Origin of the sequence: Neoroseomonas terrae, assembly GCF_018129025.1 — a bacterium.
GTDB classification, from domain to species: domain Bacteria; phylum Pseudomonadota; class Alphaproteobacteria; order Acetobacterales; family Acetobacteraceae; genus Neoroseomonas; species Neoroseomonas terrae.
In genome coordinates this window covers 165,607-248,015 of the sequence record NZ_JAAEDI010000005.1, presented here as the reverse complement: position 1 = coordinate 248,015, position 82,409 = coordinate 165,607, and the positions used below count along the sequence as shown (strand labels likewise).

Sequence of the window (82,409 nt, the reverse complement as noted above, 5' to 3'; positions counted from 1 at the left end):
CATGGCCGGCGCGGCTGCCAACAGCAGCGCCAGCACCGCGAGGCCAGCGCGCGTCGGCGCGGCACTGCGCGGCGCCAGCACCTCCGTCCGCCGCTCCGGCGCGGCGACTGGCGCGACGGGGCGCCGCAGCTCGTCCCGCCGCTGCCGCCGGGCGCGCCACCATGCAAAGGAAAGCTGCGAGCGCCCGGTGAACACGGAACCCATCGTGGCGACGACCTCGACCAACGAACGCAGCGGCCGGTCCGGCCGGTGCTGGTCCCAGCTCAGCCAGGCATCGGCGCGGCCGAACACGGCGCGGACGATCGTCGCCTCCTCCTCCACCGTCGCGGGGCGGAACAGCAATTGCGCCTCGCCACCCTCCAGCCGGCGGACGGTGGCAGGGATCGCCAGCGTCTCCTGCCCCAGCGGCAGTTCGAGCGTCACTGCCGTGTCGGCGGCGACGGAGCGCTTCTCCGCCAGCACCAGCCCGGCACCGCCCAGGGAAAGGTCCTGCGTGCGCGCGTCGATCTTGTGTCCGTCCGGCAGGGTGAGCACCGCGGGCAGCTCGACATCGACCCGGGCGCGGGCGCGAAGCTGCCGGCGTTCCCGGCCGGCCGCGACGGAGGCGAGTGTCGGGACCAGGCACAGCGTCGCCCAGATGCCATTCAGCAGGAACGCCTGGCTTTCGAGGCTGCCCCAGGGATTGGCGATGACGCCATAGATGCCCGAGCCGACGCCGGCCATCAGCAGCCCCGCCAGTACTGCGCTCGGCCACACCGCGCGCCAGTCGAAATATCCCTCCGGCAGCAGGCCGCCCTTCTCCGTCACGTTGAACTTTCCCTTCTTCGGATCGAGCAGCGTCGCGAGCGTTACCGGCAGCAGCCAAAGGGCAAGCACGGTCTCGTAGATTTCGGACCAGAACGAATGCCGCACGCCGCCCGCAACCCGGCTGCCGGTCGCGACCGCGTGGAAGATGTGCGGCCCGGCATAGGCGACGATCGCGAGCGGCGAGGCGGCGATGACGCTGTGCCCCAGCAACAGGAAGGCGAGCGGTGCCGAGAGGAACACCACGCGCGGCATCGCGAACAGGAAGTGGAACATCGCGCTGAAGTAGCAAAGCCGCTGCGGCAGGCTGAGGCCCGGACCGAACAGCGGGTTGTCCACGCGCATGATCTGCAGCATCCCGCGCGCCCAGCGCATGCGCTGGCCGATGTGGATGATCAGGCGCTCCGTCGCCAGCCCCGCCGCGAGCGGCACCCGCAGATAGGCGGTGTTCCAGCCCATCCGCTGCATGCGCAGGGAGGCGTGGCAATCCTCCGTCACCGTTTCGGTCGGCACGCCGCCGATCTGCTCCAGCGCCTCCCGCCGCAGCACCGCGCAGGATCCGCAGAAGAAGGTCGCGTTCCATAGATCGTTGCCCGGCTGCACCAGGCCGTAGAACATCAGCCCTTCATTGGGCACGTCGCGGCCGTTCGACAGATTCCGCTCGAACGGATCGAGCGAGTAGAAATGGTGCGGCGTCTGCAGCATGCCGAGCTGCGGGTCGCGCAGCATCCAGCCGAGCGTCATCTGCAGGAAGGCGCGGGTCGGGACGTGGTCGCAGTCGAAGATCGCGATGTAGTCGCCATCCGTATGCGCCATGGCGTGGTTCAGGTTGCCGGCCTTCGCCCCCTTGTTGTCGGGGCGGACCATGTAGCCGCAGCCGCATTCCTCGGCGAAGTCGCGGAAGGCCGGGCGCCGCCCGTCATCCAGGATCCAGATCTTGAGCTTGTCCCGCGGCCAGTCCATCGCCAGCGCGGCGAGCACGGTCGGCCGGACGATCTCCAGATCCTCGTTGTAGGTCGGGATGAAGACGTCGACGGTCGGCCATTCGGCGGTGTCGTCCGGCATCGACGCCGGCCGACGTTCGAGCGGCCACAGCGTCTGGAAGTAGCCGAGCAGCAGCGCCAGCACGGCGTAGGCCTCGGCCAGCACCAGGCCGATCATGAAGAAGCCCTGCCAGAAGCTTTCCGGGTCCAGCGTGTCGGCGACGCGCCAATGCAGGTAGCGCAGGGAGACGACGCAGGACAGCATCGCCAGCACGACCGTGAAGCGCTTCCCGGGGAAGCGGTTCAGCACGATGAAGACGACGATGCCGCCCACCGCGAGCATCGCCTGGTCGTTCGCGTCCAGCGGCGTGACGATGACGACGAGGGCGAGCAGCAGCCCGATCGCGGCGACCCCGCCGCGCAGCAGCCCGGAAACGAAGCTCATTGGCGTACCCAGGGAAACAGCGGGGAGGAGACGGGCTGCGGCGCCGGGGCCGGAGGGGGCGCGGGCGGCGGCAATTCCCGCAGCACGGCGGCGGCGAGGTCCGAGATGTCGCCGGCCGCGCGGCTGCCCGGCGCGTGCAGGCCGACCGGGCGCTGGCAGGCGAGGGCCTCCGCCACTGCCTCATCGCGTGCAACCGCGCCGGCCAGCCGCGGCCCGAGATGCGCCGCCACGCCTTCCGCCGCCGCGACGGACAGCCGCGAGGCGCGATCCACCTGGTTCAGCGCGATCAGCAGCTTGGGTCCAAGCAGCGATCCCATCGTCCCGCGGCCGAGGAAGCGGCCGCTCTCGATGTCCGGGATCAGCGCCGTGCTCGCCGCGTCGGCGAGCAGCACCGCGAGCACCAGCGACGCCTGCGGCGCCAGTACGGACAGCACGGCGGACGCCCCCGGCGGCGTATCGGCAAGAACGATCAGCGACGGGTCGGCGAGCATGTCCCGCATGGGCGCGGCGAGCAGTTCCGGCTCGCGTTCGATCGCGGAGGCCGTTGCCAGGGCGCCGCGCATGTCCGTCTCGCCATAGGGCAGCAGCGCGATGCCGGCCGGCGTGGTCCGCAGGCAGGCGCGCCAGTCCGGCCGGTTCTGCAGCTGCGCGATATAGCCGGCGCCATCGAAGATCGGCATGCCGAGATGGAGGCGCAACGCGTTCTGCGGATCGCAATCCAGGGCGACCACCTGTCGGCCCGCGCGTTGCAGGGCAAAGGCCAGGCCTGCCGCAAGCGAGGTCTTGCCGACACCGCCCTTGGGTGAACTGAGGCACAGCAAAGGCATGTCGGGTCAGTACTCCGCCTGGCGCGCGGCGCCGGGCACGGCGTGTCGCAAGTTCAGGAACGGTTGCGCACCGGAGGGCGCCGCGGCTTCGGGCTGCTGCGCCGCCGGGCGCGACAGCGCCTGCACGAGCAACGGAAAGGCCGGGGCGGGCTGGGCTGCAACGAGCGGTGGTGGCGCATAGGCCACCTGGGCCGCGGCCAGCGGCGGCATCGCTACCGATGGTCGGGTTGGCGGCACATATGACTGAGCGAAAGCGGGCTGCGGCACGGCGGCCGGCACATATGGCTGAGCGAAAGCCGGCTGCGGCACGGCGGCCGGCAGCGGGAGTTCCATTGGCGGGGTGGGCTCCACGACCTCGGCTGGCGAGGGTGTGGCATCCTGCGGAGCCGGTCGGCCCGGCATCGCCGGACGGTCGAAGGACCGGTAGGTCAACTGGGTCAGGCCAAGGCGCGTCGCGAGCGCGACGATGTCCGGGTCAGGTCCCATACCGGCATCTTCTCCCAATGAGGGTTCCGGCCGCGGCGGCCATCGGGGCGGTGCGGCGCCCAGGTCGCAAGCTCTGATCAGGCAAGGGGGGTACCCGTCGACACGCAGGCGATGCGCACCAGCAGGGTGAGCGACGCCGAATAATAGTCGCGGGATGCATTGATGGAGGGTAACGCCACCGTCGTTCCGCCACCGGCAATCCGCGCGGCGGTGAAGGCGGCGATCGCGAGCATGCCGGGGGACGCCTGAAACTCCGCCGTGTTGCCGGTGACGAGATCGACCCAGGCCGGCGGCGTCGTCCACCGCGGATCGGACCAGAAGGCGTGCGCGCCCAGCAGCGCGGGATGCGTCACCTCCCCCGCCCAGGCCAGCGCGAGCGGTGCCCGCACGGCGTCGAAGGAGAAGCGCGGCGGCCACCCCGGCGGCATCCGCAACGGCGCCTCGGCCGCGGGCGGCAGCAGAACCCAGTCGGGATTGAGCCCCCAGGCGCCGAAGCGCGCCCGGCGCAATATCTCCCCGGCTTCCTGAGCGATCGCCGCCCAGCCCGCCCCCGGCATCGTCTGCTCGAGCGTCGCGTAGATCGGCAGCATCATATAGGAGGGGTTCAGCACCGTGCCTGCCGGCGATTCGAAGCCCGACGCGCCGGGCAGCAGGACCGGCCTGCCATGCGGACGTCGCAGCGTGACCCGCAGCACGTCGCGGCCGATGGCGACGGCCAGTTCATGGTATGGCGCGTGCCGCCAGCGGGCATTGGCCATCAGCAGGCCGTAGGCGATGTAGAGGTCGCCATCGGTCGCGTTGTTCTGGTCCTCCACGGGCCGCGCCGCGCCGGGACGGAAGCGCCAGGCATGCAGGTTGTCGTTCCGGCGCTTCAGGACACGCCGCGTCCAGCCGAGGATCTGATCGAAGGCCTGCCGGTCGTCGAAGGCGGCCGCGAACATCAGGCCCCACCCCTGGCCTTCGCTGTGGGAGACCCCTTCGTTGCCGCTGTCGATCAGCCGCCCCTCGGGCGCGAGGAAGCGGCGCTTGAACGCCTGCCATTCCTCGGCCGGTGCAGCGGCCGCCGCGGGCGCGGCCATGAGGAGCGCCGGCATGCCTGCCAGCAGCCCACGGCGCGCCACGGCCGACAAACCGCTTGTCGTCGGCCGCCGTCTCATTCGCATGTCAACCCAGTGCCCCCCGAACGGCGCCGCCCCATGCCTACGACAATATTTACACTCCACTGGCTATGGTCATCCGGCAATGTCACCTGAACGTGAATAAACTCGGTGTAACTCGTGCCTCCCGGGGTTGGGCACGTCGAAAGTTTCGCATTCTTGCGAACGACTCGCATTGGCGGTATCAGGCGGGCCCCGATCGCCGCCATCCAGGAGCATCCGCCTTGACCCCTCGTCGTGCCCTGCTGGCTGCTGCGCTGACTGTCACCGCGGCGCCGGTCGCCCTCGCCCAGGCAGCCCCCGCGAAGCGCGCCGTGCTCAATACCTATGGCGACATCGCCGCGGCGATGTACGCCGATGCGCTCGCCGGCGCCCGTGCCCTGCAGCAGGCCGTCGCCCGCCTGGTCGAGGCACCGTCCGAGGAGACGCTGGCCGCCGCCCGGCGCGCGTGGATCGCCGCCCGCGTGCCGTACCAGCAGACCGAGGTCTTCCGCTTCGGCAACCCGATCGTCGATGAATGGGAAGCCCGCGTGAACGCCTGGCCGCTCGATGAGGGTCTGATCGACTACGTCGACACCGAGCGCTACGGCGACACGAACGACGAGAACCCCCTGTTCACCGCCAACATCATCGCGTCCCGCGAGATCACGCATGCCGGCGAGACGATCGACGTCACGACCATCACGCCGGAGGTGCTCGGCCGCCTGCATGAGGTCGGCGGCGTCGAGGCCAACGTCACCATCGGCTGGCACGCCATCGAATTCCTGCTCTGGGGCCAGGACCTGAACGGCACCGGCCCGGGCGCCGGCAACCGCCCCTACACCGACTATGTCCGCGGGGAGGGCGGCACGGGCGGCAACCAGGACCGGCGCGCCGCCTACCTCACCGTCGTCACGGGCATGCTCATCGCCGAGCTCGAGACCATGGTCGCGAACTGGGCGCCGAACGGCGCGGCGCGGCGCGCGCTGACCGCGCGCGGCAACGACGCCGGCCTGACCGCGATCTTCACCGGCATGGGCAGCCTCTCCTACGGCGAACTGGCCGGCGAGCGCATGAAGCTCGGCCTGATGCTGCACGACCCGGAGGAGGAGCATGACTGCTTCTCCGACAACACGCACAACAGCCATTTCTACAACGTGGTCGGCATCCGCGCCGTCTACATCGGCGAATACCGCCGCACCGACGGCAGCGTGGTGCGCGGTCCGTCCCTGTCCGACTTCGTGCGCCACGCCAACCCGGCGCTGGACCGCGAGATGCGCCAGCGCCTGGATGCGACCGTCGCCGCCTTCCAGGCCATGAAGACGCGCGCGGAAGGCGGCGAGGCCTACGACCAGATGCTCGCCGAGGGGAACACCGAGGGCAACGCCGTCGTCCAGGCGGCCATCGACAAGCTGCTGGAACAGACCCGCACCATCGAGCGCATCATGGCGGCGCTACGTCTGAGCAGCAATTTCGAGGGCTCCGACAGCCTCGACAACCCGTCGGCGGTGCCGCGGCGCTGATGCCATGCGGCGGCTGATGCTGCTGGCCTGCGCCGCGCTCTGCGCCGGCGCGCTGGCGGCGCAGGACGGGCCGGACCCGTCGGAGCTGATGCCGGGCGGCGCTGCCACCGTTCGGGTGGCGCGCGACCCGCGCGCCTTCTCGCTGCCCTCGGGGAACCTGCCCTTCGATCGTCAGCTCGACTTCCGCGTCGGCGACGGCGTGTTCCGCAAGCTGTGGGTGTCCTCGCCTTCCTCCACCACGAGTTCCGACGGGCTGGGGCCGCTCTACAACGCCCGCGCCTGCCAGTCCTGCCATCTGCGCGACGGGCGCGGCCGCCCGCCCGAACCGGGGGAGGCGGCGTCCTCCCTCCTCCTGCGCATCGGCGGTGCCGATGGGGCGCTCGACCCTGTCTATGGCCACCAGCTCCAGACCTTCGGCATCCAGGGCCACCCGGCGGAAGGCCGCGTGCACCCCGACTGGACCGAGGAGGACGTGCCGCTCGCGGGCGGGGAGGTCGCGCAGCTGCGCCGCCCGCACTGGCGCATCGACAATTGGGGCTATGGCGACCCCATGCCGGGGCTGCGGCTGTCGCCGCGCATCGCGCCGCCGATGATCGGGCTCGGCCTGCTGGAAGCGATCCCCGAGGCGGACATCGTCGCCGGCGCCGATCCCGATGATCGCAACGGGGATGGCATCAGCGGCCGCCCGGCCTTCGTCCGCAGCGGCTTCCACGGCGACCGGATGATGCTCGGCCGCTTCGGCTGGAAGGCGCAGGCGCCGACCATGGAAGACCAGATCGCCGACGCCTTCCGCTCCGACATGGGCCTGTCGACCACCCTGCATCCGGGCGGCCATGGCGAATGCACGACCGCGCAGACCGAATGCCGGGAGGCGCCGGATGGCGGCGAGCCGGAGGTCGATCCGCGCCTGTTCGACCTGACCGCCTTCTATGCCCGCAACCTCGGCGTGCCCGCGCGTCCGGCGCCGACGCCCGAGGTGCTGCGCGGCCGCGCCATCTTCCGCGACATCGGCTGTTCCGCCTGCCACCGCCCCTCCTTCACCACGGGGCAGGTGGAAGGGCGGCCGGAGCATTCCGGGCAGCGCATCTGGCCGTATACCGACATGCTGCTGCACGACATGGGCGATGGCCTCGCGGATGACCGTGTCGAGGGCGCCGCGACCGGCCGCGAGTGGCGCACGCCGCCGCTCTGGGGCCTCGGCCTGACGCATGTGGTCAGCGGTCACACGCAATTGCTCCACGATGGCCGCGCCCGCAACGCGCTCGAAGCCATCCTCTGGCATGGTGGGGAGGCACAGGCGGCCCGCGACCGCGTCGTCGCCCTCCCGCCCGCCGATCGCGCCGCTCTCCTCGCCTTTCTGGACAGCCTGTGATGCCGACACGCCGCCTGGTCCTCGCCGCCCTCATCCTCACGCCGGTTGCCGCGGCGCGCGGGCAGGAGGTGGAGGCGGTGCAGCGCGCCGCCATCCGCCGCGCCGTCGCGCAGCACATCATCCCCGGCTACACGGCCTTCGCCGAGGCCGCGCGCGCCTTCGCGACAGCAAGCGAGGCCGCGCGCGCCGATCCCGCGCAGGCCGAAGCTGCGCGCCGCGCCTGGGTCGCGACGGATCTCGCCTTCCAGCGCATCCGGCATCTGCGTTTCGGCCCGCTCGACGATTTCGACCGCGGCTTCCGCATTTCCTTCTTCCCCGACACCCGCAACAGCATCGGCCGCGAGATGGGCGAGCTGCTGCGCGCCGCCGATCCCGCGCAGGTAACGCCCGACGCCTTCCGCCGCGGCCGCGTCGCCGCGCAGGGCCTGCCGGCGTCCGAGCGTCTGTTGTTCGGGGATGAGGCGCCGCGCCTCGCCGCCGCCGACCAGCCCTTCCGCCGGGTGCTGCTCGCGGCCATCGGCACGAACCTCGCCACCATGGGCGACGACATGCTGCAGGCCTGGACGCGCAGTGAGCGGCCCTACGGCACGTTGCTCGAAGGCACGCCGGATGGCGGCTATGCCTCGACGCTCGATGGCGTGGTGACGCTGTTCAAGAACGTCGTCGGCGGGCTGGAATTCCTCGCCGAGCGGGAGGTCGCGCGCGTGCTCGGCCCCTCGCTGCGCGAAGCATTCCCCCGCCGTGCGGAGGCGTGGCGCAGCGGCGAATCCCTCGCCCTGGTGCGCGCCTCCCTGGCAGCGCAGCAGCAATTCTGGACCGTGACCTTCGCGCCGATGACCGAGGCCGCGGACCCTGCGCTGGCCCGCGAGGTCGCCGATCTCTACGCGGAAGCAGTCGCCGCAGCGGGCCGCATCGCCCCGTCGCTGGAAGTCGCGGTCACGACGCCCGACGGTCGCGCAGCCGTTGAAGACCTGCTGCGCCCCCTGGGCACGCTGCGCCGCCTGCTGGCCGAACGCGTCGCGCCGGCGATCGGCCTGCCCCTCGGCTTCAACTCGATGGATGGCGATTGATGACCCGCATCGGACGACGCGCCGTCTTCGGCCTGATCGGCTTCGCCGCCGCCCCGCCCGCCTTCCTGGCTGCACCCGCCGCGGCCGACACCGCCACCCTGCCGTCCGGCCCCACCCCGGGCAGCACGCCTGCCTTCCTTTCCGCCGCGGCGGATGAGGAAGGGCGCTGGCGCGCCGTGGCCTTTGGGCTGGACGGTTCGCCGCGCTTCGACATTCCGCTGCCGGCCCGCGGCCACGGCGCCGCCGTCTCGCCCGATGGCGGCATCGCCGTGCTGTTCGCCCGCCGCCCCGGCAGCTACGCGCAGCTTCTGCACCCGACGCAGGGCCGCGTCGGCCAGATGCTGCAGCGCGCGACCGGCCGCTGGTTCTGCGGCCATGGCTGCTTCTCCGCCGATGGCGGCCTGCTCTACGCCACCGAGCTCGATGACGACGGCGAAGGCGTCGTCGGCGTCTATTCGGTGCCGCGCGGCTTTGCCCGCATCGGCGAATTCCCCACCGGCGGCGCCGATCCGCACGACATCCGCCTGACGCCCGACGGCCGTGCGCTCTGGGTCGCGAATGGCGGCATCCGCACCGATCCGAGCGTGCCGCGCACGCGCCTCGACCTCGAGACCTTCGAAAGCGGCATCGCCCTGATCGACGCAGCGAGTGGCCGCGCGCTGTCGAAGCGCGCGCTGGACGGCGAAGAAGGCACCCTCTCCCTGCGCCACCTCGCGCTGGATGCGGATGGCGCGCTCTACGTCGCCATGCAGCACGAAGGCCCGCGCTTCGAACGCCCGCCCCTAGTCGCGGCGACGACGGCCGACGGTCTCGCGCAGCTCGAGGCGGCCGACGACGTCTGGCGCGGCCTCGACCACTACACCGGCAGCGCCGCCGCCGGGCAGGGCGGCGAGGTGATCGCCGTGACCAGCCCCCGCGGCGGGCGCGGCCTGCTGATCGAGGCACGGTCACGGCGCGTCGTCTCCTCCTTCGCCATGCCGGATGGCTGCGGCGTCGCAGCGGCGCCGGGCGGCTTCGTGGTGACGTCGGGGCTCGGGCGCGTCGCGCTCGTGGACGCAGGGGCGACACCGCGGGACTTGGCCGCGGCATGGCTGGGGCGGTTGCGGTGGGATAATCACCTGGTCGGGCTGTAAAAGGTTGGAGGGGCTTTGCCCCTCCAAACCACCCCACCAAAGGCCGAAAGGCCTTTGGAAACCTCGACCTGGCGCCTTGCGCGGCGGATGGGGCCGGTCAGGACGGCGGTGCTTCGCATCGAAGATGGGCTGCTGGAATCTCGGGAATGTTCGTGTTATGTTCCGTTCATCCGGGGCGCAGTCGCGTCCGCGCCGCCGATAAAGCGATAAAGGCTTAAAGGGCTAAAGTACTTTAAGTCAGGGATGTCAGAGGCTTGCGACTCATTTGGCCCTGCGCGGCGTCGCCGGCCTCCTTCCGCCCCAACCGTACCGGTGCGACGCTGCCTCAAGGCATGACGGAGCATCCAGATGGGCGGAACACGAGAAGGGGCGATCGCTGCGGCGCAAGCGCTCTACGACGACGGCACCTACCTCGACCACCTGCGCCGGCTGGTCGCGGTGCCGACCGAAAGCCAGATGCCGGATCGCCTGCCTGACCTCCGTCGCTACTGCGCCGACGTGCTCCCCGGCGTGATGGCAGGCATGGGCTTCACCATGCACCTGCTGGAGAACCCCAACCCCGGCCGCGGCCCGGTGATGCTGGCCTCCCGCGTCGAGGATCCGGCACTGCCGACCGTCCTGATCTATGGCCATGGCGACGTGGTGCGCGGGCTGGCGGGCAAATGGTCGGATGGCCGCGATCCCTGGGCCGTCACTGAGGCCGGCGAGCTCTGGTACGGCCGCGGCACGGTGGACAACAAGGGCCAGCACCTCATCGCCATCGAGGCCCTGCGTGCCGTCATCGCCGAGCGCGGCAGCCTCGGCTTCAACGCGAAGGTGTTCGTCGAGACTGGCGAGGAGGTCGGCTCGCCTGGCCTGCGCGGCCTGATGCAACGCGACAAGGAACTGCTGAAAGCCGACGTCTTCATCGGGCTCGACGGTCCCCGCCAGACGACCTTCATGCCGGAGCTGAAGCTCGGCGCCCGCGGCGGCGTCGCCTTCGACCTGGCGGTGCGCCTGCGCGACCACGCCCATCATTCCGGGCACTGGGGCGGCGTCCTGCCCGATCCGGGCTTCATCCTGGCCCATGCGATGGCGACCATCGTGACCCCGCAGGGCCGCATCCGCGTAAAGGGCTGGGTGCCGGAGAACGTGCCCGAGAGCGTGCTGAAAGCGACCCGCGAGATCGTCTTCGAGGACATCGCCGGCCTGCCGGGGGCCGACCCGAACTGGGGCGAGCCCGGGCTGTCGAAGTCGGAGAAGATCTTCGCCTGGACCAGCGTGATCGTCCTCGCCCAGATCACCGGGCACCCCGACGCGCCCACCAACGCCGTGCAGGGCGAGGCCCGCGCGCGCCTGCAGGTGCGCCACACCGTCGACGTGCCGGGCGAGGCCGTCATCCCCGCGCTCCGCGCCCATCTGGATGCCGAGGGCTTCCCGATGGTCGAGGTGATCCCGGTGATGGAGCGCGACATGTTCGGCGCATCCCGCACCGATCCCGCCGATCCGTGGGTGGGGATGGTCGCGGGATCGATGGCGCGCACGGCGAACCGGGCGCCCAACGTGATCCCGAACTCGTCCGGCTCGAATCCGTCGAACATCTTCATGGAGGAACTCGGCGTGCCGGTGCTCTGGATCCCGAACTCCTATGCCGGCTGCAACCAGCATGGGCCGGACGAGCACGCGCTGGCGCCGCTGCTGCGGGAAGGGCTGGGGCTGATGGCCGGCATCTGGTGGGACATCGGGGCGGGGTCGGCACCCCGGCGGTGATCACCCGCCCGTCGCGCCAGGCGTGGCTGATCGTCGCGGCGGGGTTCCTGGCCTTCACGGTCAGCGCGAGCCTGATGCACGCCTACACGGTGTTCATCCTGGCCTTCATCGCCGACTTCGCCTGGACGCGCGCCGAGGCGAGCCTGGCCTACTCGGTGGGCCAGGTGGTGGGCGGCATCACGTCGCCGCTGGTCGGTGGGCTGGTCGACCGGCTCGGCGCGATGCGCATGGTGCTGCTGGGTGGGTTGCTGCTGACCATCGGGCTGGTCGGCAGCGCCATGGCGACGGCGCTGTGGCAGATGGTGTTCCTCTACGGCGTGGTGATGACCTTCGGCGCCGGCTGCATCGGCATGGTCGTCTTCGTGCCGCTGATCTCGCGGCTGTTCGTCGCCCAGCGCGGGCTGGCGATCTCGGTGCTGCAATCCGCCAACGGCTTCGGACGCGCGGTATCGGCGCCGCTGGCGCAGATCCTGGTCGATGCGCATGGCTGGCGCGGTGCCTACTGGATCCAGGCCGGCGTGATGGGCGTGCTGGTCCTGCCGCTCGCGCTGATGTTCCGGCGCGCCGGCGCGGTGGCGCCGGTGTCGCCACCCGCGGGCACCGCCACGCCGGCGGGCCCGTCGCGCGAATGGACGCTGCGCGCGGCGATGAGCACGCCGCATTTTTGGCTGCTGTTCCTGGTCTACATGCTGACGAGCATCGGGTCCTTCCTGGTGTCGCTGCACCAGATCGCCTTCGCGGTGGGCGTCGGCTTCGATCCACTCTACGCCGCCTTCGTGCTCGGCACCGGCGCGCTGCTGGCGCTGCCCGGCGTGATCATCACCGGCAGCATGTCCGACGTGATCGGGCGCGAGAAGGCCGCGATCGTCACCTATCTCATCTCGATGATCGGGTCGGCGGCGGCGCTGCTGATCCATGCGCCCGACCAGCACATCATGCTGTGGATCCACGCCTGCTTCTTCGGCATCACCTGGGGCGCGCGCGGCCCGGCGATAACGGCGAAGACGGCGGATCTGTTCGGCGGGAGGCGCCTGGGCACGATCCTCGGCGTGATCACCGTGGGGTCCGGGCTCGGCGCCGGCATCGGCGCGTGGGGCGCGGGGTTGCTGTTCGACCTGACCGGAAGCTACCGGCTGGCCTTCTGGCTGTCGGTCGCGTCCTACGGGTTGGGCGCGGTGGCGTTCTGGGCGTTGCGCAAGCCGGTGCGGTGAAGGCGCCCTACGTCCCGAAGGCGCGCGGATAGCGCACGACCCCGGACGGCACGGACCACCCAGCCCGCAATGACAGCGCCTGGAAGGCGGGATGGCCGCACCAGGGGGCACCGGTCACCGCCTCCGCCCGCCGGAAGCCGAAGCGGGCGTAGTAGGCCGGGTCGCCCAACACCAGCACGGCAGCGGCGCCGGCATCCGCACAGCTCGCCAGGCCGGCGCGCACCAGCGCCGCGCCCAGGCCCTGACGCCGTGCCGGCGCCGCGACGGCCAGCGGCGCCAGCGCGGCCACCGGCACGTCGCCGATCGGCGCCCAGGTGAACAGCACGTGGCCCGCGACGTCCTCCTCGACCAGCTCCGCCACGACGGCGCCCGTCTCGCGACGCAGCGCGGCGACGAGTGCGGCCTCGGCCGCGCCGCCGAAGGCATCGTGCAGCAGGGCGCCGATCGCCCCGGCATCCGCCGCCCGCGCCTCGCGCAGGCGGTGTGTCACGGCAGCTTCGTTGTGCCCGCCGCGCGCAGGATGCCACGCGGGCGGGCCGCCTTCTCGGCGATGCCCGAAATGCCCTGCCGCCGGGCAAGTTCGGCCCAGACTTCCTGCGGGCAGATGCCAGCATCCACCCAGACGACCATCAGGTGGTACAGCAGGTCCGCGCTCTCGAGCACCGTCGCCTCGCGATTGCCGGTGGCGGCCTCGATGACGCACTCCACCGCTTCCTCGCCGAGCTTCTGGGCGACCTTGGCGGTGCCGCGGGCCAGCAGCCGCGCGGAGTGGGACGTCATGGTGTCGCGGGACAGCCGGCGATCCTCGACCACCTGCCAGAGCCGGTCGAGGATCGCGGCTTCCGCCCCTTCGATGGCGGGCGACAGCGGGGCGAGCAACCGCTTGTCGGCCTTGCGCAGCACCTTTGGCAGCTTCGTCTTCGCGGCGCGGGCGGGAGCCGGCACCGAGGCCGGCAACGGCGCCTTCGTCTTCTTCGCCGGCGTTTTCGCGGCGACCTTCTTCGCGACGGGCTTCTTCTTGGGGGCGTCCTTCCGCCTGACTGCCTTCGCCATCACGCAACTCTCCTAGTAGGCGGGGCGTGGCGTACCGGCAGTCCGGCCGCGGCGAGCGCAGCCTTGGCATCGGCGATGCTGAATTCCCCGTAGTGAAAGACCGACGCGGCGAGCAGGCCGGTCGCACCGGCTGCCGCGCCATCAATGAAATGCTCCGGCGCGCCGACGCCGCCCGAGGCGACGATGGGCAGGCGGATCGCTGCGCGCACGGCGCGCGTCAGCGGCAGGTCGAAACCCTGCTTCGTGCCGTCGCGATCCATCGACGTCAGCAGGATCTCCCCGGCGCCGAGGGATTCGACGCGCTTCGCCCATTCCACCGCGTCGATGCCGGTGCCACGGCGGCCGCCATGGGTGAAGACCTCCCAGCCCTCGCCACCGTCCTTCTTCCGCGCATCGATGGCGACGACGATGGCCTGGCTGCCGAAGGCTTCGGCGCAACGGCGCACGACGTCTGGGTCCGCGATCGCCGCCGAATTGATCGAGACCTTGTCGGCACCGGCCAGCAGCAGGCGGCGGGCGTCTTCCACGCTGCGAACGCCACCGCCGACGGTCAGCGGGATAAAAACCTCGGCCGCGGTACGCGAGACGACGTCGAGGATGGTGTCACGGTTCTCGTGACTGGCGGTGATATCGAGGAAGGTGACCTCGTCCGCGCCCTCGGCGTCATAGGCGCGCGCCTGTTCCAGAGGGTCGCCGGCGTCACGCAGCTCCATAAAGTTCACGCCCTTCACGACGCGACCGTCCTTCACATCGAGACAGGGAATGACGCGCAGCGAAAGCACCAGGAGGATAACCTTTCATCTTGTCGAGGAAACGGCGCGCCTTGACGGGCCAGAATTCCGCGCCATGGCAGTGCGGCGGAATGATGCCTCGGGTCAAGTAAAGCGTGGGGTTAGAGAGAGCGCATCTGATGCGCGGAATCGGCGTGCCGAAGGTGGCGTCACCGAACGGGCGCGCCGAAGGCCAAGGCTCCTGTCGGGGACAGCGGAACCGCGCTGCCAATGAAAGGCGCGGACGGCGCGCGGACTGCGGGTGGCGCTGCCCGGGATCGGGCCGATCGAGATGCGGGGCGCGCGCGCTTTGCCGAGGCGTGGACCGCGCTGGATGGCCGCGCCTCAGGCCGCCGCCAGCGCAGCCTTCGGCTCGATCCGCCCGTCATACAGCGCGCGGCCGATGATCACGCCTTCGATGCCGGCTTTGGCATCTCGGAGAGCGGTCAGGTCTTCGACGCCGGCAACACCGCCAGACGCGATCACCGGCAGCGACACCGCTCGCGCCAGCGCCGCCGTGGACGCCACATTCACCCCGCCCAGCATCCCGTCCCGCGCAATGTCGGTGTAGATCACCGCAGCCGCCCCGGCATCCTCGAAGCGCTGCGCGAGGTCGGTCGCGGTGACGTCGCTCGTCTCCGCCCAGCCTTCCGTCGCAACCATGCCGTCCCGCGCATCGATGCCGAGCGCGACGCGGCCGGGGAAGGCGCGGCAGGCCGCGCGCGCGAAGTCCGGGTCCTTCAACGCGGCGCTGCCCAGGATGATGCGGGTCACGCCCGCCCACAGCCATGCCTCGGCGGTGGCCATGCTGCGGATGCCGCCGCCGAGCTGCACCTTCGCGCCGGGCACGGCGGCGAGGATGCCGCGCACGGCCGCCTCATTCGCCGGCTTCCCCGCGAAGGCGCCGTCGAGGTCGACCACATGCACCCAGGCGAACCCGGCCTGCACGAAGGCCCGCGCCTGCGCGGCAGGGTCCTCTGCATAGACCGTCGCCTGGTCCATTTCCCCGCGCTTCAGGCGCACCACCTGCCCGCCCTTGAGGTCGATGGCGGGATAGAGCGTGAGGGTCATCAGCGGCCGGTCATGATCCGTTCGACGAGCTGCTTCACGCTCGGCACAAAGCCATTCGAGTAGAACGGGTCGGAGCCGAAGCGATAGGCGTTGTGCCCGGCGAACATCAGGTTGCGCTCGGTCGAGCCGTCATGCGCGACCTCCTGCAGCGTCTTCTGGATGCAGAAGCTGCGCGGATCGGCCTTCTTGCCGTTCGAGTATTCGGGTTCGTGCTGCGACCAGTTGCTGAACCGGCACTGGGAAAGGCAGCCCATGCAGTCCACCTGGTCCTTCACGATCTCCCGCGACTTGTCCGGGGTCACGAAGATCAGCGTGTTGTCGGGGGTGCGCATCGCCTCGATGAAGCCCTCGGCTTCCCAGTGGTTGATGCGCGCCAGGTCGTGTGGCGTGACATACACGATGCGCTTGCGCGGCCCGACGCCGTACTCGGCGAGGTGCTCGCCGATCGGCTCCGAGGTGAAGGCTACCTGCCGCTCGTTGCGGTCTTCCAGTTCCTGCAGGAATTCGTTGCGGACGGCGGAGGAATAGAAGCCGGTCGGCGAGAAGGGCTGCAGCAGCACGTCGCCCTTCTTCAGGGTCAGCAGCCGCTGCTTCCAGCTATCCGGGATCGGGCTTTCCTTCGTCAGCAGCGGGCGGGTGCCGAACTGGAAGGCGACGGGCCCGAGCTCGGGATTGTCGATCCAGTCCTCCCACTCCTCCAGCCACCAGACGCCGCCGGCCATGATGATGGGCGTGTCGTCGAGGCCGAATTCGCGCATCTGCTGCCGCAGTTTCAGCACGCGGGCATAGGGCGCTTCGGGAACCTTCGGATTCTCGGAATTCGACAGGCCGTTATGGCCGCCGGCGAGCCAGGGGTCCTCATAGACCACGCCGCCCAGCCATTCCCGGGTCTTGTGGTAGGCGCGCTTCCACAACGCGCTGAAGGCGCGGCCGGAGGAAACGATGGGGTAGTAGTGCACGCCGTAGTCGCGCGCGATGTCGGCGAGGCGATAGGGCATGCCGGCGCCGCAGGTGATGCCGTGGATCAGGCCCTTGGCCCCTTCGAGCATGCCTCGCGCGACGCGCTCCGCCCCGCCCATCTCCCACAGAATGTTTGCGTGGATGCGGCCCTTGCCGCCTGCCATCTCCCAGGCCTTCTTCGCCTGGGTGATCGCGCCGTCGATGGCATAGCGGACCAGTTCCTCATGCCGGTCGCGGCGCGTCTTGCCGTGATAGACCTGCGGAACCGGATTGCCGGCGGAATCATAGCTGTCTGCGTTCACCGCCGAGAACGTGCCGACGCCGCCCGAGGCCGCCCAGGCGCCGCAGGAAGCCCCGTTGGACACGGAGACCCCCTTTCCGCCTTCGACCAGAGGCAGGACCTCGACGCCGCCCATGCGGATCGCGTTGATGGCCTTCAAGAGACGGGCGCTCCCGGAAACGACATGACCGAAATATGGCATCGGCCGGGCCTGCTGTGCAGGGTCCCGGCCGCGCCGTTACGCTGTGTCAGTCGGCGGCTTCGCCGCCACGGTCGCGGCGCGGGCCGCGGTCGCTGCGCTCGCGACGCTCGCCGCGCTCGGGGCGGTCGCCGTCCTCGCGCGGGCGCTTCGCGCCGACCTGCTCGGTGATGTCCGCGCCCGTCGCCTGGTCGACCACGCGCATGGACAGCTTCACCTTGCCGCGGTCATCGAAGCCGATGACCTTGACCTTCACCTGGTCGCCATCCTTCACGACATCGGTGGTCTTGTTCACGCGATCCTGCGCGAGCTCGGAAATGTGGACGAGACCGTCCTTCGCGCCGAGGAAGTTCACGAAGGCGCCGAAATCGGCGGTCTTCACGACCTTGCCATTGTAGATGACGCCGACTTCCGGCTCCGCCACGATGCCGCGGATCCAGTCGATCGCCTTCTGCGCCGCCTCGGTCGAGGTCGCGGCCACCTTGATGGTGCCGTCATCCTCGATGTCGATCTTGGTGCCGGTCTGCTCCGTGATCTCGCGGATCACCTTGCCGCCCGACCCGATCACGTCGCGGATCTTGTCCTTCGGAACGTTGATCACGGTGATGCGCGGCGCGGTCGCGGCCACGTCCGAACGATTGCCCGACAGGCCCTTCGCCATCTCGCCCAGGATGTGCAGGCGGCCATCCTTCGCCTGCTCCAGCGCGATCTTCATGATCTCGAAGGTGATGGACGTGATCTTGATGTCCATCTGGAGCGAGGTGATGCCCTGCTCCGTGCCGGCCACCTTGAAGTCCATGTCGCCGAGGTGGTCCTCGTCGCCCAGAATGTCGGACAACACGACGAAGCCGCGGTCTTCCTTGATCAGGCCCATGGCGATACCGGCGCAGGGGCGCTTCAGCGGCACACCCGCATCCATCATCGACAGCGAGGTGCCGCAGACAGTGGCCATCGAGGAGGAGCCGTTGGATTCCGTGATCTCCGACACCACGCGGATGGTGTACGGGAACTTCTCCTTCTCCGGCAGCAGCGGGTGGATCGCGCGCCAGGCGAGCTTGCCATGGCCCACTTCACGCCGGCCCGGGGAGCCCATGCGGCCCGTCTCGTTCACGGAGTACGGAGGGAAGTTGTAGTGCAGCATGAAGTCCTCGCGGTATTCGCCCGCGAGGGCGTCGATGATCTGCTCGTCCTGGCCGGTGCCCAGCGTCGCGACGCAGAGCGACTGCGTCTCGCCACGGGTGAACAGCGCCGAACCATGCGCGCGCGGCAGCACGCCCACTTCCGCCATGATCGGGCGGACCGTGCGGGTGTCGCGACCGTCGATGCGCTTGCCGGTGTCGAGGATGTTGTTGCGGACGACGTCCGCCTCCAGCTCCTTCAGCAGGCCCTTGGCCGCGGCGACGTCGGCGCCCTCGGCTTCCAGGGCCGCGGCCACGGCCTTCTTCACCGCGCCGACCTTCTCCTGGCGGAGCAGCTTCTGCGTCTCGGTGTAGGCGACCGCCATGTCCGCGCGGCCGAGTTCCGCGATGCGCGCCTTCAGCGCCTTAGTCGCGTCGGATTCCTCGGGGACGGCCCAGGGTTCCTTCGCGGCGACCTCGGCCAGCTCGATGATCGCCTGGAGCACGGGCGCGAACGACTTGTGGCCGAACTCGACGGCGCCGAGCATCACCTCCTCGGTCAGTTCGCTCGCCTCGGATTCCACCATCAGCACGCCTTCGGCGGTGCCGGCGAGGACGAGATCCAGCGCGCTTTCCTTCCGCTGATCGGCGGTCGGGTTCAGCACGTACTGACCGCCGATGTAGCCGACGCGCGCGCCGGCGATCGGGCCGAAGAACGGAATGCCCGACAGCGTCAGCGCGGCCGAGCAGCCGACCATCGCGACGATGTCCGCCTCGTTCTCGAGGTCATGCGACAGCACCGTCGCGACGACCTGGACCTCGTTGCGGAATCCATCCGGGAACAGCGGGCGGATCGGCCGGTCGATCAGGCGTGAGGTCAGCGTCTCGAACTCGGACGGACGGCCTTCGCGCTTGAAGAAGCCGCCCGGGATCTTGCCGGCGGCATATGTCTTTTCCTGGTAGTTCACCGTCAGCGGGAAGAAGTCCTGGCCGGGCTTCACCGAGCGCGCGCCGACCGCGGTGCACAGCACGATGGTGTCGCCCAGGCGGGCCACCACGGCGCCATCGGCCTGACGTGCCATCTTGCCGGTCTCGAGCACCAGGGTCTTGCCGCCCCAGGCGATTTCCTTGCGGAAGTAGTTTTCGAACATCTGTCGTCCTCTCGGATGCGGCGCCGACCGGCACCGCAGGTCCATGCCCGCCCGACCTTCGCGGGCGGCGGCATGGGCTGATGGGCCCCATCGGACCCCGGAATGCGATGCGGAGGGCTTAGCAGAAGCGGTCCGAAGGGTCTGGACGTCCGGATTGCTCGGCGTCTCGGGCGGCATGGGGTGGGCCCATCGCGGGTCGCGCGACGGGAAGGCCGCCCATGTGGCCGGAAACGCCGCGCCGGTCCGATCGAGGGGTCCTGCGGCTCTCTGATAGGCCCGCCGCGGTCGCGGCGATTGGCGCGCCGGCATCCGGCCGGTCATCGCCGGGCGCCCATATGGCGCGGATCAGGGTAAAACGCCACCGCTATCTAACGGCCGCCTCCGACGACCGTTGGATAGCGACGTTGTTTGACCCTCAGACGGCGGGCGGCCGGCATCCGCCGGCCTTGCCTTCGCGCCTTCCGCTGCCGGGCGCGATCGCGCTTTGCGCTCACGGATCGTGATCCGGGCGGGGTGTCGCTGCCATGTTTGGCGCCCTCGCCGGATCCCGGATGCCGCTTCTGCTTGACTCTTTTTCTGTCGAAGCCTATGCGCGCCCTGCCTTCCTGGGTTTCCGGGATGGCAACGCCCCGTCCGCGGGGCCGGAACCTGGGCGAACCGTTACGCGCTCATCCATCGGACCTGTGTTCGCAGCCGTGTATGGCGCGCCGGGTCAAGTCGTTCCCGCCACTGGCGGGCGCGCAGGCCGCATCCCCGCCGCTGCGCGGCGGGTCGATCTCCGGAAAGCAAAGAACTGCATGGCAACCATTACCGCCGACCGCGTGGGTAGCGAGGATTTCGCCGCCCTTCTCGATGAAACGCTGGGCGCGGACACCGGCTTTGCCGGCTCGGTCGTCACGGGCAAGGTCATCCGGGTGGATGACGATGTCGCGGTCGTCGATGTCGGTCTCAAGAGCGAAGGCCGCGTGCCGCTCAAGGAGTTCGCCGCCCCCGGCCAGAAGGCCGAGGTGAAGCCGGGCGACCTGATCGAGCTGTTCGTCGAGCGCTACGAGGACCGGGACGGCTCGATCGTCCTGTCCCGCGAGAAGGCCCGCCGCGAGGAGGCCTGGACCAACCTCGAGAAGTCGTTCCAGGCGAACCAGCGCGTGAACGGCGTGATCTTCGGCCGCGTGAAGGGCGGCTTCACCGTCGACCTCGGCGGTGCGGTGGCCTTCCTTCCCGGCTCCCAGGTCGATATCCGTCCGGTCCGCGATGTCGGCCCGCTGATGGGCTCGCCCCAGCCCTTCCAGATCCTCAAGATGGATCGCGCCCGTGGCAACATCGTCGTTTCGCGCCGTGCGGTGCTTGAGGAGACCCGTGCGGAGCAGCGCAGCGAGCTGATCCAGGGCCTCAAGGAAGGCATGATCCTCGACGGCGTGGTGAAGAACATCACCGACTACGGCGCCTTCGTGGACCTGGGCGGCGTCGACGGCCTGCTGCACGTCACCGACATCGCGTGGCGCCGCATCAACCACCCGTCCGAGGCCCTGACCATCGGCCAGCCGGTGAAGGTGCAGGTCATCCGCTTCAACAGCGAGACCCAGCGCATCTCCCTCGGCATGAAGCAGCTGATGTCCGACCCGTGGGACGGCGTAGCGCTGAAGTACCCGGTGAACGCGAAGTTCTCGGGCCGCGTCACCAACATCACCGACTACGGCGCCTTCGTGGAGCTGGAGCCGGGCGTCGAGGGCCTCGTGCACGTGTCCGAGATGTCCTGGACGAAGAAGAACGTCCATCCGGGCAAGATCGTCTCGACCTCCGAGCAGGTGGACGTGATGATCCTCGACGTGGACGAGCCGAAGCGCCGCATCTCGCTCGGCCTGAAGCAGGCCCAGGGCAATCCTTGGGAGCTGTTCCTCGAAGCCCATCCGCCGGGCAACGTGATCGAGGGCGAGATCCGCAACATCACCGAGTTCGGCCTGTTCATCGGCGTCGGCCCGGACATCGACGGCATGGTCCACATGTCCGACCTGTCCTGGGACGAGGCCGGCGAGACCGCGATGAACGCCTACAACAAGGGCCAGGTCATCAAGGCGAAGGTGCTCGACGTCGATGTGGAGAAGGAGCGCATCTCCCTCGGCATCAAGCAGCTTGAGGCCGACCCGGCTGCTGAGGTTCTGGACCGCGTCCGCAAGGGCGACATCGTCACCTGCGTGGTGACGAAGGTCGAGGCCAACGGCATCGAGGTGAAGGTCGACGACGTGCTGACCGGCTTCATCCGCCGCGCCGAACTCGCCCGTGACCGCGCCGACCAGCGCCCGGACAAGTTCGCGATCGGCGAGAAGGTGGACGCCCGCGTCACCGCCGTGGACCGCGCCGCCCGTCGCCTGGCCCTGACCATCAAGGGCAAGGAGATCGAGGAGGAGCGCGAGGCGATGCGCGAATATGGCTCCGCCGACAGCGGCGCGTCGCTGGGCGACATCCTCGGCGCGGCGATCCGCCGCCGTCGCGAGATGGCCGGCGAGGAGTGATCCCGGCACGCCTGACGGCGTGACGGTTTGAAAAGCCCCCGGAGCCGCAAGGTTCCGGGGGTTTTCTTTTGTCGTGCGCCGCCGAACGGTCCTCACCGAAAGCCGATGGGGCTCTGGAACCCCAGACGTCGCGTATGGGCACGGGCGACGCCGTTCGGAAAGCGCCAGCGGGATCTATCGGCGCAGGGTGTCCGACGGGCGCTCCAAAATGGAGCATCGTCCCCCGACCCAGCGCCCGTATCGGTTTCCAAAGGCCCTTCGGCCTTTGGTGGGGTGAGGTTTGGAGAGGGGCAAAGCCCCTCTCCAACTCCCCTCCTCAGTTGGTCCGCGTCGGCGCCGGCGTGGTCTGGCTGCGTTGATCGTTGCGCGGCGCGGTCGTCCCGGCCTGCGGTGCGGCCGGGGTGGCGGGCCGCTGCGTGGTGCCGGCGGTCGCGCTGCCGCCCGGGTTGGACGGGGTGGCCGGGCGGGCCGCCTGGGTGGGCGGCGTCGTGCGCGGCTGGGTCTGCGCAGCCGGGGCCGGGGCGCTCGCGGCGGGGGTGCCGCCCTGGGCGAAGGCAGGAAGGGTGGCGAGAGCGAGGCCGGTGGCGAGAAGGCCCGTAGTGATCGTCTTGCGCATAAGACCGTCCTTTTCTTCCGAGTGGCGCACCGCTGATCGGGTGGCGCAGGACGAATTCCGCACCCGGGGCGCGGCGGGTCTGCGACGGTGGCGAGGTCTTCTCGTGGCCAATGCGGCGGAACCGCGACGATGGTGGCGGAATGGCGACGGCGAGCTTCCGGGTGCATGATCGTGCCTGCTCGCGCATGATGGCGGGCGAGGACGCACCGAACCGGGACATGCTTGACCAACCGCCGGCCCACGCCCCCGCCCTGCCGGCGGGTCACGCCATTCCTGGCCAGCCGATGGCCTGGGGCGGGCGGGAGGGGCGCCTGTTCGGCATCTTCTTCGGCAACCTGTTGCTCGGCGTGCTGACGCTGGGCATCTACCGCTTCTGGGGGATCGTGCGGATCCGCCGCTACGTGTGGACGCACCTCGCGGTCCTGGGCGATCGGCTGGAATATGCCGGCACGGGCGGGGAGCTGTTTCGCGGCTTCCTGATCGTGCTGCTGCTGCTGGTGCCGCTATGGCTGCTCGGTATCGCGGGGGAATTCCTGCGCGTGCTGCATCCGTGGCTGGCCGTGGCCGTGCCGGTCACGCAGTTCGCCATCCTGCTGTTCCTGTTGGCGGCGGGCCGGCATGCGGCGCGCCGGTACCTGGCCAGCCGAACCATCTGGCGGGGCATCCGGCTCGTCGTCACCGGTTCCCCCTGGCGCTGCGCGCGGGTGCAGTTCCTGTGGTTCCTCGCCACCCTGCTGACCCTTGGCATCGCGCGGCCCTGGGGGCTGGCGGCGGAGGCACGATGGTCGCTCGGCCGCCTGAATCTCGGCACTCAGCCCTTCATCTTCACCGGCCGGGCGCGGCAGATCCTGCGGCCGTTCCTCGCCAGCTACATCCTGGCGCTGCTCAGCGTGGGGGCGGCCGGCGTCGCCGTCGCGGTGCTGTGGCAGTCGGATGCCTTCGACACGCTGCGCCAGATGGGCGGCACCCCCGCACCGGCGCCCGAACAGGTCGCCATCGCGGTGGGCAAGCTGGCCATCGCCAGCCTCGGGCTGCTCGCGCTGGTCTCGCCGCTGCTGATGCTCGCCTGGTTCTCCTTCGCTGCGGCGGCCATGCGCTGGCGGTGGCAGAACCTCGCCTTCGGCGGCGCGCGGTTGGCGCTGTCCGATGTCACGGGATGGTCGGTCGCGAGGCTGCAACTCGGCAACCTGTTCCTGATGTGGATCAGCCTCGGCCTGCTCTATCCGGTGGTGGTGCGCCGCCGTGTCGAGTTCCTCACCCGTCGGCTCTGGGCCGAGCGCTACCCCGATGTATCCCCGGCCCGTCAGGCGGTGCTGGGCCAGTTGAATGCGGAGGGGCTGGCCAACATCCTCGACGCCGGCGGCGCGGGGATCGGCCTGTGACCGCGTCTTCCGCCTTGCTGCACGATGGCATGACGGCCGTGCCGATCCCTGTCCAGGCTCAGCTTTTCGCCGAAGGCTTGAGGTTGAGGCGTGCGGACGGCGCGACCCAGGACTGGCCGGTCGCGTCGCTGCGCGAGATCGACCGGATGCCCTGGGAACTGCGCATCGCCCGTGCCGGCGCGGCGCAACGGCTGGTGGTGAGCGATCCGGCCATGATTGCGGCCCTCGACATGGCGCTGGCGCCGTGGCGGAAGGACGAGAAGGCGGCCCGGTGGCGACGCGCCGCCGTGACCGCTTTCGCGGTGCCGCTGCTCGGCGCGACGCTGTGGTTCGGCTGGCCGCCGCTGGCCGATACCGTCGCGCGCACGGTTCCCGCGACCTGGGAGCAGCGGCTCGGCGACAGCATCGCCGCGTCGATCACCCAGGGGACGCGGCGCTGCGTCGCGCCGCAGGGTGTGGCGGTGCTCGACCGGTTGAGCACGCGCTTGGCTGAAACCGCCGGCTTGCCCACGGCGCCGGCCGTGCAGGTGCTCGACAGCGGCGTGGTCAACGCCTTCGCCGCGCCGGGCCGGCAGGTCATCATCCATCGCGGGCTGATCTATGCCGCGTCCTCGCCGGACGAGGTGGCTGGCGTGCTGGCCCATGAGTTCGGGCACCTGTACCACCGCCACGGCCTGCGGAACGTCGCGCGCGCCATCGGCGTCGGGGCCTTCGTCTCGATCCTCATGGGTGGATCGGATTTCGGCGCGGTCGCGGCGACGCTTCTCGTCAGCGTCTCCTACACGCGCGGCTTCGAAGCGGAGGCCGACGACTTCGCCGCCGACGTGCTGGCACGCAGCCGCATCGATGCGGAAGGGCTCGCCCGCTTCTTCGAGCGCATGGCGGGGCGCGGGCCACGCGGGTCCGTGGCGGGTTACCTCGACACCCACCCGGACCCGGCAGAACGCGCCACGGCGTTGCGCGCCCGCCGCGGCGCCGCGGTGACGATGCCCGCACTGACACCAGAGGAATGGCTGGCATTGCGGAAGATATGCGCAACGACGGCGTCGTAGGAGCCCTTGCGGTCGGTCGAGTTCAGCGTCTGATAGTCGCTGTCGGAGATCGGAGGGGCACCGCCCCTCCGAACCACCCCGCCAGGGGGTTGGACCCCCTGGACCGCAATCTGTTGGCGTCGGGCACAACGGGTTCGTTGGCACCGCCTGGAGCCCCTTCGCGCGCGAAAGCGGGGCTCGACACCATTCTTCGCCATGGCGCCCGGCGCCAGGTAGAGGTTTGCAAAGGCCTTTCGGCCTTTGCTGGGGTGGTTTGGAGGGGCAAAGCCCATCCAACGGCAACCGTGGCAAGTATCAGGGTCGCCAGCCGTGCCGAAGGCGCGCCTCCGATGTGACGCCGAACAACCGGCGGCCCGTCCGACTCAGGGCAGTGCGTTCAGCCGCCGTTCCAGCATGCCGCGCCACGGCGCATCGGCCGGCGTATCCGTCAGCAGTGCCTGCCAGAGCGCCCGGGCATTCGCCGGCCGGCCCGATTCCACCTCGACCAGCCCGGCCAGGAAGCGCAGGCGCGGGTCGTTCGGTACCTCCGTCAGCGCGCGGGCGATCCATGGCGTGGCCTCCGCTGGCGCGCCGCGCTCGATCTCCAGCTCCGCGATCTCGGCCGCGAGCGATGCGTCGAAGTGGGCCTCGATGGCGCGGCGCCAGGCGGCGATCGCCGCCTCGCTGCGCCCACGCCCCCGTTCGGCGTTACCGAGCAGGATCCACCCCTGCCGCGCCTGCGGGCTCTGCGGATCGAGCGCCTCCAGCCGTGCCCGCAGCATGGCCAGGATCTGCTCGTCCCGCGCCATCACCGCCGCGCGCTCCGCATAGGTCGCAGATGGCATGCCCGGCGTGCCGCGCAGCAGATACAGGCCGAGTCCGGCCGCGATCATCATCGGCACCAGCAGCAGCACGGCCCCGCCGCCACGCGCTGTCGTCGCCAACGCTTCCGACTGGTCGGCGGCGGCAATCAGCCGGCGCTGCACCTCAAGCCTGGCGGCCCTGTGCCCCGCCTCATCCAACCGGCCCGCCTCGCGTTCACGATCGAGCTCGGTGAGCTGCGCACGGTAAAGCGCCATGTCGGCCTCCCGCCGGCCGCGCGCTGCCCTTGGGCGCCAGAGGGCAAGCGCCAGCGGCAACAGCGCCGCCAGCGCGACGAGCGCCAGCAGGATCCAGATCGTCATGCGGCGTCGCCACGCTCCAGCTCATCGAGCCGGCGGCGTTCCGCCTCGCTCAGTGGCGACGGCTCCAGCCGTGCCGCGGCCCGCCGCCGCCGCGCGAGGATCACCAGCAGCCCGCCCCCGAACGCGATCGCCGGCATGGCCCAGAGCAGCGCCGTCACCGGATTGAACGGCGGCCGCAGCAGGACGAAATCGCCGTAGCGGGCATGGACGTAGGTCACCACCGCGCCGTCGCTGTCGCCCGCCGCGACCCGCTCGCGCACGATGCGCCGCAGGTCGCGCGCAAGGTCGGCGTCGCTGTCCTCGATCGACTGGTTCTGGCAGACCATGCAGCGCAGGTCGCGACCGATGGCCTCGGCGCGCGTTTCGAGCGCCGGGTCGGCCAGTCGGTCTTCGGGGCGACCTACGGCGGCGAGGGCCGGGAGAGCGACGAGGAAGAAGAGAAGTTGGAGGGGCCTTGCCCCACCAGGCCACCCCACCAAAGGCCGAAGGGCCTTTGGAAACCTCGACCTGGCATCGGGCGCCGTCGGTGGGACGGATGTCGGAAGCCACCCTTGCGCAGTGCGGGCCTTGTCCAGACGGGAGCCAACCTGCCCGCGCAGCGCCAAGTCAAGGTTTCCAAAGGCCCTTCGGCCTTTGGCGGGAGGGGTCTCGGGGAGGGCAGAGCCCTCCCCGTTCGGACAGTCGCCGCCCATCACGCATACCGCCGCAGCAGCGGCCGCAGATCCTGCGCTACCACTTCGGGCGTCACCGGCCCCGCGTAGCGCCAGCGGATGATGCCCTGCCGGTCGATCAGATACGTCTCCGGCACGCCATACAGCCCCCAGTCGATGGCGACGCGCCCCGGCTCGTCCCGGCCCAGCCGCGTGTAGGGATCGCCGCGCCGGGCGAGGAACGCGAGCGCGTCCTCCGGCTTGTCCTTGTAGTTGATGCCGAGCACCGGCACGCCTTCGCGGGACAGCGCCATCAGTTGCGGGTGTTCGACGATGCACGGCACACACCAGGACGCCCAGAAGTTTACCAGTACCGGCCGCGGCAGTGGGCCGCGCAGATCGGCGGCGGACAGCGCCGGGCGGTCGGAACCCTCGACCGCAGGCAGGCTGAATTCGGGCACACCACGGCCGATCAGCGCCGATGGCACGCCGCGCGGATCGTAGTCGCCGGTCTGCAGCCCGCGCAGCATCACCCAGAATCCCGCGCCGGCGGCGCCGGCCAAGGCCAGCGGCGTGTACAGCATCCAGCGCCGGCTGCGCGGGGCAGGGGCGTCGCTCATGCCGGCACCGTCGCAGCCTTGGGCGCGGGGGCCGCCACGCGCAGGCGGCGATCCGACAGCGACAGCATGCCGCCGAGGGCCATCGCCAGCCCGCCGAACCAGATCCAGGGCGCGAACGGATTGTGATGCAGGCGCAGAACGGCGGCGCCGTCACGTTCCTCGCCGAGCACGGCGTAGAGATCGCGCATCGCGTTGGTGTGGATGGCGGCCTCCGTCGTGGTTTGGTTGTCGACGATGAAGGTCCGGCGCTCGGGGTGGAGCACCGTGACCACCGCGCCGTCGCGCAGCACTGTCACCGTGGCGCGGCGCGAGCGGTAGTTCGGCCCCGTCACGTCCGACACGCCGTCCATGCGCCATTCATAGCCGGCGAGGCGCGTACTCTGCCCCGCGTTGAGCTGCACCAGCGTATCTGTCGCGACACCCATCCCGGCGATGCCGGCGATCGAGATGCCGACCGCGCCATGTGCGATGGCCGCGCCCCAGGCGGCGCGCGGCAGGCCGAGCGCGCGGCGCCACGCCTGCGTCGGGCGGCGAAACAGCGCGATGCGGTCGGCGATATCCGCCGCTGCGCCGACCACCAGCCACGCGGCGAGCGTTATGCCGAGCGCCGGCCACACGGGATAACCGACGACCGCCAGGGACAGCAGCCCGATCAGCAGCGCCGCTGACGCCGCCCACCACAACCGCTGCAAAGCCCCCCAGACGTCGGCTCGCTTCCATGGCAGCATCGCGCCGATCGGCATGGCGATCACGAGCGGGATGGCCAGCGGCGCCGTTGCCGTGTTGAAGAACGGCGGCCCGACCGAGATCTTCGCCCCCATCAGGATATCCGCGAACAGCGGCCACAGCGTGCCCGCGAGCACCACCGCCGCGATCGAGCAGATCAGCAGGTTGTTCAGCACCAGCGCGCCCTCGCGCGAGATTGGCGCGAAGATGCCGGTCGGCGCCAGCTTCGGCGCGCGCCAGGCGAACAGCGCGAAGGCGCCGGCGACGTAGACCATCAGCAGCGCCAGGATGAACACGCCGCGCGTCGGATCGCTGGCAAAGGCATGCACACTGTTCAGCACGCCCGACCGCACCAGGAAGGTGCCGAGCAGGGACATCGCGAAAGCGAGAATGGCGAGCAGCACCGACCAGACCTTCAGCGTGTCGCGCTTCTCCACCACGATCGCCGAATGCAGCAGCGCGGTGCCGGCCAGCCAGGGCAGCAGCGAGGCGTTCTCCACCGGGTCCCAGAACCAGTAGCCGCCCCAGCCGAGCTCGTAATAGGCCCACCAGGACCCCATGGTGATGCCGACCGTCAGGAAGCACCACGCGCCCAGCGCCCAGGGCCGCACCCAGCGGCCCCAGGCGGCATCGACGCGCCCTTCCAGCAGCGCCGCGACGGCGAAGGCGAAGGTCACCGCATAGCCGACATAGCCCAGGTACAGCGTCGGCGGATGCATCGCGAGGCCCGGGTCCTGCAGCACCGGGTTCAGCCCGCGCCCATCCGCCGGCGGCGGCCAGACCCGGTCGAAGGGGTTCGAAGTGAAGATGATGAACAGCAGGAACCCGATGGCCACCCAGCCCAGCACGCCGATCACCCGCGCCTTCAGCGCCGTCGGCAAGTCCCGCCCGAACACCGCCACGGCAGCCCCGCACATCGCGAGGATGAGGACCCAGAGCAGCATCGAGCCCTCATGGTTCCCCCAGGCGCCGGAGAACTTGTAGATCAGCGGCTTCGCGGAATGGCTGTTCGCGACGACGTTCGCGACCGTCGTGTCGTTCACCGCATAGGCCCAGAGCAGCGCGCCGAAGGCCGCCCCGATCGCCACCAATTGCCCAAGCGCCAGCGGCACCGCCGTCGCCATCCAGCGCGCATCCCGCCGCGCCGCGCCGACGACCGGCAGCACCGATTGCACGACCGCGATGATGCAGGCCAGGGCAAGCGCGAAGTGACCGAGTTCGGGGATCATGCGCTGGCCTGCGGCAGGCGGGGGCGTCGGGGGGTGCCGGAGAAGGGCTTTGCCCCTCTCCGGACCTCACCCCACCAAAGGCCGAAGGGCCTTTGGAAACCTTCACCGGGTGTCGGGCATGGTGGGCGCTGCGAAACGCGAACCTCGCGCGATGCCCGGCGCCCTGGATCGATTCCGGGCGCCATGCACCACGCGACCTCCTCGTCCTTCCAACCGTCGTGCCCGGCGCCAAACGATTGCGGTCCAGGGGCCCCAGCCCCCTGGCGGGGTGAGGTTTGGAGAGGGGCAACGCCCCTCTTCAATACCAACGCACCGCCCGGCGGCAGCGTTCCGTCGCTCGCTCGTGGCTCGGCCCTGCCGGAAATCCGCATCACCCGCCGCTCCGTCCCTCGCGAGGGGCCGTATTCCAGCTCGCGGCCGGGGGAGCGGCGCCTTCGCTGGGGTTCCAGTGCCCGGCGCGGCGCAGCGCGTCGGCGACTTCGGGTGGCATGTAGGTTTCGTCGTGCCGGGCCAGTACCTCAGTGGCGCGGAAGCTGCCGTCCGGCAGCAGGCGGCCGAGGGTGACGACGCCCTGCCCTTCGCGGAACAGGTCTGGCAGCACGCCGCTATAGGTTACGCTGATGGCGTTCGGGCCATCGGTGACGCGGAATGCGGCGGCCGGGCGGCCGTCGCTGCCGGTGCGGCGTTCGACGGACCCCGTCTCCACCAGGCCGCCGAGACGGAAGGCGCGCTCGCCCGTCGGGCGCTGCGCCATCACGTCGGAGGGCGAGAGGAAGAAGACGAGGTTGTCCTGGAACGCAGTGAGCGTGAGCGCGGTGGCGGTGCCGAGGCCGAGGCCTGCGAGCAGCAGGACCATCAGTCGGCGCTTCTTGCGGGTCATGGGGCTATGCCTCGGGGGCCTGTGCGGCGTGCTGGCCCCGGCCAATACCGGCGCTTTCCCGGCGGCGCCTTGACGCGGCGCAAGTCATGGCCGGTTCCCGCGCGGGTCGAGCCGCGCCAGCATCCGCTTCGCGGCCCGGTGGCGCATCGCGGCGCCGAAGGCGAGCGCCCCAAACACCGCGAGGGTCAGCAGATACGAGACGACGACGTGCCACCAATGCAGGGTCATGCGGCGGCTCCGTCCTCACGCCGGGCGCGGGCGAGCTGCAGCGCGCGCACGCGGCGTTCCATGACGGCGGCGCGGGTGCGGGAAAGCACCACGGCAGCGAACAGCAGCGTGAAGCCAAGCGCGCAGACCAGCAGGGGATAGAGGATGTCCACATGCATCCCGGGCGCGTCGAAGCGCGTGACGGAGGCGGGCTGGTGCAGCGTATTCCACCAATCGACGCTGAACTTCACGATCGGCACGTTGACGATGCCGACGAGCGCCAGGATGGCGCCGGCGCGGGCACCGCGTTCCGGGTCGTCGAAGGCGCGCACCAGCGCGGCGTGGCCGAGCCAGAGGAAGAACAGCACCAGCACCGAGGTCAGCCGCGCATCCCACACCCACCAGGTGCCCCACATCGGCTTGCCCCATAGGCTGCCGGTGGCGAGGCAGAGCGCCGTCGCGGCGGCGCCGACGGGCGACAGTTCGCGCGCCGTGAGGTCGGCGAGCGGATGCCGCCAGATCAGCGACATCGCCGACAGGACGGCGAGGGCCGTGTACCCGCCCATGGCGAGCCAGGCCATCGGGACGTGGACGTACATGATCCGCACCGTCTCGCCCTGCTGCCAGTCGGGCGGGGAGAACAGCAGCGCCCAGGCCAGCCCGATGCCGAGCACGACCAACGCCGCCGCCCACAGCGCGGGCAACAACCGGCCCGTCGCCCGCAGGAAGCGGCCGGGATTGGCGAAGCGATGCAGGTTCCTCCCACCCGCAGGGCGGGGTGCGGCCGCACCGGGGCCGAGGGTCAGGGGTCTGTCCACGCGCCCTAACTAGGGGATCGGCGCCGGTTATTGAAGCGTCCGGCGTGGGGGGTAAGCTGCGCGTCGATTGCAGGGGCCCCCAAATGAATCATTGGCTGGTGAAATCCGAACCGGACGCCTTTTCCTGGGACCAGCAGGTGGCGAACGGGGTGGAACCCTGGACCGGCGTGCGCAACCACCAGGCCAAGGCGAACCTGATGGCCATGAAGAAGGGCGATCGCGCCTTCTTCTACCATTCCAACATCGGCAAGGAGATCGTCGGCGTTGTCGAGGTGGTCCGCGAATCCTACCCCGATCCGACCGCGGATGCAGGCAGTCCCTGGGTTTGCGTGGACTTCAAGGCCGTCGGCCCAGTGCCGAAGCCCGTGACCCTGGCCACGATCAAGGAGGAAGCGACGCTGGAGGGCATCGCGCTGGTGAGGCTGTCCCGGCTCTCGGTCATGCCGATCTCGCCCGAGCACTGGAAGATCCTGTCGAAGATGGGCGGATGGAAGGGCAAGTGAGCGGCGTGCCGGAGCGCGTGCTGTGCGTGCTGAGCGACATCCCCGACGGCAATTCCAAGGGATTTCCGCCCGCCCCCGGCGGCTTCACGGGGCTGTTTGCCATCCGGCGGGGCGATCAGGTCTGGGTCTATGTGAATTCCTGCCCGCATATCGGCGTGCCGCTGGATCCGGTGCCTGACCGGTTCCTCGATGCGAAGCGGGAGCATGTCCTTTGCTCAACCCACGGCGCCCGGTTTCGCGTCGAGGACGGGTTCTGCACGACCGGACCATGCTACGGGGAATCGCTGGAAGCCGTGCCGGCGCGGGTGGACGGGGAAGGGCGCGTGCTGGTGCCGGAGGATGCTGGGCTGTAGGCGGTGGCAGCGCCGGTGGACGACTTCATCCACAGCAGCCCGAGCGCCTGGAAATATTGGTCTTTTTCAGGTAGTTAACCTGCCTACCTGACCCCCACAGTTAAGTGCTAGGAGGCGTCTCTCCCCAGACTTATCCACATACCCCGGGATGAGCCATGAGACGCTCGGTTTCGGTTTCGATCGCCTGTTCCAGCGCGGCCATGAGCGCGCCGCGCGGCATGCCGGCCGGGAGCGCCGGCAGGACCGAAACATGGAGCACGCCGGGGGACTTGCGGAAGGCGCGACGCCCCCAGAACCGGCCGCTATCCGTCGCGGCCGGCACCACGGGTGCGCCGGTCGCCGCCGCCATCGCCGCCACGCCGGGCTGGTAGGACTGGCGTTCGCCGGGCGTCGTGCGGGTGCCCTCCGGGAAAATCACCACGGGGCGGCCTTCCTCGAGCCGTTCCTTCGCGCCGCGCACCAGGGCGCGCAGCGCCGCGCCGCCGCCCTTCCGGTCCACCCCCAGATGGCCGCAATGCCGCGCAAGCCGCCCCCAGAGCGGGATGTCCAGCAGTTCCTTCTTCAGCACGTAGGCGGGCCGCGGCAGCAGCACGAGCCACACCATGGTGTCGAACGCCGATTGATGCTTCGCCGCGATGATGGACCCGCCAGGCGGGATGTGGTCGAGCCCGGTCACCTCGAGCCGAATGCCGCAGATAACCCGCAGCCCCGCGATCATCGCGCGCGCCCAGCACCGGATGAAGGCAATCAGCGCGCGCGGTGGCAGCAGCAGCAGCGGCAATGCCGCCAGCACGGTCAGCACGGTGCCGCCCATGAAGAACACGTTGAACGCCGCCGAGCGCAGCAGGGTCATGAATCGCGAGTCTCCCGGCGTGGGCTTGCCAGCGCCGAAAGGCCGGCGCGCGCCAGCAGGTAGCGCCCGTACTCGCCCAGCAGAAGCCCCCAGACCATGGGTCGTCGCCAAATCCCGCCATCACGCAACGCCGTCGGGACGATGGCGTTCGGCACCAGCTCGACATTCGGCAGGGTGCGCCGCAGTTCGAACAGGGCCCGCGGCATGTGATAGCTCGCGGTGACCACGCGCAGCGATCGCACTTCCTCGGCGCGGGCCCAGGCCGCGATCTCCACGGCGTTGCCGCGCGTCGTCGCGGCGGCATGCCCGACGGCGACGCGACCGGCGAAGGGCGCTGGGTCCTGCCCGGCTGCCACGGCGATGTCGGCGAAGCCGGCCTCGGGATGCGCGCCGGAGATCAGCAGCCGCGGTGCCCGCCCGTCGGCCAGCAGGCGAAGCGCGGTCGCTATGCGCTCGCTGCCGCCGGTCAGCACCGCGATGCCGTCGGTGTCGCGCGGGGAGGGCTCGGCCGGATCGAAGGCCTGCGCCACGAAGACCGCGAAGCCGCCAAGGAAGGCCACCGGCAGCAGCACCGCCATCGCGAGCATCACGCGCTGCCGCCAACCGCGCGGACGTATTCGGGTGGTCACGGCAGCCGCCGCAGCCAGCGCCGCACGGTGGCCTGAGTCGCCACCCACGCCACGCCGGCCGCCATCGCCGGCAGCAGCAGGAGGTCGAGCCACGGCAGCCCCTGCCAGGACCCCTCTCCCGCGAGCGGCCCTGCCAAGGCTGCAAGACCCGCCAACGCCGGCAGGGCCAGCACGGTGCCAAGGCCCGCGCCCATGCCGGCGAGCCAGGCGGCGCGCTTCGCGAAGCGCCCCGCAACATCGGCATCCGTCGCGCCGAGCCCGTGCAGCACCAGCACCGCATCGCGACGCGCGGAAAGCCCCGCGCGCACCGCAACGCCGACCACCGCGGCCGCCACTGCGGCGACGAGGGCGAGGACCGTCACCGCCAGCCCCTGGATGGCCCGCGCCAGCGCCGCCAGATGCCCGACCCAGACACCATGCGCCTCGGTGACTGCGCCCGGCACCTCCATGGCGACGCGGGCGCCGATCAGCGCCGCATCGGCCGAGAGGTCGGCGAGGCGCAACTCGATCACGCCGGGCAGCGGCAGGCCCTCCGCACCGCCGAGCCAAGGGCGCAGCAATTCCGCCATGCGGGCCGGATCCACCGCTTCCGCGTGCGCGACTTCGGGCAAATCGCGCAGCACGGCGAGGGCGCGCTCCATCCGTTCCGATGTCGGTTGCGGCACCTGCACGGTGACGGCGGCCTGGGCGCCTTCGCGCCAACGCTCGGCCAGGCGATCCGCGCCTGACCGCCCCGCCAGCGCCAGCGCGGCGAGCAGCGCCATCGCGGCCACCAGCCCGATCAGCAGCCGGTCGGCCATTGCCCGGCGCAGGCCGAGCGGGTCGCGCGCCAAGCGCCGCCGCGGTTCAGCCATCAGCCACCAGCCGCCCGCCCTCGAGTGCGAGGGCCCGCGCCGGATACCGCGCCGGCAGGTCCTCGGAGTGGGTGGCGACCACCACCGTCGTGCCCTGGCGATTCATCTCCGACAGCAAGGCGAGGGTGCGCCGCGCCTGCCGGGCGTCGAGGTCCGAGGTCGGCTCATCCGCGACCAGCAGCGCCGGACGGGTGACGACGGCGCGGGCGATGACGAGACGCTGCTGCTCACCGCCGGACAGTTCTTCCGGCCGCCGCTCCTCCTTACCCGCCAGACCGATCCAGTCGAACAGCTCCGCGAGGTCGGCGCGGACGGTCGATTCGGCGACGCCCGCGAGGCGCAGCGGCAGCGCGACATTGTCCCAGGCGGTCAGATGCGAGAGCAGGCGGAATTCCTGGTGCACGGTGCCGATTCGCCGGCGGAGCGCCGGCAGGTCCCGCCGGCGGGCGCGCGAGAGCGGGATGCCGAGCAGTTCGACCTCCCCCTCCGTAGGCCGCAGTGCGGCCTGCATCAGCCGCAACACCGATGTCTTGCCGGCGCCTGAAGGCCCGAGGAGCCAGGTGAAGGAGCCTTCGCCCAGGGTGAAGGACAGGTCGCGCAGCACCGCGGGGCCGGGGCGCCCGCGCGGATCAGGATAGGCGAGGGCCACGCGGCTGAATCGCACCATAGGGGTGTTGTGCCCGCCTGGCGCCTGCATCTCAACCTTGCGATGCTGTGCACGGCGACCGAGGATGGCGTGATCATGCGCATCGCCTGCCCCGCCTGTGCCGCGGCTTATGAGGTGCCCGACCGGTTGCTCGCCGGACCGGCGCGCAGCCTGCGCTGTTCGCGCTGCGGGGCGGATTTCCCGCTGCCGCGGAGCGAGGCGCCGGAAGCGGCACCGCCCCCAGCCCCGCCGGAACTGAAGGCGGAGCCGCCGCGCGTGATCGACCTGGGGCCGCCGCCGGGGCCGCGGCCGGAACCGCTGGCGTCGCGGGCGCTGACCCCGATTCCGGAACCGCCATCACCCGCATTGGCCCGTGCGTGGGTCGCGTCCATCGCGGTGGTCGCCGCGGCGGTGATTGGGTTCCTCACCTTCCATGCCAAGGTGATGGAAGTCTGGCCGGCAAGCACACGGCTGTTTGCGGCGTTGGGGTTGGCATAGTGGCCTGATCGCGGCCGCCAGGATTTCCTGCGCCAGGATTTCCTGCGAACGCGGTGGGCGAGACTAGGGCCGCTCCGCTTGCTTTCGTTAGCGACGATGGGTTCAGCTTCTGCTTCTCACGGTCGGCTTCGCTCGACCAGAGGAGGTGATGCTTGGGGTTGGTCGCCTTCCGCCTGGCGCGGCCAGGACCTGCCTCGACCGCCGGGTAGATGCAGATCCCGGCCTTCGCTTGGCACCCTGCGTCACGGCGGCGACCCAGCGTCCGCTGGGTCCGGGCGCCCGGGGTAAGGCTGGCTCCGGATACTGGTTGCCGCTTGAGACGAGGCCGCGCGTCCTCGGCGCCTCCAGCCGCCCGAGCCGACTTGCGGGGTCGCGAGGGGGACCCGTATAAGAGGCGACCTCCGGCGCGGGCGTAGTTCAGAGGTAGAACGTCAGCTTCCCAAGCTGAATGTCGGGGGTTCGATTCCCCCCGCCCGCTCCAGAAAATCAAGCATTTGTACGCTGTTCGGCAGCGGGGACACGTAGTCGGGTCTTTGCGGGCACCCACTGGGGATACCGGCGCCGGCGTGCGTGATCGCTCGGTTGCCGCCGGCAGGCCTCGCACCAGGCCCCCACGGGCGCCAATCCCCAACTGCTCCGCCTAAATCGGATCCCTGCCGCGCGGGGTGCCATTCTGCCCCGCCAAATAGACGCCTTTCCGCAGAGGGATCGCGCGCCTGAACCCCACCACCAGTTCCCGGTTGTAGTGGGGACCGCTACGCGGCCGGCCACAGGAACACTGGCGCGATGGAATGACGAACTCGCGGGAGAGAACCGGCGCACCGAACAGCGACGAACTGCTCCGCCTGATCGTAGAGAGCGCTACCGACTTCGCCATCTTCTCCATGGATCTCCAAGGGAACGTCACGTCTTGGAACAAGGGAGCCGAGCGCCTGCTGGGCTATCGGGAAGAGGATATGATCGGCCGCTCTGCCGAGGTTGTATTCACGCCCGAGGACCGAGCTGCGGGCGTTCCCGCTCGCGAGCGAGCGGAGGCTGCTTACAAGGGACGAGCAGACGACGAGCGCTGGCACTTGCGTAGCGACGGGTCGCGCTTCTGGGGTTCCGGCATCGTCATGCCCCTCGCGGACGGCAGTGGCTTCGTCAAGATTTTTCGCGATCGGACGGAACGTCGCGCGGCTCAGGAACGGCGGCGCGAAAGCGAGGCGCTGTTCCGGTTGCTTGCGACGAATGTCCCTCAGCTCGTCTTTCGGACAAAAGGCGACGGTGGCCGTACTTGGGGCAGCCCGCAGTGGATCGTCTATACTGGCCTCTCGCTGCAGGACAGTCTCGGCTTTGGTTGGCTGGAGGCGGTTCATCCCGAGGATAGGGAGGCGACCACCGCCGCATGGCGATCGGCCCAGGGTGTCGGTGAGTACTACGTCGAACACCGCATCCGGCGAGTCCCGGACGGCAGCTATCGTTGGCATCAGACCCGCGCGAAGCCAGTCCCCGAGACCAGTGGCGAGGGTGACTGGGTCGGCACTTCCACCGACGTTCATGAGATGCGGGGTATGCAGGAGCGACAGCGGATCCTGCTCGCAGAATTGCAGCACCGGACGCGCAATCTCCTTGCCGTCATACGCTCGATCGCGCGCGACACGATGCGGATGAGCGCATCGCTCGAAGTATTCTCAACGGAGTTTTCCGGGCGGCTGGGCGCTTTGGGGCGTGTCCAGGGCTTACTCGCCCGCAGCGACGGCGCTGCGATCTGTCTTCGCGAAATTGTCGAGACGGAGCTGCATGCGCACGGAGGCGGCGAGCTCATGGGCAACGTCGACATCAACGGTCCTGTGGCGATGCTACCAGCTGCGTCTGCGCAGACCTTTACCCTCGCGATCCACGAACTGGCGACGAACGCGCTCAAGCATGGCGCGCTGGGACAGGCTTCCGGAAAGTTGAATGTGACCTGGCGCATCGAGCATCTCAATGGCGCGCCCCATCTCGTACTGGACTGGCATGAGAGCGGCGTCGCGATGCCGCCGGCTCGCTCAGTTCGCCCTGGCTACGGGACCGAACTGATCAGCGCTGCGTTGCCGTACCAGATGGGTGCCGAGACTGAGCTGACGTTTGGCCCAACTGGCGTGCACTGCCGGATCACGACGGCATTGGAGCGCGAGGGAGCGCAGGATGAGTGACGGTAGGGGCACGCTGGCCGGTCAGCGCATTCTCGTCGTGGAGGATGAGTTCCTGATCGCCGCCGATCTCGCGCGCTCCCTGAAGGGCCTCGGAGCGGCGGTGATCGGGCCGGTCGGATCGGTAAGGGCTGCCTTAGCGCTCCTTGAAAAAGAGGCTGCCATAGACGCTGCCGTCCTCGACATCAATCTGACCCGCGAAAAGGTCTATCCGGTGGCTCAGGCGCTACAACTCCGCCAGGTACCCTTCGTCTTTGCAACGGGCTACGAGCAATGGGTAATCCCGCGCGAATACGAGACTGTGCCCCGGTGCGAAAAGCCGGTCGATCTACGAGCGCTCATCAGCCTCCTATCGTTATAGACCCGCATCGCGTTGACTCGACTTTCGCAATCCGTGGGGGTTGATTCAGCTTTCCAAGCTGAACATCGAGGGTTCGGATTCCCGTCGCCCGCTCCGGGTTCTTTAAGTACCGCAGCCCGTGGTGAGGCCTGCGGCAAGGCGCTGAGCGAACGATCCAGAACCCGCCAATCCCTGCGATCAGCACAACGGCAAACTTCCGCGCGTGTTGAACCCGTTTCATCGCCGCGCGTTGCTTGATTCGAAAGCAGCGAAGGCAGCCATGAGCGACACCAGGACGACCCCCGAAGAGACCGTGAGGGCCACTGCCGAGGCCGCCCTCGACGTTGTAACGGCCGCCGAGGAATGCGCCATTCGATGCGTCCGCAGGATTCAGGAGCGCCCTATCCAGTCAGTGCTCACCGCCATGGCCGCCGGCGTGCTCGTGGGACTGGTTTTGAGGCGATGATGCCGAAGCTTGGCCGCCCCGCCGCCAAATCCCGGCTCGAGATTGCAGCCCGCCGCCTAGCCAATGACGTTGCGCGCGAGGAGTACGGCGAAGCTGGTTTCTGCTTCCGATTGGCCCGCTTCGCCGACACGCGCTACTTCCGCGCCTACATCGCCCACCGGTCCAGCGCGCGGCACGCGCTCGTAGGCAAGACGGTCGTGGTGAGGGTCGAAGGATAAGTGTCGATCCCGGTCGGCAACTGGCCTCCCAGCCGTCCGGCGGGCCCGGCGTCTACTTCCGCCGGCCGAGGCGACTTAGAGTGATGTGGCTCGGGGCGTCCACTCTCGCGACCGCCGCGACTTTGCGCGGTGGACTGCTCCTTCTTCAGGAAGGTCGGGATATGGCGGTGACCGAGCCGTGACCTTCGATGCCGCTGCCATCCTCGGTGCACTCGCAACGCTGGCCTCTATCACTAGCTTTGCGCCGCAGGCGTGGAAGATCATTCGGACACGCGACACAAAGAGCATATCGGCGCCAGGGTTCACCCTGACCGTAACGGCCTTCTCTCTGTGGCTGAGTTACGGCGTCGTTCTCAATGAATGGCCCATCATCCTGACGAACGCCATCTGCCTGGTGATGGCAGCGTTCATCCTGATGATGAAGCTGCTGCCGCAGCGGAACAAAGATGCCGTCGCCGGTGCGCTGGATCCCAACGGGTAACAAGGGTGTAAGGCGCATGCGCGAAGCTAGCGCGCTACTAGGAACGCGACGAGGAACCGGCAGCCAGGATGATGGCTTTGGGCAGCATCGCACTTGCCCAAGGGGGCTTCGCTCACCACCCCGACCTCCCCCTCAACGTCGATACGGCGCTAGCCGCATACTCTGCCGCTTTATCCAGTCGCTCCCGCGACCGCAGCACCCGCTTGAAGGTGGCAATCGAAACGCCCATCGTGCGGGCTGCTTCATTCTGGGTGAGACCCCCCAGCAGCACCAACGCGGCGTGATTTTGGCGTTTGTCGGCAGCCCGCCAAAGCGCAGCACCCCTCTGCGTAATCACGAGCACGGCGGTGAGCTCGCCGTAGCCGATGCATGCATCGGACTGCCGAGGCAATTGTGACGAGGATGCTGGCTCATTGATCGGACCTTCGTGCCGCTTCCACACGGCATGAACGGCGACGGCAGCCTGACGTTCGCCGGCAGCACCGAGCAGGCGCGTCACCTTTGCGCCATCTAACTGCCAGCCGTCCGCGAGGTCCCTATGAACCAAAGCAAGGCGGCAGCACGGCCGCCTTACCGCCTCGGGCACTGCCAACAACACGTGCAAGGTCGGCGGCTTCCGACGGCTTGGTCGGCTTCAGAAGCCTGTCGCGCCGATCGACATGGATCGCCGCAGAATCGTGCAGTCACAGGTTTCTGCGCGTGAACGCCCGTGGCTGTTGAGGCGTCCGGACCTGCGGGGGCAGTAGTAGTGCTGCCGTAAAGTAGCAGAAGCCGCTGGCGATCCTATCCAACGAGCATTCCGATTTCCCCGCCGTCTCTCAGCGGCGCCGGCGCGCCGGACACTCCCGATTGATCGCATTGTAAGCGGCGGTGAAGCCGCGAAGGCTGAATGTGTCGGTTACAGTGCCGGTCCGCCCGGCACGCCGCGGACCCTGGGCCACTGCCGTATCGCCTCGCCGGAATGCGGCTACGGCCGCCGCCCCGTTGGCTGCGAAGGCGAAGCTGCCGTCCGCCTCAAGAGGAAATGCCGCTCGACCCACCGTTATCCGGACGCGCGCCGCTCGCGGATACCGGTAGTCAGCAGCCAGGGCCACTTCGTTGCGGGTGCTCCCTTGATGCGAAACCATCAGGAATACGTCGCTCCGTCGATGGCTCATGCGGGTCGGCCTTGTAAACGCGTAACACAGCTTCTGCCCTCGCTCGACCTCCACTGCGGCGGTCCATTGGCCGAAATTTCCCAACAGCCGTGGCGAATTCTGTGCCAGCGCGGGAACGACGAAGAGGGAGGAAAGGGAGGCCACCATGAGCAAACGTTGCATTGGGACTTGATACGAACCACGCGCGCTTCCGGCAATCCATGCCTTGGCAGCTTCATCGAGAATCGGGGCTGCTTCTCGTCTGATGGACGTGCAGCGGCGTTTGCTCGTCTCACCGCCCCCTGGCAGCCTTGGGACAGGATTCCCGCCCGGCGCCGCCATCTCAGGCCCGCGCTAGGGATGCCAGATTCGGAGAAACTCATGCCAACTGTTGGAGTTCATCCATAATTGCGACAGGATCGGTACAGCAACAAGCACGGCTCGAACAGCGGGAGGTCAGGATGGCGGTGCGCGCCACGGACGAAAGCCCTGAAGCGGGATTCGACCCGCCGCGGACACGACGCCTTTCCGACAAGATCCTCCTTGCGTTCGCTCAGGCGTGCGACCAGGGGAATCTCGACGCTGCGGCGGCGCTGCTGCAAGTCGCTGAGGATGTCATCATTACAGGACGGAGCGTCCAACCGGACAGGGAACGGCGGCAGACCCTTCAGTCTCTGGTAGCCGCCCACGAGCGGCTATGGTCTCTGCATCACCCGGAGGCGCCGGCGGAAGCTGAACCGTGACCGTGGGCCAGGGTTTCGGGATCTGACAACGGATCCGAGCTGCAATCGTTTGGCCGGAGCGCGTACCGCGCGCCACGGCTGAAAGCCAGACCTCGTTCACCCCTGCTGAGGTTGGAAACTCGGCGACCGAAATTCCAACGCCGTTGGTCAATGTTCGTCGAGACTGCCGGCGGAGGGGAACCCGCTCGGTTCCACCAACCAGTCAGGGGCGTTGCCGGACCTGGCTGGACCTTCAACCGCATCCCCTCCATGCGCGTTGTCGTGCTGCCCGAGTGAGAAGGTGGCTTCAGTGAGCGACAATCAGCATCGGCTGGATGAGCACGAGGAGGCGTTGAATGCGCTGGCCTTGCTGTGTGGATCGCTGATCCGTGCTCTGACGCATCAGCGCCAGATGACGGCTGAGGATGTCGAGGAACTTATGCGCGGCCTCGAGGCGTCGGCCGAGCGCAAGTCAGTTCTCCTGACCGGCTTGCTGGAACAGGTCCGATGGGCGGCGAAGTGGCATCGCGACCCCGCTGAACCGCGCTCTGTCGGTGCCGAGGACGAAGCCCGCGGCGGACATGAGGCGCCCGGAGGACCGGGCCCGACGGTACCAGGGCTGGAACGGCGCTGAACGCGCGAAACGGACATCGCCGCACCGGCGCTGCAAGGTACTACTCCTCCCGCTAAGGCCTCCCTGGAGCGGGACGCCAGTCGTCGCCCCTCTTCGCGCCGCCAACCCCGCGTGCGGCCGCCTCGCGCAAAATGCGGCCTCCTCCTCAGCGTCGTTAACCAACCCGTGACGCGCGGCGCGACGAACCGCGCCGGGCCTGGTGCGTTGTCGAGTCCTCACCCGTTGAGGAGCAAGGCGATGAGTGACGACATCAACCGGATGGCGCGCCGTGTCGAGGATGCGGCCCAGGCGGGCGCCGATACGACGAAGGACGCCGTGGCGGCCGCCGCCGCATGCGCCACGCGTGCGGTCCAGACGATCCAGGCGAACCCATTCACATCGCTCGGCCTTGCTGCGCTGGCCGGCGTGGCGATGGGCCTGTGCATGCGGCGGTGAGGGGTTCGGGAGGCAGTAGCGGACGATGACGTGTTCGTGCTGACGGCCGGTGTCCCGAACTTTCGCGGTCCGGCCGCGTTATTCGCCCAGCTAGAATGGGAGATTCCGATGGCCAAGGCCGCACAACCCAAGCCGAGCAGCCGCAAGATCGTCACCGCGCTGGACGACCAGATCGACGATTCCTTCCCGGCCAGCGATCCGCCGTCGTTGACGGACCCCAGCCGCAAGGTGGTGCAAAAGGACCCGGTGCCCGCGGAGGCAGAGGACCCGTCCACGGAAGCAGGCCAGAAAGGTCCGGCATCCACGACGAGCCGCCGGGAGTAGCGACATGGGTGTATGTGCGAAGTGCGGCAACGAGTACGACAAAAGCTTCGATGTCGTGATGGGCGACCAGCGCCTGACCTTCGACAGTTTTGAATGCGCGATCGCGACGGTGGCGCCGCGATGCGCGCATTGTGACTGCCGCGTCATCGGCCACGGCGTGGAAGCGCAGGGCCGGATTTTCTGTTGTGCTCATTGCGCCGGGCACAGCGGCATCGATGGCCTGCAGGACCGAGTCTGAACGGCAGGGGCGTCCCCAGGTCATTCATCTAACCGCAAGGAGGGTCATCGCCATGTCAGATGCGACCAGGAGCGGGAAGCCCGTCGCGCTCGACGAGACGCAACAGCTCATCTCCTCGGACAAGGTCGAGGGCACCAGCGTCTACGGGCGCGACCGCGAGAAGATCGGGTCGATCTACACGCTGATGATCGACAAGGTATCGGGCCAGGTGTCGTACGCGGTTGTCAGCTTCGGCGGCTTCCTGGGCATGGGCGATGATTATTACCCCTTGCCGTGGAACAGCCTGGAATACGACGTGGCACTCGGCGGATATGTGACGTCGGTGACACGGGAGCAACTCGACAAGGCGCCGCATTATCGTGCGGACGAACGCCCTTGGGACAGGCCGGATTATGGCCGCGGCATTTACGACTACTACGGTATGCCGATGATCTGATTCCAAGTGTCCGCCGGCGGCTATAGCGCAGCCATAGCATCCGACGGGCAACCGCTGCTTCCTTTTGGCTGGGTCGCATCAACGCAGTGACGCGGGGCCGACGTCCAGCCGGAGCGGAGCATAGGCGCCCGGCGGACGCCCAGCTCCTAGTGTCGGCCGCTGGAAGGCGGTCTGCTACCGCTCACTGGCCGGCGGAAAGTGCCACCGGCCGTCCCTCAGCGGGAGGAAGCTGCCGTCATCCACACCCACCTCCTGCGCGATCAGCCCGTTCAATTTCGCATTCATCGACATGAGAAGGTCGCGGTTCACCCGGCCGCCAGAGGCAAGGTTGTTCACCTCCTGAGGATCGTTCTGAAGGTCATAGACCTCGATGTCGTTTGCCGCCGTCAGCGCTTCCCAGGTTGTCGGCGTATTGAACCCCTCGGGCGAGAAATAGCGGGAGAAGCGGTAGCGCCCGTCGAAGACGCTGCGAATGGCGCAGCGATAATGGAAATTGGGCGGCTGGTTTTGGATAGCCGCGATGCGCTGGGCGAGCGGGGCGGTCGCGTCGGACCGTACGTCGAAATGCGCGGCCCACTGGGCGTCCTGATAGCTAAGCATGTTGTAGCAGAACAGCGCGCCCGGCCGCACCGCATCCGCGGCCGCGCCGGCCGGCTCAGCGAGCAGCGGCGTGAGATCACGGCCCGGAAGCCCCTCACCCGCGGCGCGGAGCCTGCCTGGATCGGCGCCCGTCAGGGCGAGAATCGTCGGCGTCAGGTCCACTTGGGAGGTCACTGCATCACAGGCGATCCCGCCGGGATAGGCCGGGTGGACAATCATCAGCGGCAGATGGTTCTGCTCACGATAGGTCGAGTTGCCTTTGCCGCGCATCTGGTGATGGCCACCGAGTTCGCCATGGTCGGCGGTGAAGACGATGATGGTGTTGTCGGCCATGCCGTTGGCCTTCACGGCATCGAGCACCTGGGTTACCTGCCGGTCGCAGTCGCGAATGCAGTTGAAGTAGTAGTTCTGCAGAACTCGCCACCGACGATCCTCATCCGGCCATTGGCCGACCAGCACGTCGATGACCTCCTGATAGATCTGCTGCGCCTTCGGTCGGCCCGGCGCGTCGAAGGGCTGGCTGCGGGTGGTCGGCAGCGGCACGTCCCAATGCGCCTTGTACAGGTCGTTCGCCGGCGCGCGCGCGATCGGCATCGAGGAGGCCTTGCCCTGGACGTCTTGCCCCGGCAGGTCCGAATTGATGAACATCACGTCGTGCGGGTTGACGAAGTTGACGGCGAGGTACCAGGGCTTGCCGGCCGCGGCGAGTTCCAGCCCCTTGGTGCGAAGCCATCGCGTGACGAAAGCCGTGGTCGTGTCGTCGTAGTTGTAGCCGCCGAGCGTGCGGTCGTTGATGTCGCCGACACCGAAGAAGTCGTCGAAGCCGTAGCTCTGGATGATGTTGCGATAATCCAGCAGCGGCGCCTTGATCGCCTCATTCACCTGATCAAGGTTGATGGAAAGGTGCCACTTGCCCTGATAAGCCGCGTGGTAACCGAGTTGCGCTAGGCGATGGCCCACGGTCTTCACATCGGTCGACATGTCCGGCTGCCACAGGGCATTGGCGTTGTCGAAGACGCCGCTGTGGGGAATGTGCCGGCCGGTGTAGATCGTAGAGCGTGCCGGTGAGCACACGCAGGATGCCGCCTGGTGGTTGTTGAAGGTGATGCCGTTGGCCTTGATCCACTCCCGCCCCGGCACGGGGAACGGCCATCGCGGAAAGAAATGCTCCTGATCCACGAGGATGAACAGGATATTGTAGCCGCCCGGCGGCTCATCAGGCGCCCTGCGAGGATTGGCCGCCGGCGACGTGCCCTGCGCCGCGGCTGACGCCGTGGAGCCACCCAACAATGTTGCGCCCGATGCGAACAGGTCGCGGCGAGATGGTTGCGGGGGATTTTCCTTCGCCACGATCGATTCCTCCTGCCGAGCTTCTCGTTGCGATATCCCATGACTCGGCTTGGATGTCTTGAGACCGTGGCAAGTTGCCGAATGACAGTTTCATTGACCAACGGCGAAGGCGGGCTGAAGCAATCGCTACTGTCGGTGGCCGGGCCGCGGGTCTTTCCAAGACCTTACGGTCTTTCGGACGCCCTTCGTTGGCCGATGCCGATGATGTCCTCGCAGGACGGGCGCCTTTGGAACGTCGCCGAGATCGCGCAATGTTGATCGTGTGTGCTTCGCCACCCGGCCTTCGTGGGGCGGCGGCAAGAAGCCTTCCCCTGACTCGGGTAATGGCAGCGTCGGAAGGGCGTGCGGTTCCAGAGCCGCGACGACTCGCATCCGGCACAGCCCCGATGAGCTTTGAAAATCATTGCCATATCATCGACGTCGAATTTGGCCTGCGCTACCTCGACAGCCCGGACTGAAATCACCGAGGGAGCACATCCATGGCAATACGACGCATCGCGGTCGAAGAAGCCTTCGTGACGCCCGAGATCATGGCGCAATGGCAAGTCGTGCTGGCCAGCCGCGACGTGGAGCCCGGCTTCGCCAAGATGGGCGAAACCATCCTGGCGCAGACGCCCGCGAACAAGCCGCTGGATGATCGCCTGCTCGACATCGGTGCCGGCCGAATCGCCCATATGGATTCGATCGGCGTTGACATGCATGTCCTGTCGCTCACCTCGCCGGGTGTGCAGGTATTCGACGCATCGGTGGCCACGAGGCTAGCCGCGGCCTCCAACGATGCGCTGGCCGCCGCCGTGCGTGCCCATCCCACGCGTTTCGCCGGCCTGGCAGCCATCGCGCCGCAAGACCCGACCGCCGCGGCGCTGGAGATCGAGCGGGCGGCCGGACAGCTCAGCCTGTCTGGCCTGATCATCAATTCCCACACGAAGGGCGAGTATCTCGACGCCCCCAAGTACCGGCCCGTCTTCGAGGCGGCCCAGGCGTGCGACATGCCGATCTACCTCCATCCGCGCGAACCCGCGCCGTCCATGGTGGCGCCCTATCTCGACTACGGCCTCTACTTCGCCGGCTGGGGATTCGCCGCGGAGACCGGGCTGCATGCGATGCGCCTGATCATGTCGGGCACCTTCGATCGCTTTCCGAAGCTCAAGATTGTGCTCGGCCACATGGGCGAGGGCATACCGTTCTGGCTTCAGCGCATCGACAACCGCTATCTGCTCGAGGTGAAGATCGGAGCCATCGAGAAGCTGCCCAAATTGCCGTCCGAGTACTTCCTCGAGAACTTCGTGATCACCACGGCCGGGGTCACCTCGATGCCAGCTCTGCGGCTGTGCCTGGACGTGCTCGGCGCCGATCGCATTCTGTTTGCCGCCGACTATCCTTACGAGGATGACGCCGAGGCAGTGCGCTTCATGGACGGCGCAGCCGTAACCGAAGACGAACGGAGGCGCATCTACGAGACGAATGCGCGAAGGGTTTTTAAACTGACAACCTAAGACGCATCCTCGGCTGGACGACGATAGGACGAGGTGGGGCTCAGGCAGGCAAACCAAGCGCCACGAAGCGATCCAGGCGCTGCGTCCAGATGGGTTGCAATGGACCCGGCAAGGTCGCGACGGCGCGCTGCGCCGTCATCCCCGGATAGACGCGACGAAGCCGGTCGATCGAGGAGCGCGCGGCCTGTTCCTCATCCAGGGCAAGGAGACAGGGGACGAGTGTGAAGTGGAGCCAACTCGCGCCAGGGTTCTCGGCCAGGGCCCTTCCCATCCAGCGCGCCGCCGCTTCATGCCTTCCAGCGCAGAGATGTGCGTATCCCATGCCGGCCGCACAATTGGCGAGCGATGCGCGTGGGCCTTTGAGCGCCATGGCACGTCGGTAGGCCGCGACCGCGCGATCCGCGCGACCGTAATTGGCGTGCACGCAGGCGCTGCGCTCCCAGGCCCAGCCGAAGCAGGGATCTATGGCTAGGGCGCGGGCGAGTAGCGCATCTGCCACGACCGGCTGACCCGCCCATGTGGCGACACAGCCGCGACCCGTCAGAGTCAGTGGATCGCCAAGAGGATCGAGCACGGCCGAGCGGTTGGCGAGGGCAAGAGCAGCAGCGCGCGCCGCGACCGGATTGTCCGTTTCATGGTGAAGTACCAGCTGCATGCAGCACCAGGACGCGAGCGCCACCGGCGCAGGATCATCCGGATCCAGGTGCATGGCGACATCCAGCATTTCCAGGGCGCGACGGGCGCTGACCGCGTCCGTTGCCAGGACAAACGGCATGGCACGCAGGACCAGATCGCGCGCCTCCAGGCTCTGCGGCGGTCGACGGCGCGCAACCTCGATCTCTGCGGCCTCGATACCAGGGCGAACCGCACTGCTCGCAGCGTGAAGGGTCTGCCTCTCGAATGAGATCAAGTCGTCCATCGAACCGTCGAAGGCATCGCCCCAGAGATGGCGACCGTCCCGCGAAAGGTCGAGGAGGCGCAGCACGGCGCGTATGCGATGTTCCGACAGCCGGCTGATCTGTCCGACCAGGCAGTAGTGTGCGCTTGGCGGCTGCGACTTCAAGTCGGGCTCCGCCCGCGCCGGGCGGACTGAGAAGCCATGCGCCTGCGCAAGGGCGGACGCGAGCTTCTCGGCCAATCCCTCGGCGAAAAGTCTCTCCTGCATACCCGCCGCCGCGGTGCGGATCGGCATGACCACCAGGGCTGGCACCGGCCGCCGGATGGCAGGGCACGCCGGCCGAGCGCGCGCCCTCTCCCTGCTCTCGGTCGCCGCGGCGCGCGCACGCGCAAGGGTCGCCGACGGCGACTCGCCGAAGCGAAGACGGTAGTCCAGCGAAAACCTGCCCAGATGTACAAAGCCGAACTGCGTCGCGATATCGGTGACGGTGGCGTTCTCCGCGCCGGATGCCAGCAGCGCCGTGCGCGCGGCGGCCAGGCGCATCGTCTTGAAGTGAACCAGGGGTGCCTGACCCAGGAAGTGCAGGAAATGCCTGTGCAGGCTCCGTTCCGGGACACCGGCGGCGTTGGCGACTTCCGCCGCTGTGAGACGCCGGTGCATCGCATGGCGCATGTAGAGGACGGCATGCCTGACACTGTAGGGGACGGCTCTTGCAGCGCAGGGCATGCCTTCGTCGTGTCGCTCCATGCGACGTCCCTCCTGCCTCGGTCATCCGATGGCTCGGTGCGCGCAGGATAAGCGCTGTATCTGCGCATCGGGGGGTGATTCTGTGCGCCCGCGGATAGAGTTGGCCGAATTTGGATATCGGTTGCATGCCCGCCCCCCGGCAGCGAGACGTGTCAGCGGGCGCTGGCGACGCGGGTCGGAGGTCGACACACAGGGCCGGGAGGCGATGCCGTTCCTCGCGCTGACAGGCTGGTGCAGCGATGAGGGGCTTTCGCTGATCGTTGTCAGGGTTGACCTTGCCCGCGGCACGTCGAGGTTGCCGATGTCCTAGACCGGACATGGCATCCGCCCGTTGGTGACTGCCGCATGCGACCGGCCGCGGAGCTTGGATCGGGGCCAACCTGAAGCGCTGTTATTTCCAGCAAGCCGCGGCGCTGGACCGATCAGCGGCGTTCCGTCGCTGTTCGGAAGGATTGCTCAGGCGGTCGGTCTGGCGCCGGACGTGACGCCACACGTCCTCTGCACTCCTGCGCCAGCCTATGCAACGACGTTGGGCGTACCGACGCCACCATCGGGGCGCGAGGCGCGGCTACATCCACTCCGATGATGCCGTGTTCTCCCAACGCGCCGTCAACGCGCGGATGTCTCCGGCGACGTCACTGCGTCCGCCGAGAACAGGCCCTCCGCAGCCTCGACAAGACGGCGCGACGAAAACGGCTTGAGAAGTACTCGAGTCTTGGCGAAGCCTTCCGGCAAGGATTCTCGGTTGTAGCCAGTGACAAAGACGAAGGGCAGACCGCGGTCCGACAGCGCTGCCGCAACGCCGCCGACCGCCTCTCCACGCAGGTTTCCGTCCAGCACGGCGCCGTCGAAGCCGCCCGCGCTGATGGCCGCCAGTGCCAGCTCAACCGTGCTGGCCCTGCCCACGACCACGGCGCCGGCAGCCGTCAGAAGCTCGCTTATCTGCATGGCGATGATGGCCTCATCCTCGATCACCAGGATCCGTCGGCCACGCAGACCGGTGGACCTGGCGGCGGATGCGGTCTGAGCCGGCGGGCCGGCTCCGGCGGCCTCCGGCGCCATGACGGCGTGCGGCAGCGCCAGGGCGATATCCCATGTCACACCGTCCCCGTATGCCACGCGCGCCGTACCGCCTTGCGCGGCGGCACTTTGCTCGATCAACATGGTCCCGAACCCAATGCGCCGCGGCGGTTGAACGCGCGGGCCTCCGCGCTCCCGCCACCTGAGATGCAATGTGGCGTCCACCACCTGCCAGCTCAGAAACAGGCGGCCGTCCGGCACAGTGAGGGCGCCGTACTTGTTCGCATTGGTCGCCAGCTCATGCAGGATCAGCCCGACATGCAACGCAAGCTGCGGTTCCAGGCAGATGTCAGGGCCCGAGGCCTCCAGCCGTGCCTCGTCCAACGTGCCCAGCCTGAGCTGTTCCTGGACCAGTTCGCGTAGCATCGCACCCTGCCAGGTGGAGTTGCTCAATAGGCTGTGCGCCCTGGCCAACGCCTGCAGGCGGCCAGAGAAATCGTCGACAAAATCCTCAGGTGTGTTGGCGCTGTGCAGGGTCTGCGTCGCGATCGCTTGCACGGTCGCAAGCATGTTCTTAACGCGGTGGTTCAGCTCGCTCAGCAGCAGGCGCTGCGTGGCTTCCACCCGCTTGCGTTCCGTGACGTCGAGGATCTGCGCATGCATCGACACAAACGCCCCGGATGACGTGCGCAGGACTGAGGCATACCACTCGCAATCCACCACACTCCCAGCGGCCGTCTGGAGGCGCAGGGCGACCAGATTACGTTGTTCTCCGCCGCACAGTTCCGCGCGGAACGCCGCGAATGCCGGCTTCTCGCTGTGGGGAAGCCAGCCGAATTCCTCCGCGTGACGGCCGATCGCGGCATCCTGGGGCCAGCCGAAAATGCGCTCGGCCCCCATCGACCAGTCGGTGATATGGAAGTCGGCATCGAAGCCGATCACCGCCAGCGGAGAATTGTCCGCATGTGCGCGCAGCCGCGCCAGAGCGCCGGCCAGCCGATCCGCGCCCTGCCGCAGGTCATCGCGCTGGCGCGCGAGTTCCGCGCGCTGCCGGGCCAGTTCGAAGAACACCCCCGCCTTGCTCGTCAGCATCTGCGCGTTCAGCGGCTTGAACAGGAAATCCACCGCGCCCGTCTCATAGCCGCGGAAGTGCCGTCGCTCATCGGTCGCGACGGCGCTCAGGAAGATGATGGGGACGCGTCGCGTGCGCTCGGTCCCGCGCATGAGCTCCGCCAGCTCGAACCCGTCCATGCCGTCCATCTGCACGTCGAGCAGCGCGAGGGCGAAGTCGTGCACCAACAGCAGCTCCAGAGCCTCGGACCCGGACCGCGCCTTGTAAAGACGAAGTCCATCCCGCTGCAGCAGTGCCTCCAGCGCGTACAGGTTCTCCTCGAGGTCATCGACCAGGAGGAACTTCACCTCGCCGCCGGTTGCATCAGACGGCATCGCTCATCCCCACGACAATGGGCCGCGTCGGCGCGCGGCGATAGATGCGTTCCGATGCCGAGAAGTCGGAGAATGCTGGCGCCTCGCTCGAGAAGCGCACGGTCTCCTGCGCCCCGAGCCCGAGGAAGCCGCCATGCACCAGCGAGTTAGAGAAGAGCCCGAGCGCCCGGTCCTGCAACTCCCGGTCGAAATAGATCAGCACGTTGCGGCAGGAGATGAGGTGGACTTCCGAGAACACCGCGTCCGAGACCAGACTGTGTTCGGAGAAAACGGTGCGCGCGCGTAGCGTTCGGTCGAACACCGCCGCGCCATAGCCCGAGGTGTAATAGTCGGACAGCGACGACCGCCCACCGGACAGGCGATGGTTCTCGGTGAACAGCGCGATGCGGTCCAGATCGTAGATCCCCGCTTCCGCCTTGCGCAGCGCCCCGGGATTGATGTCGGTGGCGTAGAAGATTGTGCGCGCCTCCAGCCCCTCCTCGCGGAACATGATGGCGAGTGAGTAGACTTCCTCTCCATTCGCGCAGCCGCAGACCCAGACTTTCAGCGATGGGTAGGTGCGCAGATGCGGCACCACGGTGTCGCGCAGGACACGGAAATAGCTAGGATCGCGGAACATCTCGCTGACCTGGATGGTCAGCAGGTCCATCAGTTCCGGCAGGACCGACGGGTCATGCAGCAGCCGGTCCTGCAACAGCGACAGGCTGCGGCAGCCGAAGCGGCGCTTCGCCTCCTCCAGCCGCCGTGCGATCGACGCGCGGGAATAGCCGCGAAAGTCGTAGTGGTAGCGCTGGTGCAGCGCCTCGAGGAACAGGCCGGTCTCGATGTCCTCGGTGGCCTGCGGAGCGTCCCAGATCCTCATCGCGGCATCCAGACTCGTACCAGGGAGAGCAGCTTGTCCACGTCCAGCGGCTTGGCCAGGTAATCGTTGGCGCCTGCGGCAAGACACTGCTCCTGATCCTCCGGCCGAGCCTTGGCGGTCAGCGAGATGATGGGCAGGGACTTCCATTCCGGCCGCCGGCGGATCTCGCGCGCGGCGGTCAGACCGTCCATCTCCGGCATCATCACGTCCATCAGCACGACATCGACCGGCGCAGTCTCGCCACGCTGCGCGCGTTCCAGGGCGGCGATGGCTTCGATCCCGTTGCGGGCGATGGTCACGGTCGCGCCATGCGGCTCGAAGATGCTGGTCAACGCAAAGACGTTGCGCACGTCGTCCTCCACCACGAGGATATTGCGGCCCTCGATGGCGGCGTCGCGGTTCATCGAACGCGCGAGCATCCGCTGCGACTGGTCCGGCAGGTCGGACACGACCTGGTGCAGGAACAGCGTCACCTCGTCGAGCAGACGGTCGGGCGATTTGGCGCCCTTGATGATGATGGAACGCGAATGCCGGCGCAGCCGCAGCTCCTCGTCCAGGGTCAGGTCGCGGCCAGTATAGACGATGACCGGCGGGAAGGCGGCGTCCTCGTCCCGGTTGAGCTGTTCCAGCACCTCGAAGCCCGAGGCATCCGGGAGGCTGAGATCGAGCACGAGGCAGTCGAAGGTCTGCCGCCGCAACTCCTCCAGGCAGGCGGCGGCGGTGCGTGCGCCAATCACCTCGACCTCGGCGGAGGAGAGCAGCGACTTCAGGCTTTCGAGCTGCGTCTCATTGTCCTCGACCACGAGGATGCGCCGGACGCGCTCGGTGAAGCGGCGATCCATGCGTTCCAGCGCCTGGATCAGCTGCTCGCGCTTCACCGGCTTCAGGATGTAGCCGACGGCGCCGAAGGACAGCGCGGTCTGCGCGTAGTCGCTGACCGAGACGACATGCACCGGGATGTGGCGGGTGCGCGTGTCGCGCTTGATGCGGTCCAGCACCGACAGGCCCGTATGGTCCGGCAGGCCAATATCGAGGATGACCGCATGCGGCAGGAACTCCCGCGCCGCCTCGACGCCCGAATCCGCTGTCCCCTCGACGATGCACTGGAAGCCGCGTTCATGCGCTAGGTCATAGAGGATGCGGGAGAAGGCCGGATCGTCCTCCACCACAAGGATCGTGCGACCGCTGCGGTCCAACCGCGTCCGGTCATCCTCGAAGGCCGGCGCGCGAGCCGGCAGCGTCCTGATCTCGGTAGCCGGCAAGGGGGCGCGGCGCGCGGTGGAGGCAGGCGCGTCGAGCACCATCACCGGCGGGACGACGGGCGCGCTCGTGTCCATTGCCAAGGCGGGATCGTAGATCTCCGGCAGGCAGAAGGTGAAGGCGCTGCCCTCGCCGGGCACGCTCTCCACCTCGATATGGCCGCCGAGCAACCGCGCCAGTTCGCGCGAGATGGACAGGCCGAGCCCCGTCCCGCCATAGCGGCGGTTGATCGTGCCGTCCGCCTGGCGGAAGGCCTCGAAGATCGCCTGCTGCTGTTCGGCCGGGATGCCGATGCCTGTGTCGCGCACGGTGAAGGCGAGCCGCCCCTGCGGCCGACGAGCCACGCTGAGCCGGACTTCACCCTTTTCAGTGAACTTCAGCGCGTTGGACAGGAAGTTCTTCAGCACCTGTTCCAGCCGTTGCGCATCGGTGTCGATCTCGGTCGGTGCGTCGGCGGCGATCTCGGTGCGGAACTCCAGCCCTTTCTCGGTGGCCAGCGCGCGGAAGCTCGCCGCGAGCTTCTCCATCATCGGCGCAATGCGCTCGCGGCTCGGCTGCAGTTCGAGCCGGCCGGCCTCGATCTTGGAGATGTCGAGGATGTCGTTGATCAGCAGCAACAGGTCGTTGCCCGACGCCTCGATGGTCTGGGCGTACTTCACCTGCTCGGCGGTGAGGTTGCCGCCGCGGTTGTCGGATAGCAGGCGCGCGAGGATCAGCAGCGAGTTCAGCGGCGTCCGCAGCTCATGCGACATGTTGGCGACGAATTCGGACTTGTACCGGCTCGCCTGTTCCAGGTCGCGCGCCTGCATGCGCAGAGCCGCCTGGGCATGGGCGAGGTCGTCGCGCTGGCTTTCCAGGATGCGCGTCTGTTCCTCGAGCTGGACGTTTGTCTGTTCCAGCTCCGCCTGCTGGCGTTCCATTTCCGCCTGGGATTCCCGCAGCGCACGACCCTGTTCCTCCAGCTCCTCGTTGGAGGACTTCAGTTCCTCGCTCTGCTGCTGCAACTCATCGGCTTGGCGCTGGGTTTCCTCCAGCAATTCCCGCAGCCGCGCGCGGTACATGGCCGCGCCGAGTGCCACGCCGACCGACCGCGATACCTGCTCGAGGAAGGCCCGCGCATCCAGATGCGCGTCGCCCAGAAAGCCGATCTCGACCACCGCGTTGATGTCGTCATCGACCCGCATGGGCGCGATCAGCAGGGATCGCGGACGTGCACGGCCGAGGCCCGATCCGACCTGGAGATAGCCCTCAGGCACATCGGTCACGAGCATGTCGCGGCCGTCGCGGACTACCTCCCTCAGCAATCCGCCGCCCTCCTCTACCCGCCCGGGCAGGCTTGCGGGTTCCGGCACGCCATAGGTGGCTTGGCGCTCAAAGCCAGCGCCGTCGCGGACGAAGATCGCTGCCGCCTGCGCGCCGAGATGGTCGGACAGATAGGCCAGGATATTCGCGCTGAGTTCACCGAGGGTCTGGTTGCCGCCCATGCGCTGGCCGAGCGCAACCTGGCCGGCCTGCATCCATTCCTGTCGGCGCACGACAATACGGTTGCGCACGAAGAAGAAGCCGGTGACGCCGATGGTCCAGGCCGTGACGATCCCGAAGCTGCGGTTGACCGCAACCGCAGCAACGTCGCCGCCCGCGGGACCGAAGAAGAACCCTATCAGGGTGAAGACGGAGGCGAGGAAGGCCAGGAGGATGGGAATACCGGGCTGCCAGACCAGATAGGCGAGCGCCATAGGCAACAGATAGAAGACCCAGACCGCCACATTCAGCGGCAGAAGCATATCCGCAATGAGGACGGCCGCCATTGTGCTGCCGATGACGGCATGCAGCACAGCCTGCCCCCGCGGCGTCGACGCCAGATTCATGGTCTCTCCTAGGGCGCGCCGGTCGCGACGGATGCCCAAGCCTCGGTGGGCGACCTAGCTAGCGTCTGGAGGGGCGAGGCGCAATTTCGACCGCGGCGAACCTGTGGAACGGTCTGCTGGCCAACCGGCGCGATCCTGCGACCGGTGCGCGTGCCCAGACATCAGCCCACTTCGATCAGCCAACCGGGGTTGTCCTCAACCGCACGCCCGACCTACCCCGTTCTCGGGTTGATCTCGACGTCCGCGGCTTCGGGGGCGATGCGATTGCGGCGATCGGCGGATCCTTCAGATCCTCGCCTGCGAGCCGGACGCGCGCAACGCGCCATCCAGGCGGCGCTGAAGTCGCTAGCGGGGGGATCGCGGCTTGGTTCATGGCCGAGCACGGATGCATTCCAATGGCGGCAGCCTGGCCGGCTTCGGCCAGCCCGTTCGCAGGGGAGGTGGCGCAGGCATGAGCGCCGACCCTCTCGTCGACTGGCCGGATCGAGCGCGCCCGCGGCCGGTCCTTGCCCTCGACCTGGCCCGCGAATTCGCCTGGCCGGCACGGAGGCTCACAACCGTCGCAGCGTGTCCTCATGCCCTGGATGCGCGTGCGGCTGTGGATGCCCGCTGGTCCGAAGGTACCGTTCGTCGATCTCCGCGATAATGGCGGCGCCTCTCTCCCGTCCCACAAGGCGCACCAGCGCGTCGATCTTCGCCTCCATGCGATCGTCGTTCTCCTTCGACGACGGGGAGCCGATGTAGAGGAAGTACGCGAGGCCAACGACCTGCCGCGACAGTGGCCGAACTCTGCACGCTCTACCTGGCCGACGCTGAAGCGGGCCGGTTGCTGACGCGCCGCGGTGCAAGCAAGCGCGCATCGACCCTCCTGACCGACCGCAGCCGCATCGACGGCCATATCCGCCCGCTGCTCGTGACCATGAAGGTGCCGGCCGTCACTCGGCAGGACGTCGAGGGCTTCATGCACGACGTGGCGGAAGGCCGGACGCGGCAACGGGTGAAGCTCGGGAAGCCGCGGGCTCTGTCCATCGTTCGCGGCGGGAAGGGCGCGGCGGCCCGCACGGTGGGGCTCCTGGGTGCGCTGTTCACCTACGCAGTGAAGAAGGGCATGCGCCCCGACAATCCAGTGACAGGGACCGTGCGCTACGCCGATGGCCGCCGCGAGCGACGCCTGACCGACGTGGACTATGCGGCGCTTGGGAAAGGCCTGACCGCTGCCGCGGTTATCCAGCCGCGCAGCGACGACAAGCCAGGCAAGGCGCTTGTCTGGCCGGCGGCGATCGCTGTGACGCGGTTTCTGGCGCTGACGGGATGGCGAAGCGGCGAGGCGCTGGGCCTGACTTGGGGGATGGTGGACCTCGCCCGGCGCACCGCGACGCTGCCCATGTCGAAGACAGGCCACAGCATCCGACCCCTGGCGGTCGCGGCTTGCAACGTGCTTCGGACGATGGGGGCGGGCAATGCCGATGCGCTGGTGTTCCCGCCGAGCCGCGGGAAAGGCACCATGAGCGGCTTTCCGTCGCTGTTCGCGCGGATTGGTAAGGCGGGCGGCCTGGCGCCGGACGTGACGCCGCACGTTCTGCGGCACTCATTCGCTAGCCTGGGCAACGACCTGGGCCTGACGGAAGCGACCATCGGTGCGCTGGTCGGCCATAAAGGCGGCGGTGTGACGCGCGGCTACATCCACGCAGGCGACGCGGTGTTTCCCGCGGCCGATCGAATCGCCAGCGCCACACTTCGCAAGATGGAAGGCGAGACGGGCGCCGAGGTTCTCGGAGTGCCGAGCGTGATGGCAAGGCGACCCGCCTAACGTCGAACACCGCATCCGTTGCGGTTGCCGAGATTCGGTGGGGCGCCACCCAATCCCCTAATCAGGCCCACTCGCGGTTGGATCGGTCGCTTCTTGTTCACCCTCCTCCAAGCCGCCCTGCATCCATCTTTGCGCGATTGAGAGCCGATCAGTTCTTCTTGAGGCGGAATGCGAACTCGGCCCGGAACCCTGGCGATTCGGAAAACATCTCCTCGATCTCTGCTTTCTGCCGGAAGTCCCGACGCGCAACGGTGACCCTACAGCCTCCAGCCTAGCTCCCCTGCGACGGTGGGCGGCGCTGCCTTCGCCGAGCGGGCGCGCCGCCTTAGCAGCGGCGCCTACAACAGCCCGCATAGCCGAGCAGTGGCCGCCCGGTCGAGTTGACAGCGCGACGGTCAGGAAGACGGCATCGGACTCCGCCGCAGGCTCGGGCGGGGCCCAGCGCCACCGCCAGCATCACAACCGATGTTCTCAGCAGCGCCTTTCCCCGATCCTTCGTCATAGGCGACTGCCCCCGGTCCACAATGCCCGGACGGTGTGCTTGCCGGCGAAGCGGTGTGGCAGCGTCTCGCGGCGGAGCTAAGGGCAAATAGCTGGCCGGTAGGCTACTACTTCAACTGGATCAACATGCCGCGTCGCGCAGTGTCGAGCACGTATACTTCAGCGAAGGGCAACAGCTGAGCTTCGTGTGATAATGCGGCTCTTATGCTGTCCGGACTTCGATGCGGCGACGACCGGAGCGGAGCAGTAACGAGCAAGATGTACCCCGCAAACTTGCTTTGGTTCTTGCGCTGGAACCGAGATGAAATCGCACGATCTATTATCTCATCAACGGATGCGCGACTGTTCAGAATCCGGCCTCGCTTCCTCGCGCGAGCAAACACGACGGCTGGCGCTTCATCCGGAAGAGGGATGAACCCCGGAACGGCAGCGCCAGCGGCGAGACTCTTGCCCACTTCAACCTGCGCACGAGCATGCGCACTTGTAACTTCAATTCCCACCGAGGCGGCGCCGGCAAGCGTCAACCACGCGTCTGGAGGCTCATCGTTAAGGGGAAATCGGATGCGCGCATCGACCTGATAGCGCTCGGAAAGGAAATGCTCGACCGGGACAATTTCATCCTTGAGCTTCTTCCATGGCGCTCGTCCTTCCCGATACGCTTGCAGGTCCGGGGCAGAGATGGACATGCTTGTAAAACGAGACAGCCAGTCTTGGAGAACCGATACTGCGACCCCATCAGGTGCCGAGATTGCACTATAGAGCTCATCGAGCGAATCAGTTGTGAATGGCGCTCCTGGTCGCATGCTCTGTATCGTGCTCAATTTCGGAGGGTTATGTTGAATGCTGCGCCTAGTGAAAAACCAAACTTTCTTCCACATCAATAGAGTGCTGCCTCATTCTCCACAATACCTCTTAGAAGTGGGGCAACAAGTCGAAGCGGGCTTGTCCGAGAACCCTTTCTTCGGATTTTATCGCGGTCCGGCACGGTCGTTCCCGGTACGACAAGCAGACGGTAAGGTTCTACCTGTGCCGGCAATCCGGTACATTGATAACGTCGCGAGCGGTGCGTTTACGCCAGGGGACTGGCGGGCGTTCGCTGGAGAGGCGCGCCTGACGGCCCGCCATTTCATGATGCTCGCCCGGGAACTCCTGTGGGAGTCCGTTCGGGCCGCGGAGTTCCCTGATCGCCCATCACGGCAGCGGGGCATGTGGCTCACGGACGCCACATCGCTCGAGATCTGGAAGCGTCGGCTCGCTTTTGACCAGCTGACGCCGACACGGATTGTAGAGGTGTCAGCGACAGGGTTAGCGCTGGAGACGGACGCGATGCTCCTTCTTGGCGAGAGTGAATCTCTCGGCGAGACGGAACGCAAAGCGCGGGCTTACTGGAGCGGTGGGTCTGGGGCTCCTGGCGGTGAGCCTGAGACCTTGTTTTCTGGAACCATGGTCGTTACGGGCATCGTCTGAGCTTCCAAACCTCAGACCGTACTGCCGCCCGCCGTTGAGCCGGCACTCTCCTGCGCCTGGCGTGATGCCTTGAACTGTACTGCTTCGGCGCTGCGTAAAATCTCGTCGGCCCAATTCTGGACGTCCTGCGCCAGCTTGCCGCACGAGTGTGGGTCGACGCCCAAGAACGCTAGTGCGGTCCGCATATTACCGGTCGAGGATTCCACAATGCCCACGGCTTCCACCATCTTCCGTGTTTTCACATCCCTAGAGTTACCTTGCGGCGTCCATACATCGTGCGCCCATTCGTCTTGGTGCTTAAAGTAGTTCCCGACAGCCCACACCAACTCAATTAGGGGGTGGCCGGTATTCTTGTAGTTACCACTTTCCGCGCGGACCGCTCTCGCATCGGGCCACCTCTTAGCCGCACCATGTCCGGCCGTCAGTGCCTCCGATGTCTCGCATGCCGCCACGCCTACTCGACGGATCTTCGTCTGCAGCATCAGAAAAATCGCACCTATCAGGTCTTCCAGGTAATCCGTTTCCGTAGAGATGACCGCGTCGGCGAAGTCGTCGCGGCCGGACTCCATGGCGCGCGCGCAGGCGTCCTCGGATGACACGACAAGGCGCGCGAAATCCTCGATGATTCGGATGAACCGGTCGTCCCGCACTTCGTGCCTCAAGATTTGCATACTGAAAGCGACGCCCATACGAGCCGCGTCAAGACGATTCACTGTGGTCCTCCGAGCCGACGGTCTCGCTATGTTTATCAACGGATCCGGTTGGAGGAAGTGGATAGCTGCGCCTTGGCTCCTAGTCCGATGGAGACAGCTCGGCAGCCGGCTTCCGCAACCTCACCCCTGCCCCGCCCCCGTTCTCTGGGATGAACTCTACGCCCGCGGCTTCGAGGGCAGTGCGGATGGCTGTAAGTGTCCGTTGCTGCGGGCTCCCGTCGTCGAGCTCAAATCTGGCCAACGTCCTCAGTGGAACTGCACTGGCGTCGGCCAACTGTTCCCGTGTTAAGCCCAGGAGCGCCCTGGCCGCTCGGACTTGCCCTGCCGAAATGGCATCTGGCATGCCGTTTTCGCTTGCATCCATTTAGATAGAATGGCACGTTTCATGCCGTTCCTCAAGGAACGGCCGAGCGAGGAAGGTGGAATCTCCCTGCTCGGCCTCACCGCAACCGCGAATGGGAGTTCGCGATCATGGCTGAGCACGTCTGTACCACATTCAGCGGTCGCGCGCCCGCACCACCGCCCACATTGTCCGCAATTGCTACGGCACTCGGCTCGCTTGAGCCGAAGCACAGCGACGACGAGGTGACGCACGCTCACCTCGCCCGGCAGACGATCATCTTTAATGCTGCCGCGTTCTTGCCCGTGCGCTCCGGTGGCGATGCCGCGCTGGCATTGAGCGCCGCGGCATCCGGCTTGGATGGCCTCCTGCACTACGAACTGTCCGAAGCCCAACGCGAGCGCACGATCCACGCGGCGATGAATTCCATCGCTACCGTTGCATCCTGGTTGATGACCGAGCACGGCGGCATCCCGATCGCCTCTGCGTGGCCGCCCTACGCCAACCCGTTCGCGAGCGAGGTGGCCCAGGCATGAGCGCCGCCCCTCTCTTCGACTGGCCGGATCGCTCGCGACCACGGCCGGTCCTCGCCCTCGACCTGGCCCGCAAGTTCGGCTGGTGCGCCGGTGTGCCCGGCGCGCACCCGGAATATGGCACCGTCGAGTTACAGGGCCGGGCCCACGGCGTGGTCTACTCCGACCTGATCCGCTGGATCCATGCGCTGATCCGCCAGCACCACCCGGCCGAGATTGCGATCGAAGCGCCGCTCGGCAGCGGCGGCTCCAGCACCACGCGCCTCGCCTGCGGGCTGGCGGCCCACTTGCAGCTGATCGCACATCAGGAGGGCATTCCGGTGCGCGAGGAGCCGGTATGGCGCACGCGGCGCGAGGTACTCGGGCGCAGCGACTTCCCGGCCGGCACGGCGAAGTCCGAGGCCGTCGCTTGGTGCCGCGCCAACGGCTTCGCACCCGGCGACGACAACGCCGCGGAGGTGATCCGCGTGGTCGAGCTCGACGGCGAGCATCGCCCCGTGCGCTTCGCTACCTTCTGCCCGGTTGCTCTGGCCGGCATCGGCAAGCTGCCGGACACGCTGGCGGATCGGTGCGTGCCGATCACCTTGCAGCGCAAGGCAGCGGCCGAGACGGTGGTGAAGCTGCGGGCCCTCGGGGCGCGGGACTCACTGCACATTGCCGCGCGGTGCCTCGCGCGATGGGCGCAGGACCACGGCGCAACCTTGCCGCTGACACCCGAGATCCCAGACGCGATGGGCGACCGGGAAGGCGATATCTCGGTGCCGCTGCTTGCCATCGCGGACTCTGCCGGCGGCGAGTGGCCGGCACGGGCCCGTGCGGCGCTATTGGAGGTGTTCGGCATCCGCAACGCCGCCGAGGGCACCATGGAAGCGGGCGCACTGCTGCTGGCCGATCTGCGGCAGCTGTTCCTCGGCAGCAGCGCCACGCGCCTGACCAGCGCGGGCATCTGCGAGCACCTGGGGCAGATGGAGGAGCGTCCCTGGCCCGAATGGAAGCATGGGAAGCCGATGACGCCCACACAGCTTGCCCGCGCCCTGGCACCGTTCGGCGTGCGACCTGCGAACCTGCGGCAGCCGGACGGCAAGGTGCCGAAGGGCTACCACCGCGACGCTTTCGAGGAGGCGTGGAACCGCTACCTGCCCTCGGACACGTCTTCTTCGCCTAATCCCCCCCATTCGAGCCGCTACACCGCTACAAGTGAGGAAAGGCCTGGGTTTGCGGCGAATTCCGAGCCGCTACACGATACCCCCTGTAGCGGTTCCGAAAATGGGTTCAAACCGGCAGAAGACCTGGGTTGTAGCGGTGTAGCGGATCAGTATCCCCCCTTTGGCGGGAACGAAGGGTCCGAAGCCTTCGAGGCGACGCTGTGAGCGCCGCCGCGATCATTGCCCGCGCGCAGGCGGAGGGCGTGCGTCTGTGGGTCGAAGGGGAGCAGGTGCGGGTTCGGGCTGCGCGCCCGCCCGCGCCCGATCTGCTTGCGGCTCTCCGTGCCCAACGCGACGACGTGCTGCGGTTGCTGACAGCCAATGCAGCGCCGCCTCCGCCGCGCGACGCATGGGGCCTCACTGACGCGGAGAAGGCGGACGGCGCTGCGCGGGTCCTCGGGACGGCGGCGCCTGCGCCACCGCCTCCGCCCACCGAGCCTGCCCCGATGGACCATGACGCAGGTGAACGCGCGGCGATGGTGGCGCACTACGGAGCCGCCGCGCCTTCCGCCTATCGGCCGGATCGGCCCGACGAACTTCGCGACGGACTGTCGCGCGGCTTCCATGCGCACCGTCACGTCTGGTCGTCGCTCCCGTTCGGTGCAGAGCGCCGGGGCGCCTTTGACGAGGCGCGCCGACAGCCAGGCGCCTGCCCGACCTGCGCTAGCCACCGCTGGTGGCACCTAAAGGACGAGCCGGCGACGGCGCTGCGCTGCTCGACCTGCCACCCGCCCGACCATCTCGAAACCGACGACGTGGAGATCATCACGACATGAGCGATGACGCTGAAACTACAGGCCCCAAGCAGCGGGGCCGACCGTGGCCACGGGGCACCTCGGGGAACCCCGCCGGCCGACCGCTGGGCGCCCGCCACGAGGCCCTGAAGGCCCTGGACGCCATCGGCAGTGAAGGCGCCGCCGACGTCATGCGAAAGGTCGTCGAGGAGGCGAAGGGCGGGGACATGCGAGCCGCCGAGATCCTGCTGCGCCGTCTCTGGCCGGAACGGAAGGGTCGTCCCGTCGCGTTGGATATGCCCTCTACGACGGACGCCGCCAGCGTCGCCGCAGCACTGTCCTCGGTGACGCTGGCCGTCGCTGCCGGCGACCTCTCCCCCGAGGAAGGCCAAGCGGTGGCGGCGATCCTGGAAACGCAGCGTCGCGCGATCGAAACCGCGGAGCTCGAAGCCCGCATCACTGCTCTGGAAGAAAGGAACCCGCGATGATCAATCAGCTATCGCGCCGCGTGGAGTCGCTTGAGGCCAAGACGCAGGACAAGGACGCGCCGTTGCAGATCGTCTGCGCCGCCGCAGGTGACGACGCGACCATCGAGCGGGCGATGCTGAAGAAGTTCGGGACGCCCGAAGCGCCGCCCGGTGCGAACATGCTGCTTATCGTCACCGGCGTAGAGAGGCATTCCGATGACGAGGCTTGATGCGAGAGTAATCAAGCTGGAGCGCCATGCCGGCCCCCAGATCCCGGTGGGTCCGTTCGCTGAATGGTCTGACGCCGACCGCTTGCGCGTCGAGGCGCTTATCGACGGCCCCCAAGGCGACTCTGTCCTTTCTGCGCTACCAGACGACGCCCTCGAAGGGCTGGCCGAGGCAATGCGATCGGCGCTGATTGCCAAGGGCGCCTACGACGAAGTCGCGATCATGGCGGCAGTGAATGAGCCGCTGCCCTGAACTCACAGCCTTGCCGCGCGGTGCCCGGGACCCGTTCGGGCGAGCGGGCTGCGCCGCTTTCGGAGAACATGACGATGAGTGATCATATTGCATCGGGCGTCCCGCGCGGCGCGCGCCAACCGCATATCTCGGCTGCGCGCGAATTCCGAAGCGACGACGATCTGGCGTTCCACGAAAACGCCATCGTCACGGCCGCGGCACTTCACCTGGCCGAGCATCGCCATGTCGTCCTGAGCTACAGCGGCGGGGCGGAAAGCGGGCCCCTGCTGCATCTGCTGCGGCCGTTCCGGCAATCCTTCACCGTTGTCTGGAACAGCCGACGCTGAAGATGAGCGGGCTGACGGTCGGCGGTGCGCTGGTGGGGTGAAGGGCTTCATCGCCGGTTGCGCCACGACGGACGGAGGATAGCCACATGATCCCGATGCCCCCTAACGCCGAGGAAGAAGCCCGCCGCGAGGTGGAGCGCCAGCAGCCACAGCAGGGCTCCGGCATCGCCGAGGCGATCGACGGCGTTGGCGCCGTGGTGGACCTGGGTATCACCGCGGTGGAAATCGTGGCGTCCAGCGCCGGCTAGGCCGCGATCAGCGCCGCGAGCATGGCGGCGGAGGCGACGGTGACGGTGGCGAAGGTCTCGCTGGATACCGTCGGCAGCGTGCTCGGCGGTCTGACCGACCTCTGACAACGGTCGGCCTTTCGGCTGCCTCTTTGGTTACGCGCGGGGCCGTCGCTTCAAGCCCGCGCGCCAACCTGTTCGGGCTCGATGACAGGATCACCCGCCCGGCCGGAGCGGCCAGACCAGCGGGATCACCAGCGTCGCCACAACCAGCACGATGATCGACAGTGGCAGGCCGAGCTTCCAGTAATCGCCGAAGCGATACCCGCCTGGACCCAGCACCAGCGTGTTGCACTGGTGCCCCACGGGCGTGAGGAAGTCGCAGGCGCAACCCACCGCAACCGCCATCAGGAACGGGTCTGCGTTGAACCCGAGCCGCGTCGCCACGCCGGCCGCAACCGGGGCCAGGATCAGCGCCGTCGCCGCGTTGTTGAGGAAAGGCGTCAGCCCCATGGCGAGCAGGATGATGAGCGCGAGGGCGCCCGTCGCCGGCACCAGCCCCGCGACCTCCGCGAGGCCGCCTGCGATGAGTTCTGCACCACCGGTGCATGCCACCGCGTCGCTGATCGGCAGCAGGCAGGCGAGCAGGATGAGGATGGGCGTGTCGACGGCCTCATAGGCTTCGCGCAGCGTCAGGACGCCCAGCACCACCGTCAGCACGGCGGCCGCGAAGAAGGCCGGCGCAACGGGCACGATGCCGAAGCCGACCAGCCCCATGGTCACGGCCAGTATCAGGATCGGCAAGATGTCCTGCCGCTTCTGCCCCAGCCCCGTGCCGCGATCGACCAGCGGCAGGCAGTTCAGCGCGCGCAGCGCGTCCGGCATCGCCGCCGAGGGGCCCTGCAGCGCCAGCACGTCGCCCGCGCGGATGCGCACCTTCCGCAGGGGCGTAGTGATCGATTCCCCGCGCCGCGCGACGCCCAGCAGGTTCAGTCCATGAACGTCGCGCAACCGCACCTGTCGGGCCGTCGCGCCGACCAGCAGGGAGTCCGGCGTAACCACGGCCTCCACCACGCCGACCTCTTCGGTCGGCAACTCCTTGGGCGCGCCTTCCTTGGCGCCGACGAGTTCGATGCCAGATTCGGCGACGAGTTCGGTCAGCCGATGCGGATCACCCTGCAGGATCAGCACGTCGCCGGCGAAGATGCGCCAAGCGCCGTTCGGCACGTAGCGGCGCCGGCCCTCGCGCAGCAGGGCGACGGCGATGATCTCGCCCTCGGTCAGCGCCTCCAACTCGCCGATCGTCTTGCCGATCATGGCGCTGCCCTCGGGCACCTCGGCCTCGGACATGTAGGGGCCGACCTCGAAGGCCTCGTCCGCGCCGGCCTGTGCCTTGCGGTGCAGCGGCAGCAGCCGCCAGCCGAAGGCGAGGAAGACCAGTGCGACGGCGGCGATGGCGAGGCCGACCGGCGCGAAGTCGAACATCGCGAAGGGCTCGCCGCCCAGTTCCTGCCGCACGCGGGAGACGAGGATGTTCGGCGAGGTGCCGACCAGCGTCACCAGCCCGCCGACCAGCGAGCCGAAGGCCATGGGCATCAGCAGCGCCGAAATCGGCGTGTCGCTGCGGCGCGAGAGCTGCACCGCCATCGGCAGGAAGATCGCGAGCGCGCCGACATTCTTCATCAGTGCCGACAACACGGTGACCCCCAGCGTCAGCGCGAAGACGCGCGCGCCCGTGTTGCGCAGGTGGGGTTCGACGTATCGCAGCGCGCGGCCGACCAGCACCGACTTCCCGATGCCGGCGCTGATGACGAGCGCGGAGCCGACGATGACGACGACATCGTCGCTGAACCCCTTGAAGGCATCCGCGACCGGGACGACACCGACGGCGAGCCCCGCGACCAGTGCCGTCAGCGCAACGAGGTCGTAGCGGAAGCGGTCCCAGATGAAGAGGGCGAGGGTGGCGCCGAGGATGGCGAATACCAGGATCTGGTCAAGATTCGGCACCGGCACCGCCATGGATCAACCTCCGCCGAACGGTGATTCTAACGAGGAGTTTCCCGCCTATTCTCGACGCCAATCACATTCCTTTCCTATTGAGTCGCGACGCGAGCGTAATTGGAACCCTTCATTCGCACGTCGCGCGAGCGTATCCGGTCTGGCGCGATGTTGTGCCGCACCCTGGCGCGCGCGTCGCAGGGTCGCCGCGTCCGCGTGCAGGGGCTGACGCTGATGCGGCAGCAGCCCATGACGGCCAAGGGGGTGATCTTTGTGACGATCGAGGATGAGCACGGCACGGCCAACGTGGTGGCCTATGCGCACATCTCGGCGCGCGACCGCGTGCCGCTGCTGACATCACGGCTGATGCTGATCGAAGGGCGTGTCGAGCGTGAGGACAAGCACGCGGAGGTGCCCATCGTGCATCTTATCGCGTCGCGCATCATCGACCGGTCGGACCTGCTGGACCAGATCGGTCGGATCGACGGTCAGGACGACGGCGCCTGGGCAGAGCGGATGCTGGGGCGGGCGGACGAGGTGAAGCGGCCTGAGCCGGGATCGCGGCGAGTGAAGATGCCGGGGACGCGGGATTTTCGGTGATGCGTAGCCGCCCCGGGACAGCAGTGTTTTAGGATACACCGCCAGGCGCATGCGCCACACGATCTGCGGCGGCCCGCGGGCTCACGTCACGGTCTGCGCCGACACGCGGTCGGTCGAGGTGCATCGGCAGGCGGATCATCCCTCGACGCGGGCGGATTTCGGGGTGGACTAGGCGGGACGGAGTTCGTCTGGCAGGGTGCGGGAACCGCATGGTTACCAAGCCAGGGAGCCGGCGGTCAGTCCAAACTTGCCCGCCGGCCTCATCCGCTCGGCGGGCTTTTTGTTGGAATCGGCCCGACGCCCTTGGCCGCTTATCCTAGGTTATTTCGTGACGGTTCCCGATCGGTCAGTCTGCGGGTGCCTCGTTCCCTTTCGAGGCCATCTCATACTGCTCAATCGGCCCGCCAGCAGTCTGCCCCCGCTGGCGGGCGCACTTTTGTGGCCAGCGACGAACCGCGCCTCGCAGCAACGCGCCGTTCTCCCCCGCGTTCTTCCACGGAGGGCGCCATGCCCAAGTTCAGAAGCAAGTTTAAGAGGCCGTCAGAAGACCCAGCGCTAGAGGCAGAGGCGCGAAGGCTCGCTAACGAGCGGGCGATCGAGGAGTTCGGCCCCGAGGGCTTCTGCTTTCAGATCAGCCGCATTGGCGACGGCCGATCGTTCGCCGCCTTCATCACGCACCAGCCCGGCAAGCCGGGCGATATGCCAGGGAAGACGATCACAGTGACGGCGGATTAGGCCGTCAAATGCCGGCTGTCTCCGCCACGGTGCCTAACAAGACCGTACCCGCCACCAGCAGCAGTGCGGCCGCGGATGCAAGCAAGGCGCTCAGGATGATCCCGGGAAATCGCTTCATGGTTGTACGATAACGGGACCGCGAGGTTTGTGAAGGCGCCAATCGCTCACGGCGCGATCAACAATGCACGTTATCCACCGTCTCATCCACGCAACTATTGCGTAGGGGATGCAACCAAATAGCGGTGAGGCGTGCAGCGGGGGGCCGCCGGCGCTCGTTGACGGTGGCATGCGCCTCCCGCTCGAATTCTGGCTGCTGGTCTAATCCGCCATCATCGCCGCTGTGCTTTGGGCGCCGGTGTGGGTGAAGTAGGTGTCTGCTCGGACTCCTCGGGGCTAGACGACCGCCTGCCACAACGATACGATTTCGCATCATATTGCGCTCGGCCCGACCGGGCTGCACTCTCAACTAGCCCGCCGGCATGCACCCGGCGGGCTTTTTATTGGGCCTCGCGCAACGTCGATCGAGGGCCCGCGTTCCGCGTCGGCACGGACCTTGGGGCAGGAATGGTGAGCGCAGTCAGCCAGTATGCGGCGTGTTTGGCGGCTGCGATGGCCATCATTTTGGGCGAGCCTCGCTCCATCGTCGCTGCCCTGCCGATTGGCCGAAAAGGCGGCTGCTGGGGAGCGCGCCGCACCCGAGAAGGGCGAAGGTCTAGGCTACTGGGTCGTGGCGAACGGGCCCGCAACGCTCTTGCTTTCCGAGGTGGTCTTGCGCCGGCCGCGATGACCACTCAACGCCGCCCCGCCTCATCCTTCGCCAGCATCTCGATGAACCGGATGGCCGCGAGCTGTCCGCCTGGGGAGAGGTTGCTGAAAAGCTCGCGCGCCCGGGCGACCTGCTCGGGGGTGGGGTCCGGGGTGAAGCGAGCCGTCCGGCGTTTTGGGCCGCGTCGCGCCTTCACCTGGCCGTCCTCTAGGGTGGCTAGGGGGAGGGTGCGGGTCATGTGGATGCCTGTCGTCGGGGCTCGTTCGGGCAGGCGATAACCATCTCTTTGCGGTTGAACCCGCCGTCCTGCCGGACAGTGTTAAAGCCTGTCGGGCACATCTCGTTGGCGCGGCTGTAGCAGACGTTCCAGCCGGTCGAGGCGCCGCAGGCGATCAGGAACTCGCGACTTCCGTCCGGGCGGCGAACTTCCTGCACGGTCGTGCAGGCCGCGAGTAGCAAGCCCGCCACGAGCGCCAGCACTGTGGCTCGCATTTCGACCCCGCGCGTACCGAGGCGAACATTCTGGTTCAGGTTGTTCCGATTCCGCTAGCCACTACGGAGCAGTACTGGCCGAGCGGGCGGTGTTCACGCGGCGGCGCAAGGATATTTACGAGGCGATCCATCCCGAGACACGACAGGGTGGCGTGGGGCGCGGCGGGTACGAAAAGGGCGCCAATTTGGCGTCCTTTTCCTCTGACACTGCCGCGAAGACTGGCCGCAGCGAGCGCGACGTACAGCGCGACGCCACCCGCGGAGAGCGCATCGACGAGGACGTGCTGACCAGCGTTGCCGGCACTGACATGGACAAGGGCGTCGTGTTGGACGCCCTGGCCGCCACCCCCCGCGACCAGCAGGCTGACCGCCTAGCCGCCATGCGCGCCGCCCCGACCTTCACGCTCAAGGCGACTCGTTTCCGCCGCGGTATCGATTGCCTGGGCACGCCGCGACCACCGCTCGCCAATCGGGCTTCATCAGACCGAGAAAGAACAACGGGGCGTTCATCGTCGTAACGTCAGTTGCGCGCTCCCTCGCGTTGCACTGGCACGTCGTCAGGCTGACACGGTCGTGCTCCATACAATCCGACACGTAGCCGCGCTCCATGGCCGACACCGGGTAGGCCACTGCGAGGATAAGCACCGCCAAGGCATAGGCGATGACGATGCCCCCGAAGATTCTTGCCGCGCGCCGCATCGATCTATCTCAGCTGTACTGGGAGACCTGGGGAGGTTGTTGCGCATCTGCCCGAAGCGTTCAACACATCCTGCCAACGGTGGTCAGCGCGCCGTTCCCGACGCTCTAACCAGGCCGATGTGGAAGCGAGGGACCGCCGAGATGGCCCGGCACGATGCCGCCCGGGTGCCGGAGGCCGAACGGGTCGCAATGCGGCACGGGTGAAGTCATTAGCAGTCACCGGGGGACAATTGACGGCCGCGAGGGGCTCGTGAGACTTCATCGAGAAGTCCACGGAACGTCCATCAGCGGGCCGTGCCTGTGGCGCGACAGGTTAGCCTTGATGTGGATGGAGCGCCGGATGTTGCACGGGATTGATTGGCCCAGCGTCTTTGCGCAGGCCGTGCAAACCGGCGGCGCGCTGTTGATGGTGATCGTCGCATGGACGTTGCCGCGCGCGGTGTGGCGCGGCGCGTTATGGTGGTTCAACTCGGGCAAAGACCGCGGCGCGGCAGAACGCGCGGCGCTGGCTAGGCTGCTGAACGAGGCAGAGGAGCGCGGGTTTAATCGCGGTTGGTCTGCGGCGGAGAAGGCGCTGAGCACCAGGGCGGCACGGACATCCGGCCCGACCTCCGTTACCGTCTGAACGCCCACCTTGCCCCGCCGCCAGTCACCCGAACTGCCCAGGCTGCTGACCACGGATTAGGTGCAGCACCGTGACGCACCTTTGCGCAGCGGCTCGCGATGCAGGGGAGATGCCACCGTCACGCGGCTTGCGGTGAAACCGATGAGGATGGCAGAAGTTAATTCCCGCATTGTGCCGATATTTCCGCAAGAATTCTGGCAATAACTCTATATTGCCGGTAGAATCGTGCGATATCCGCGCAGGTCTTCACGATGGCAATCGCATCCCGCTACATCGGCGGCATTCCCTACGATCCCAGCATGCAGACGGGGCGTTATCCGAACCGAGCGTCGGTCGGCACGACGCCGGGCATTGTCGAGGTTCCGGGCGTCGTCCCGCGGGGCGCTGATCCCGCCGGGGGCGGCGTAACACCTGCTATCGTGCAAGCCCCGCTGACCGGCGGGGTTGCCGGTGGTGGTGGTGGCGGCTCGGGCGGTGGCGGCAACAACCTGTTGGCGTCGCTGCTGCTGGGCGGGCTCGGCGCAGCGCCCTTAATCTACGACCAAGTGAGCGACTGGTTTGAGCCGGCTGCGCCGCCCTACGAAGCCCCCGACCTCGGATCGGTCGAGAACATGTTTGACCCCGGCGGGTCGTTCCTCGGGCCGGGCGGTGTGTCGATCCCAACGGCAGCGCTGGGTGGCTTCGGCACGAATTGGAACAGCGTCTTTGAGCCCGGGTCGTGGACCGTCAATCAGGCTGGCACCGACGCCATTCTGAACGCACCCATGCCGACGGGTGATCAGTTTGCCGGCCTCGCCGGCGATGTTGCGGCCGGCACTGCCGGTGCCGGGGCGCTCGCTAATGCCGGGGAAGCGGCAGCGCTGACGCCGGGACTGCTGGAATCCGGCGAGTTGGTGTTCGGCGGCGTCGATGTTGGATCGCAGATCGCGTCCCTGCCGCTGTCCATCATCAGCGGTATCGCCGGCAACAGCTTCGGGCGTCGCGGGAACCCCGAGAACGCAGCCTGGGGCACCGCGGCCGGCAGTGCCTTGGCGTCGATCGGCGCAGCCATGTTGCCGACGCCACTCGCGCCGATCGGCCTGTTCCTGTCGGCAATCGGCCCGGCCGCAGGCGGCGCCATCGGAAGCCAGATCGGCCCGCCCCCGACTGTCGGCCGCAACTTCTCATCGTTCGGCACCTTCGGCGGTGACGGCAACCTGCATTGGGGTAGCTCTGGCGGCGACAACGGCGCGTCGGCTCTCGATGCGGATCCTTTCGCCAACTGGTTCGCAGGCGACCTGTTCCAACAGGCGGCTGACCAGGGGCTGCAATTCAATCCCAACATGGCGGGGGCATAGATCCGCGTCGGCGGGTACGACAATTTCAGCCGCAGGGGGCAGACGCCGGGCGGCTACTTCTACACGCCAGATACGTCGGGAGGCTCCCCCGAGAACTACGCACTGCGCCCGTCCGGCGACTTCGCCGACGATCCGTTCAGCGCCGGCCAGGCGAGCGCCTTCACCACCAACGTGCTGGCCGACCTCACGGCGCGGGGGCTGTTCACCCGGCCTGGGGAGCAGCAACGCGGCATGGACTACTGGCAGTCCACGCAGGGCACGCCGCTCGGCTTCTACGGCGCCCCTGGCGGCAACTGGAGCACCAACTACTACGGTGACAATGGTGGCGGGTTCGGCGCGCTGATCAACGACCGGCAGAACGCGGTCACAGGCTACATCAACGACCAGCAGTTTCAGCGGGACATGACCGCCGCCGGGGCCAATACGACCTACCAGTACGCGCCGGATCAAGGTTGGCAGCTCGGCGCGGTGGACCTGTCGCAGCCGATCTGGGGTGGCGCGGAAGTCGGGCTGATCAACCCGGGCTCCATGGGCTTCCCGACCATCGCGTCGGCACCGCAAGGCTGGGTCGATCCCGGTGCCGGGTATCAGGGCAACGGCTGATGGAGGACGCGGACCACCAGCCGAAGCCCGCTGCGCGCCCCTCGATGCCGCCCTTCGGCCGGGGGCTGCCGGATGTGTGGGCGATGCTGCCCCACCAAACGGTGCTGCTCCCGCCGGGCGTCCCTTCGGGCGCCTCGGCGAGCGGCTACATCTGGCCGCCCAAGGCCATCCCGCCGGCTGACGAGCTGGCGCATGTGTTGGACCTGGCGCGCGCTGCGGCGCGGCGCAAAGCGGTCCTGTTCATCCTGTGCGGGCATGCCGAGCCGCTGGCCGCGATCAAGGCGGCGATCGCTGAAACGGGGTTAGTGATGCCGGGGTCGGGAGCGTTGCAGTAGCAGGACACTTGGCGCCGGTGGCTGCGTCGCCCGGCGGCGGCGCAGTACGTCTCCGGAAAAGGCGCGCCCTATCAAAAGCCGATCAAGAACTATGCGCGCCTCCAGTGCAGTCTAAGCCATTGATATTGCCTCGTCCTGTATCCGGAGAGGGGGCGCGGATAGGTGTTCGGATCAAGACTCGATCAAAACCTAGGCCCAGGATGGGACATAGCCGGAGCGTGGGTGATCGGAGTCCGCAGGCCGAATCAGCCGCTGCTGAAGGGCCAAGGTGATCACCTGGGAGGCCTGAGCCGCATTCTGCTTGGCGATCCCCAGGCGGGCACAGAGCGACGCATTCCTCATCCGATCTCCGCTGAGGAATTTGAGCACTGCATGCTGGTAGCAGGCCCTCACGCGCTCATCCGGTGTCATCTGGGCAAACGTCCGCGGACCATACAGAATCACTTGGAATGCGTCATCGCTAGCTTTGAACAGAGGAGCGGGCAGCTGAAACAGCTCTGCTTGTGCGATTACCTTATCCAAGCCGCTCCCCTGCTCTTCGCATAGGCCCATTCTCCGCATGAGAGATGCCATCGCTTCGTTCCGAGACCGCGGAGGAAGATCGATCATGCGGTCCGGCGCCAGCAGTGGCGCGCCGGGGTTCGTGATCTCGATGCGATCTTCGAACATTTCGATTTGTGGGCCCGCACCGGAGATAGTCATGTCCTGATGAACGAGTGCATTCGCCACAAGTTCTCGGATGGCAAGTTCCGGAAATAGTGGGTGTTCGACCCGCAATGCCTGCCCGATGTGCTCATTCTTTGGCAGCAGCCCGTTAATGAAGGCAATCAGCCCCTCGAAGCCGGCTGCATAGCCTCGCTTTCCATCTTGACGATTCTTCACCGTGGCAGCTCGGTTTGCTCCCCCATAGGAAACAAATCGAACCCCTTTTCGTGCCATTGCTTGCGGGAAAAGGGTCAGATCTGCGGCAAAAAGGATAGCTCCAAGATTAGTTATATTCCATTTCGACCCAACATCCGCAATGATGAGATGATCTGCCGTTAGGCGCTCTAGGATTCCAGCCCGATTATCTGGCAACGGTTGCTTCGTGAGACGAAAATACTGCGCGTAATCGAGCAAATTCAAAACATCATCAGCCGTTATATACTGAAGGGCGATGCCGCTTTCCCATGCGTAGGGGCGAAGCTCCGAAAGCAGCGCTTGATACCGCTCGGGGTAATCGGTGAGTCGCGGCGTGGCGCTTCCAATCCGAATATAGGCGATACCATTGGCAGTGACGGGCGCCGCGTTTGCGGCGGGGATCTCCAACACCACCACCCGACCGAGCGGATGATCTACCTGGTGGAATTGAAAGGCAATCGACGGCGCTAATCGCTGTGCGAGCCAGAGAGCAAATACTTGATTGCCCACTCTATACGAGTTCGGATCGAACGTGGTGCCGACGATGCTGAGGGACACGTCATCAATACCCCAAAGCAAATATCCGATTGATTGCCCCGACAGGCACGCGGAGTTTGAAATCGCTGAAATTCGCGTAGCGATCATCTCTGCGTTTGAATTGTTATGCTTGAATTCAACCCAAGAAACTTCTCCCTGCGCCAGCAGGTCGCTGACCAAGTCGATAAGCCGCTGAGAATTAGCGGCGCTCACGGGAGGCAGTCTGCCAACAATGGGATGGCGCACCAGTTGATATTGCTGTCCGCCAAGAAGGTCATGCGGTCCCGCCTTCGGCGCCTATCGCGCAGTTCGTAACATCCAGTCGCCAGTTTGCATGACTGATAACGCCCCCCCCCGAACCACCCAACGGTTGCCTACCTGGCAGGATTCCGCTTCCGCTAGGAGGCCCGCACCCTAGGGCGTCCATCCCAACCCGGGCAATCCTAGTGCGCGACAGCGCAGCCCGGAAAACCGCACTGTCGCTACCTATCTGCTACCTAGGCGGCGAGCCCAGATGGCGGCGCGGCAGCTAACTAATTGAAAAGATTGGCGGACCCGATACGATTCGAACGTACGACCTCTGCCTTCGGAGGGCAGCGCTCTATCCAGCTGAGCTACGGGTCCGTCCCGCCATGCCATAGCCCAGCCGCGGCCAGGAAGGAAGCCCCGCGGCACCACCGCCGCGGTCATCCGTCTTCCTCGGCTCTGCGCTCCGCGCCACGCTCCTGGCATGATCACACCTGGCATCCGTCACAGTCGCTCCGAAGACGTTCCGGCCATCGCTGCCATCTATGGGCACTGGGTTGCACACGGCCTGGCCAGCTTCGAGCTCGATCCGCCCGATGCGGCGGAGATCGCCCGCCGCCGCGACGCCATCCTCGCCGCCGGCTATCCCCATCTCGTGGCGGAGCGGGAAGGCCGGGTCATCGGTTACTCCTACGCTTCCACCTATCGCCCCCGCCCGGCCTACCGTTTTGCTGTCGAGAACTCGGTCTATGTGGCACCGAGCGAAGGCGGGGGAGGCGTCGGCCGCGCCCTGCTTGACGCGCTGATCGCCGGCTGCACGGAACGCGGCTTCCGTCTGATGGTCGCGGTGATCGGGGATGCCGCCAATGCGGCCTCGATCGGGCTGCATGCGGCGGCGGGCTTCGCCCATGCCGGCCACCTGCCCGCCGTGGGCTGGAAGCACGGCCGCTGGGTGGACAGCATCCTGATGACGCGCGCGCTCGGCCGCGGCGCGGACACCGCACCGGAAGGCTGACCTTTCCGTTCAACCGGCTATCGTACCGGCAATGGATCATGCCGAACCGTTGGTCGCGACGCTGGTTGTCGGGCTCGCCCTCGCCTGCACCCTGGGGTTCGCCGCGCGTCTGCTCCGGTTGACGCCGGTCATCGGCTACGTCGCCGCCGGCATCGCCGTCGGCCCGCACACCCCGGGCTTCGTGGCGGACCCCGGCGTGACCGCGGGACTGGCCGAGATCGCCCTCGGCATGGCGGACTTCGCGATGAAACGGCTCGGCGTGCCCGCGGCCGACGCGACGGTGACGATCGAGGAACTGCGGTCCCGGCAGTGAGGCCGCCCTGGAAGGGGCTCCGCCCCCGGCCCGCTGCCGTCCGCCCCATGCATGAGCCGGCACAACCGCCGTGAATGTTGACCTGAAGCAAATCGGGGCACCAAATCCGGGCGCAGAAATAACCCGAGGTCAGGGAGGCCAGCCCATGGCGGACGACATCATCGCAGTGAAGCCCGAAATCGCCGCGAAGGCGCGCGTCGACGCGGCGAAGCGGGACGCGATGGTCGCGGCCGAGGCGCGCGACGCCGATGCCTTCTGGCGGTCCGAAATGACCCGCATCGCCTGGATGAAGGAACCCACGAAGATCAAGGCGGTCGACTTCACGGGCGACGTTTCGATCAAGTGGTTCTGGGACGGCGAGCTGAACGCCTCGGTCTCCTGCCTCGACCGGCATCTCGCGACGCGCGGCGACCAGGTAGCGATCATCTGGGAAGGGGATGACCCGAACAGCGACAGCAAGGTGACCTATCGCGACCTGCACGCCCGCGTCTGCAAGCTGGCGAACGCCATGCGGAAGCTGGGCGTGAAGAAGGGCGACCGGGTCTGCATCTACCTGCCGATGATCGTCGAGGCCGCGGTCGCGATGCTCGCCTGCGCGCGGGTCGGCGCCATCCATTCCATCGTCTTCGGCGGCTTCTCGCCGGACAGCCTGGCCTCCCGCATCCAGGATTCGGCATGCTCGCTGCTGATCACCGCCGATGAAGGACGGCGCGGCGGGCGGAAGGTGCCGCTGAAGGCCAATGCGGATGAGGCGCTGCTGGCCTGCCCCTCCATCCGCCACGTCATCGTCGCGAAGAACACCGGCGGCACGGTCGCGATGAAGGACGGGCGCGATCATTGGTGGGAGGCGCTGACCGCCGGTGAGCCCGACACCTGCGAGCCCGAGCGGATGAATGCCGAGGACCCGCTGTTCATCCTCTACACCAGCGGTTCGACCGGCAAGCCGAAGGGCGTGCTGCACACGACCGGCGGCTACATGGTCTGGGCGGCCTTCACGCACGACAATGTCTTCGACTACCGCGACGGCGAGATCTACTGGTGCACGGCCGATGTCGGCTGGGTGACCGGGCACACCTACATCGTCTACGGCCCGCTCGCGAATGGCGCGACCACACTGATGTTCGAGGGCGTGCCCTCCTGGCCCGACAATGGCCGCTTCTGGCAGGTCTGCGCCAAGCACAAGGTCAACATCTTCTACACCGCGCCGACCGCGATCCGCGCCCTAATGCGCGACGGGGAAGCGCCGGTGAGAAAGCACGACCGGTCCTCCATCCGCATCCTCGGCAGCGTGGGCGAACCGATCAATCCGGAAGCCTGGCTCTGGTACTACCGCGTCGTCGGCGACGAACGCTGCCCGATCGTCGATACATGGTGGCAGACGGAGACGGGCGGCATCCTCATCTCGCCACTGCCCGGCGCCGTCGCGCAGAAGCCCGGTTCCGCGACGCTGCCGCTGCCCGGCGTGAAGCCCGCCATCGTGGACGGGGAGGGCAACATCCTTGATGGCGCGGCCGAGGGGAACCTCGTCATCCTCGATTCCTGGCCGGGCCAGATGCGCACGATCTACGGCGACCATCCCCGCTTCGCGCAGACCTACTTCTCGACCTTCCCCGGCAAATACTTCACCGGCGACGGCGCGCGGCGGGATGCGGATGGCTACTACTGGATCACCGGGCGCGTGGACGACGTCATCAACGTCGCCGGCCACCGCATGGGCACGGCAGAGGTCGAATCCGCCCTCGTCGCGCATCAATCCGTGGCGGAGGCTGCCGTCGTCGGCATGCCGCACGACATCAAGGGCCAGGGCATCTACGCCTATGTCACGCTGAAGGCGGGCGTCGAGCCGACCGAGGCGCTGCGCAAGGAACTCGTTGCCTGGGTGCGGAAGGAGATCGGGCCCATCGCGACGCCGGACGCGATCCAGTGGGCGCCGGGCCTGCCGAAGACACGCTCGGGCAAGATCATGCGCCGTATCCTGCGCAAGATCGCGGCGAACGAGACGGACGGGCTGGGCGACACCTCGACCCTGGCCGACCCGGGCGTGGTGCAGGAGCTGATCGAGAACAAGGTCGGCTGAGGTCCGCAGAGACGCCTGAGGTCAGGGAGGGGCTCTGCCCCTCCCCGAACCCCACCCCGGCAAAGGCCGAAAGGCCTTTGCAAACCTTCACTTGGCACCGTGCGGCGTGGTTTCTCTCCCCTGTCGCAGCCGGTCCTGCGCCCGAAACGCACCGTGACGATTCGGAAGGGCCTGCACGCTCGGCGCCAGGTTTCGGCGGTCCAGGCCATCCATGGCCTAGCGGGGAGAGGTGCGGAGAGGGGCGGCGCCCCTCTCCGTGTCCGTCACCGATACACGAACGCCTTGTCCGTCAGGTCGATCGCCGGAAGCGCGTCCTTCTCCGCCCAGTAATCATGCTCGTGCCGCCATTCCGGCTTGTCCCCGCTGCGTGGCAGCACGTGCTGCCCGCGCGCCACGTAGCCTGAGCTGAACTCCTCCGGATCCAGCCAGGGGCCGAGCTGCATCCCGGCATCCTCCGGCCGCAGCGCGACGTCCACGCGCCGCGCCTGGCGCTCCTCCATGTGGTTCAGCAGGCGGCAGACGAAATCGGCCACCATGTCGGCCCGCAGCGTCCAGGCGGCGCGGATGTAGCCAAACACCCAGGCCATGTTCGGCACGCCGGTGAACATCATGCCGCGATAGGTGACGGTCTCGTTGAACGCCAGCGTCTCGCCATCGATGGTGACATCGATGTCGCCCAGCGCGTTCAGGTGGAAGCCGGTGGCGGTGACGACGATGTCCGCGTCGAGCGCCGCCCCCGACTTCAGCAGGATGCCGGTCTCGGTGAAGGTCTCGATCTCGTCCGTCACGACCGAGGCATCCCCCGCCGCGATGGCACGGAACAGATCCGCATCCGGCACGAAGGCGAGCCGTTGCTGCCACGGCCGGTAACGGGGGTTGAAATGACGGTCGACGTCGTAGTCCGGCCCCAGCAGGGCGCGCACCTGGCCGAGCAGCTCGCCCTTCACCGTGTCCGGCTCGTTGTGCGTGCGGTCGATGAAGCGAGCCTGCTCGAACAGGATCTTGCGGCGGACGATCTCGTGGATCCATTCCTCGTTGATCTGGAGCTGGCGCAGCTCGTCGGCGATGTCGATGCCGTTGCGTCCGGTGCGGAAGTAGGTCGGCGACCGCTGGAGCATCGTGACATGCGCCGCATTTCCCGCCATGGCCGGCAGGATGGTCGCGGCGGTCGCGCCGGAGCCGATCACCACCACCCTCCTGCCGCTGTAGTCGAGGTCGTCCGGCCAGGTCTGCGGATGGACAATGGCGCCCCGGAACCGCGCCATGCCGGGCCATTCCGGCGTGTAGCCTTCCTCATGCCGGTAGTAGCCCTGGCACATCCACAGGAATCCCGTGGTGAAACGCGCGACGCTGCCGTCCTTGCGCTCTGCCTCGATGGTCCAGCGGCTCGTCCCCGAATCCCAACGCGCTGACCGGATGCGATGGCCGTAGCGGATGAAGCGGTCGAGGCCGTTCTCGACAATCACCTCGTCCATGTATTTCAGGATCTCGTCCGCGGTCGCGATGGGCGGGCCCACCCAGGGCTTGAAGCGATAGCCGAAGGTGTAAAGATCGCTGTCCGACCGGATGCCCGGATAGCGATGCGTCCGCCAGGTGCCGCCGAAGCCGTCCTGGGCCTCGAGCACCAGGAAGCTTCGGCCCGGGCACTGTTCCTGTAGATGATAGGCGCCGCCGATGCCGGAAATGCCGGCGCCGACGATCAGGACATCGACATGCTCCACCGGCGGCGCCTTCGGCGTCGCGACGGCCAGTGTTTCGGCCATTGGTTCCGTTCCCCGCTGCTTGCGGAAAGCCTACCGGGCTGCGTCCCGAGCGGCAAAGCATTGCAGGCGGGATGGGTTGTGATCGCCTTCGCTGCGGCGCAGCATGGCGGCATGACAGCCTCCAAGACGGACGAGGATGCGACCGCGGGGCGCCGCGGCATGAACCGCGTGCTGGCGATGTACGGCCCCGCGGTCTTCGCCGGCGCGCTCGCGACGCGGGCGACCGACCCGCTGGTGGTGGACATCGCGCACGACCTCGGCAGCACCGTGGCGCAGGTCGCGCTGCTCGGCACGGCTTACACACTGCCCTTCGCACTGGTGCAGCCCATCCTGGGACCGGTCGCGGATTCCGTCGGCAAGCGGCGCGTCGTGACGATCTGCATCTGCCTGCTGGTGCTGATGCTGCTGCTGTCGGCGGCTGCGCTCTCGCTCGGCTGGCTGATGGCCTTCCGCGCGCTGTCAGGCGCGGCGGCGGGCGGGATGATGCCCCTCACCCTCGCCATCATGGGCGACGCGGTGCCGCTGCGGGAACGACAGGTGGCACTGTCGCGCATGCTGATCTTCGGCATCTCCGGGCAGATCGCCGGCGGCGCGATCGCTGGGCCGATCGCCGCCTTTGCCGGATGGCGGGGCATGCTGGCGCTGTGTGCCATCGCGGCGGTGATCGGTGCCGTTACCCTGATCCTCGCATCGCGCAGCGCAGCGAAGGAACCGATCACCCGCTACGACCCCGTGGTCGCGGCACGACGATACCGAACGATCCTGGCCAATCCGCAGGCCATTCCGCTCTACGCCACGGTCGCGGCCGAGGGCGGGCTCGTCTTCGGGTCCTTCCCCTATATCGCAACGCTGCTGATCAACCGCGGCATCGGCGGCACGACGGAAGCGGGCCTAGCGATCGGCGCCTTCGGGCTGGGCGGGCTGGGGTATGCGGCGCTCGCCCACTGGCTGCTGCTGCGCTTCGGCCAGGCGGCGGTGGTCCGACTGGGCGGCTTCATCGGCCTTCTCGCCCTCGCCGGCATGGCCGTCGCACCGGCACTCTGGGTCGTCGTGCTCGCCGGCTTCCTGCTCGGCATGGCGTTCTACATGATCCACAACGCCATCCAGGTGCGGGCGACTGAGCTTTCGCAGCAGTTCCGCGGCAGCGCCGTGTCGCTGCACGCCTTCTCCTTCTTCACCGGGCAGTCGCTCGGCCCCATCGCCTTCGGGCTGGGCGCGACGACGATCGGGCTGGGGGCATCGCTCGGCATCGCCGCGGTGGCGCTGGGCGCGCTGTCCTGGTCACTCGCACGACGCCCGGCGTGACGTTCCGGAACAGAAGGTGATTCAGCACGCCGGAGTCGCACCCAGGCACCCATGCTGAATCAGTGACTTGGTCCGAGTCGCGCGAACGAATCGCTGACGGCGATGCGTCGAGTCGCGAATGCGCTGGGGATCAAGCGTTTGTGGGTGGCGAGCAGGAGGCGGCACAAGGGCGTTCGCGGTCCGTCCGCGCGGGGGCGCCCGAGTCGCGACAGGTGGATTGGAGAGGGGCTCTGCCCCTCTCCAATCCTCTCCCCGCCAAAGGCCGAAGGGCCTTTGGAAACCTCCACTTGGCGCCGGGCGTGCGGGGGGGTCATCTGCAGCGTGCCGTTCTGACCGCAGCGAGCGATGGCGTCGGTCCGTTCCGACTAAACTGCACCGACAACGCAACCTGTTGGCTTGCAAAGGGAATTCGGGCATTGCTCGCGTGGGCACGCGCCCGCTTTCACCGCAGCTTGATATCGATCCGCACCACGTCGCCGCGATAGATCCCGTCCGCCACCAGCAGCAGCACGCCCCGCGCATCCACCGCCGCGCGACGCACGAAGGCGACAGGCGCATTCAGCGGAAGATGGAGCGCCGCCGCCGTTTCCACATCGGCCGTGCCGATCGTCAGCGTTTGCCGCGCATCCGCGATGCGCACGCCGGGAATGCCGGCCACGAGCTTCAGCGCCGTCCGGCTGCGCAGGGCTTCCGCCGTCACCTTCTGGGACAGGCGGTCGTTCAGATACACATCCGCCAGCAGGAAGGGCTGCCCGTCACGCCAATGGCGGCGCCGGATATGGCGATATTGCGGTGCCGGGCGGCCGATCTCGACAGGCGGCAGCGCGGTGGACGACAGGGCAGGCGTGTCGTCAAGGATCTCGATCTCTGCCCCGTCGCGCGATCGCAGCAGGCCGGACCAGTCGGTTTCCACATCGCACCACAGGCGGCTGTCCGTGGGCGCGCTGCGGACGAAGGTGCCCTTGGCGCGGAAGCGTTCGATCAGCCCGTCCTGCTCCAGCAGGTCGAGCGCCTGGCGGATCGTGGCGCGCGCCACACCGCATTCCGCCGCCAGGTCGTCGACCGTCGGAATGCGATGGTCGATCCGCCACGCGCCTTGCTCGATCCTGCGTCTGAACAGCGTCGCGAGCTGGATGTAGCGCGCGACCGCGCTGCGGTTCAGGTCGATGGCGGGGGCCGGCATGCGCGCTCGCTACACGGCGCCCGCGGCTGCGTCCAGGAACGGGCGGCCGGTGCGGAAGGCGTCGATGTCCGACAGGATGCGCGCGATCAGCGCCTGCCGCGTCTCGATGGTCAGCGAGGCCGAATGCGGCGCCAGCACGACGTTGTCGAGGGCAAGGAAGCGCGGATCGAGGCCCGGCTCCTTCGCGAAGACGTCCAGCCCCGCCGCGGCGATGGCGCGGCGTTCCAACGCGTCCAGCAGCGCCGCTTCATCCACCACCGACCCGCGTGCGATGTTCACCAGCACACCGTTCGGTCCGAGTGCGGCGAGCACCGCCGCATCGACGATGCGGTCGGTATCGCCGCCGCCCGGCGTGGCGAGGATCAGCACGTCCGACCGCCCGGCCAGCGCGCGGATGTCCGGCACGAAGGGATAGGGCTGGTCCGGCTTCGCGCGCGGCCCCGTCCAGGCGACCTCCATGCCAAGCCCGGCACAGCGCCGCGCGATGGCCTGGCCGATCTTGCCGAGGCCGACGATGCCCGCGGCCTTGCGATGCAGGCTGAGGCCGAGACCCATGCGTTCCTTGGCCCAGCGGCCCGAGCGCACGAAGCGGTCGGCCTCCGCGACGCGCCGCGCCGCGGCGTACATCAGCCCGATCGCGGCATCCGCCACATCCTCGGTCATCACGTCCGGCGTGTAGGCCACCGAGATGCCGCGCCTTGCTGCGGCGGGCAGGTCCACACGCTCAAGGCCGGCGCCCTGGCTGACGAGGAGGCGCAGCTCGGGTAGCCGCGCGAAGTGTTCCTCCCGCGCGCCGGCCAGCGCCATCGTCACGGCGATGCGGATGCCGTTCGGCGCCGCATCCGGTTTGTCCTCGACCAGGGTGAAGCGTTCCGCGAGCGCCGCGCGCAGATCGGCCGGGATGGCGGAGAGCAGCAGGATCGATTCGGTCATTCCATGCGGATCCCGGCGGCCTTGATGACCTGCTCCCAGCGCGCGGATTCGGCGGCGATGGTCGCGGCGAGTTCCTCGGGCGTCGACGGCGTCGCCTCCTCGCCCAGCGCCTCCATCCGCGCGCGATAGGCCTGGTCGTTCAGGATGGTGACGATCACGCCGTTCAGCCGCGCGATGATCGGCGCCGGCGTGCCGGCCGGCGCGCTGATGTAGTTGAACGGCGCCGCGTCGAAGCCCGGCAGCGTTTCCGCCAGCGCCGGCAGATCCGGCGCGAGCGGCGACCGCCGCGGCGTCGTCACCGCCAAGGCGCGCAGCGACCCGGCGCGGGCCGGCGGGAGCAGGATGGACAGCGTGTCGAGCGCCATGCTGACCGTGCCCGCGATCAGATCCGTGGTTGCCGGCCCGGTGCCGCGGTACGGCACATGGGTGATGTCGATCTGCGCCATGAACTTCAGCATCTCGC

At 68.0% G+C, this 82,409-nt stretch carries 87 protein-coding genes and 2 tRNA genes (1 of these 89 running past the window's edge); 47 read left to right on the top strand and 42 right to left on the bottom strand.

Annotation, left to right across the window (positions count from 1 at the left end; translation table 11 throughout):
- The 4 genes from bcsA to GXW78_RS06390 all read right to left on the bottom strand — a co-directional run.
- Window positions 1-2,232 (bottom strand): UDP-forming cellulose synthase catalytic subunit (gene bcsA / locus GXW78_RS06405; RefSeq protein ID WP_211867092.1); only part of this gene is annotated, 2,232 nt, incomplete at its 3' end.
- On the bottom strand, window positions 2,229-3,059 hold the full coding sequence (bcsQ, locus tag GXW78_RS06400) for a cellulose biosynthesis protein BcsQ (RefSeq protein WP_211867090.1): 831 nt from the start codon (window positions 3,057-3,059) through the stop codon (window positions 2,229-2,231). The genes bcsA and bcsQ, both read right to left, overlap by 4 nt.
- Window positions 3,060-3,065: 6 nt before the next feature.
- Complete coding sequence (locus GXW78_RS06395) at window positions 3,066-3,545, bottom strand: hypothetical protein (RefSeq protein ID WP_211867088.1); 480 nt, start codon at window positions 3,543-3,545, stop codon at window positions 3,066-3,068.
- 77 nt (window positions 3,546-3,622) lie between these two features.
- Window positions 3,623-4,639, bottom strand: coding sequence for a glycosyl hydrolase family 8 (locus tag GXW78_RS06390; protein ID WP_211867086.1), 1,017 nt, complete (start codon window positions 4,637-4,639; stop codon window positions 3,623-3,625).
- A gap of 287 nt (window positions 4,640-4,926) precedes the next feature.
- Between GXW78_RS06390 and GXW78_RS06385 the strand changes: the two genes are divergently transcribed.
- From GXW78_RS06385 to GXW78_RS06360, 6 genes are all read left to right on the top strand, one after another.
- Window positions 4,927-6,204 carry an imelysin family protein gene (locus GXW78_RS06385; RefSeq protein ID WP_246521904.1) on the top strand — a complete coding sequence of 426 codons (1,278 nt, stop codon included), beginning with the start codon at window positions 4,927-4,929 and terminating at the stop codon, window positions 6,202-6,204.
- Window positions 6,205-6,208: 4 nt separating this feature from the next.
- A complete protein-coding gene (locus GXW78_RS06380; protein WP_211867083.1) occupies window positions 6,209-7,576 on the top strand; it encodes a di-heme oxidoreductase family protein in 1,368 nt (455 codons plus the stop codon).
- Entirely contained in the window at window positions 7,576-8,646 is a 1,071-nt protein-coding gene (locus GXW78_RS06375) for an imelysin family protein (protein WP_211867082.1), read from the top strand. The genes GXW78_RS06380 and GXW78_RS06375 overlap by 1 nt, the downstream gene beginning before the upstream one ends.
- Window positions 8,646-9,779: a DUF1513 domain-containing protein gene (locus GXW78_RS06370; protein WP_211867081.1), complete on the top strand. Its 1,134-nt coding sequence runs from the start codon at window positions 8,646-8,648 to the stop codon at window positions 9,777-9,779. Before GXW78_RS06375 ends, GXW78_RS06370 begins: the two co-directional genes overlap by 1 nt.
- Before the next feature lie 348 nt (window positions 9,780-10,127).
- Window positions 10,128-11,528: a M20/M25/M40 family metallo-hydrolase gene (locus GXW78_RS06365; RefSeq protein ID WP_211867080.1), complete on the top strand. Its 1,401-nt coding sequence runs from the start codon at window positions 10,128-10,130 to the stop codon at window positions 11,526-11,528.
- A complete protein-coding gene (locus GXW78_RS06360) occupies window positions 11,525-12,739 on the top strand; it encodes an MFS transporter (protein ID WP_211867079.1) in 1,215 nt (404 codons plus the stop codon). The genes GXW78_RS06365 and GXW78_RS06360 overlap by 4 nt, the downstream gene beginning before the upstream one ends.
- 7 nt (window positions 12,740-12,746) lie before the next feature.
- On the opposite strand, the gene GXW78_RS06355 is transcribed toward GXW78_RS06360, so the two are convergent.
- From GXW78_RS06355 to pnp, 6 genes are all read right to left on the bottom strand, one after another.
- Window positions 12,747-13,229 carry a GNAT family N-acetyltransferase gene (locus GXW78_RS06355; protein WP_211867078.1) on the bottom strand — a complete coding sequence of 161 codons (483 nt, stop codon included), beginning with the start codon at window positions 13,227-13,229 and terminating at the stop codon, window positions 12,747-12,749.
- On the bottom strand, window positions 13,226-13,792 hold the full coding sequence (locus GXW78_RS06350) for a phosphoribosyl-ATP diphosphatase (protein WP_211867077.1): 567 nt from the start codon (window positions 13,790-13,792) through the stop codon (window positions 13,226-13,228). Before GXW78_RS06350 ends, GXW78_RS06355 begins: the two co-directional genes overlap by 4 nt.
- On the bottom strand, window positions 13,792-14,574 hold the full coding sequence (gene hisF, locus GXW78_RS06345; RefSeq protein ID WP_211867076.1) for an imidazole glycerol phosphate synthase subunit HisF: 783 nt from the start codon (window positions 14,572-14,574) through the stop codon (window positions 13,792-13,794). The genes GXW78_RS06350 and hisF overlap by 1 nt, the downstream gene beginning before the upstream one ends.
- 333 nt (window positions 14,575-14,907) lie before the next feature.
- Window positions 14,908-15,633 (bottom strand): 1-(5-phosphoribosyl)-5-[(5-phosphoribosylamino)methylideneamino]imidazole-4-carboxamide isomerase, encoded by a 726-nt coding sequence (hisA, locus tag GXW78_RS06340; protein WP_211867075.1) that lies wholly within the window; start codon window positions 15,631-15,633, stop codon window positions 14,908-14,910.
- Window positions 15,633-17,033: an NAD(P)H-dependent flavin oxidoreductase gene (locus tag GXW78_RS06335; RefSeq protein ID WP_211867074.1), complete on the bottom strand. Its 1,401-nt coding sequence runs from the start codon at window positions 17,031-17,033 to the stop codon at window positions 15,633-15,635. Before GXW78_RS06335 ends, hisA begins: the two co-directional genes overlap by 1 nt.
- 88 nt (window positions 17,034-17,121) lie before the next feature.
- Window positions 17,122-19,341: a polyribonucleotide nucleotidyltransferase gene (pnp, locus tag GXW78_RS06330; RefSeq protein WP_211867073.1), complete on the bottom strand. Its 2,220-nt coding sequence runs from the start codon at window positions 19,339-19,341 to the stop codon at window positions 17,122-17,124.
- Between the two features lie 797 nt (window positions 19,342-20,138).
- Here pnp and rpsA point away from each other — a divergent pair.
- Complete coding sequence (rpsA, locus tag GXW78_RS06325) at window positions 20,139-21,851, top strand: 30S ribosomal protein S1 (RefSeq protein ID WP_211867071.1); 1,713 nt, start codon at window positions 20,139-20,141, stop codon at window positions 21,849-21,851.
- A gap of 316 nt (window positions 21,852-22,167) precedes the next feature.
- Here rpsA and GXW78_RS06320 read toward each other — a convergent pair whose 3' ends face one another.
- Window positions 22,168-22,467, bottom strand: coding sequence for a hypothetical protein (locus GXW78_RS06320; RefSeq protein ID WP_211867069.1), 300 nt, complete (start codon window positions 22,465-22,467; stop codon window positions 22,168-22,170).
- Window positions 22,468-22,577: 110 nt separating this feature from the next.
- Here GXW78_RS06320 and GXW78_RS06315 point away from each other — a divergent pair, with 110 nt between their 5' ends.
- Window positions 22,578-23,849: a DUF898 family protein gene (locus GXW78_RS06315; protein ID WP_211867067.1), complete on the top strand. Its 1,272-nt coding sequence runs from the start codon at window positions 22,578-22,580 to the stop codon at window positions 23,847-23,849.
- Window positions 23,846-24,901 (top strand): M48 family metallopeptidase, encoded by a 1,056-nt coding sequence (locus GXW78_RS06310; RefSeq protein WP_211867065.1) that lies wholly within the window; start codon window positions 23,846-23,848, stop codon window positions 24,899-24,901. Before GXW78_RS06315 ends, GXW78_RS06310 begins: the two co-directional genes overlap by 4 nt.
- A 362-nt stretch (window positions 24,902-25,263) precedes the next feature.
- Here GXW78_RS06310 and ccmI read toward each other — a convergent pair whose 3' ends face one another.
- The 7 genes from ccmI to GXW78_RS06275 form a co-directional block, all read right to left on the bottom strand.
- On the bottom strand, window positions 25,264-26,064 hold the full coding sequence (gene ccmI, locus GXW78_RS06305; protein ID WP_211867063.1) for a c-type cytochrome biogenesis protein CcmI: 801 nt from the start codon (window positions 26,062-26,064) through the stop codon (window positions 25,264-25,266).
- Entirely contained in the window at window positions 26,061-26,756 is a 696-nt protein-coding gene (locus GXW78_RS06300) for a cytochrome c-type biogenesis protein (protein ID WP_211867124.1), read from the bottom strand. The genes ccmI and GXW78_RS06300 overlap by 4 nt, the downstream gene beginning before the upstream one ends.
- Entirely contained in the window at window positions 26,756-27,334 is a 579-nt protein-coding gene (locus GXW78_RS06295; RefSeq protein ID WP_211867061.1) for a DsbE family thiol:disulfide interchange protein, read from the bottom strand. Before GXW78_RS06295 ends, GXW78_RS06300 begins: the two co-directional genes overlap by 1 nt.
- Complete coding sequence (locus tag GXW78_RS06290) at window positions 27,331-29,289, bottom strand: heme lyase CcmF/NrfE family subunit (protein WP_211867059.1); 1,959 nt, start codon at window positions 29,287-29,289, stop codon at window positions 27,331-27,333. The genes GXW78_RS06295 and GXW78_RS06290 overlap by 4 nt, the downstream gene beginning before the upstream one ends.
- A gap of 370 nt (window positions 29,290-29,659) precedes the next feature.
- Window positions 29,660-30,169 (bottom strand): cytochrome c maturation protein CcmE, encoded by a 510-nt coding sequence (gene ccmE, locus GXW78_RS06285; protein WP_211867057.1) that lies wholly within the window; start codon window positions 30,167-30,169, stop codon window positions 29,660-29,662.
- Between the two features lie 84 nt (window positions 30,170-30,253).
- The gene (gene ccmD / locus GXW78_RS06280; protein WP_211867055.1) at window positions 30,254-30,397 is read right to left on the bottom strand and encodes a heme exporter protein CcmD; all 144 of its coding nucleotides are present in this window, start codon (window positions 30,395-30,397) and stop codon (window positions 30,254-30,256) included.
- Entirely contained in the window at window positions 30,394-31,194 is an 801-nt protein-coding gene (locus tag GXW78_RS06275; RefSeq protein WP_408904169.1) for a heme ABC transporter permease, read from the bottom strand. The genes ccmD and GXW78_RS06275 overlap by 4 nt, the downstream gene beginning before the upstream one ends.
- Window positions 31,195-31,277: 83 nt before the next feature.
- On the opposite strand from GXW78_RS06275, the gene GXW78_RS06270 reads away from it, so the two are divergent.
- Both GXW78_RS06270 and GXW78_RS06265 read left to right on the top strand, forming a co-directional pair.
- Window positions 31,278-31,697, top strand: a complete 420-nt coding sequence (locus tag GXW78_RS06270; RefSeq protein ID WP_211867053.1) for an EVE domain-containing protein — start codon at window positions 31,278-31,280, stop codon at window positions 31,695-31,697.
- Window positions 31,694-32,050 carry a Rieske (2Fe-2S) protein gene (locus tag GXW78_RS06265; protein ID WP_338147698.1) on the top strand — a complete coding sequence of 119 codons (357 nt, stop codon included), beginning with the start codon at window positions 31,694-31,696 and terminating at the stop codon, window positions 32,048-32,050. Before GXW78_RS06270 ends, GXW78_RS06265 begins: the two co-directional genes overlap by 4 nt.
- Window positions 32,051-32,180: 130 nt before the next feature.
- Here GXW78_RS06265 and GXW78_RS06260 read toward each other — a convergent pair whose 3' ends face one another.
- From GXW78_RS06260 to GXW78_RS06245, 4 genes are read right to left on the bottom strand one after another with little or no spacing between them, the layout of a single operon-like run.
- The gene (locus GXW78_RS06260) at window positions 32,181-32,903 is read right to left on the bottom strand and encodes a lysophospholipid acyltransferase family protein (protein WP_211867049.1); all 723 of its coding nucleotides are present in this window, start codon (window positions 32,901-32,903) and stop codon (window positions 32,181-32,183) included.
- Complete coding sequence (locus tag GXW78_RS06255; RefSeq protein WP_338147697.1) at window positions 32,900-33,532, bottom strand: YdcF family protein; 633 nt, start codon at window positions 33,530-33,532, stop codon at window positions 32,900-32,902. Before GXW78_RS06255 ends, GXW78_RS06260 begins: the two co-directional genes overlap by 4 nt.
- On the bottom strand, window positions 33,529-34,386 hold the full coding sequence (locus GXW78_RS06250; protein WP_211867047.1) for a cell division protein FtsX: 858 nt from the start codon (window positions 34,384-34,386) through the stop codon (window positions 33,529-33,531). The genes GXW78_RS06255 and GXW78_RS06250 overlap by 4 nt, the downstream gene beginning before the upstream one ends.
- Entirely contained in the window at window positions 34,379-35,053 is a 675-nt protein-coding gene (locus GXW78_RS06245) for a cell division ATP-binding protein FtsE (RefSeq protein WP_211867045.1), read from the bottom strand. Before GXW78_RS06245 ends, GXW78_RS06250 begins: the two co-directional genes overlap by 8 nt.
- 9 nt (window positions 35,054-35,062) lie before the next feature.
- On the opposite strand from GXW78_RS06245, the gene GXW78_RS06240 reads away from it, so the two are divergent.
- The 6 genes from GXW78_RS06240 to GXW78_RS06215 all read left to right on the top strand — a co-directional run bounded on the left by GXW78_RS06240 (window position 35,063) and on the right by GXW78_RS06215 (window position 39,209).
- Window positions 35,063-35,530 (top strand): zinc-ribbon domain-containing protein, encoded by a 468-nt coding sequence (locus GXW78_RS06240; RefSeq protein WP_211867043.1) that lies wholly within the window; start codon window positions 35,063-35,065, stop codon window positions 35,528-35,530.
- Between the two features lie 406 nt (window positions 35,531-35,936).
- Window positions 35,937-36,011: transfer RNA gene (locus GXW78_RS06235), tRNA-Gly, on the top strand.
- Window positions 36,012-36,321: 310 nt separating this feature from the next.
- Window positions 36,322-37,707, top strand: coding sequence for a sensor histidine kinase (locus tag GXW78_RS06230; protein WP_211867041.1), 1,386 nt, complete (start codon window positions 36,322-36,324; stop codon window positions 37,705-37,707).
- Window positions 37,700-38,065 carry a response regulator gene (locus GXW78_RS06225; RefSeq protein WP_211867039.1) on the top strand — a complete coding sequence of 122 codons (366 nt, stop codon included), beginning with the start codon at window positions 37,700-37,702 and terminating at the stop codon, window positions 38,063-38,065. Before GXW78_RS06230 ends, GXW78_RS06225 begins: the two co-directional genes overlap by 8 nt.
- Window positions 38,066-38,506: 441 nt before the next feature.
- A complete protein-coding gene (locus GXW78_RS06220; protein WP_211867037.1) occupies window positions 38,507-38,728 on the top strand; it encodes a hypothetical protein in 222 nt (73 codons plus the stop codon).
- Between the two features lie 178 nt (window positions 38,729-38,906).
- On the top strand, window positions 38,907-39,209 hold the full coding sequence (locus GXW78_RS06215) for a SemiSWEET family sugar transporter (RefSeq protein ID WP_211867035.1): 303 nt from the start codon (window positions 38,907-38,909) through the stop codon (window positions 39,207-39,209).
- Between the two features lie 112 nt (window positions 39,210-39,321).
- Here the strand turns inward: GXW78_RS06215 and GXW78_RS06210 are convergent, their stop codons facing one another.
- Window positions 39,322-39,708, bottom strand: a complete 387-nt coding sequence (locus tag GXW78_RS06210) for an antitoxin Xre-like helix-turn-helix domain-containing protein (protein ID WP_211867033.1) — start codon at window positions 39,706-39,708, stop codon at window positions 39,322-39,324.
- 319 nt (window positions 39,709-40,027) lie between these two features.
- A complete protein-coding gene (locus GXW78_RS28595) occupies window positions 40,028-40,513 on the bottom strand; it encodes an invasion associated locus B family protein (RefSeq protein WP_408904168.1) in 486 nt (161 codons plus the stop codon).
- Between the two features lie 293 nt (window positions 40,514-40,806).
- Here GXW78_RS28595 and GXW78_RS06205 point away from each other — a divergent pair, with 293 nt between their 5' ends.
- From GXW78_RS06205 to GXW78_RS06180, 6 genes are all read left to right on the top strand, one after another.
- Window positions 40,807-41,088, top strand: a complete 282-nt coding sequence (locus GXW78_RS06205; RefSeq protein ID WP_211867031.1) for a hypothetical protein — start codon at window positions 40,807-40,809, stop codon at window positions 41,086-41,088.
- 289 nt (window positions 41,089-41,377) lie between these two features.
- Entirely contained in the window at window positions 41,378-41,701 is a 324-nt protein-coding gene (locus GXW78_RS06200; protein ID WP_211867029.1) for a hypothetical protein, read from the top strand.
- A 237-nt stretch (window positions 41,702-41,938) separates the two neighbouring features.
- Window positions 41,939-42,136 (top strand): hypothetical protein, encoded by a 198-nt coding sequence (locus GXW78_RS06195; RefSeq protein ID WP_211867027.1) that lies wholly within the window; start codon window positions 41,939-41,941, stop codon window positions 42,134-42,136.
- A gap of 30 nt (window positions 42,137-42,166) precedes the next feature.
- Window positions 42,167-42,460: a hypothetical protein gene (locus GXW78_RS06190; protein WP_211867025.1), complete on the top strand. Its 294-nt coding sequence runs from the start codon at window positions 42,167-42,169 to the stop codon at window positions 42,458-42,460.
- 4 nt (window positions 42,461-42,464) lie between these two features.
- Window positions 42,465-42,698 (top strand): hypothetical protein, encoded by a 234-nt coding sequence (locus GXW78_RS06185; RefSeq protein WP_211867024.1) that lies wholly within the window; start codon window positions 42,465-42,467, stop codon window positions 42,696-42,698.
- 52 nt (window positions 42,699-42,750) lie between these two features.
- Window positions 42,751-43,134: a PRC-barrel domain-containing protein gene (locus GXW78_RS06180; RefSeq protein WP_211867022.1), complete on the top strand. Its 384-nt coding sequence runs from the start codon at window positions 42,751-42,753 to the stop codon at window positions 43,132-43,134.
- A gap of 174 nt (window positions 43,135-43,308) precedes the next feature.
- Here the strand turns inward: GXW78_RS06180 and GXW78_RS06175 are convergent, their stop codons facing one another.
- Window positions 43,309-45,084 (bottom strand): sulfatase-like hydrolase/transferase, encoded by a 1,776-nt coding sequence (locus GXW78_RS06175; protein ID WP_211867020.1) that lies wholly within the window; start codon window positions 45,082-45,084, stop codon window positions 43,309-43,311.
- Between the two features lie 479 nt (window positions 45,085-45,563).
- On the opposite strand from GXW78_RS06175, the gene GXW78_RS06170 reads away from it, so the two are divergent.
- A complete protein-coding gene (locus tag GXW78_RS06170; protein ID WP_211867019.1) occupies window positions 45,564-46,580 on the top strand; it encodes an amidohydrolase family protein in 1,017 nt (338 codons plus the stop codon).
- Window positions 46,581-46,620: 40 nt separating this feature from the next.
- On the opposite strand, the gene GXW78_RS06165 is transcribed toward GXW78_RS06170, so the two are convergent.
- The 5 genes from GXW78_RS06165 to GXW78_RS06145 all read right to left on the bottom strand — a co-directional run bounded on the left by GXW78_RS06165 (window position 46,621) and on the right by GXW78_RS06145 (window position 55,385).
- Window positions 46,621-48,225, bottom strand: coding sequence for a helix-turn-helix domain-containing protein (locus tag GXW78_RS06165; RefSeq protein WP_211867018.1), 1,605 nt, complete (start codon window positions 48,223-48,225; stop codon window positions 46,621-46,623).
- Window positions 48,226-48,834: 609 nt separating this feature from the next.
- On the bottom strand, window positions 48,835-50,691 hold the full coding sequence (locus GXW78_RS06160) for a response regulator (protein WP_211867017.1): 1,857 nt from the start codon (window positions 50,689-50,691) through the stop codon (window positions 48,835-48,837).
- Window positions 50,681-51,553, bottom strand: a complete 873-nt coding sequence (locus tag GXW78_RS06155) for a CheR family methyltransferase (RefSeq protein ID WP_211867016.1) — start codon at window positions 51,551-51,553, stop codon at window positions 50,681-50,683. The genes GXW78_RS06160 and GXW78_RS06155 overlap by 11 nt, the downstream gene beginning before the upstream one ends.
- Window positions 51,550-54,681, bottom strand: a complete 3,132-nt coding sequence (locus GXW78_RS06150; RefSeq protein WP_211867015.1) for a response regulator — start codon at window positions 54,679-54,681, stop codon at window positions 51,550-51,552. The genes GXW78_RS06155 and GXW78_RS06150 overlap by 4 nt, the downstream gene beginning before the upstream one ends.
- 551 nt (window positions 54,682-55,232) lie before the next feature.
- Window positions 55,233-55,385 (bottom strand): hypothetical protein, encoded by a 153-nt coding sequence (locus GXW78_RS06145; RefSeq protein ID WP_211867014.1) that lies wholly within the window; start codon window positions 55,383-55,385, stop codon window positions 55,233-55,235.
- Window positions 55,386-55,459: 74 nt separating this feature from the next.
- On the opposite strand from GXW78_RS06145, the gene GXW78_RS06140 reads away from it, so the two are divergent.
- A complete protein-coding gene (locus GXW78_RS06140; RefSeq protein WP_211867012.1) occupies window positions 55,460-56,491 on the top strand; it encodes a tyrosine-type recombinase/integrase in 1,032 nt (343 codons plus the stop codon).
- A gap of 608 nt (window positions 56,492-57,099) precedes the next feature.
- Here GXW78_RS06140 and GXW78_RS06135 read toward each other — a convergent pair.
- Window positions 57,100-57,678, bottom strand: a complete 579-nt coding sequence (locus GXW78_RS06135) for a hypothetical protein (RefSeq protein WP_211867010.1) — start codon at window positions 57,676-57,678, stop codon at window positions 57,100-57,102.
- 154 nt (window positions 57,679-57,832) lie between these two features.
- Here GXW78_RS06135 and GXW78_RS06130 point away from each other — a divergent pair, with 154 nt between their 5' ends.
- On the top strand, window positions 57,833-58,459 hold the full coding sequence (locus GXW78_RS06130; protein ID WP_211867008.1) for a DUF2441 domain-containing protein: 627 nt from the start codon (window positions 57,833-57,835) through the stop codon (window positions 58,457-58,459).
- Window positions 58,460-58,470: 11 nt separating this feature from the next.
- Here GXW78_RS06130 and GXW78_RS06125 read toward each other — a convergent pair whose 3' ends face one another.
- Window positions 58,471-59,172 (bottom strand): hypothetical protein, encoded by a 702-nt coding sequence (locus tag GXW78_RS06125; RefSeq protein WP_211867007.1) that lies wholly within the window; start codon window positions 59,170-59,172, stop codon window positions 58,471-58,473.
- A gap of 79 nt (window positions 59,173-59,251) precedes the next feature.
- Window positions 59,252-59,515 carry a helix-turn-helix domain-containing protein gene (locus GXW78_RS06120; RefSeq protein ID WP_338147696.1) on the bottom strand — a complete coding sequence of 88 codons (264 nt, stop codon included), beginning with the start codon at window positions 59,513-59,515 and terminating at the stop codon, window positions 59,252-59,254.
- A gap of 128 nt (window positions 59,516-59,643) precedes the next feature.
- Here GXW78_RS06120 and GXW78_RS06115 point away from each other — a divergent pair, with 128 nt between their 5' ends.
- The 8 genes from GXW78_RS06115 (at window position 59,644) to GXW78_RS06080 (ending at window position 63,505) form a co-directional block, all read left to right on the top strand.
- A complete protein-coding gene (locus tag GXW78_RS06115; protein ID WP_211867005.1) occupies window positions 59,644-60,048 on the top strand; it encodes a hypothetical protein in 405 nt (134 codons plus the stop codon).
- The gene (locus GXW78_RS06110) at window positions 60,000-61,415 is read left to right on the top strand and encodes a DUF3631 domain-containing protein (RefSeq protein WP_211867004.1); all 1,416 of its coding nucleotides are present in this window, start codon (window positions 60,000-60,002) and stop codon (window positions 61,413-61,415) included. The genes GXW78_RS06115 and GXW78_RS06110 overlap by 49 nt, the downstream gene beginning before the upstream one ends.
- Window positions 61,412-62,026, top strand: coding sequence for a hypothetical protein (locus tag GXW78_RS06105; RefSeq protein ID WP_211867003.1), 615 nt, complete (start codon window positions 61,412-61,414; stop codon window positions 62,024-62,026). Before GXW78_RS06110 ends, GXW78_RS06105 begins: the two co-directional genes overlap by 4 nt.
- The gene (locus GXW78_RS06100) at window positions 62,023-62,472 is read left to right on the top strand and encodes a DUF5681 domain-containing protein (protein ID WP_211867002.1); all 450 of its coding nucleotides are present in this window, start codon (window positions 62,023-62,025) and stop codon (window positions 62,470-62,472) included. The genes GXW78_RS06105 and GXW78_RS06100 overlap by 4 nt, the downstream gene beginning before the upstream one ends.
- Window positions 62,469-62,681, top strand: a complete 213-nt coding sequence (locus GXW78_RS06095; protein ID WP_211867000.1) for a hypothetical protein — start codon at window positions 62,469-62,471, stop codon at window positions 62,679-62,681. The genes GXW78_RS06100 and GXW78_RS06095 overlap by 4 nt, the downstream gene beginning before the upstream one ends.
- The gene (locus GXW78_RS06090) at window positions 62,668-62,931 is read left to right on the top strand and encodes a hypothetical protein (protein ID WP_211866998.1); all 264 of its coding nucleotides are present in this window, start codon (window positions 62,668-62,670) and stop codon (window positions 62,929-62,931) included. Before GXW78_RS06095 ends, GXW78_RS06090 begins: the two co-directional genes overlap by 14 nt.
- Before the next feature lie 74 nt (window positions 62,932-63,005).
- Window positions 63,006-63,257 carry an adenine nucleotide alpha hydrolase family protein gene (locus GXW78_RS06085; protein ID WP_211866996.1) on the top strand — a complete coding sequence of 84 codons (252 nt, stop codon included), beginning with the start codon at window positions 63,006-63,008 and terminating at the stop codon, window positions 63,255-63,257.
- 86 nt (window positions 63,258-63,343) lie between these two features.
- Entirely contained in the window at window positions 63,344-63,505 is a 162-nt protein-coding gene (locus GXW78_RS06080) for a hypothetical protein (RefSeq protein WP_211866994.1), read from the top strand.
- 195 nt (window positions 63,506-63,700) lie between these two features.
- On the opposite strand, the gene GXW78_RS06075 is transcribed toward GXW78_RS06080, so the two are convergent.
- The gene (locus tag GXW78_RS06075) at window positions 63,701-65,503 is read right to left on the bottom strand and encodes an SLC13 family permease (protein WP_211866992.1); all 1,803 of its coding nucleotides are present in this window, start codon (window positions 65,501-65,503) and stop codon (window positions 63,701-63,703) included.
- Window positions 65,504-65,523: 20 nt separating this feature from the next.
- Here GXW78_RS06075 and GXW78_RS28590 point away from each other — a divergent pair, with 20 nt between their 5' ends.
- From GXW78_RS28590 to GXW78_RS06060, 4 genes are all read left to right on the top strand, one after another.
- Window positions 65,524-65,772, top strand: coding sequence for an FMN-binding negative transcriptional regulator (locus GXW78_RS28590; protein ID WP_211866990.1), 249 nt, complete (start codon window positions 65,524-65,526; stop codon window positions 65,770-65,772).
- Entirely contained in the window at window positions 65,732-66,082 is a 351-nt protein-coding gene (locus tag GXW78_RS06065; protein WP_211866988.1) for a hypothetical protein, read from the top strand. Before GXW78_RS28590 ends, GXW78_RS06065 begins: the two co-directional genes overlap by 41 nt.
- A gap of 49 nt (window positions 66,083-66,131) precedes the next feature.
- On the top strand, window positions 66,132-66,254 hold the full coding sequence (locus tag GXW78_RS28220; RefSeq protein WP_272876796.1) for a hypothetical protein: 123 nt from the start codon (window positions 66,132-66,134) through the stop codon (window positions 66,252-66,254).
- A gap of 335 nt (window positions 66,255-66,589) precedes the next feature.
- Complete coding sequence (locus GXW78_RS06060) at window positions 66,590-66,817, top strand: hypothetical protein (protein ID WP_211866986.1); 228 nt, start codon at window positions 66,590-66,592, stop codon at window positions 66,815-66,817.
- A 791-nt stretch (window positions 66,818-67,608) separates the two neighbouring features.
- Here GXW78_RS06060 and GXW78_RS06055 read toward each other — a convergent pair.
- Both GXW78_RS06055 and GXW78_RS06050 read right to left on the bottom strand, forming a co-directional pair.
- On the bottom strand, window positions 67,609-67,821 hold the full coding sequence (locus GXW78_RS06055) for a hypothetical protein (protein WP_211866984.1): 213 nt from the start codon (window positions 67,819-67,821) through the stop codon (window positions 67,609-67,611).
- The gene (locus GXW78_RS06050) at window positions 67,818-68,063 is read right to left on the bottom strand and encodes a hypothetical protein (RefSeq protein ID WP_211866982.1); all 246 of its coding nucleotides are present in this window, start codon (window positions 68,061-68,063) and stop codon (window positions 67,818-67,820) included. The genes GXW78_RS06055 and GXW78_RS06050 overlap by 4 nt, the downstream gene beginning before the upstream one ends.
- 101 nt (window positions 68,064-68,164) lie before the next feature.
- On the opposite strand from GXW78_RS06050, the gene GXW78_RS06045 reads away from it, so the two are divergent.
- From GXW78_RS06045 to GXW78_RS06025, 5 genes are all read left to right on the top strand, one after another.
- Window positions 68,165-68,593, top strand: coding sequence for a hypothetical protein (locus GXW78_RS06045; protein WP_211866980.1), 429 nt, complete (start codon window positions 68,165-68,167; stop codon window positions 68,591-68,593).
- 503 nt (window positions 68,594-69,096) lie between these two features.
- Window positions 69,097-69,399, top strand: coding sequence for a hypothetical protein (locus GXW78_RS06040; protein WP_211866978.1), 303 nt, complete (start codon window positions 69,097-69,099; stop codon window positions 69,397-69,399).
- Window positions 69,400-69,650: 251 nt separating this feature from the next.
- Entirely contained in the window at window positions 69,651-70,736 is a 1,086-nt protein-coding gene (locus tag GXW78_RS06035; protein WP_211866976.1) for a hypothetical protein, read from the top strand.
- A gap of 171 nt (window positions 70,737-70,907) precedes the next feature.
- The gene (locus tag GXW78_RS06030; RefSeq protein WP_211866974.1) at window positions 70,908-71,339 is read left to right on the top strand and encodes a hypothetical protein; all 432 of its coding nucleotides are present in this window, start codon (window positions 70,908-70,910) and stop codon (window positions 71,337-71,339) included.
- Window positions 71,339-71,674: a hypothetical protein gene (locus GXW78_RS06025; RefSeq protein WP_211866972.1), complete on the top strand. Its 336-nt coding sequence runs from the start codon at window positions 71,339-71,341 to the stop codon at window positions 71,672-71,674. Before GXW78_RS06030 ends, GXW78_RS06025 begins: the two co-directional genes overlap by 1 nt.
- Before the next feature lie 189 nt (window positions 71,675-71,863).
- On the opposite strand, the gene GXW78_RS06020 is transcribed toward GXW78_RS06025, so the two are convergent.
- Together GXW78_RS06020 and GXW78_RS06015 are read right to left on the bottom strand one after the other, a co-directional pair.
- Window positions 71,864-73,324 (bottom strand): ATP-binding protein, encoded by a 1,461-nt coding sequence (locus GXW78_RS06020; RefSeq protein ID WP_211866970.1) that lies wholly within the window; start codon window positions 73,322-73,324, stop codon window positions 71,864-71,866.
- 334 nt (window positions 73,325-73,658) lie between these two features.
- Window positions 73,659-73,735, bottom strand: a tRNA-Arg gene (locus tag GXW78_RS06015).
- A gap of 106 nt (window positions 73,736-73,841) precedes the next feature.
- Here GXW78_RS06015 and GXW78_RS06010 point away from each other — a divergent pair.
- The 3 genes from GXW78_RS06010 (at window position 73,842) to acs (ending at window position 76,762) form a co-directional block, all read left to right on the top strand.
- Window positions 73,842-74,372, top strand: a complete 531-nt coding sequence (locus GXW78_RS06010; protein ID WP_211866968.1) for a GNAT family N-acetyltransferase — start codon at window positions 73,842-73,844, stop codon at window positions 74,370-74,372.
- Between the two features lie 31 nt (window positions 74,373-74,403).
- Complete coding sequence (locus GXW78_RS06005; protein ID WP_211866966.1) at window positions 74,404-74,685, top strand: cation:proton antiporter; 282 nt, start codon at window positions 74,404-74,406, stop codon at window positions 74,683-74,685.
- A gap of 145 nt (window positions 74,686-74,830) precedes the next feature.
- Window positions 74,831-76,762, top strand: a complete 1,932-nt coding sequence (gene acs, locus GXW78_RS06000) for an acetate--CoA ligase (RefSeq protein WP_211866964.1) — start codon at window positions 74,831-74,833, stop codon at window positions 76,760-76,762.
- Window positions 76,763-77,025: 263 nt separating this feature from the next.
- Here acs and GXW78_RS05995 read toward each other — a convergent pair whose 3' ends face one another.
- Complete coding sequence (locus GXW78_RS05995; RefSeq protein WP_211866962.1) at window positions 77,026-78,525, bottom strand: flavin-containing monooxygenase; 1,500 nt, start codon at window positions 78,523-78,525, stop codon at window positions 77,026-77,028.
- Window positions 78,526-78,636: 111 nt separating this feature from the next.
- On the opposite strand from GXW78_RS05995, the gene GXW78_RS05990 reads away from it, so the two are divergent.
- Window positions 78,637-79,830: an MFS transporter gene (locus tag GXW78_RS05990; RefSeq protein WP_211866960.1), complete on the top strand. Its 1,194-nt coding sequence runs from the start codon at window positions 78,637-78,639 to the stop codon at window positions 79,828-79,830.
- A gap of 442 nt (window positions 79,831-80,272) precedes the next feature.
- Here the strand turns inward: GXW78_RS05990 and GXW78_RS05985 are convergent, their stop codons facing one another.
- The 3 genes in view from GXW78_RS05985 to GXW78_RS05975 are tightly spaced (at most 9 nt apart) and all read right to left on the bottom strand, a layout consistent with a single transcriptional unit that may run on beyond the window.
- Entirely contained in the window at window positions 80,273-81,013 is a 741-nt protein-coding gene (locus tag GXW78_RS05985; protein WP_211866958.1) for a GntR family transcriptional regulator, read from the bottom strand.
- A 9-nt stretch (window positions 81,014-81,022) separates the two neighbouring features.
- Window positions 81,023-81,946 carry a 2-hydroxyacid dehydrogenase gene (locus GXW78_RS05980; protein WP_211866956.1) on the bottom strand — a complete coding sequence of 308 codons (924 nt, stop codon included), beginning with the start codon at window positions 81,944-81,946 and terminating at the stop codon, window positions 81,023-81,025.
- A protein-coding gene (locus GXW78_RS05975) for a Bug family tripartite tricarboxylate transporter substrate binding protein (protein ID WP_211866954.1) crosses the window boundary here: on the bottom strand, window positions 81,943-82,409 show its end. Its footprint extends 496 nt past the window's final position; only the last 467 of its 963 coding nucleotides appear in the window; its start codon lies beyond the right edge, outside the window; the stop codon is at window positions 81,943-81,945. Before GXW78_RS05975 ends, GXW78_RS05980 begins: the two co-directional genes overlap by 4 nt.

Coding starts and splice junctions, on each gene's coding strand:
- bcsQ (WP_211867090.1), bottom strand. CDS start 3,059: ATGCCTTTGCTGTGCCTCAGTTCACCCAAGGGCGGTGTCGGCAAGACC.
- GXW78_RS06395 (WP_211867088.1), bottom strand. CDS start 3,545: ATGGGACCTGACCCGGACATCGTCGCGCTCGCGACGCGCCTTGGCCTG.
- GXW78_RS06390 (WP_211867086.1), bottom strand. CDS start 4,639: ATGCCGGCGCTCCTCATGGCCGCGCCCGCGGCGGCCGCTGCACCGGCC.
- GXW78_RS06380 (WP_211867083.1), top strand. CDS start 6,209: ATGCGGCGGCTGATGCTGCTGGCCTGCGCCGCGCTCTGCGCCGGCGCG.
- GXW78_RS06375 (WP_211867082.1), top strand. CDS start 7,576: ATGCCGACACGCCGCCTGGTCCTCGCCGCCCTCATCCTCACGCCGGTT.
- GXW78_RS06370 (WP_211867081.1), top strand. CDS start 8,646: ATGACCCGCATCGGACGACGCGCCGTCTTCGGCCTGATCGGCTTCGCC.
- GXW78_RS06365 (WP_211867080.1), top strand. CDS start 10,128: ATGGGCGGAACACGAGAAGGGGCGATCGCTGCGGCGCAAGCGCTCTAC.
- GXW78_RS06350 (WP_211867077.1), bottom strand. CDS start 13,792: ATGGCGAAGGCAGTCAGGCGGAAGGACGCCCCCAAGAAGAAGCCCGTC.
- hisA (WP_211867075.1), bottom strand. CDS start 15,633: ATGACCCTCACGCTCTATCCCGCCATCGACCTCAAGGGCGGGCAGGTG.
- pnp (WP_211867073.1), bottom strand. CDS start 19,341: ATGTTCGAAAACTACTTCCGCAAGGAAATCGCCTGGGGCGGCAAGACC.
- rpsA (WP_211867071.1), top strand. CDS start 20,139: ATGGCAACCATTACCGCCGACCGCGTGGGTAGCGAGGATTTCGCCGCC.
- GXW78_RS06320 (WP_211867069.1), bottom strand. CDS start 22,467: ATGCGCAAGACGATCACTACGGGCCTTCTCGCCACCGGCCTCGCTCTC.
- GXW78_RS06315 (WP_211867067.1), top strand. CDS start 22,578: ATGCGGCGGAACCGCGACGATGGTGGCGGAATGGCGACGGCGAGCTTC.
- ccmI (WP_211867063.1), bottom strand. CDS start 26,064: ATGACGATCTGGATCCTGCTGGCGCTCGTCGCGCTGGCGGCGCTGTTG.
- GXW78_RS06300 (WP_211867124.1), bottom strand. CDS start 26,756: ATGGGCGGCGACTGTCCGAACGGGGAGGGCTCTGCCCTCCCCGAGACC.
- GXW78_RS06295 (WP_211867061.1), bottom strand. CDS start 27,334: ATGAGCGACGCCCCTGCCCCGCGCAGCCGGCGCTGGATGCTGTACACG.
- GXW78_RS06290 (WP_211867059.1), bottom strand. CDS start 29,289: ATGATCCCCGAACTCGGTCACTTCGCGCTTGCCCTGGCCTGCATCATC.
- ccmE (WP_211867057.1), bottom strand. CDS start 30,169: ATGACCCGCAAGAAGCGCCGACTGATGGTCCTGCTGCTCGCAGGCCTC.
- ccmD (WP_211867055.1), bottom strand. CDS start 30,397: ATGACCCTGCATTGGTGGCACGTCGTCGTCTCGTATCTGCTGACCCTC.
- GXW78_RS06270 (WP_211867053.1), top strand. CDS start 31,278: ATGAATCATTGGCTGGTGAAATCCGAACCGGACGCCTTTTCCTGGGAC.
- GXW78_RS06260 (WP_211867049.1), bottom strand. CDS start 32,903: ATGACCCTGCTGCGCTCGGCGGCGTTCAACGTGTTCTTCATGGGCGGC.
- GXW78_RS06250 (WP_211867047.1), bottom strand. CDS start 34,386: ATGGCTGAACCGCGGCGGCGCTTGGCGCGCGACCCGCTCGGCCTGCGC.
- GXW78_RS06245 (WP_211867045.1), bottom strand. CDS start 35,053: ATGGTGCGATTCAGCCGCGTGGCCCTCGCCTATCCTGATCCGCGCGGG.
- GXW78_RS06230 (WP_211867041.1), top strand. CDS start 36,322: ATGACGAACTCGCGGGAGAGAACCGGCGCACCGAACAGCGACGAACTG.
- GXW78_RS06225 (WP_211867039.1), top strand. CDS start 37,700: ATGAGTGACGGTAGGGGCACGCTGGCCGGTCAGCGCATTCTCGTCGTG.
- GXW78_RS06220 (WP_211867037.1), top strand. CDS start 38,507: ATGATGCCGAAGCTTGGCCGCCCCGCCGCCAAATCCCGGCTCGAGATT.
- GXW78_RS28595 (WP_408904168.1), bottom strand. CDS start 40,513: ATGGTGGCCTCCCTTTCCTCCCTCTTCGTCGTTCCCGCGCTGGCACAG.
- GXW78_RS06205 (WP_211867031.1), top strand. CDS start 40,807: ATGGCGGTGCGCGCCACGGACGAAAGCCCTGAAGCGGGATTCGACCCG.
- GXW78_RS06195 (WP_211867027.1), top strand. CDS start 41,939: ATGAGTGACGACATCAACCGGATGGCGCGCCGTGTCGAGGATGCGGCC.
- GXW78_RS06185 (WP_211867024.1), top strand. CDS start 42,465: ATGGGTGTATGTGCGAAGTGCGGCAACGAGTACGACAAAAGCTTCGAT.
- GXW78_RS06180 (WP_211867022.1), top strand. CDS start 42,751: ATGTCAGATGCGACCAGGAGCGGGAAGCCCGTCGCGCTCGACGAGACG.
- GXW78_RS06170 (WP_211867019.1), top strand. CDS start 45,564: ATGGCAATACGACGCATCGCGGTCGAAGAAGCCTTCGTGACGCCCGAG.
- GXW78_RS06165 (WP_211867018.1), bottom strand. CDS start 48,225: ATGGAGCGACACGACGAAGGCATGCCCTGCGCTGCAAGAGCCGTCCCC.
- GXW78_RS06160 (WP_211867017.1), bottom strand. CDS start 50,691: ATGCCGTCTGATGCAACCGGCGGCGAGGTGAAGTTCCTCCTGGTCGAT.
- GXW78_RS06155 (WP_211867016.1), bottom strand. CDS start 51,553: ATGAGGATCTGGGACGCTCCGCAGGCCACCGAGGACATCGAGACCGGC.
- GXW78_RS06150 (WP_211867015.1), bottom strand. CDS start 54,681: ATGAATCTGGCGTCGACGCCGCGGGGGCAGGCTGTGCTGCATGCCGTC.
- GXW78_RS06145 (WP_211867014.1), bottom strand. CDS start 55,385: ATGGAGGCGAAGATCGACGCGCTGGTGCGCCTTGTGGGACGGGAGAGA.
- GXW78_RS06135 (WP_211867010.1), bottom strand. CDS start 57,678: ATGTCCATCTCTGCCCCGGACCTGCAAGCGTATCGGGAAGGACGAGCG.
- GXW78_RS06130 (WP_211867008.1), top strand. CDS start 57,833: ATGCTGCGCCTAGTGAAAAACCAAACTTTCTTCCACATCAATAGAGTG.
- GXW78_RS06120 (WP_338147696.1), bottom strand. CDS start 59,515: ATGCCAGATGCCATTTCGGCAGGGCAAGTCCGAGCGGCCAGGGCGCTC.
- GXW78_RS06115 (WP_211867005.1), top strand. CDS start 59,644: ATGGCTGAGCACGTCTGTACCACATTCAGCGGTCGCGCGCCCGCACCA.
- GXW78_RS06100 (WP_211867002.1), top strand. CDS start 62,023: ATGAGCGATGACGCTGAAACTACAGGCCCCAAGCAGCGGGGCCGACCG.
- GXW78_RS06095 (WP_211867000.1), top strand. CDS start 62,469: ATGATCAATCAGCTATCGCGCCGCGTGGAGTCGCTTGAGGCCAAGACG.
- GXW78_RS06090 (WP_211866998.1), top strand. CDS start 62,668: ATGACGAGGCTTGATGCGAGAGTAATCAAGCTGGAGCGCCATGCCGGC.
- GXW78_RS06085 (WP_211866996.1), top strand. CDS start 63,006: ATGAGTGATCATATTGCATCGGGCGTCCCGCGCGGCGCGCGCCAACCG.
- GXW78_RS06080 (WP_211866994.1), top strand. CDS start 63,344: ATGATCCCGATGCCCCCTAACGCCGAGGAAGAAGCCCGCCGCGAGGTG.
- GXW78_RS06075 (WP_211866992.1), bottom strand. CDS start 65,503: ATGGCGGTGCCGGTGCCGAATCTTGACCAGATCCTGGTATTCGCCATC.
- GXW78_RS06065 (WP_211866988.1), top strand. CDS start 65,732: ATGACGGCCAAGGGGGTGATCTTTGTGACGATCGAGGATGAGCACGGC.
- GXW78_RS28220 (WP_272876796.1), top strand. CDS start 66,132: ATGCGCCACACGATCTGCGGCGGCCCGCGGGCTCACGTCACGGTCTGC.
- GXW78_RS06060 (WP_211866986.1), top strand. CDS start 66,590: ATGCCCAAGTTCAGAAGCAAGTTTAAGAGGCCGTCAGAAGACCCAGCG.
- GXW78_RS06055 (WP_211866984.1), bottom strand. CDS start 67,821: ATGACCCGCACCCTCCCCCTAGCCACCCTAGAGGACGGCCAGGTGAAG.
- GXW78_RS06040 (WP_211866978.1), top strand. CDS start 69,097: ATGTGGATGGAGCGCCGGATGTTGCACGGGATTGATTGGCCCAGCGTC.
- GXW78_RS06035 (WP_211866976.1), top strand. CDS start 69,651: ATGGCAATCGCATCCCGCTACATCGGCGGCATTCCCTACGATCCCAGC.
- GXW78_RS06025 (WP_211866972.1), top strand. CDS start 71,339: ATGGAGGACGCGGACCACCAGCCGAAGCCCGCTGCGCGCCCCTCGATG.
- GXW78_RS06010 (WP_211866968.1), top strand. CDS start 73,842: ATGATCACACCTGGCATCCGTCACAGTCGCTCCGAAGACGTTCCGGCC.
- GXW78_RS06005 (WP_211866966.1), top strand. CDS start 74,404: ATGGATCATGCCGAACCGTTGGTCGCGACGCTGGTTGTCGGGCTCGCC.
- acs (WP_211866964.1), top strand. CDS start 74,831: ATGGCGGACGACATCATCGCAGTGAAGCCCGAAATCGCCGCGAAGGCG.
- GXW78_RS05995 (WP_211866962.1), bottom strand. CDS start 78,525: ATGGCCGAAACACTGGCCGTCGCGACGCCGAAGGCGCCGCCGGTGGAG.
- GXW78_RS05990 (WP_211866960.1), top strand. CDS start 78,637: ATGACAGCCTCCAAGACGGACGAGGATGCGACCGCGGGGCGCCGCGGC.
- GXW78_RS05985 (WP_211866958.1), bottom strand. CDS start 81,013: ATGCCGGCCCCCGCCATCGACCTGAACCGCAGCGCGGTCGCGCGCTAC.
- GXW78_RS05980 (WP_211866956.1), bottom strand. CDS start 81,946: ATGACCGAATCGATCCTGCTGCTCTCCGCCATCCCGGCCGATCTGCGC.